Genomic DNA, 115,343 nt, shown 5'->3' with positions numbered 1-115,343 from the left:
ACGGCACCCATGTCGGATCCGTCACCGACGCCGCTCTCGAAGCCCTGAGCGTCGTACGGGACGCCGGCCATGCCGGAGAACATCGCGGAGAACAGGAACATCGACCCGACTCCCCAGGCGCCTGCGACGAGCGCCGGCCGCCACCAGGGCTCGGAGTACCAGCCGGCCGGAACCGGACGTCCGGCGACGCGGCCACCCGGGTAGTAGTTCGGCGTCCGATCGGACGGGTTGGGCGACGCCTCGACCTGACGTCCCTCGAACTCGACCTTGCGATCCTCGGTGACCTTGCCTGCGCTCTGCTGACCCTCGAGTTCGGGGATGGCGGGACCGGGATCGAGGTTCATCGCGACCCGCGCCGCACGGATGTAGTAGAGACCTTCGATCGCGGTCTGCTTGGCCAGGCGCGCCTGCGCGGGCGAGTTGGCCTGCTCGATCTGTGACCCCGCCGCGGTATAGCGCTCCCCGGCGTCGGCGAGAGCCTGCTTAGAGGCCGGTCCGTCGCCCACCAGCATGAACACCTGCCCGCCGAGACGTTCGATGGCTTGTCGCGCGTCGGCCTTTGCATCGTCGAGGGTCCGAGCGGCGTTGGTGCCGGAGCGCTGCTGTGCGACGACCACCACCCCGACGACGATCAGGACGATGAGGGCGATCAAGATCAGTGCTTCCATGGTTCTCTCCAGCTCGTGCGTGTCCGACGGACTCGTCCGCCCAGGCCGCTGAGCGCGGGCGGGCCTGGCCGACAAATCGGGCACCTTCGAGCGTACCGACCGGGATGGCGCCGGCACCGGGCTCGGCCCGGCGTGCGTCTCTTCGGCGGTCAGCGAGTGCGGGCGGCCTCGACGACGATGCGGACGTCGTCGACGACTTTCAGTGTGCCCATCATCAATGAGTACGGTTTGATCCCGAAGTCGCTCTGGGTGACGGTGGACTCGGCCGAGATCTGCCAGCCATCAGGGGTCTCGACGACCTGTAGGTCCAGCGCATGCGGGCGTGACCTGCCGTGGATCGTCAGCACTCCGTCGGCGTGGTAACCGTCGTCCGTGGCTCTGAAAGTGCTTGCCTCGTAGGCGATCTCGGGGTACTTCTCGGCGTCCATGGACTTCAGGGCGTTCACCCGGGCCAGCGACTTCTCGGCCCCGGTCATCGGGGTGAGTCCGCCTTCCCCGGATTCCACATGCAGCGAGTCGACCGAGATCGTGGCCTTCAGGTTCGTCGGTACGAGGTCGGTCAGCGTCACCGACGCCGACCAGGTGCGCATCGCGATCATCAGTCGGTGGCCGGTGCGCGCCGCCCGTCCGCCCACGTCGGTGCGCACGACAACCGAACCATCGGATTCGGTGAATTCCCAGACAGATTCCGCCACGGCCGTAGTGTAAGCGCTCGGAGTACGCGGCCGGGCTCATTGCACGGCGGACGACACACAGCGAGGTGGTGAAGACGATGACGGAACAACGGATTCTGCTCGATGTCGACGATGCGGGCGTCGCGACGGTCACGCTCAACAGAGCGGCGAAGCACAACGCCTTGGACCCCGCGATGTTCGATGCGTTGTTGGCCGTGACAAGCGAACTGGCGGCGGATCGTCGAATTCGGGCGGTTGTCGTCCACGGAGCCGGGAAGAGTTTCTGTTCCGGTCTCGACATCTCCTCCCTCGGCGGCGATGAACTGGGTGGCTCACTGCTGGATCGCGATGACGCAGACCGCGGGAACCATGCGCAACGGGTGTCTCTCGACTGGGGCCACGTGCCGGCACCGGTGATCACCGCGATTCACGGCAACTGCTTCGGCGGTGGCCTGCAGATCGCGCTCGGCGCCGACATCCGCTACGCCACCCCCGATGCGCGACTGTCCATCATGGAGGTCAAGTGGGGTCTGGTGCCGGACATGGGCATCACCCAGACGCTTCCGCGTCTCCTTCGGGCGGACGTCGCCAAGGAACTCACCTTCACCGGTCGTGTGCTCTCCGGAGCCGAGGCCCACGAACTCGGGCTGGTCACCGGCACTGCCGACGACCCGCTCGCCCGCGCGTTGGAGCTCGCGCACGAGATCGCGGCGAAGTCCCCGCACGCGGTTCGCGCCGCGAAGCGCCTCTACGACGAGACGTGGACCGGGGCCGACCCGTCGGCCGCGCTGTTGCTCGAGAGCAAACTGCAGGTCGAGCTGATCGGTTCACCGAACCAGCTCGAGGCGGTACACGCGGGAATGGCCCGGCGCGAACCACAGTTCGCCGACCCGGACTGAGCGGCCGAACCGGCGGCTGGGGTGGTCCGCCGCGTGCTCTGCTCAGCTCGGGCCCGCTGCCGATGGCGGCGCCGACCCGCCACTTCCCTGGCCGGTCATCAGCCGGATCACCGCGGCGCGATCCGCTTCGGATGGCAGACCCATACCCGGCGAGTATCCGTACACCTCATGCAACGGGCTGGAACCCTGCCTGCCGTCGACGATCTCCACTGAGTCGGTCGAGATGAGTCCGGGGTGCTCCACTCCGCAGGCCTGCGACACCTTGACCAGGTCACGCCGCAGCGTCGTGATGTAGTTCGCGGCTCGAGTTGCTTTCTCGTCTGGCACCAGTCCCCTTGTGAGCCAGCTGTTCTGGGTGGCGACGCCGGTCGGGCAGGTGTCGGTGTGGCATTTCTGGGCCTGGATGCAACCGATCGACAGCATCGCCTCGCGCGCGACGTTGACCATGTCGCACCCGAGTGCGAACGCAAGGACCGCATTGTCGGGCAGACCCAGCTTGCCGCTTCCGACGAACGTGATCTGCTCGTGGAGGTTTCGCTCGGCGAACACCCGATAAACCCTGCTGAAACCGAGCAGGAACGGCAGCGACACGGAGTCGGAGAACAACAGGGGCGCAGCTCCGGTGCCGCCCTCTCCTCCGTCGATGGTGATGAAGTCGACGCCACGGTCGGTGTCCGCCATCAGGTCGGCGATCTGATACCAGGCATCGATGTCGCCGACTGCGGATTTGATCCCGACCGGCAGACCCGTTTCGGCGGCCAGGAGCTCGACCCAATCGAGCATGCTGTCCGCGTCGGTGAACTCCGCATGGCGTGAAGGGCTCACACAATCACGTCCGGCGGCGACGCCGCGCGTCGCGGCTATCTCCGCAGAGACCTTGGGGCCGGGTAGGAAGCCGCCCAGGCAGGGTTTGGCTCCCTGGCTGAGTTTGATCTCCAAGGCGCGGACCGGGGCTTCGGCCACGAGGTCTTTCAATCGGGTGAGGTCGAACCGTCCCTGTGCGTCTCGGCAGCCGAAATAGGCTGTGCCGAGCTGGAAGACGAGGTCGCCACCGTGTCGGTGATAGGGCGAGATCCCGCCCTCGCCGGTGTTGTGCAGCGCGCCCGTGAGGGCGGCCCCGCGATTCAAGGCCTCGATGGCGTTCGCGGACAGAGCCCCGAAACTCATCCCGGAGATGTTGACCACCGACTCCGGACGGAATGCGTTCCTCCGCCGGCGCGCTTCGCCGAGAACTTTTGCACAGGGCAGCACGACCTCGTGGCCGGCCTCGGGTGTCGAGGCCGGCGCCGAACCCGGATTGAATGTTCGATGCTTGATCACGGGGTAACCGGATGTGTACTCGACGTCGTTGTCGGTGCCGAACCCGAAGTAGTTGTTCTCCTTCTTGGACGAGGAATAGATCCAGCGTCGCTGGTCGCGGCTGAACGGACGCTCCTCGTCGTTCGAAGCGACGATGTACTGGCGCAGCTCGGGACCGACCGTCTCCAGCAGGTAACGCGCATGCCCGATCAGGGGGTAATTGCGTAGCAACGAATGTCTGCGCTGAAACAGGTCACGAACGACAACCGCGGCCGCGGTGGTGGCGGCGCCGGCCGCGACAGCAGATCTCCTACGGCTCATGGAGCCAGTGTTCACCCGTCCGGAGCGACGATGTCACGAATCGGTCAGCTGTGCACGTGTCATTCGTGCAACGGTCGGGCTGCCGAGCCTCGACCCGATGTACCCGAAGGGGGCCGCACACGTGGACAACCACGTATCTCTGGGCGCCGGTCAGTACGGCTGGTCGGTGGCGTGCGTCCATCACCTGATCAAGTCGTGGATCGGTAGAACGTGCGGTCTGGTCCTGGGCTCCGGCGATAAACTGTCGGTGCGCCCGGAGTTCCATCCGGCGCCCTTCCTGGAGGAGGCATCCGATGCCTGCATTTCCCGCGCTCACCCACGTCGCGATCACTGTGAGTGACCTGGCCGCGAGTACCGCTTGGTACGAGAAACTGTTCGACGCCGAACCTGTCCTCGACGAGGACGAAGAATCCGGGGCTTTCCATCACACGGTCTTCGCACTCGGCGGCGGAACGCTTTTCGGACTCCACACCCATACCTCGAGCGGGCCGGACACCGCCGGTTTCGACGAACGGAACGTCGGACTGGACCACATCGCGTTCGCCTGCACCCAGTCCGAACTCGAGGAGTGGGTTTCGCGTCTGGACAAGGCCGGAATCGCGCACAGCGACATCAAACACGCCCACTACGGATCAGGGATATCGTTCCGCGACCCGGACAACATCGCGCTCGAATTCTTCGCCCCGCCGGCCGGATGACACCAGTCAGCTCTCGGCGGGCCCGACGTCGAGGTGGGCGAGCGCGGCTCGCGCGTTCTCGAGTTCGCGCGTGAGTTCCTCGATCTTCCTCTGTGCGGCCTCGCGCGCGGATTCGATGACCTCGTCCACCGCCGTGATCGCCGCGTCGTCGCCCAGCTCCTGCATGGCGCGGGCCACGCGGTCCGCGGTCACCTCGGTGGGCTTGCCCTTCTTGCTGCCGTGCGCCACCGACACCGTCCAGGTGCTCTCACCCGCTGACGTGATGGTCACGCTCACCGCAGCCGTGGAGGTCTTCGACCGTCGTGCAGCTTTGGCCGGAGCCGGCTTCGGCGCGGCCGCGCGAGCCGGCGTGGCCTCCGGACGCGGAGCGGGCTCGGGTGTCGGCTTCGGTTCCACTGCAGCTGCTTTCGGTGTTGGTGCAGGGCGGGCCGGCGTCGACGTCTGATCGGCAACGGTCTTGGCGGAACGCGGAGCGGACTTGGCCGGTGCCGCGGCGGAACGTGTGCGTTGCAGTTCGTCGGATTCGAAGGGCAACTGATCGTCGACGCCCTTGGGTCGGACCGTCACCGTCGAGCCCTCGATGGACAGGACGCGTGCCGATGTTCCGGCGTCGAGTCCGAGCGACGGCATCGGGTCACGGAGATAGACGGTCACACGCTTGCCGGCCGCGAGTGCCGCGGACAGAGATTCCAGGTCACCGGCGGTCAGGCCGGTCCTCTTCTGCGAGCTCACGCGTTCATGTTCGCACACGCGTGCGACTGGTGGGTGTCCGGTGTCGATCCGAGCTCGGGCACGTCGGTCGGTGTCGTGCCTACGATGACGGAGTGTTCTTCCTCTTCGGATACGGCCCCAAGCAGCAGCAGCTCGGCGCAGGACAGACCCGGACCTGCCCCCGTTGTCACAACACCACCCAGTGGGCCCGCATGCGGGAGTTCAAGCAGTTCACCGTGTTCTTCATCCCGATCGCCCGCTGGGGGCGCCGCGAGTTCGAGTCCTGCGGCATCTGCGGCGCTGCCATCGCCCTCTAGGGATCGGCGAAAGTCGGACATCGCGATGAGTGGTTACGCTCGAAGAGTGGCTGCCACCGACTCCCCCGCCCGCACTTCCGACGCGATCACCGGCTTCGAGAGCACTTTCGCCGACGAGCTGACGCCGCTCACCGTCGAATGGCGCGGCGCCGACGTGCCCGATCCGCAGCTTCTCGTCGTGAACGATCAGCTCGCTGCGTCGCTGGGCATCGATCCTGCGACCTTGCGCTCCGACGACGGCGTCGCGATCCTGGCCGGCGCAGCCGTGCCCGCCGACGGCAGGCCGGTGGCGACGGCGTACTCCGGACACCAGTTCGGCGGATATGCCCCGCTACTCGGCGACGGTCGGGCTCTTCTCATCGGCGAACTGCTCGACACCGAAGGTCACCGTGTCGATCTGCAGTTGAAAGGTTCGGGCCCGACACCGTTTTCGCGAGGTGGAGACGGCTTCGCAGTCGTCGGACCGATGCTGCGCGAGTACCTGATCAGCGAAGCGATGCACGCCCTCGGTGTGCCCACCACGCGGTCGCTGTCGGTGGTGGCGACGGGGCGCGGGGTCCACCGCGACGGCGTCGAGCCCGGGGCTGTACTCGCCCGCGTCGCATCGAGTCATTTGCGAGTGGGCACCTTCGAGTTCGCCGCACGTAACGGCGACATCCTGCAGCCCCTCGCCGACTACGCGATCGCCCGCCACTACCCCGACCTGACCGATCTGCCGACGACCGGCGCCGGGAATCGTTATGCGAAGCTGCTGGAGCGCGTCGTCGAACGGCAGGCGCGCCTCGTCGCTCAGTGGATGCTCGTCGGTTTTGTGCACGGCGTGATGAACACCGACAACACCACCATCTCCGGTGAGACCATCGACTACGGACCGTGCGCATTCATCGACGCCTTCGACCCGGCGGCGGTGTTCAGCTCCATCGACCACGGCGGCCGTTACGCCTTCGGCAACCAGCCCGCCGTCCTGAAATGGAACCTCGCACGGTTCGCCGAAACCCTACTCGGGCTGATCAGCCCCACGCCGGACGACGCGATCGCCATCGCAACCGCCACCCTGTCCACCTTCGACGGTCTGTACGAGCAGCACCTCAACGAGGGTCTGTCCGCCAAGCTCGGGCTGGCCGACGCCTTCGTCGACCACGCCCTCATCGACGACCTGCTGGGCCTGATGGCAGAACACCGCGCGGACTGGACCGGAACCTTCCGTGCGCTCGCCGACGAACTCCGCGGACGGACGGCTCCCCTCGACCAGCTCCTCCCACGGGAGCTCTCGGCGCCCTGGCTCCCACGATGGCGAGAGACGCTCGCACGACACGGCCGCGACGACGGCACCACCGCTGACGCGATGGACCGCGTCAACCCGCTCTACATCCCGCGTAACCACATGGTGGACGCCGCGCTCCGTGCCGCGCACGAGGGCGACCTCGCGCCATTCGAGGAGTTGCTCGACGTGGTGACGCACCCGTTCGACCGGCGCGTCGACTGGGTCAAGTACACCGCCCCTGCGTCGGACGAGTTCACTTCGGCGTTTCAGACGTTCTGCGGGACCTGAGTGCCGGAGGGTTCCGCGGAACAGCGGTGAGTTGCCTCTGAACCCCAGCGTGTGCACTCCGACTGCGCGACCATGGACTTCATGTGGACGCTCACGCGTGATGGGATCTCTGTCGTCGATTCTCCCTCGACCGTGAACTCGACCGCGGTTGCGGGTTCGATCGCGACCACGTCGAGCGTGGCAGTTGCCGGCTCGGTCGGCACCGTCGCGAGCGCTGCCGTCGCGGGGTCGGCCGGCACGGTGTCCAGTGCCGGTGTCAGTTCCTCGGCGGCTACGGTGGCGAGCGCGATCGTGACGGGTTCGGCGGTGACGATGGCCAGTCTTCTCGTCGCCGGAAGTTTCGCCACCGCAATCAGTTTCGGGGTCGCAGGCAGTGTCGGTGTCGTGGCCTGTCTGTTGTGCCGGCGATGCGCTGGATGTGTCGGCTGCGTCCGGTGCACGGACTGCGTCGGCTGCGTGGGGTGCGTCAACTGTTCCGGCCTGCGCGGCGCCGTCGGTCTCCGCGACGTTCATGAGTGAACGCGATCGTCGGACATGCGGCGTACAAATGGATCCGTGAGACGACACACCCGGGTGCGGTCGTGACCCGGTCCGACCCGCACGAATCGGAAGCATCGCTGATCGCCGAACGCGAGAGAACTGCGACGCTCATCGAGTCGTTGTCTGCCCGCCTGGCCGCCGTCATCGAGGCGACCGCCGACGCCGCCTCCGACGACGAACACGATCCAGAAGGGACGACGCTCGCCGTCGAGCGCGGCCAGTTGGTGGCCCAGCTCGAACGATCGCGGGTCCGTCTGGACGAGATCGACGCTGCCCTCGAGCGGGTCGGTCGCGGAGCGTACGGCCGCTGCGAGACGTGCGGTGAGATCATCGATCCCGAGCGTCTCGAGGTGCTCCCCGCGGCCCGGCAGTGTGTGCAGTGCGCGGCGCGTAATCCGTCCCGCCGGTGGTGAACACCGAACCGCAACGTCGCGAGGATCGTGCCGAGTTCGCCGGAAGACGCCTGCCTTGACGACCGGCCGAGTAGACCGGAAGACGGGTTTCCCCCTCTCCGCCGGGTCGAAAGGTGTGCGCATGAAGGCCATTCAGATCATCCAGCCGGGCAAGCCGCCGGAGCTACGTGAGGTCGACAAGCCCGCGCCGGGCCCGGGGCAGGTGCTGCTCAAGGTGACCGCAGCCGGTGCCTGCCACTCCGACGACTTCGTCCTCAACCTGCCCGAAGAAGGCTTCCCCTATCCCCTGCCGATGACGCTCGGCCACGAAGGGGCCGGCGTGGTCGCCGAGGTCGGTACCGGTGTCACCGAAATCTCCGAGGGCACCTCGGTGGCCGTGTACGGAGCGTGGGGTTGCGGGGTCTGCCACTTCTGCTCGCGCGGCCTCGAGAACTACTGCAGCCGGGCCGGCGAACTCGGCATCGCACCACCGGGTCTCGGAAACCAGGGTGCGATGGCCGAGTACCTGCTCGTGGACGATGCACGTCACCTGGCGCCCCTCGGTGAACTCCACCCGGTGGCCGCGGTCTCGCTCACCGATGCCGGTCTCACGCCCTACCACGCGATCAAACCCTCGCTCCCGAAGCTCGTGGGTGGCACGACGGCGGTGGTCATCGGAGCCGGTGGTCTCGGGCACGTCGGAATCCAGTTGCTCCGCCACCTGACCCCGTCGCGGGTGATCGCACTCGACGTGAGCGAGGAGAAGCTCGCATTCGCCCGCGAGGTCGGGGCTCACGAGGTGGTGCTCTCCGACGCAGATGCCGTCGCTGGCGTCCGCAAGATCACCGGGAACGACGGTGCGACCGCCGTCTTCGACTTCGTCGGCCTGCAACCCACTCTCGACATCGCGATGGGCGTCGTCGGCACGATGGGTGACGTGGTGATCGTGGGCATCGGGGACATGGTCGCCGCGGCGAAGGTCGGCTTCTTCACCCAGCCCTACGAGGTGTCGGTCCGGGCACCGTACTGGGGAGCACGTGACGAACTCATCGAGGTGCTGGATCTCGCACGCGATGGTGTTCTCGAGGTGGCAGTCGAGCGGTTTTCACTCGATGACGGCGTCGAGGCCTACCGACGGCTGGCGGCGAATGAACTTCGTGGCCGTGCCGTTGTGGTGCCTGACTGATCACTGACCCGCCGTCAGTGCGAGCCCGTCACCTGCGGTTCTACGCGGCCGACGGGCTGAACGGATTTCGTTGTTCTTTGGGCAGGAACGCTAACCTACGGTACCGTAACTTACGTGGATGTAGAGCTCACCCAGTCTGAAGCCGTGTACGCGCACTATCTGGACCACCAGCAGGATCGTGTGCGCGCGAAGTTGATGTACGGGGTGCTCGCCGCCAGGATCCGGCCCGTCGTGCGATTCACAGCTCGCGATCGGCTGGTTCGTGCGGTCCGCAGCAGAAAGCCCTTGCTGATCGCGGCCAACCACGTGTCCGAGCGCGATCCGCTGGTCCTGGCGGCAGCAGGTTTCCGCTCGCCCCTCCGTCCCCGGATCGGTCACATGCGCGTGCTGGCGAAGGACGAGCTCTTCGAGGATCCGGAACAGCGACGCAAGATCGACACCCTGGGCGGTATCCCGGTCTTCCGTCAGAAGGATCACGGTGTTCGGGCCGCCGCGGAAGCCGGTCGGCAGATGTTCGGTGTCTGCGTCGAGCGGATGGTCCGTGGCGACAGTATCGCCGTTTTCCCGGAGGGAACCTGCAACGAGGGCGACGTCACCCGGCTGCAGAAGCTCGGAACGGGCATCGGCCACATTGCCTACCGTGCCCTGAAAGCCGGTGTCGACGTCACGCTGGTGTCCGCCGGTATTGCCTACCCGCCCCACGGTGATCGAGCTCGTCCGATGGTGACCTTCGGAAACCCTGTCGACCTCGCCGGCTTCAAGGACGAGACGCCGGCCGCACTGACGAGAATGATCCAGAGCGATCTGCAGGGCGTGGTCGACGAGGTGTGTCGGGCTGCCTGATTCGCCGAGTCAGTCTGCTGACGCCGACGGGGGCAGGTTCTCCCACGCCCACGAGGTGAGGGCGGTCAGCGCCGGCATGAGTGCGCGTCCCGATTCGGTGAGCTCGTAGGACACCGATACCGGCGGTCCGGGATCCACCAGGCGCTCGACAAGATTGGCCTCGGTGAGCTCCGAAAGTCGGCTAGACAGCACCGAATCGCTGATTCCCCCGACAGCGCAACGCAATTCGGCGAACCCCGCCGGCCCGTTCATGAGCGTCGCGATGAGAATGCCGTTCCACCGCTTTCCCAGAAACCCGAACGCACGGCGCAACGCCTCGTCGCATGTGCGGGGCGCGTGGTCGGGCGCGGACAAGCCCGGGGTCCTGGTCACGACCCAGGGTGGCAACTACGACCCTGGGACACCGAAGGAAGGCTGGGACCATTCGACGCCGTGGCTGCGCCGCGTGCTGGAGGATGTCTGGGGCCTCGACCTCCGGGTCGTCAAACGCCAGTTCACGCTCGTCGGGGTGAATCCTGCACTCGACGCCTTCACCGAGGTCGCGGCGGAACTCAAGCTCGAGGCCGAGGAGAACGCGCGCGCGGCAGGCCGCGAGCTCGCCCTGTCGCGTGAGGTCGCCTCGGCGGGTTGACCGCCACCGGGGTGCGCTCCCTTCCCCCCGTCTCGCCTGGTCAGGGGACGGAGAGTTTGGTCTGCGAACCCGGCGGCTACACCGGGGTATGAGCAAGGACGAGCAGACCATCGACAAGACCGGTCGGGACGTCGACGATGACCCGACTCGGGCCGATCCCGACGATCCCCGCAAGCCCGAATCGCCCACCGATCTGACCAAACCGTCACTGATGTTCGTGCTGCGCAAGACGGCCCGCGAGTTCTCCCGCGACCAGTGCACCGACCTGGCGGCTGCGCTCACCTACTACTCGGTGCTGTCGCTGTTTCCCGCACTACTCGCCATGGTCTCTCTCCTCGGTGTTTTCGGGCAGGGAGAGAAGACGGTCGACGCGGTCCTGACGATGGTCGAGGATCTGGGACCGTCGGATGCGGTGGACACGCTGCGCGCGCCCGTCGAGCAGCTGGTGTCCGCGCCGAGTGCCGGCTTCGCCCTGGTGCTCGGTCTCGTCGGTGCCCTGTGGTCGGCATCGGGATACGTCGGCGCGTTCGGACGCGCGATGAACCGCATGTACGAGGTAGATGAGGGGCGTCCGATCTGGAAGCTTCGACCTGCCATGCTGCTGGTGACGCTGGTGGCGCTGATCCTCGCCGCCTCCGTGGCCCTGATGCTCGCGGTCAGTGGGCCGATCGCCCGGTCCATCGGCGACGCGATCGGCCTGGGTGATACTGCACTCACGGTGTGGAACATCGTCCGCTGGCCCGTGGTGCTGGTATTCGTCGTGGTGATCGTCGCCGTCTTGTATTGGGCCACACCGAATGTGAAGCAACCGAAGTTCCGGTGGATCAGTGCCGGGGCGGTGCTGGCGATCGTCACCTGGATCGTCGCCTCCGCGGCGTTCGCGCTGTATGTGTCGAACTTCGGTAGCTACAACAAGACGTACGGCGCGCTCGCGGGCGTCATCGTCTTCCTGCTGTGGTTGTGGCTGACCAACCTCGCCCTGCTCTTCGGTGCCGAGTTCGACGCCGAACTCGAGCGTGGGCGTCAGCTCCAGGCGGGCATGGCTGCCGAGGAGCGCCTACAGCTGCCGCCTCGGGATACCACCGTCTCGGACAAGAACGAGAAGATCCACCAGGAGGACATCGAGAAGGGCCGGGCCCTCAGGGAATCTCACGGCGGCTGATGCCGCGCTGCTCAGTCGAATTTCGCGTATGACGTTGTGCCCGTGACCCGAGCACAACGTCATACCACTCTCTGGGGACGGTCAGGCGAACAGTGCCACCGTCTGAGAAGCCTGGATGATCGGACGCGATGCGCTGTCCCACAGGGTCATCGACTGATGGGAGTAGCCGTCGAGGGTGAAGGTGCTCGATGATTCCAAGAGCATCCAGTCGGTCGGCTTCGGCAGGTCGTCGGTGCAGATGTGCAGCGACCAGCTCATCGTGCTGACCGGTGCCCACTCGGTGAACGCGGCCGTCGTGGCCGGCGGCAGGGCGTCGGCGAGCGCGACGAGAGCAACTGCCGGATCGACTCCCTCGGCGCCGCGATGCCGCACCCAGGCGCGGAACCGCGGATCCCCGTCGTTGGCCAGCGGCACCGTGCCGCCCGCCTGAACCATTTCGATGTTGTCGACGAACGCCGGACGAAGGGGCGCCGACGCGTCGCCGAACGGTGCGCATTCCTCCGGTGCCGGAACCTCCGGAACGCCGACCTGGTCATGACTGATCGCGCTCGGACGCGGCTGCGCGAAGATCAGTGATGCGTGCGCAGCGACCTGTCCCCCGCTGACGGTTTCGACGGCCACGCTCGAGGCCGACCGCCCCTCGCGGAGTCGGCGTGCGGTGAAGGTCGCGGAGTCGACGACCGGCGCGCTGAGCAGGAACTGTGCCGACTTGAGCGGTGCCAGCGGCTTACCCTCGGTCAGCTGCGCGGCGAGAACCGACATGGCCGCGGTCAGTCCGCCGTAGGCGGTACGACCCTGCGTCCACTGTGTGGGCACAACGAATTCAGAGGTCGGGTCGAAACCCGACACGAGTTCGGCGAGTGTGGGCATGTCAAGACTTCCTCACGCACTATGACGACCGCTATAACTCGGTCCACGCTACTCTATGACGATCGGCATAGACGCCCCGGGTGGGCGTCGGATCAGGTGGGTTCGGCGAGGAAGTCGAGGGGTCAGTCGCCGAACGCGGCCTGTCCCTGGACCGCCGATGCGACCAGATTGTCCTTGTCGAGCAGAGCTCCCCCGGCGCTGGCCCCGATCCATTGTTCGGTGGTGGCGACTGCGGCGAAGTTGGAGTTGAGGATCGCCATCAACGTGTTGTGAACCTGCTCGGCTGAGGCCTTCCCGGCGGCGTTCGCGATGTGGATGGCACCGGTGGCATCGGAGATCACCTCGGCGGCCATGCCCAGTTCCTCGGCGCCGGCGGCGGAGGCCAGGTCGCAGTTATTCGTCATGTAACCCGCCAACGTCACGGTGTTCACGTCCTGCGCCCGCAACCAGTCCGCCAGGTCGGTGCCGGCGAACACGCTGCCGAGGTTCTTGCGCACCCGCTTCCACGACGGTGTCGCCCGCTCAGCCACCTTCGGGTGCAACTCCCACGATGGCGAACCCTCTGCGAACGCCGGTGCGTCGGCCGGATACGTGTGCTGGACCGCGACCACGGGGATGCCCTGCTCCTCCGCATGGTCAATGAGTCGAACGATGTTCTGCAGGCTCGTGTCTCGGGGCGGGTACTGGATCGTCAGCGGGCCGTCGAAGTACTGGTTCTGGACGTCGACGAGTATCAGTGCGCGGCGGATCGTGGTCATGGTCGGGGCTCCCATCTGTCGACGGCCGGGGGGCGACCGTCGTCCCCTCCCACTATGCGTCGACGCGGAGTGGGGTCGCCACCACTGTCGTCTGTCAGCCGATCACGATTCCTTGGCTGCTCGACTCGCAGCCGCGTCGCGTGCCACCGCCTTGCTGAGCAGCCGGCCGCCATTGGTGAGCACGGCCCGCCGCCACGGTAGCGTGCCCTCGATCTCTATCTGGATGGACATCGACAGGACCGTTCGGATCACCACGATGATCCCGAGGATCACTGCGTCCTCGATCGAGGGCTTCGAGGTGATCGTCCTGATGAGGTCTGCGGCGACGAGGATCTCGAGGCCGAGGAGGATTGCCGAGCCCAGGGTTGTCCGGAGGATCGAGAAGGCTTCGCTTCCGGCTTCCTTGCGTGACAGCGACCGCGCGCCGAGGACGAGCGCGATGAGAAAGCCGATGATCATGGCCAGAGCGCCGAGCGCTTCGAATGCGACCGCCACCGCGGTGAAGATGTCCTCGAAATCCATGGCGGTCAGCCTATCCGCGTCCTCGCCCCGACACGGGCGGTCCTCGCCGAGTCCGTTTCTCCGGTCGCTCCCCAGGTGTACCGATCTCGTTGCGCCTTACCCGATCTACGCAGCCGGTCGGGATACGATCCGTCAATGCGGACACGTGGGCGAGGTCGATGACCCCCGTATTGATCGCGATCGTGGTGATCGTCGGGTGGACCCTGGTCGCGGGCCGGTTGTCGCGGCTCCAGATCTCCGGGGCCATCGTGATGGTGGTCGCCGGCATCGTGATCGGGCTGACCACCAACAACTCGATTGGCAACGCGCTCGACACCGACGCAGCCGAACCCGTCGTCGAACTGATTCTCGCCCTTCTGCTGTTCGTCGACGCGATCGAGGTGCGTGGAGGCTACTTCGCCGGTGAGCGACGAACATCGCTGCGGCTGTTGGTCATTGCGATGCCGCTGTCCGTTGCCCTCGCGACCCTTCTGGGTGTCGCTCTTCTTCCCTCGATGTCGGTCGGTGTCGCACTCCTGATTGCGTGCGTGGTGATCCCGATGGATCTGACGCCGGCCTCGTCGCTGGTTCGTGATCGAAGGTTCCCCACACGGGTACGACACCTGCTGAACATCGAGAGCGGTTACAACGACGGCATCATCGCACCGCTCTTCATCTTCGCGCTGACACTCGCGGGCGACCACAAGCACGCCTCCTCCCCCGCCGAAGCACTCGAACAGGCGGTGCCGTCTGCGTTGTGGGCGGTCTTGGCGGGGAGCGTCATCGGACTCCTCGCCGCGCGACTGACCAACTTCTCGATGCGTCGCGAGCTGGCCACCGAACAGTCCATCCGGATCAGCCTCGTCCTCATCCCGATCCTCGCGTACGGATGCTCGGTACAACTCGGCGGCAACGGCTTCGTCGCGGCCTTCCTCTGTGGAATCGCCTACAAGGCGGCACGAGCCGATGGTCCGGGCGATGAGCAACTGCGCCTCGCCGACGACGTCAGCGCGCTCGCGGCACTCACGATGTGGTTCGTTTTCGGTTGTGCCGCCGTGCTGGTCTTCGAACTCGGGTTCGTCTGGCAGATCGTCGTCCTGGCCCTGGCCGCGCTGACCGTCCTCCGGATCGTCCCCGTCTATCTGGCACTGTTGCGCACCGACATCGGCCCGCGTGACCGTCTCCTGATCGGCGTGCTGGGACCGCGCGGGACCGCGTCGATCGTGTTCGGGCTGCTCGCTTTCAACGAACTCGACGGCATGGTCGCCAACGAGACGCTGTACGCGATGACGGTGACGGTCCTCGCGAGTGTCGTGCTGCACGGTTTCGGGGTGGGTCTCGTCGCCCAGCGCTTGGGGCGACGGGAGTCGGGCGGGACTCGGCGTCGGAGTGAACCGGACGGCCGCGAACTCGACGACGCTACGTGAGCACCTCGGGTTGCCGCGCCCGGGCAAACCGTAGGTTCTCGTCGGCGACATCGCCCTTGAACAGACGGCGGTCGGCGTAGTAGCTCATCGACATCACCCACGGTGCGTGCGGTCCCTGCTTCGGCAGGGTGTCGAGAGCGCGCTGGACGTAGCCGGCGCCGAAGTCGAGTAGCGGACGTGTGGGCATGTCCGGATCGGCGACCGCCCAGACCGCGTGGTGGCCGTGAGAGTCCATGTAACCGAGCAACTTACAGAAATACTGGCAGAGCAGGCCGATCTTCAGCGTCCACGAGGCGTTGGTGTACCCGATCGCCAGCGCGAAGTTCGGAACTCCCGACAGCATGATGCCGCGGTAGACGACGGTCTCCGGCAGCGAGACAGGCTCCCCATCGACGGTGAGGTCGATGCCGCCGATGATCTTGATGTTGAGACCTGTTGCGGTGACGATGATGTCGGCTTCGATCTCGGCACCGCTCTCCAAGAGGATCCCGGTCTCGGTGAAGGATGCGATCCTGTCGGTGACGATCGACGCCTTGCCTGCCCGGATGGTGCGGAACAGGTCGGCATCGGGCACCACGCACAGACGCTGATCCCACGGGTCGTAGGGCGGATTGAAGTGGACGTCGACGGGAAAGTCCTCCGGCAGTTGCGACTTGTTGATCTTCCGGATCATCCGCCGTGCGACCTTCGGGAACCGTTGGCACAGTTCGAAGAGGATTCGCTGCTGGGCGACGTTCTTCTGGCGGGTGAGCGCATATCCCCGCTCGTCACCGAAGATCTTCTTGAGCGTGTTGGCCAGGGCGTCCTCGCGCGGTAGCGGGATGACGTAGGTGGGGGTCCGCTGCAGCATCGTCACGTGCTCTGCCTCGTCGGCCATCGCCGGCAGCAGTGTGACTGCCGTTGCGCCACTGCCGATCACGACGACGCGCTTCCCGGCGTAGTCCAGATTCTCCGGCCAGTGCTGCGGATGGACGATCTGGCCGCGGAACCGGTCCTCGCCGACGAATTCGGGGCTGAAACCCTCGTCGTAGTCGTAGTAACCCGAACCGCAGAAGATCCATCCCGCGCTGATCTGTGTGCGCTCGCCGGTGTGGGTTCGTTCGATGTCGACAAGCCAGCGCGCGTCGTCCGAGGACCAGGCGGCGGAGAGGACCTTGTGGTGATACCGGATGTGGTCGGTGAGGTCGTTCTCCTCGATGGTCTCGTGCAGGTAGTCGAGAATGCGTGGGGCATCGGCGATCGCCTGCTTGTCCGTCCATGGCTTGAACTCGTAGCCGAAGGTGTGCAGGTCCGAGTCCGAGCGGATGCCGGGGTAACGGAAGAGGTCCCAGGTGCCGCCGGCAGCGCCGCGTGCCTCCACGATCGTGAACGTCTTCGACGGCTGTTCGGTCCGCAGATAGCGGGCGGCGCCGATCCCCGAGATCCCGGCTCCGACGATCAGGACGTCGACGTGTTCTGGTGCGCTCACTGAAACTCCTGGGCTGTGCGGCGTGATACTGCATCCAGGATGCCTCAGCCGGCGGCGGGACAGCACCGAGCCCGGTCGATCCCGTCGAACCACGTTAGGAAAGCGTCTGTCCGGGTACGCCCACGACATGAGCGCAACACCTGAACTCCCGCTACCCGACTTCGACCAACTATCCGTCGGAGACATCACACACCGCATCAGGTCTCTCCAGCTCGACCAGGTCAGACAGCTGTTGGAACACGAGCGGTCCACCGCCGGCCGCGTCCAGGTGCAGGAGATCCTGACCGCGCGGATCGAACAACTCGAGGCCGGTGCGGAACCGTCCGCCGGCGACCCCGCCAAGGCGCCCCCGGTTCAGGGAGCCGACGCCGGGTCATCTGTCGGACCGGACACCGCAGCGGAGGCGACCACGCCGCTGCGCCACGGTGTCGCCGAGCAGACGCCGAAGCGCGGTCAACCGTGAACCGGTCCCGCTAGCGGTGTCGGCCCGGTAGGAACTGTTCGAGGCTGTGCTTGGCGACGTTCTTCGCCACGTCCCAGGCGTCCTCGTCGCCCTTCACCAGCGCCTCACTCAGGGCTTTGGCCTGTTCGCGGGTCGAGTGCGGCGGGATGGGCGGCACGGTGGGATCGCACCGGACATCGAGCAACGCGGGGCGACCGGCGGCCAGCGCCTCATCCCACGCCTCGCCGAGTCGGTCGGGGTCGTCGACGTTGATCCCGGTGAGACCGATCTCTCGGGCGAATGCGGCGTAGTCGACATCCGGAAGTGTCTGAGACGGTGGGAACTTCGGCGATCCGGACATCGCTCGCTGTTCCCAGGTCACCTGGTTGAGGTCGTTGTTGTGCAAGACGGCCACGACGAAGGTCGGGTTGTCCCACTGCTCCCAGTAGCGGGCGACGGTCACCATCTCGGCGAGCCCGTTCATCTGCATCGCGCCGTCACCCTCGAAGGCGATCGTGGGCCGGCCGGGATGCGCCCATTTGGCGCCGATGGCGTACGGAACCGCCGGACCCATCGTGGCAAGGGTCCCCGACAGCGATCCACGCATGCCGTCGCGGAAGACGATGTGCCGCGCGTACCAGTCGGCGGCGCTGCCCGAATCGGCGGTGACGATCGAGTCGCTCGGTGCACGCAGCGAGAACTCGTGGAAGATCCGCATCGGGTTCACCGGGTCGGCAGCGGTCATCGCCTGATGCTCGGCGGTCGACCACCATCGCGACACGTCGGCCTCCACCTTCTCGCGCCAGGAGCGATCGGGCTTCCTGTCCAGCATCGGGATCAGCGCGCGCAACGTGGCCCGGGCGTCACCGACGACGTTGAGTTCATTCGGGTACCGCATGCCGATAAGCTTCGCCGAGCTGTCGATCTGCACGCCCCTGGCCTGTCCGAACGGCGGAAGGAACTGCGAGTACGGAAAGTTCGACCCAACGGTGAGGAGCGTGTCGCAGTCGGTCATCATGCGGTGACTGGCCGTGGTGCCGATCAGACCGACCGATCCGGTGACCCAGGGCAACGTGTCGGGTAGGACATCTCGTCCGAGAAGGGCTTTCGCGCAGCCGGCGCCGAGGATGTCGGCGACCTCGGTCAGTTCGGGCACACAGTCACGGGCGCCCTGTCCGATGAGCATGGCGACACGCTCGCCGGCGTTGAGGATGTCCGCGGCCCGCGCTAATGCACCTTCGTCGGGTACCGGGGTCCCTGGTTCGACACCGAAGCTCGACGGCACCTGCTTGAAGGCCTGGGCCGGCGGTTCGTACTCGAGCTCGAGGACGTCAGACGGGAAGATGATGGCGGTCGGTGCCCGTTCGGCCTGGGCGACCCGGATGGCACGGTCGAGCAGATTCGGCAGCTGTTCGGGCACCGTGCACATCTGGACGAAGCCGCTGCACACGTCCTTGAAGAGCGCGTGCATGTCGATCTCCTGCTGGTAGGCCCCACCGATCGCGGAACGCTCGGTCTGTCCGACCAGGGCGACCACCGGAACATGGTCGAGCTTCGCGTCGTACAGGCCGTTCAGCAGATGAATCCCTCCCGGGCCGCTCGTGGCCGCACACACGCCGACCTCGCCGGAGAACTTCGCGTACCCGACGGCCTGAAACGCGCTCATCTCCTCGTGGCGGGACTGCACGAACTGAGGGGCGTCGTCGGCGCGCACCCATGCCGACAACAATCCGTTGATCCCGTCCCCCGAGTATCCGAAGACCTGCCGAATCCCCCATACGCGTAGGCGTTTCAGGATGACGTCGGCGACTGTCTCCGTCATGGTTCTCCTCTGTGTTCGACGATGCCGCCGCCGGCTCGGCGCCGAGGGCTTGCCGGTCGCATACCCGGGACGTCAGATGCCGACACGTTCGGTCTGGCGATGACGCGCCGGTATCGAAGATCATCCACATCAGCGGATTTTGTTCGTTAGGGTCCGATGCGGGTGGGCAGTGGCCCTCCTGATCCTGAAGGTTGTGAACCGAGAGGAAGTCATGAAGCACAACAGCGTCACACGACGTCTGGTTGCAACGGCAGCGGCGGTGGCCATCGGAACGCTCGGCCTGGCGGGTTGCAGCAACGACGACGACAACGACAACACGTCCGCGGTGTCCTCGGCTGTGTCCGGTGCGGTCGAGTCCGGGACGTCGAAGGCCGAGTCGGCCATCTCCTCGGCGAAGTCGGAGGTCGCCGATGACGACAAGAAGGTCGAACTCACCGCCCCGGACGGCGCGAAGGTCACGCTCAGCGGATCGATCGCAGCCAAGTACGACTCGGCGACCGAAGCGCAGAAGGCCGATCTGGGCAAACCGCTGATCGGCCCCGAGGCGGCCGGTGAAGGGGAGAACGGCGTCGTGTTCCAGCAGTTCGAGGGTGGCGTCATCACCGCGAAGGACGACGACGCGGACACCCCCGCCTACATCACGTGGGGCAAGATCCGCGACGCCTGGAACGTGCCGCGCAACGAAGAGGGTGCGCCCTCCCCCGACGGCAAGGGCGGTTCACAGGGTCCGCTCGGCGTCGCCACCAGCGACGAGACCGAGAAGGACGGGGTCAAGGAGTCGACCTTCGAACACGGCAAGATCACCTGGACCGAGGCCACGGACAAGGTCGAGGTGACCGTCGACGGCAAGGTCGTCCCCACCGAGTGACCCTCGAACGACCGAACCGCGCCCATCCGCTCCGGCGGGTGGGCGCGGACCTGCGTCCGGGCTCTACTGCTGTCCGTGCCAGACGGCGTCGAACGGCGCCGTCGAGCTGATGCGCCCGACGATCCCGCGGTGGGTGAACTCCTTGGCCGCTCGGACCGCGTCGAGGACGTCGGTGCCCTTGGTCAGTTCGGCCGTGGTCGCGGCCGCGAACACGCAACCCGCGCCGGACACGCGCTCGTCACCCACCTTCGGCGCACGCAGGATGGTGATGTCGCTGCCGTCGAAGACGACGTCGACGGCTTCGTCTCCGGCGAGCCCGACCCCGCCCTTGACGATGACGTACTTCGGCCCGAGGTCGGCGATCCGACGAGCCGCTTCGGCGAGATCGTCGACGCTGGTCAAATCGTCCATGCCGGCGAGCGTGGCGGCCTCGAACAGGTTGGGCGTGACCACGGTGGCCAGCGGGAGGATCTCCGCGCGCAGAGCATTGTCGGTGTCGAAGGCCGCACCGGGTTCCTGACCCTTGCAGATCAGGACGGGGTCGACGATCACGTGTCGCCAGGTCCGCGATGCCAGCGCCTCGGCGACCGTCGAGATGGTCGCGGGGGTTCCGAGCATGCCGATCTTGACGACCTCGGGCTCGTGCGCAACCGTGGCCGCCTCGATCTGGTCGGCGATGACGCCGGCGTCCACCGGTACGAAGCGATGGCCCCAGCCCGCCTTCGGATCAAAGGACACGATGCAGGTGATGGTTCCGACGCCGTAGGTGCCGAGCTGAGCGAAAGTACGCAGGTCGGCCTGGATTCCCGCGCCACCGGTCGCCTCGGACCCGGCGATCACATACGACACCACTGACATTGCTCGATCCTTTCGAGGTTCGTAGATGAACCGGGTCCTTTTGTACACCCCCAGCACTACTCCCGTCGCACCGGAGTCGGTCGTCGCGGCCTCCCGACCGCGACGTTTGCCTGAAAAGCAGCCGGGTACCCGCCATCACATGACAGCGTCGACGAGCACCGACACGATGAGGGCAATGGTCTATCGAGGCCCGTACAAGGTTCGTGTCGAACAGAAACCCATGCCCCGCATCGAGCATCCCAACGACGCGATCGTCCGGGTCACCCACGCCGCGATCTGCGGCTCCGACCTGCACCTCTACCACGGGATGATGCCGGACACCCGGCCCGGCATGACGTTCGGTCACGAGTTCATCGGCGTGGTCGAGTCGGTCGGCGGGTCCGTGCAGAACCTGAAGGTCGGCGACCGTGTCATGGTGCCGTTCAACGTCTACTGCGGCACCTGTTACTTCTGTGCCCGGGGCCTGTATTCCAACTGTCACAACGTGAATCCGAACGCGACTGCGGTGGGCGGGATCTACGGCTACTCGCACACCTGTGGCGGATACGACGGCGGGCAGGCCGAGTTCGTGCGGGTGCCCTTCGCCGACGTCGGGCCCAGTGTCATCCCCGACTGGATGGATCCCGAAGACGCACTCCTGCTCACCGATGCGCTGTCGACCGGTTACTTCGGGGCACAGCTCGCCGACATCCGTCAGGGTGAGACCGTCATCGTGTTCGGGGCAGGTCCGGTGGGGCTGTACGCGGCCCGCTCGGCGTGGTTCATGGGTGCCGGGCGCGTCATCGTCATCGATCACCTGCAATACCGTCTCGACAAGGCCGAGTCCTTCGCCTACGCCGAGACCTACAACTTCGCCGACTACGACGACATCATCGTCCACCTGAAGAACATCACCGACAACATCGGCGCCGACCGCGTGATCGACGCCGTCGGAGCCGAAGCGGACGGGAACTTCCTCCAGCACGTCACCGCCGCCAAGCTCAAGTTGCAGGGCGGATCGCCGGTCGCCCTGAACTGGGCCATCGACTCGGTCCGCAAAGGCGGCACGGTCTCGGTGATGGGTGCCTACGGCCCCATCTTCAGCGCGGTCAAGTTCGGCGACGCCATGAACAAGGGCCTGACGATCAACATGAACCAGTGCCCGGTCAAACGCCAATGGCCCCGGTTGTTCGAACACATCCGCAACGGCTATTTCAAACCGAATGACCTGGTCACGCATCGCATTCCGCTCGAGCACATCGCCGACGGGTATCACATCTTCTCGTCGAAGCTCGACGGCTGCATCAAGCCCATCATCGTCGCCGACGCCGGCTGAGGAGAGAACAGCATGCCCGCCTATCCCGCTGACCGACCCAACGACCCGGACACCACCGAGCTCGTCGACCGCATACCCGGCTGGGGCGTCGACGCCGACCCGGCCAACCGCCCTGCCGTGCCGAAGGAACTCCCCGTCGGGCCGGCCGCCGGCGTGCACTGGGACGTCCCGGAAGATCAACCCAACCGTGAGTCCAGAGAACGATCCAACGAACATGCGTTTCTCACACCGGTTTTCGGGACCTCGACACCGCCGAGCGGACTGTCCGGAGTGATCCGACGATCCGCCTACCGATTCAGCGAGGGTCGGGCCGCACACTGGCTGATCCTCATCGGGGCCGATCGCGTCGCCGCGGCGGAGGCTCATGTGCGGTCGATCGCCGAGGGGCGGCCCGACAATCCCCTCACCGAGACGGGCATCGGGACCGAACTCAGTCACCACGGCTGGTCGTCGCGGGTCGGGCGCAAGCGGGTGGACAACAACCACGCCTGGCTCGATCCGATTCTCGTCGGCGGGCCGTGGGTCGCGGCCGCTGCCGCCGCCGGGTTGGTGTCGCGCGCCGCTCTGCGGCGAGCGCGGGGTCACTGACCCAGACCGTCGTCTTCGCCGAGAGGCGATTTTCTCGGATCTGCTGACAAACGGGCCGACGCCATGACTAATGGACACATGTCCAACGGGGGTCGGGAAAAGAATCAGTTCAGCGGTGATCGCGTGCGACGAGGCCGACGCCGCTGGGTAGCGGTCGTCGTGGCGTGTGCGGTGGCTGCCACCGTCTCACTGGTCGGTGCCGGGTCGTCGACGGCGGACCCCTACGCCGCCTTCTACAACCCGCCGTCGACCTTCGACCCGCAGCCCGGGTCGCTGATCAAGTCGGCGCCGTCCTATGCCGCGGTCATCCCGTTCACCGGCGCCAACATCGACGCCCGGACGACGACCGTCATGTATGCGAGCACCGGCGCGAGGAACCGTCCGACGGCCGTGACCGGAAGCGTTCTGGTCCCCCGCAAGCCGTGGACCGGACGCGGCGAGCGTCCGGTCGTGGTGGTCGGGTCGGGAACCATCGGTGCCGGCGACCAATGCGCTCCGTCGCGTCTGCTGCGCTACGGGCAGGCGTACGAGGAGCTCGCGATCGGAGCGCTGCTCGCCAACAACTATGCGGTGGCGCTGACCGATTACGAAGGACTCGGTACGCCCGGCGATCACCCTTACCTGAACCGCAGGTCGCTCGGGACGTCGATGCTCGACATGGCCCGTGTGGCGCGCAACCCGAAGTTCGGTGTGAGCGCGAAAGCCCCGGTTGCGCTGTGGGGTTACTCCGAGGGTGGGTTCGCGGCCGGGTCTGCGGCCGAACTGGCCGGCACATACGCCCCCGAACTCCCGATCTTCGCGGCCTTCGCGGGTGCTCCGGCACCGGATCTCGCGGACCTGGCGAGACTGGGAGACGGGAGCCTCCTCGGCGGTGGCGTCGGCTGGGTCGTCAACGGTTTCATCGCCGCGTATCCGCAGCATCGCGAGAAGTTCCTCGCCGCGTTCAACCCGCTCGGTCGCAGTGTTCTGCGAGATGTCAACTCGTACTGTGTGTTCGACGTGCTGAGAATGCTGCCGTTCGTACCCACGACCTTCTACACCAGCGATGGCCGTCCGATCGCGGCGCATCTGCGCAAGGAGCCGTGGCTGACGGCGGTGAACGACCAGCGACTCGGCAGAGTCGCCCCGGGGATGCCGGTGCTGGTGAGCCAGAATCGTGGCGACGACGTGGTCGATCCACGGGGAACCGATCGCATGGTGCGGTCCTGGCGCGCCAAGGGCGCTGATGTCACGGTCGAGACGATGCATCTGCCGGTCATCCTGCCGGGTACATTCCTCGGCCACGGCGTCGGCCTGACCTCCGAGCTACAGGCGCTGAGGTGGTTGAACGGTAAGGCGGCAACCTCGCCGAAGAACTGACCAGGTGTGATGTCCTGCGCGTCCGGGTAAGTCCGACCCAGGCCGAGCATCGCCGGGAAGGAGCGCCATGGCATTCCCTGGTGCAGAACAGTACCTGCCGAATTCGCGCGACCTCGACGATCTGATCGCGGCTGCGCGCACGTGCCGCGGCTGCGACCTCTACGAGGCGGCCGATCAGACGGTCTTCGGTGCCGGCTCGCCGGGCTCGACGATCATGTTCGTCGGCGAGCAACCCGGTGACCAGGAAGATCGAGCGGGTGAGCCATTCGTCGGACCGGCAGGACGCGTGTTCGATCGTGCGCTCGAGGCCGCCGACATCGACCGCGAACTCACCTACGTCACCAACGCGGTGAAGCACTTCAAGTTCACCCGGGCGGCCGGTCAGAAACGTCGGATCCACGACAAACCCTCGCGCACCGAGGTGGTCGCCTGCCGCCCGTGGTTGCTGGCCGAACTCGACGCCGTCGCACCCCGCATCGTGGTCTGTCTCGGAGCAACCGCGGCACAGGCGTTGCTGGGCAGCAAGTTTCGGCTCACCCAGCACCGCGGAGAGCTGTTCAATCTGGCCGACGACGGTGACGTCGGTCCCGAACGGGTCGAGGACGTGATCGCAACCGTTCACCCGTCGTCGATCCTGCGTGGGCCGTCGGACAAGCGGGACAAGGCGTTCGACGATTTCGTCGCCGATCTCCGCGTGGTGAGCAACCTCCTGGCCTCCTGACGCCGGCGATCGGTATCGCGGAGCCGCACGTGCTGCGGTCCTCGAGTGTCTATAGTTCAGCGTGGAGCAGGTCGACCTCACTCTGAAGTGTTACTGCGGCAACGTGAATCGGCGCGCTTCCCCACCCGTGGATCCACCGAGGCGTCGCGCAGCGCGACCAGAACGGAGAGTCGTGAACACCCAGGAGATCGCGGACCGATTCGAGATAGCCGACACGCTCCACCGGTACGCCCGTGCAGTCGACACCAAGGACTGGGATCTCTGGCGGTCGGTGTTCACCGCAGACGCCACCGTCGACTACACCTCGGCTCCGGCCGGGCGAGCCGGGAATCGGGACGAGATCGCCGCGTGGCTCGAGGAGAACTTCGCGTTCGTCTCGGTCAGTCAGCACTTCATCACCAACATCGAGTACTCGTTCGACGGCGACCGTGCACAGGTCCGGGCGATGTTCTACAACCCCATGCAGTTCGTGGGGATGACCGAACTCAGCACCTGCGGCGGCAACTATCACCATTCGATGGTCCGCACCGAAACGGGTTGGCGGAGCGAACGCCTGCACGAAGAGAGTCTCTGGTTCGTGAACTCGCCCCTCGAGCAGGGCAACACCTGAGACGGAGCGTTATTAACCCGTGGCCGCTGGGAACGATCCGGCACCGACTCCCCCCGACCAGGCCGCGGCCGACGTTTCCGCTCCTAGCCTGAGGGGTACCGCCCGAAGGTACAGAGGAGTCATGTGAACGAAGCGCGAACCTGCCTGGTCACCGGAGCCACCGGCTATGTGGGAGGCCGCCTGGCACCCCGGCTGCTCGAACGCGGACATCGCGTCCGTGCGCTGGCGCGGACACCGTCGAAGCTGTCCGACGCGCCATGGGCGTCGGACTCGCGCGCCGAGGTCGTGAAAGGTGATCTCTCGGAACGGGATTCGCTGATCTCTGCCTTCCGTGGCGTCGACGTCGTCTACCACCTCGTGCACTCGATGAGCAGCGACGCCGACTTCGCGGCCGAGGAACGACGCTCCGCGGAGAACGTGGTGGCGGCTGCCCAGGCGTGCGGCGTATCGCGGATCGTCTATCTCGGCGGCCTCCATCCTGAGGGCACCGAACTGTCCGAACACCTGGCATCGCGGGCCGAGGTCGGCGACATCCTCATCGAGTCGTCGATCGAGACCGTTGCGCTGCAGGCCGGGACTCTCATCGGATCCGGGTCGGCATCCTTCGAGCTCATCCGCCACCTCACCGAGCGCCTCCCCGCGATGACGACACCGCGCTGGGTGAGCAACAAGATCCAGCCCATCGCCGTCGCCGACGCGCTGCACTACCTCGTCGAGGCCGCCACCGCGGAGGTCCCGGAGTCCCGGACCTGGGACATCGGTGGTCCGGACGTCCTCGAGTACGGCGACATGATGCAGGTCTACGCGCAAGTCGCCGGTCTGCGTCCCCGCACGATGGTCGTTCTCCCGTTCCTCACTCCATCGGTGGCAAGCCGGTGGGTCCGCCTGGTGACCCCCATCCGGGGCAAGATCGCGCGACCGCTGATCGAGTCGCTGGAGTGTGACGCCGTGTGCCGGAACCGTGACATCGACTCGATCATCCCCCGCCCGCCGGGCGACCTGACGCCCTACAGCCGGGCGGTCGTCGAGACGCTGAGCCGTGCCGAACGCGGCTCGCACGCCGCGACATGGGCGAACGCGACCGCGGACACCCCGGCGGCCGAACCCATCCCGACCGACCCGGAGTGGGCCGGAGAGGAAGTGTTCGAGACGACGTCCACGACAGTCGGGGACGGCACGCCCGACGCAGTCTGGGAGTCCCTCGAGCGGCGAGGACGCGTGATCGCGGAGAAGCAGCCGGAGTTCCTCCGCGTCCAGGTGTGCGAGGACTCGCGTGGCAACGGGTTCGTCGAGTACGCGCTCCGCGACCTCGGTGGCGATCCTGCTCGCACCGAGGTCACCACCACGCACCGCTTCTTTCCCCGCGGGATCGTCGGGCTGGCGTACTGGCGGCTCGGCTGGCCGCTGCGCACCCTCGGTGTACCGGCCGCGAACCCGTTTCACTGAGGCACAGATCGAATTCAGCGCGGCACGGACCGGGCTACGGCTGATCGGCTGTCGGCCGGGATACAGTCAGCACACCCGCCGCCCGGGCGGTGCCGGTGAGACCGGCTGGACGACGAACAGAGGGTGAGCGGGTGTCGCTGTCGGAACGGATCGACGACTTCCAGCGACGACACCCGGCAACCGGCTTCCCACTCGCGGTGATCTACAAGTTCGTCGACGACCAGGGCGCCTATCTGGCCGCCTTGTGCACCTATTACGCGTTCATCTCGCTGTTCCCGCTACTGCTGCTGTTCTCGACGATCCTGGGCATCGTGCTCGCCGACAATCCGGCGCTGCAGGAGCGCATCCTCGACTCGGCGATGAGTCAGATCCCGGTGATCGGGAGCCAACTCGGTGAGCCGGAAAAGCTCAGCGGGGGTGTCCCGGCACTCATCATCAGTGTGCTCGTCTCGCTGTACGGCGGCCTGGGCGTCGCTGTCGCGGCTCAGAATGCGATGAACACCATCTGGGCCGTCCCCCGTAACGAACGACCGGACCCGATCTTCGTGCGACTGCGGGGGTTGGTGCTCTTGTCCACGGTCGGCCTCGCCGTCATCGGACTGACCGTCGTCAACGGCATCGCCGCGAGCTTCGAGCTAGGTGTCGCCGGGCGGTGGTTCGCGATCCTCGGCTCCGTGGTGCTGAGCACGTGCGTGTTCATCGTGGCGTTCCGGTTCGGCACCGCACGTGACCTGTCCGTGCGCGACGTACTCCCCGGCGCGCTCGCGGCGGGGATCTGCTGGCAGGTCATCCAGACCTTCGGCGCGGTGTATGTCGAGCGCGTCATCGCCAATGCGAGCTCGACGAACGGTGTCTTCGCGATCGTCCTCGGCCTGCTCGCATTCCTCTACGTGACCACGATCGTGCTGGTCTTCTGCCTCGAAGCGAACGCCGTGCGCGTGGACCACCTGTATCCGCGGTCCCTGCTGACGCCGTTCACCGACAACGTCATCCTCACCAAGGGTGACGAAGCCGCGTATGCGGCGCAGGTGCGGGCGCAGCGGAACAAGGGGTTCCAGGAGATCGACGTGACCTTCGACAATCCTCGCGAGGACAGGACGAACGGCGAGAGCACCTCGGACGATCAGCGCGACGACGAACCGCGCTGAACGGGTCAGCGCATCGAGCCGGTGTCCATGAACCGCTGATGGAAGCTGAACGCCTCACCGAGGATGTGCGGGGTCTGGCCGGCCGAGGGCATCGCGTCGGCGCGGGTGAAATAGTCGTTCAGCATCGGCCGGAACTCCGGGTGCGCACACTTCTCGATGATCTCGCGGGCGCGGCGCCGGGGTGACATGCCACGCAGGTCCGCGAGTCCCTGCTCGGTGACGATCACCTGGCAGTCGTGTTCGGTGTGGTCGACGTGAGGCGTCATCGGGACGATCGATGAGATGGCACCGCCCTTCGCGGTGGACGGGCTCATGAACAACGACACGTAGCCGTTGCGTGCGAAGTCGCCCGAACCGCCGATGCCGTTCATGATCTTGGTGCCCATCACGTGCGTGGAGTTGACGTTGCCGTAGATGTCGGCCTCGAGCATGCCGTTCATCGCGATCACACCGAGACGCCGGACGACCTCGGGATGGTTGCTGATCTCCTGCGGACGCAGGGTGATGTGGTTCCGGTAGAAGTCGACGTTGGCCGTCAATTCCTCGATGCCGGACTCGCTGAGCGCCAGAGCGGTCGACGACGCGTGTGCCACGGTCCCGTCCTTGATCAGCCGCAACATGCTGTCCTGGATGACCTCCGAGTAGCACGTCAGCCCCTTGTAGGGGCCGCGGTCCAGACCGCCGAGAACGGCGTTGGCGACGTTGCCGATGCCCGCCTGCAGCGGTAGCAGAGTGTCGGCGGGCAGCCGGCCGTTGCGGACCTCGTAATCGAAGAACTCGAGGACGTGACCGGCGATGGCCTCGCTGATCGCGTCGGGCGGCGTCACCGGGCTGGCGCTGTCGCGGCAGTTGGTCTCCACCACCGCCACGACCTTTGCCGGGTCGATCCGGAACGTCGGCTGTCCGATCCGGTCCTGGACACGGGTCAGCGGGATCGGCTTGCGGTCCGGCGGCAACGCGGTGCCGTAGTAGATGTCGTGCATGCCCTCGACGGCCTCAGGGATCCACGAGTTGACCTCGAGGATCACCTTCTTGGCGACGTCGAGCCAGGTCTTGTTGTTGCCGATGGACGCGGCCGGAATCAGCTCCCCCGATTCGGTGATCCCGGAAACCTCGACGACGGCGACGTCGACCTGGCCGTAGTAGCCCACCCAGACCTGCTGCGCCACGTGGGACAGGTGGATGTCGACGTAGTCCATCCGGCCGTCGTTGATGCGCTTACGGGCGGTGCTCTCCGACTGGTACGGCATACGCAGCGCGATGCCGTCGACCTCGGTGAGGAGGCGCTCGGTCTCGGTGGAGACCGAAGCGCCCGTCAGCAGGTTGATCGTGAAATTCGAGCCGGTTGCCCGGGCGCCTCTGATCTTCTCGGCAAGCGCCGGGATCATGACCTTTGGTGTTCCGGCACTGGCAAAACCGCTGATCGCCACGGTGTCGTCGGGCTGGATGTACTTCACGGCGTCGTCGGCGGACATCACCTTCGATGCGAACGCGGTGTTGCGAATACGTCCCGATGGCACGGAACTACCTACTGTGGGGGTCACGCTCCTCAGGATAAGCACAGGAGCAGATGAGCAAAATCACGGATTACCGAGACATGTCGATTCAGACATGGTATAGAGCGCCGGGTGAGCTGGTCGATCGACCGACTCCGGGGAGTCTCAATGCACCGCTCCCAGCTCCACCAGCAGCACCCCCACGACGATCACGCCGATGCCGGCCAGCATCCTCGGGGTGAGCCGCTCCCGGAACAGGAAATGAGCCGCGACGGCCGTCGCTGCGACGCCGGTCGCCGCCCAGATCCCGTAGGCGACGCCGAGGGGAACACCCTGCCGGAGCGCCACCGTCAGCGCGGCGAATGCGGCGAGATAGCCGGTCACGACGATCCCGTAGAACCGCGGCCGCCCGTTGGTGGCCACGCGGAGTGCCAGGGTGGCGCCGACCTCCGCGACGATTGCGAGGATGACGAAGACGTACCCCACGTTCAGGCCTCGTCGATCAATGTCGCGACAGGTGCGTGGGACGAGGACCCCGACTCGACCAGCACCACGCCGATCATGATGCACACGATCCCCACCGCCATGACGGGACTGAACGCCTCGTCGAAGATCAGCGACGCGAGTACAGCTGTCAGGGCGACGCCGGTCGCCGACCACACGCCGTAGGCGACGCCGATCCCCATCCCCCGCTTGAGAACTGCGGCCAGCAGCAGGAATGCCGTCGCATATTCGACGACCACGATGACGTAGAGGGCGGGAAGCGATTCAGAACCCTTGAGGGACAACGTGGCGGCGACCTCGGACGCTATCGCGCCGAGAAGGAGGATCCAGGGCAATGGGGGTCCTTCGGTGAGGTGGGCACTGCGCGTGAATCTACTCCGGTACAAAACGGACCCGCAGCATTGCTGCGGGTCCGAAACCGGTTGCGTGTCCGGTCAGTTGGCGGCACCGACGGGAGTTGCCGGACGGTTTCCGTCCACGGCGAGCCAGGGCAGCCTGGTGCCGAGGATCGCATCCACGCTGAACCGGCCTGCGCCCACGACGGCGAGGAGGAGTGCGCCGGCGCCGAGGGTCAGCACGAACTCGTAGCCGCCGTCCGACGCCCAGAGGCCGTTGTCGATGTGGGTGATGAACAGCGCGCCCAGCATGTCGATGACGAAGAGGATCGCGACGATCGGGGTGAGCGCGCCGACGATCAGTGCGATGCCGCCGAGAATCTCGAGCCAGGTGACCAGGAACGCGGAGACGGCAGGCAGCGGAACGTCCATCATCTCGAATCCGGCCTTCGGTCCGGTCCAGCCGTTCTGTTGGAACTTCTGCAGGCCGTGGGCCAGGAACACGACGCCGATGGCGATGCGTGCGAGGAGGATTCCCACGCTGCGGACGATGGGATTGGACATGGAAACCGCCTTGAACTCGAGAGGGTTGACTTGACGTGTCAATTGACGAACCTAGGTGGGTTGAGTTGAAGAGTCAAGTGACGCTTCAAGTGAATCGATCCGTTAGACTGCCCGGGTGTCCGAAGAGCAGGAGCCCGAGTGGCTCGACGACGAGGAGATGGACGCCTGGATCCAGGTGGCCACGGCGCTGGCCCGGCTCCCCCACGCTCTCGACGCCCAACTGCTCCGCGACGCTCAGCTCACCCACTTCGAATACGAGGTCCTCGCAGCGCTTTCCGAGGCGCCCGATCGCACCCTGCGGATGAGTGTGCTCGCCGAGATGTCCTACGGTTCCCTCTCGCGGCTCTCCCATGTGGTGAGCCGGCTGGAAAAGCGGAAATGGGTTCGCCGCTACCAGTGTCCGGAGGACGGACGCTTCACCAATGCCGTGCTGACCGAGGCGGGATGGGAGAAGGTGGTGGCCACTGCGCCGGGTTATGTCGCCAACGTTCGTCGGCTCGTCGTCGACCGTCTGACCCGCACCCAACTACGACAGGTGTCGGCGATCGGGCGGCGGATCAACAACGTCGAGCCCGATTCTCGCTGAGCGTCATTCGCGACTCGGGTTCATCTGCTGCGTGCCCAGGACGTTGAGCAGCTCGATCTTGGCAGCGGCGTCGGTTCGCGGAGCCGCGGTGAGAACGAGCAGGACCTGGGTCTCGTCCTCGGTGAACAGTGCCTGACAGTCGACCTCGATGGGTCCCAGCTCGGGATGGACGAGAGTCTTGTGGTCCTCGAACCGTCGGCTGACCAGATGGGTCTCCCACAGGGAGGCGAACTCCTCACTCCGACGGCATAACTCGCGCACCATCTCGCCGGCACGGGACCGTGCGCCCATGACACCGTAGGCGGCTCGCAGTGACGCGACCTGGGCGCGGCTCTGGCGATCATGGTCGTCTTCCGGGTAGCGGCGTCGCTCCTCGTCGGGGCGGGTGAACCACCGATAGATGGCGCTGCGCTCGAAGCCGGTCAGATGGCTGACGTCGCCGAACAGCGCTCGCGCGGAATCGTTCTGGACCAGCGTCTCCCCCAGTGCGGACAGGATGAGCGCGGGGGTGCCGGTGAGTCGGTCCAGAACCCGCAGGAGACCGGGTGCGATGTAGTCGGAGCCGACGACGCGATCGGGAGCACTGTGCCCGGCGACGCGGTACATGTAGTCGCGTTCATCCGGCGTCAGCCGCAGTGCACGGGCCAATGCCGCCAGCATCTGCGTACTCGGTTGCGGTCCGCGCTTCTGTTCGAGTCGGGTGTAGTAGTCGGTGGACATCGTCGCGAGCTGTGCGACCTCTTCACGTCGCAGGCCGGCGGTCCGGCGGCGCGCACCGGTCACCAGGCCGACATCCGACGGCTGGAGGCTGTTGCGCCGGCTGACGAGGAAGCCGGCGAGCGCATCACGATCCACTTGCGCAGTATCGCTCGCACGCCGACGCCTCAGCCAGGGATCGCCGATCCCCCGATGACGGCTCTCTGGATGTCCCGCAGACCCGGGCGAACACTGAGTGCATGAACATCACCGGAAACACCATCTTCATCCCAGGCGCCACCAGCGGGATCGGCCTCGCACTGGCCCTCCGTTTTCAGCAGAAGGGCAACACCGTCATCGTCGGTGGTCGGCGTACCGAACTCCTCGAACAGATCCGCACCGAACATCCCGACATCCACACCGTCGCCATCGACACCACCGACCCCGACAGCATCGACGCCGCAGCCGCATCGGTGATCGCCGACCATCCCGATCTGAACGTACTCGTCACGATGGCCGGCATCATGCGCACCGAGGACTGGACCTCGCCTGCCGGATTCCTCGCGACCGCCGAGGCGACCGTCACCACCAACCTCCTCGGACCGATCCGCTTGATCGGTGCATTCATCGAGCACCTGCAGACACGTCCGCACGCAACGATCATGACCGTCTCGTCGGGTCTGGCCTTCACCCCGCTCCGGGTGACGCCGACCTACAACGCCACCAAGGCGGCCATCCACATGCTCAGCGAGTCTCTCCGTCTGCAGCTCGACGGAACGTCGGTCGAGGTTGTCGAACTCGTACCGCCGGCGGTCCGCACCGACCTGATGCCGGGACAGCGGGACAGCGAATTCGCCATGCCCCTCGACGATTTCGTGACCGAGGTGGTCGAGCTGATCGATTCGCAGCCGGACGCCACCGAGATCCAGGTGGAACGGGTCAAGTTCCTCCGTCACGCCGAGTCCCGTGGGGACTACGCCGAGGTCGTCGCAACGTTGAACCAGCTCGACCGGCACTGACCTCGCCGCCGGTCACTCGGCGCGCGGCGTCGAGGACAACCTGTCCAGGAACGGGACCACCGCGGGATCGACCTCCCCACGCCCGGTGGTGCCGAGTCTCCGGACAAGTTGTCGGACTGCGGGTCCCGCGTCGAGCACGGGCTGCACCAGACCCAGCCGAGCGCAGCGGTCGAGAATCGGGAGCAGCAGTTCCTCCGCCTCGGCGTTCGCCCCGTTCGCGGCGACGCATTCGGTCAGCAACAGCTGGGCGTTGAGCGCCGCTCGCGGTCGGGCTTGCTCGTCGATCGATGCGGTGAGGGCGCGTGCGCGACGGCACGCCTCGTGGTGGGCGTCATCGTCGCCGACGGCCAGTAGCGCCCGGATGGCCGCTTCCTCGGTCTTCTCGGCGGTGACCTGGACGATGCCGTCGGATAGGTCGTGTGGCATCGCGGCGGGGAACGACTCCGCGGTGAGGGCCGACGCGCCGATTCCCGAGCGGAGACGTTCGGCGGTGATGTGCGCCGCCATTCGCGGCAGGTGCAGTGCCTGCGCCAGCCGCTCCCCGGTGTCCAGGCGTTCAGCGGCCTGATCATCCTGCCCGAGAGCATGTTTCGCACGTGCTCCGACGACATGGGTGGCGAGCATGATCTCCACGATGCCGCCTTCCCCGCCCAGGTTGTAGGTGTCGTCGAGGAGCCGCACAGCCTCGGCGACCTGACCCTTTTCGTACAGCAACTCCCCCAGCAGCGCGCCACTGAGGCGCGACCCGTAGGACCGGTCCTCGTCAGACGCGCGGGCGAGGCTCATCGCGTGACGGAACGCTGCCTCGGCCGCATCGAAATCGAGCTGTTCCCGCGATGCCACGCCGTTGAGGATGTACCCGTAGATGACGCTGAACGGCCCGTTCGTCCGCCGATGGTGCGGCCGCGCCCAGCGCTGCCAGTCCCGAGCCTCGTCGTAGGCGAAACGCTGCACCTCACGGAACGACGCGATCGCGGCGACACCGGACAGGACCCACGGACGGAGATTGTCGGCACGAACGACACACGCCTCGACCGCCTCGTCGAGGCCGTCGAGCTGGTCGTCGAGAACGGTCATCGCGGCACGGATGAGGGCCGTCTCCGCACGGATGTCGGCGACATCGCTGTCGGACTCGGACCCGGCCGGGAGTGCGGCGTCGATGTAGGCCAGCGCCGTGTTCGCCGGCGCCCGGTGGTGCAGCAGCGCGTGCGCCCAGGCGATCACCAGTTGCAGATCGGGCCGCGTCCGGCGCGTCGTGAGCGGGAGTTTCGTGGCAAGGCCGAGCACGGTGATCATCTTGGACTGCTCGAGCATGTCGTAGCCCTCGCGTTCGACCAGGTCCATCGCGTCGGAGTCGTCGCCTGCGGCGAGGTGGTGATCGACGGCCGCGCTGAACATGCGCCGGTCGGCGAACCACGTGGCGGCACGCCGATGGAGCTCGTCGCAGCGGTCGGGTTCCTGCTTCTCGAGTCGGCGACGCAGGAAGTCGGCGAACAGATGGTGAAAGCGGAACCACTGCCCTTCGGGGTCGAGCCGGGTGAGGAACAGGTCGCGTTTCTCGATCTCCTCGAGCACGGTCTGCGCGCGTCGCCGACCGGTCAACGCGGTCGCGAGGGACGCGCAGATCCGTTCCGCCACCGACGTCGCCAGCAGGAAATCGAGCAGATCGGGGTCGAGACTGTCGAGGACGTTCTCGGCCAGATAGTCGCCGAGTTCCCGGTGATTCGCCGAGAACTGTCGGATCGCCGACCGCGGATCGGAATGCTCGCGCAGCGCCAACGACGCCAGCTGCAGGGCGGCCACCCACCCGTCGGTGGTCTCCTCGAGTTCGGCGACATCGGTGTCGTCGATCGACAACCCGGTGCCGCCGATGAGCAGCTCACGCGACTCGTCCATGTCGAAACGCAAAGCGGTGGCGTCGATTTCGATCAGTTCATTCTTCACGCGGAGGCGGCTGAGTGGCAGATTCAGGCGGGTACGGCTGGTGACGACCAGTTGTAGGTGATGGCAGCCGTTGTCGATGAGGAACAGTGCGATCGCCCGGCTCTCCGGGTTGGTGATCCGATGCCAGTCGTCGAGCACGACGCGGATGTGCTCGTCGGTCGTGTGGGCGCGATTGATCAACGTGGTCAACACGTACCGCTCGGCCCCCTCGCCGTACTCCTCCAACGTCCGGGTGAGCTCGGTACCGAGGCCCGGCAACGTCACGCTGATGGCATCGACGAGGTGGGACAGGAACCAGGCGGGGGTGTTGTCGTCCTCGTCGATCGCCAACCAGGCGGTCTTACCCTCGGAGGCCTCGGCCGCCTGGACGTACTGGATGGCCAGAACCGTTTTGCCGTAACCGGCGGGTCCGTGGATCAGGATCAGACGGGCTCGGTTGTCGGTCGCGAGTCGCTCGAGCAACCGCGTGCGCGGAACCGTGGCGTGGGCCAGGACCGGCGGCCGGTATCTGGTGGCGACGACGGGTGGGCGCCCGGACTCCGACCCACTGCCCGGGCTGCCGAGGTGGAGGTACCCCGACGTGTCCATCGACGAGTCCGTGTCGATGCGCGTGGGGCCGTCGAGGTCGGTGAGAAGCGGAACGGGCACGTCGGCGACAGGGAGGCCGAGTTCGAGGCCGACCCGCCGCAGTGCCTCGCCGAACTCGAGTGCGGTCGCACAGCGATCCGCCGGCGTCCGCGACACCGACCGCGCGATCACCGTCCACACCGGCTCCGGAACACCCTGCGCCCGCAGGTCCGGGAGTTCGTCAGTGGTGATCCGCAGGAGCTGGGCGACCAGGTCCTCGTTCTTGCGGCGTCCGAACGCCGGTCGCCCGGCGAGCGCGGCGTACAGAGTGGCGCCGAGCCCGTACACGTCCGAGGCCACCGACGGCGAGTCGCCGCGCAGGACCTCCGGTGCGGTGTAGGCGGGGGTTCCGAGGACCAGACCACGGCTGGTGTCGTCCCGATCCGCGAGGCGGGCGATGCCGAAGTCCGTCAGCTGTGGTTGCCCGTACTCGGTGAGCAGGATGTTCGACGGTTTCAGATCGCGGTGCAGGACGCTGGCACGATGTGAGGTCTCCAACGCCCCGGCCATCTTGATGCCCAGGTCGATGACGTCGGCGACATCGCAGCGCCCCTGCCGCCGGAGACGGGTGTCGAGTGATCCTCGGACGTGAAAAGGCATGACGATGAACGGGAATCCCGACCGCGTCACGCCGGCCTCGAGGATGTGGACGATGTTCGGGTGCCCGGACAGGCGCCCCATCGCCTGCTGTTCGCGGAGGAACCGCACCCGGTCGGTCTCATCGCCACCGGTCCGCAGCACCTTGACCGCCACTTCCCGGTCGAGCGAAGGCTGGTGGCACTGGTAGACGACGCCGAAGCCGCCGCGTCCCGTGACCCGGGCGTCGGTGAAACCGGCTGCGCTCAGATCGTCCGCGATCTCCCGGGAAGGGGGATCGGCGGGCTTCGTGACTGTACGACGGGCCATCGGGCGTCCTAGAGATCGGATCGTGGCGTCGTCGATCGCGGCCGGTCGGATGGACTCACGGTGTCCGGTTCCGCCGACTGCTGCATCTCCTGCACGGTCATGGCGTCCCCTCGGGTCGTGCCCCCGAGTCTAGGCGCCGAGACGCGGCGAAGGCCGCGACATCAATCAGCCGAGACGACGGATCGTATCCGTCGCGGACTCGACGACCGCCTCGCGGAAACCGGTCCCGGCCCACAGGTTGATGCCGTCTGGATCGGTGGCGGCGGCGCGTCGGATGCCTCCCGTGAGCTTGTTGACCGCCGGATACTCGGCGACCGCGGCCTCGGAGAACTCGTCGGTGAAGCGGTTGCGCAGCGCCCGCGCGGGACGTCCGCTGAACGCGCGGGTCACCACCGTCTCGGTGCGCGCCGGATCGGCCAGGGCATCGGCGTGAGCGGGTTTCGTGCCGGCCTCCCGGGTACGCAGCAGAAGGGTGCCCACCTGAACGGCGGCCGCCCCGGATGACCGCAGCCGGTCGGCTCGATCGCGGGTCGCGACTCCCCCGGCCGCCACCAGCGGAAGTGCGACGCGAGCACGCACCGCCTCCAGGAGGTCGTCGAGTGGCTGGGTGGGCGGTTCGGTCCGGCGGTCGAACACCGAGCGATGTCCGCCTGCGTCGGGTCCCTGCACGCAGAGCCAGTCGGCCCCGGCCTCCGCGGCGACGACCGCATCGTCTGTGGTGGTGACCGTGACCCCGACAGTGCAACCGTGTCGTCGTAGTTCGGCGACCGCATCCGCCGGTGGGCAGCCGAACGCGAAGGAGACGACCGGGACCCGCTCTTCGCACATCAACGCGATCTTGGCGTCGAAGTGGTCGTCATCATCCCCGAGCTCCTCGACGGCGGGCAACTCGACGCCGAGCGACATGGCGTAGTCGAGCAACCGCTCGCGGTAGCGGGCCACGGCGTCCAGATCCACCGGCTCGGCTTCGGGAACGAAGATGTTGACGCCGAAGGTGTCGACGCCGCCGGCGCGTACGGCCGCGATGTCGGCCGCGACGCGTTCAGGCGACAGGTACCCGGCGGCCAACTGGCCGAGTCCGCCGGCACCGCTGACGGCGACCACCAGTTCGGGTGTGGTCGGCCCGCCCGCCATCGGCGCCCCGACTACCGGCACGGCGAGGTCTCGAAGGTCAACCATGCGCCGATGCTCCTCTGGTCATGCCTTGTCGTGCGTTCCGCGGGCGGTGGCCAATCGGGACAACCGCGATTCTGCGACCGAATCCATGTCCTCGAGTTCCAGACCCTTGGTCTCTTCGACCTTCTTGAAGACGTAGACGAAGGACGCCGCGGCACAGAAGGCGAAGAAGCCGTAGATGATTCCCAGTCCGACGGAATCGGTCATCGGGGGGAACAGCATCGAGATGGTGAAGTTGGCCAGCCAGTTGACCGCGGTACACACGCCGAGAGCGACGCCGCGGATCCGGTTCGGGAACATCTCCCCCAACATCACCCACATGACCGGACCCCAGGTGGCGGCGAAGGCGACGACGAACAGGTTGGCGCCGATCAACGCGATCACGCCCCACGGATCGGGCAACGACACGTTCTCGCCCTCGCCGATCTGTTGGGTGAACGCCACACTCGCCATCAGGAGCCCGATGAACATACCCACCGAACCGGCCAGCAGCAGCTTCCGCCGACCGATGCGGTCGACGAACAGGATCGCCACGAAGGTCATGCCCACGTTGATGACCGCGGTGATCACCGACGTCTTGAACGAGTCGCTCTCGGAGAAGCCGACCGACTGCCAGAGCGTCGTCGAGTAGTAGAAGATCGCGTTGATGCCGACGAACTGCTGGAAGACCGCGAGCCAGATGCCGACCCACACCAGCGGATGAAGCCCGAACGACGGGCCGGCGATGTCCTTGATCGAGGTCTTGGACTCCCGCTTGACCGTCAGTTTGATCTCCTTGACGCGGTCGAGCGGATCGCTCTCTCCGGTCACCGTCTGGAGAATGCGAGCGGCTTCCTCGTCCCGGTTGCGGCCCACCAGGTATCGCGGCGATTCCGGGATCAGCAGTGCGAGAACGCCGTAGACGATGGCGGGGACCACGCCGACGAGGAACATCCAGCGCCAGGCCTCCAGGCCCCACCAGAGAGTGTTCGCCGCGCTGCCGGCGCTGTTGGCCAGGACGGCATCCGACAGCAGTGCCGCGAAGATACCCGTGGTGATGGCCAGCTGCTGCATCGAGGCGAGTGCGCCGCGGTACCGGGCCGGAGCGATCTCGGAGATGTAGGCGGGCGCGATGACCGACGCGATGCCGATACCGATACCGCCGAGAACGCGCCAGAGCAGCAGATCCGGGATCGTCTGTGTGTAGGCGGTACCGATCGCCGAGATGATGAACAGCGCCGAGCCGAGCAGCATCACGCGCTTGCGGCCCCAGACGTCGGCGAGTCGCCCGGCGAACCAGGCGCCGAGCGCGCAACCGAGCAGCGCGATCGCAACAGCGAAGCCCGTCATCAGTTTGCCGAGACCGAAATTCGATTCGATCGAGTCGACGGCGCCGTTGACCACCGAACTGTCGAAGCCGAAGAGGAAACCACCGACGGCCGCGGCGACCGTGACGCCGATGACCTTTGCGGTGTGTTGTTCGGCGATCTCTCGCTGCTGCGGGTCGGCCATCACCTGACCCCGATCGCCGGTGTGGTGCAGCACGAATCCTGGGACATGTCCGTGACCTCGCTGTCCGGTTGCATGGTCGTCGTCTCCGACGTTTTCGCGCTTAATCTACTCGGGCGGTGAGGCCGGGCGGCGCACATCCGAGCACGCGTCGGTATCGATCTGGTCTGGATCGCCAGGTCAGGACTCGTCCGGGGTGTCGCGCGTGGTCGAGATCACCGACGTCCCGGTCAGTATCTCGGCGAGCGGTTTCGGTCGTCCGTAGTGGTATCCCTGCGCGAGGTCGCAGCCGACGGCTGCGATCGTGGCTGCCTGGTCAGCGGTCTCGATTCCCTCGGCGATCACACGGACCCCCATCGCGTGGGCGACGTCGACGATGCCGGCGAGGATCGTGCGTGCGCTCGGATTCTCCCCGAGGGCGTCGACGAATGCCTTGGCGGTCTTCAGGATGCCGACCGGCAGCCGGTACAGCTCGCTGAGTGAGGAAGCGCCGGTACCGAAATCGTCGAGCGAGATGCTGATGCCGAGAGCCCGGATGGCGTGCAGCAGGTTCAGCAGGCCGCTCTCGAGCGGCGCGAGTGCGCTCTCGGTGATCTCCAGGCACAGGGAGCGGGGATCCATCCCGGTCTGTGCACACGTCTCGCGGAGACGGTGGAGGAACTCCTCGTTGGTGAGTTCACGCCGGGATGCGTTGACGCACAGCATCACCTGCCGCAGCTGTGGTGTTCCGGCCACCTCGGCGCAGGCCGTGGCGAGGACATGGGCGCCGACCTTGTCGATGAGCGTGGATTGCTCTGCCAGAGGGATGAACTCGGTGGGCGGGATCGAGCCGAGTTCGGGATGATTCCATCGCAGGAGGGCCTCGAGTGCAACGAGTTGCCCGCTCTCGGTGGAGACGATCGGCTGGTAGTGGATCTCCAGCTGGGAAGGGTCGGAGACCAGCGCGCGCCGGAGTTCTTCTTCGATCCGTTGACGGCGCTGGAGCTCTTCGCGGTGATGCGTCCGGAACTGGACATATGGTTCCCGAGATGCCTTGCGCGCCTGGTACAGGGCGATGTCGGCGTCCCGCAGGAGGTCCGCGGGTGTGGAGCGGTCGCCGGCGGCCACGGTGGCGACGCCGATGCTCACGCGCACCGTCAGGGGTTCGCTGCGGTCGGTCACGCTCACCGGCGGTCTGATCGCGGCGCGTATCGACTCGATCTGGCGGTCGATCTCTGCCGGCGTGCTCGCCTTCGTGTGGGTGGTGACCAGGACGAATTCGTCTCCGCCGATCCGCCCCACCGCGCCTTCCCGGGGCGTCGCACCCGCAAGTCGTTGGGCGACGGTGTGCAAGACCTCGTCGCCGACGGCGTGACCAAGCGAGTCGTTCACGAGTTTGAAGTTGTCGAGATCGATGTAATATATTGCAACGCAATCGGTGTCGTGATCGGTAAGTGCCTCCATGTGCGACTCGAGTTCGTTGAGGATCCCGGCCCGGTTGTACAGCCGGGTCAGCGGATCGTGGACCGCGTCCCACGCCAGCCGGGTGCGCTCGCGGTAGCGCTCGGTGATGTCGGCGAATGACACCAGCACGACCGCTTCCGTGGTGTCGTCGTCGATCGGTCGGCAGCTGCACGACAACCACCGCTCGCCACCCGGCGTGTTGATCGTCGCCGTGGCATCGGTGATCGCAGTCCGCGTCCGCAGGCAGCGGACGATCGGCGACTCACCGTCGACGAAGTCGAGCGGCAGATCGTGGACGAACGAACCGGGAACGCCCTGCGGGCCGAGCATGGTCGCCGCCGCGGGATTCGCGAGTTCGATCCTGCCGTCCGCCCGAACCACGACGACCGCCTGATGGAGCGCGGCGAGGATGGTGCCCAGGCGTTCGATCAGCGGTCTGCGGGTGGGCTCGGCGACGATCAGGAAGCCGTCGTCCATCGACGTGACCGAGATATGGGCGAGGAAGGTCCGGTTGTTGTCCGCGCGGCGGTGGAGCTGGTCGACCGTGCCGCCCAGGGCCACCGCGGCCCGGACGTCGAGGTTGCCGCCCGTGACCGAACCCAGCTCGCGACCCACGGCGTCGTCGGCGGTGATGCCGTACATCTGCTCCGCCGCGGGATTCCACGACCGCACCGTCATGTTCCGGTCGACGGCGATCACAGCGTTGCTGACATGATCGAGCAGCGCCGCCTGACGTCGCAGTGCCGCTTCGATGGCCTTTTGCGCGGTGATGTCGCGCAGTATCACCTGATACGCCGGTTTGTCGTGCCAGACGGTGCGAACCGAGGTGACCTCCATCGGACGCGACACGCCATGGGCGTCGACCATCACGACTTCCTCCGGATACGTCGCCGCGCCGGCTTCGTCGCCCATGCTGACGATCCGCTCGATCATGTGCGGGAGTTCGTCGGGGTGGACGAAGTCGGTGATCGGGCGGCCGAGCATCTCCTCCCGGTCGGCGACCCGGGCGAAGTCGAGCGCCGCGGAGTTCACGTACACGATGACACCGTCCTGGTGTACGGCGATCGCGTCCGGGCTCAGTTCGAGGAGAAGGCGATAGCGTTCGGCCACCGCGGCATCGTTGGATCGGGTCATGGGCTCGGCATGGGGTGCGACGAGATCACTGTGGCCACCGTCCGTAGGCATCGATTCCGGCACTGCGTCAGTCCCTCCCCCCGGCCTTGCTCCAACCCCGCCGTCCATGTTCCCCCAAAAAGGGGGTGTCGGGTGGGCTAAAACGACGCAGAGTCGTGCGAAAGTCGAGTGGAAACCCCGTCCGTCGCGAAATGAGTCGATTGCCGCTCTCTGGGGGATTCTTGAGGTGGCGTTCGGTCAGATGACCTCGCAGAACTGCCGACAATTCAAAAATCCATGAAGAGGGTTCACCAATGACGAATCATCGATCGACCATTTCGGGTGTGGGGGCCGTGACCGGATACGGCTGGGGTAGAGAGGCCTTGTGGAACGGCCTCGTCTCCGGGAAGTCCGCAGCCGCGTTGCACGAGGGCTTCGGTTCCGGAGACGACGGTGGCCCGGGATGGATAGTGCGCGTGCCGGAGGGCGGCGACCAGGCCGACGCGAACACCCGCTTCGCGCGCGCAATGCGAAGTGCGGCGCGGGAAGCCATCGAGGATGCGATCGCGCACGGTTGGCGCGCCGGTTCGCGCGTCGGTTTGGTGCACGCCTGCGTGCTCGGCGATCTCGACATGTATCCGATGGTGGCCTCCGGTGCAGGGCAGTACACCGGCCGGCAGTATCTGTCGGTGACACCGTCCACGCCGGTGTCGCTGCTCATGCAGGAGTACGGCTTTCACGGTCCGGCAATGAACGTGTCGGCGATGTGCACCTCGGGTTCGGCGGCGATCGTGACGGCAAAGTCATGGCTCGACGCCGATCTCGTCGACGACGTCCTGGTGGTCGCCACAGATCTGTCGGCCAAGCCGGAAGTGGTCGGCATGTTCGTCCAACTCGGCGTCGCCATCACCGATACCGACGCACTCGACGCCTGCCGTCCGTTCCAGGAAGGCAGCCGGGGCTTCACCTTCGGCGAAGCGGCCATCGCTTTCACGATGACCAACCGCGAGACCGAAGGTTACGCAGATGTGTTGGGCGGGGCCATGTCCCACGACGCCTACCACGTCACCTCGATCGATCCGCAGCTCACGAACGTCGTCGGTTGTGTGGAACAGGCGCTGTCGACCGCCGGTCTCTCCGGGGACGAGATCCGGTACCTGAACGCGCATGGTCCCGGAACCCGGCAATGTGACCGCGCCGAGGCGACCATCGCCGAGACGATGCTGCCCAACAGTGAGGTCTTCTCCGTCAAACCCCTTGCCGGGCACTGCCAGGGCGCAGCGGGTGCGGTTGAGCTGGCCGCGTCGCTGCTCGGATACGACCGGGGTGAGATCCCGGCGCCGCCGAGTGTTTCCGACGGAATCCCACAACTTCTCGACGGACTGACGCCTTTGGATGCGGGCCCCACACTGAAGACCTCCCTGGGCATGGGCGGCCACAACTCGGCGGTGGTGATCGCACCCCAGGTCTGACCCGGGATCGCTGCGATCAGGCGCCTATCGGCACTTTTTGCGAACGTATTTCGCCAGATCGGTGCGGAACCACCAGGAAAGCCCCACAATTCAGACATGTCGAACGCGCCGGAGAACTCGGCGGCTGACCGACCGGCTTCGGGAACCGGGCCGGAGTCGGGAGCGCGTCGTGTACTGACAGCTTTTCTGAACTCCCCCTTCGCGGGAATGTCGCCGTGGATCGTGATGGCACTGGTGACGGGCCCGGGCCGCTTCGAAGAAGCAGCGGCCTCGGCATTGGCCCTGTCGTTGCTCCTCGTCGTGGGGACTCACCGCCGCGGCAGCAGCTTCAAACTGCTCGAGTTGTTCGACGTCGTCTACTTCGCGGCGATGGCCGGTCTCGCTCTGTTCGCCTCGGCCGGGGTCATCGGCTGGCTGGAGAAATGGGGCGGCGAGATGACCAACGTCGCGTTGGTCGCCTTCGCCCTCGGCTCGATCATCGTGCGCCGGCCGTTCACCCTGCAGTACGCCCGAGAAACCACCGAGAAGGAACTCTGGACGAGTCCGCTGTTCCTGCGGATCAACTACGTCATCACGTGGGCGTGGGTCGTCGGGTTCGCGGTCGGAGCGATCTCGGGTGCCGTCGGGGATCTGGTGCTCGACGATTCGAACAACTTCTGGACGGGCTGGATCATTCAGATCGGCGGCATCATCTTCGCCGTCTCGTTCACGGAGTTCTACCCCGACTACGCCACCTACCACGCTGCCCTGCGCGAAGGATGGCTCACGGACGAGACACCGCAGAGCATGCTCCACCTGTTCGACTGGGTGCCCGGCTACGTGCTGGCCATCGGCATCGCCGGTCTGCTGACCGAGGAGTTGAGCGCGGTGGCCGGGATCATCGTGATCGTCGTCGGCGCGGTCGGTATCAAGGTGTTCCGACAGCTGACGACCGCTTTCGACGCCCGCCAGGCCCAGACGGCACCGGGAACATCGACCAACGCGTGAACCGGTGCTCGTACCCCGACGCCGGATGTCGTCGGTAGGGTCGAGAACATGAATCTCGACGGGGTTGGAATCTGGAGTTCGCCACTACGCTATGGAGACGCCGGGGAGGCCGCGGAAGCCGCAGCCGAGCTCGACGAGTTGGGCTTCACCGCCCTGTGGATCCCCGACGTCGGTGGCCCTGTTCTCGACTCGGTGCGCAACCTCCTCGGTGCCACCAAGAAGGCCGTGATCGCCACCGGCATCCTCAACATGTGGATGCATGAACCACACGATGTCGCTGCGGCGCACGCGAGTTTCGCCGACGAGTTCGGTCCCCGGTTCCTTCTCGGCCTGGGTATCAGCCACGCACCGCTGATCGACGCGAAGGAGGCGGGTCGCTACCAGAAGCCGCTGGCCACCACCCGTGCGTTCCTCGACGGACTTGATTCGGCGCCGACGCCGGTACCGGCAGACAGCCGGGTTCTCGCGGCCCTCGGACCGAAAATGCTCCGACTCGCCGCAGACCGCACGCTCGGTGCGCACCCGTACCTGGTGACACCGGACCACACCGCGACCGCACGTGAAACCCTCGGCGCCGGGCCGCTGCTCGCACCCGAGCAGACCGCCATCTTCGCCGCAGACCGCGACGAGGCGCGCTCGATCGGCACCAAGTGGCTCACGAGCTACCTCGCCATGCCGAACTACGCCAACAACCTCCGCCGCCTCGGTTTCACCGACGAGGACCTCGACACGGTCAGCGATCGGCTGTTCGACGCCCTGATCGTCTGGGGTGACGAGTCGGCGATCCTGGGCCGCATCGGCGAGCACCGCTCCGCCGGTGCCGACCATGTCTGCGTCCAGGTCCTGCAGAAGGACCACCGCGGGTTCCCGCGGGAGCAGTGGCGTCGCCTCGCGGAGGCTCTCGGCCAGAACTGATCACGTTGCGTTGTGTCCCGGTCTCCGGGACACAACGCAACCTGTCTTCGGGGCCACCACGCGATTCTCCGTATGACGTCGAGCCCGGAACCCGGGCTCGACGTCATACGCATCTGATTGCCTCACGGGATGTCGCGGCGTCGGAAACCGGTGAAGCCCATCAGCAGGAACCCGACGGTCACCAGGCCGATCCACAACAGGCCCCACCAGTCCGTACCGGTGGCGGCCACGTCCGGAACGTGATGAAACGGGCTGAAACCCAGTGCCCAGCCGGGCAGTTTGAAGCTCGGCCCCAGGATCGTCATCACGAAGGACACCAGCACGCCGAGCCAGATCGCCGGCCGGGCCATGGGGCGGGCCCCGATCACCGCGACCGCAAAGGCGATGACCGCCCACGTTGCCGGGACCGTCACGACCGCCTGCAGCAGCGCGTTCCCGAAGCCGATGCCGATGTCGGCGGTCGACGCGAAGACACCGACCACCACCCCCGCGACCAACAGGAACACCGCCGACGCCAGGAACGCCACCAGCACGCTCGCGGCGAAGTAGCGGACGCGGGCAACCGATGTGGCGAGAACCGCTTCGGTTCGGTCCTCGAGTTCCTCGGTGCGCACACGGTTGACGATCTGCACACCCGCTACCGAGGCGATGATCCCGACCAGGCTCAAGATCGTCGTGACGAACGCCGAGATCAGGTCGGCCGGCGACGCGGCACCGGACGCGAAGACCATCGCCAGCGCCGGATTCGTCTCCAGCAGACTCTTGACTGATCGGGTGAAGTAGCCGAAGACGACGCCGAGTCCGATGAAGGCCACCGACCACGATGCGATGGATGCTCGATTGAGTCGGATGGCGAGGGCCGTCGGCGATCCGATGCGGCCCCTCCGCGGGCCCGGTTTCGGCGGGATCAGTCCCTGCCCGAAGTCCCGCGAGACCTGCAGCGCGAAGCCCACTCCGGCCACCATGACCGCGAATGCGACCCCGAGTCCCAGCGGCCACCAGTGGTCACCGGTCGCCGGCCGCGTCTCCTGGATCCAGCCGAGTGGGTTGGCCCAGGTCGTCCAGGTCGGTGCGCTGACCGAGTAGAGGAACCCACGGAGGATGAACAGCACACCGAGCAGTGACACCGAAATGGTCGTCGCCGCACGGGCATCGGCGCCCACTTGTGCACTGACCACCGCGACCGCGGCGAACATCCAACCGGTGACGGTGAATCCGGCACCGAGCAACATCGACGGGCCCCAGGCGCCGCCGCACAGACCGGTGGTCACGCCGGACACGACGCCGATCGCCACCGAGCACATCATCGCCATCACCAGCGCAACCAGCAGTCGCGACGACCTACCGAGAACACCAGATGCCAGTAGTTCGGCCTGACCCGAGTCCTCTTGTCCGCGACTGGCCTTGACGACGACGAAGATCACACCGAGCGCCGCGATGAACCCACCGAGGGCGAGGCTGCGCCACGCGGTGAAGCCGTCGGTCGTCGACAGGTCGTAGGCAGGACCGAAGATCAGTCCCAGCGCCGGGTTGGCCCCGACCGTCGCCGCGAACGCCTTTCGTTCCAGCGCATCGGGAAACAGCCACGGGTACACGAGGACCGACGACACCGCCAACGCAGTCGGCAGCACGATCCACGGGGCGAAGGTTCTTCCCTCGTGGTGCAGCGACGCCTTCAACAGTGGTCGTGTACCGGCGATCGAGGCGACGGTCATCTCACCGCTCCCCCGGCATCGCACCTTCGGCTTCATAGAGCCGGAGGAACAGGCTCTCCAGCGACGGCGGCTCGACGGTCAGCGACCGTAGGCCGCACGACGTCAGCATCGTCATCGCGTCGCCGATCCGGTCCGAATCGACTGTGGCACCGAGACGGTGACCGTCCACGGCGACATCGTGAAGTTCGGCGAGCTGTTCATCGGAGGGGATGGTGTCGAGGTCGGCACGGACCGAAGTACGGGTGTGGCCGCGAAGGTCGGCTAGGGTGCCCGTGGCGACGATCGCGCCGTCGCGGATGATGCTGAGTCGATCGGCGAGGGTCTCGGCCTCAGCGAGGATGTGGCTCGACAGCAGGACCGTCGTACCACGGGATTTCGCCTTGCCGACCACGTCCTGGAAGACGCTTTCCATCAACGGATCCAGGCCCGAGGTCGGCTCGTCGAGGATCAGCAGCTCGACGTCGGAGGCCAGGGCGGCGACGATCGCCACCTTCTGGCGGTTGCCCTTCGAATACTGGCGTCCCCGCTTGGTGGTGTCGAGTTCGAAACGTCGGACGAGGTCGGCACGACGCTCTTCGTCGAGTCCGCCGCGCATCGCGCCGAGGAGATCGATCATCTCGCCGCCGGTCATCGACGGCCACAGGGAGACGTCGCCGGGGACGTAGGCGAGCCGGCGATGAAGCTCGACGACGTCGCGCCACGGATCGCCACCCAGCAGGCGGACCTCGCCCGCGTCGGCGCGCAACAGACCGAGCAGCACCCGGATCGTCGTCGACTTGCCGGCTCCGTTGGGGCCGAGGAAGCCGTGGACCTCGCCGCGTCGAACAGTCAGGTCGAGTCCTCGCAGTGCATCGAATCTGCCGAAGGACTTGTGCAGACCGTGGACGTCGACGGCGAGATCGGCAGGTGGTCGCCCAGTGACGTCGGATACTCCGGTGGACATGGCGAACCTCCAGGATCGACGATCGCCACGATCGTTGCACGGCAGCCGATGAGGAAGCCCCAAAAGAGACCGAGTTGCCGCTAAGCGGTGGCGGCCTTCTCGATCACGGCGGTCACCGCGGCCGGGTGGGAGACCATGGACACGTGTGAAGCGCCGACCTCCGAAGTGTGTCCTGGCGCGACGCGTGACGCCATGAAGCGCTGGAGTGCAGGCGGAATCACCCGGTCCTGTCCCGACACCAGGTACCAGCTCGGCACCCGCGTCCACGACGCCGGACCTGAGGGTTCGAGATTGGCGACGAGCGCCGCGGACTTCTGATGCGCGAACATGTCGGCCGCGGTCGCCACACTCACGTCCTGTGCGAAGACCTCCCGGAAGTACGGCCGCGCAATGTAACCGTCGAGGTTGCGTCCCGCCACGCCTGTGGGATCGTCGACCACCTTGACCTGCAGCGCCGGCGGAAGAAGTCGACTGCCGGGATAGACGATGGGATTCAGCAACCCTTGGACGAACTCGCCCTGCGCCGGGGCGAACGCAGCGATGTACACGTTGGCGACGACATCCGGGTCGTCGACATTCGTGATGACCATGCCTCCGTACGAATGCCCGACGAGCACGATGGGTCCGTCGATGGCGGCCAGTTTCTTCTCCAGGAGCGCGGAGTCGTGAGCAGGCCCGCGGAGAGGATTGTCGAAGCGCTGGACCGGATAACCCTTCGAGGAGAGCCGCGTCGCGACGCCGTCCCAGCCGGTCGAGTCCGCGAAGGCTCCGTGTACCAGCACGATCGTCGGGGTCGGCGCTGCGGAGGCGGACGAAACGGACACCAGCGTCGCGAGGAGGGCAGCGAGAACCGCGAGCAACGCCAATACGTTCCGGCGCAGAGCTTTTCGGGTGGGATGAGGTGAGTCGGTGGCCATGGGACAACCCTTCGTGTGCGACGGATTCGGCCCCGACAGTTCCCGACGATACCGGGTTCGAACGGGTTATACGAGGTCTCGCGGTCCCGCAGCTCCTACTTCTTGGTCAGCGAGGACTCCTTGTGCGCCGCCTTGGCGCCGGTCTTCGACGACTTCACGATCCAATACGGTTCATCCTCACTGGCTTTGAATTTCTGGCCGTCGAAGGTAAACTCCTTGGTGCGCTTCTCCTCCTCGGTTCCCTCGGTCTCGCCCTGCGAGGTGTTCCAGCGGACGGTGTCGTTCTCACTGATCGCCATTCTTCGGAATGCCCACATCCGGCGTTCGGCCAAACCTCATCGTTCGGCCCTCGGGGAGCCTGCGCGTAGACTCCGCGTCTATGGCGATCGTCAACCGGGGTTTCGTGGGCCGCCGCGACCGCGATGCCCGCCGCCTGCCCCCGGGCCAGTACACGACTCTCGACTTCCCGGTGTTGTCGGCCGAGCCCACACCGTCGGTGCCCCTGGAGAAATGGTCGCTCGCGGTCCAGTCCGCCGAACACCGCGCCTCGACGTTCACCTGGGAGCAGTTCCAAGCGCTGCCCCACGGCGAGATCACCACCGACATCCATTGCGTCACACGGTGGTCGAAGTTCGCCACGCGATGGCGAGGGGTCTCCTTCGACACCCTGCTCGGAGCATTGCCGTTCGAACCGGCGCCGTACGTCATGGCGCACTGTTACGGCGGGTACACCACCAACGTCCCGCTCGCCGACCTGACGGGCGGACAGGGGTGGATCGCCGACACCTTAGACGGTGAGCCGCTGGCACCCGAACACGGCGGGCCCGCCCGACTCCTCGTCCCCCACCTGTATTTCTGGAAGAGCGCGAAATGGGTTCGGCGCCTTCGTTTCATGCCTGAGGACACCCCGGGTTTCTGGGAGGAGCGCGGATATCACATGTACGGCGACCCCTGGCGTGAGCAGCGGTACTCGTGACCGACTGGCTGCTGACGACGGTCACCTCCGTCGTCGACATCACCCCGTCCGCACGTACTCTGCGGTTGGCCCTGCCCGAACCCATCCACGTGCTGCCCGGCCAGCATGTCGACATCCGGCTCACCGCCGAGGACGGTTACTCGACTGCCCGCGCCTACTCGGTGTCGGACGCCCGAGAGACCCGATCGATCGAGGTCACCGTCGAACGTCTCGACGACGGGGAGGTGTCGCCGTATCTGGTCGACGTGGTGGAGGTCGGCGACCCGCTGGAGATCAGCGGCCCACACGGTTGGTACTTCACGTGGGCTTCCGGCGACGACCGCCCGGTGCAGATGATCGGCGGCGGTTCCGGGGTCGCGCCGCTCATGTCGATGATCCGGAGTCGCGAGGTCGACGCACCACTGACGCCCTTTTCCCTGGTCTACTCGGTGCGCAGCCCCGAGCGCGTCTACTACCGCGACGAGATCCGGCAACTGATGGAGCACCACCGCATGGACCTCCATCTGGTCCACACACGCGTCGCACCCGCGGGTTCGGCGAGACCGCCGGGGCGCCTCGACTCGGCGGAGCTGGCCGCGCTCACGATGGATCCGTCGCGCTCGCCGACTGTGTACATCTGCGGACCGAACCGGTTCGTCGAGGACTGTGCGAAGTGGATGGTCGACGCCGGCCACGAACCGTCCCGGATCCGCACCGAGCGATTCGGCGACTGACACGACGCAGCGCGGTTTCGGTCCAATGCGTGCTGCTGTGCGCCGACCGGAAGTAGCGTGGCGACATGACTTCCGCGTATGACTTCACCGCGACCGGGATCGACGGCGAACCGGTCGACCTCTCGACGTTCCGGGGCGACCCACTGCTGATCGTGAACACCGCGTCGAAGTGCGGCTTCACACCGCAATACCAGGGGCTGGAGACGCTGCATCGCGACTACCAGGGCCAGGGACTGCGAGTCCTCGGCTTCCCGTGCGATCAGTTCGCACACCAGGAGCCCGGCAACGAGGAAGAGATCAAGAACTTCTGTTCGCTGACCTACGACGTCACCTTCCCGATGTTCGCCAAGGTCGACGTGAACGGACCGGACGCCCACCCCCTCTTCGAATGGCTGCGGACACAGAAGTCGGGAGTCTTCGGCGGTCGGATCAAGTGGAACTTCACCAAGTTCCTGGTGAATCGCGACGGCGTCGTCGTCGAACGCTTCGCGCCGGCAACCAAACCCGAGAAACTGGTCGGGTCCATCGAGAAACAACTCGGACCCGCCGACGGCAGGGACGAGACATCATGAGCCGGACAACGTCGTTCGTGCGTGTGATCATCGCCTACGTGGTGGCCCTCGGGGTCGCCGCCGCGTGGTTGTCGCTGGGGCCCGACACCGGCCACCTGTGGCTCGACACCCTCGTCGCCGATCTCTGGGCGACGCTGGTGATCTTCGGCTTCAGCCGCTTGTATGCGAACTCGAGCATGTACGACGCCTATTGGAGCGTCATCCCACCCGTGCTGCTGGTGTACTGGTGGGCGGCAGGCGATGTCGGCCTTGACGCCGTGCACTGCTGGGTCATCGCCGTCGTCGTCGGGGTGTGGGCGATCCGGCTGACCGCCAACTGGGCGACCGGGTGGCCGGGTCTGGATCACGAGGACTGGCGCTACGGGATGCTCAAGGAGCGTGCCGGTGGTGCGGCGATCGTCGTCGACCTGTTCGCCATCCACGTCATCCCCACCATCCAGGTGTTCCTGGGCATGGTCCCGGTATATGTGGCGGTGACGCAACCGGATTCGACGCTCGCCTGGCTGACCGCACTGGGCGCAGTCGTGGGGTTCGCCGCGGTTGCCCTCGAGTACGTCGCGGACGCGCAGCTGCGTCGCTTCACGGCACATCGCACGCCGGGAGCGGTCCTGGACACCGGCGTCTGGTCGTGGTCCCGGCACCCGAACTACTTCGGCGAGTTCTCCTTCTGGGTTGCGATGGCGCTGTTCGGGATCGCCGCCGCACCCTCCGACTGGTGGTGGTTGCTCGTGGGTGTCGTGGTGATGCTGGCGATGTTCCTCGGCGCGAGTATCCCGATGATGGAGCAGCGCAGCCTCTCACGACGCCCCGGTTACGCCGACGTCGTCGCCCGGGTGTCGCTGTTCGTACCCCGGCCGCCGCGCGGTGCCCGACCACCGCAATCCACCGAGCGCATCCCGGGGTGACCCGACCCCGCGTCGTCATCGCCGGCCTCGGTGACACGGGAGTACTGACCGCGATCCATCTGTCCGGGCACGCCGACATCGTCGGGATCTCGTCGAAGCCCGGGCTGGTCAGCGGTCAGGAACTCGGGCTACGTCTCAGCCGGCCAGAGGCCTGGGCCCGCGACTACCGGATCCCGTTCGATCGGTTCCGCAAGCTGGACGGTGTCCGCACGGTCCACGGATCGTTGACCGCGGCCGACCTCGACGGACGAACGGTGACGGTCACCGGTACCGACGGAACCGAGCACGTCGAACCGTTCGACGCCCTGGTGATCGCAACCGGTGTCCGCAACGGCTTCTGGCGCCGCCCGAGCCTCCAGTCACCGGCTGACGTCGACCGTGACCTCGCGGCGGCGCATTCCCGGCTGGCGGAGGCGGATTCGATCGCGGTGATCGGGGGTGGCGCCGCCGCGGTGAGTTCCGCCGCCAACCTGGCCGCGACGTGGCCGGACAAGCAGATCGACCTCTACCACCCCGGCGACCGCGCATTACCCCGTCACCACCGTCGGACCTGGCAGAACGTGTCGGCGCGCCTGCGCAGCCTGGGCGTCGGAGTACATGGCGGGCACCGAGCGCAGGTGCCCGACGGTTTCGCCTGCGATGAGCTCACCACCGGACCCGTGCAATGGTCCACCGGGCAACAACCCGTGCAGGCCGACGCGGTGCTCTGGGCGATCGGTCGGGTCACCCCGAACTCGGACTGGCTGCCCGCGGAGATCCTCGATGCTCACGGGTTCGTTCGTGTGACACCGGAACTGCGGGTTCCCGGCCACGAGCTCGTCTACGCCGTCGGGGACATCGCCGCGACCGATGCTCTTCGGAGCTCGGCACGCAACCGCGCCGACCGGCTGCTCGCCCACAACATCCGCGCGGACCTGTCACGTCGGCCCGGCCGCGCACGAAGCTATGTGCCGCCCCGGCGACGGTGGGGGTCGGTTCTCGGCACGCAGCATGACGGCCTGCAGGTGTTCGCGCCGAACGGTCGGGCATTCCGATTTCCCGCGTGGTCGGTGGACGCGGTACTGCAGCCGTTGATCGTGCGGCGGGGAATCTACGGCGGGATTCGAGAAGCCGATTCTCTGCCGTGTGCAGATGGTCGGCGGCGTCGCACCTGAAAGGTCATCTTCCGCGCTTACACTCGGCCTCATGAGTAACGAGCAGTTCTCGGGCCATTCGCCAGATCCGGTCGATCCGCCGCCCGGGTCGCACACCACGCCGCTCCCGCCCACGTCGGCACCGGCCGGCGACATGCCGCCCGGCACAGCCGGCTCGACACCACCGGCAACGCCGACGACGACCGAGGCGCCGCTGAAGCCGACGGCCGCCGAACGTGCGAACACGATCGTCAAGAAGGTCGTCATCGGCCTGATCATCGCGGCCCTCCTGGTGATCACCTACTTCATCCTGGAGGCGTTCCTACCTCGCTGGTGGGCCGGGCAGATCGGTCGCCGGGTCGACGGGTCGATGGCCAGCGGAGTCTGGACCGGCCTCGTGCTGGGTGTCGTCTGCACGTTCGTCCCGCTGTTGCTCTTTGTGTTCGCGTTCCTGAGTCGCAGCCGGATGAGAAACGTCCCTGCCATCGGATTCGCGGTGCTCGGCATCATCGTCGCGATCCCGAATCTGCTGACGCTGGCGGTCGTCGCGGGCGGCGGTAACGGGGCACACGCGGGTGAACGCATCTTCGACGTCGATGCACCCGGATTCCGCGCCGCAACACTATGGGGCGTGATCATCGGCATCGTCCTGGCGATCGCCGTCGGCTGGTTCATCTGGCGCTACCGCCGGCGTGGCCGGGAACTCGCGGCCACCCGCCCGGCGAAGGACAAGAAGAAAAAGAAGTGACGGTCGGACAGACCCACCACTGAGAAGATCAACCCGCCACCTCGACGAGGTGGCGGGTTGATTCGTTCGTGCTCGCGGGAGCGGTCAGTCGGCCAGTCCGGCATCCTTGCTGCCGTAGGTCTCGCGCAGCTTCGGCTTGACGACCTTGCCGCCCGCGTTGCGCGGCAGCTCGTCGATGATGACCAGGTCCTTGGGATGCTTAAAACGGGCCAGGTTCTCGTTGAGGTGGGGTTCCAGTTCGGCCAGCGTCAGATCGGTGACACCCTCGGCGAGGACGACGACGGCGACCGGCACCTCGCCCCATTTCTCGTGGGCGCGACCGATGATGGCTGCTTCCATGATCGCCGGGTGGCTGTAGAGGACGTTCTCGACCTCGGCGCAGTAGATGTTCTCGCCGCCGGAGATGATCATGTCCTTGGCGCGGTCGACGACGAAGAGGAAACCGTCCTCGTCCTCACGGACGAGGTCGCCGGAGTGGAACCACCCGCCGCGGAAAGCTTCTGCGGTCGCTTCGGGCTTGTTCCAATAGCCCTTCATCAGATTGGGTCCGCGATAGACGATCTCCCCCACCTCGCCGGGCTTCACGTCGTTCATCAGCGGGTCGACGATGCGCGCGGTCACGGCCGGCACCACCTTGCCGATCGAACCCTTCTTACGCAGTGCGTCTTTTCCCTCGAGGATCGTCGTCACCGGGGACATCTCGGTCTGCCCGAACGCGGTCATGTTGAGCGCCTCGGGGAAAGCCTCCCCCATGGCGTTGAGGACGGTGTCCGACGCCGGGGCGGCACCCCAGCTGATGTTGCGCAGACGAAGCGTTCGCGGACGGGCCTTCTGGGCCGCACACACCGCCTGCCACTGCGCGGGCACCATGAACACCGAAGTGGTGCCTTCTCTTTCGAGAGTGTCGAGCATGGCGTCGGGGTCGAAGGCGCCCAGCGGGTGGATGACGGCGCGGACGCCACGGTAGAAGACCGGGGCAAAGGCGGCCAGGCCGGCGATGTGGAACATCGGCGGCACCACCGATGCGACGTCGTCGGCGTCCGCGTTGGCGGTGGTGGCCATCGTGGTCACCGCCTGGGCGTGGAAGTTCTGGTGGGTCAGCATGGCGCCCTTGGGCTTTCCGGTGGTGCCCGAGGTGTACATGATCGCCGCGACGGTGTCTTCGGGGACGTCGACGGCCGGCAGGTCCGCATCACCCTGGGCGAGAAGGCCTTCGTACTCGAGGTGCTGCGGGTTCTCGCTGCCGTCGACGACGATCAGGGTGTCGATCCCGCCGGTGGACGCAGAGACGGCGTCGGCCAGGGGTGCGAGGAGTTTCTCGGTCACGATGACCTTGGCGCCGCTGTCCGAGACGAGGTAGGCGACCTCGGCGGGGCTCATGCGGATGTTCACCGGAACCGGGATCGCGCCGATCAGCGTCGCACCGAGGACGGCCTCGACGTACTCGGTGCGGTTGAGCAGCACCATCAGGATGCGATCACCGAACTGCACGCCGAGTCGGCTCAGCGCCGCGCCGAAAGCCCTCGACCGGTCGTCGAGTTGCTTCCATGTCGTGGACTTGTCCAGATAGGTGATCGCCACCTTGTCCGGCGTCATGAGCGCATGCCGGTGAACCTGGTTGTTCCAGTGATTACGGCGCGAGCGATACGGCTCGGTGGTCAGATCGGCGGTGGCTTCGTAGGTTGCGGTCATTCACTGGCTCCCGTGTCGATCGTGCGATGCTCGACATTGTTGCCTGCATCACAGTTGTCTGCGTCACACCCTACGCAGACTCGACGGGTTGCTCGTGAGCTTTCGGCGGGTCAATCGGACAAACCGGCGTCCTTGCTGCCGAAGCGCTGTCGCAGCACGGGTTTCGTCACCTTGCCACCGGCGTTGCGCGGCAGCTCGTCGACGATCACGAGGTCTTTGGGGTGCTTGAACCGTGCCAGGTTCTCGTTCAGATGTGGCTCCAATTCGGCCAGGTTCAGGTCGTCGACGCCGTCGGCGAGGACGACGACGGCGACGGGCACCTCGCCCCACTTCGGGTCCGCTCGTCCGATGACCGCTGCCTCGGCAATGCTCGGGTGGCCGTAGAGGACGTTCTCGACCTCGGCGCAGTAGATGTTCTCCCCGCCGGAGATGACCATGTCCTTGGCGCGGTCGACCACGAAGAGGAACCCCTCCTCGTCCTGACGGACCAGATCGCCGGAGTGGAACCAGCCGCCGCGGAAGGCGTCGGCGGTTTCGTCGGGCTTGTTCCAGTACCCCTTCATCAGGGTCGGGCCGCGATAGACGATCTCCCCCACCTCACCGGGCTCGACGTCGTTCATGAGCGGATCGACGATCCGTGCGGTCACGGCCGGCACCACCTTGCCGATCGACCCGATCTTGCGCAGCGCGTCCCGGCCTTCGAGGATGCAGGTCACCGGTGACATCTCGGTCTGCCCGAACGACGTCATGTTGAGTACGCCGGGGAATGTCTCGTTGATGGCGTTGAGCACGGTGTCCGACGCGGGCGCCCCGCCCCAGCTGAGGTGCCGCAGTCGGAGGGCGCGGGGGCGGGCCTGCTGAGCGGCGCACACGGCCTGCCACTGTGCGGGCACCATGAACACCGACGTCGATCCCTCCCGCTCGAGGGTGTCGAGCATGACGTCGGGATCGAAGGATCCGAGCGGGTGGATCACCGCGCGGATGCCGCGGTAGAAGACCATCGCGAAGGTGGCGAGACCGGCGATGTGAAACATCGGCGGGACGATCGACGCGACGTCCCCGACCTGCGGATTCGTCGTGGAGATCGACGTGACGGCCTGCGACTGGAAGTTCTGATGGGTCAGCATCGCGCCCTTGGGCCGGCCGGTGGTGCCCGAGGTGTACATGATGATCGCGACGGCGTCTTCGGGGACGTCGACGAACGGAAGGTCGGACGGGTCCTCGGCGGTGAGGTCCTCGAACCGGAGATGGTCGGGTGTGTCGCTGTCGCCGACGACGATCACGGTGTCCGCGACCCCGCTGAGCTCGCGTGCGGCGTCGACGATGCCGGTCAGCGCAGTCTCGGTGACGACGACCTCCGCGCCGCTGTCGGTCATGAGGTAGGCCATCTCGCCGGGACTGTTACGGATGTTCACCGGTACTGCGATCGCGCCGATGAGGGTCGCTCCCAGGATCGCCTCGGCGTACTCGGTCCGATTGAGCAGCGCCATCATGACCCGGTCGCCGAATCCCACGCCGCGTCGGCTCAACGCTGCGGCGAAGGCACGGGACCGCTCCTCGATCTGCTTCCACGTGCGGGTCTCGCCGAGGAAGGTGAGCGCGGGCTCGTCGGGGGTCATCTGCGCGTGCCGGCGGACCTGGTTGTTCCAGTGGTTGCGGCGTGAGCGGTGGGGCTCGGAGGTCAGGTCGGTGATGGCCTCGGCGATTGCGGTCATTTCGGCCTCCCAATGGCGGCGGACACCCGTTGTCCGACTTGTCGTACCGAGTCATCACCCTAGGCCGTGAACCGTGCGGAAAGCGCTGTGCAGCCGATGATTTGCTCCTATGGAAGAGTTAGCCCACTCCTATGGCACCGGGTCTCGTCCGTCGCGACCCGAACGTCGCCACCCGAATAGGGATCAGTACCCGCCACCCGCTCGGTGGTGTAGCCACTCGCGGACATGAGGGTCACGTGTCAGCGTTGCGGCACGCTCGTAGTGGTGCCGTGCGGCGGCCGTCGCGCCGTTGCGGAACAGCAGATCCGCACGAGTGGCGTGGAACGGCTGGAAGTCGTCGAGATCGTGCTCCGACTCGAGTTGGTCGAGCAAGGCCAGACCTTCGGCCGGTGACCCCGCGTGCCCCACGATCGCCGCGTGAGCCACCCGTGCACCCAGGGTCGGGGTGACGGCGACGAGCGCGGTCGTCAGTGACCGGAGGGCGTCCCAGGCGACGACACCGGTGCGTGCGCGATCGGTGTGCACCGACTGCATCGCGGCCTCGAGCTGGAACCGTCCCATCGGTGCGTCGAGGGAGGCGGCACGATTGAGCATCGCCTCGCCCTCGCGGATCAGGTCTCTGTTCCACCGGTCGGTGTCCTGCTCCTCCAGAGGGACGAACGGTCCGGTACGGGCGGGCGCCCGTGACAACGAGAACGCGATGAGAGCGGCCAGGCCCCATGCCTCGGGTTCGTCGTCGAGGAGATCGGCGAGCGTCACCGCCAGATACAGCGCCTCCCCGGCCATCGAGTCGACAGCGCCGGTGCCAGAACCGTTCGTCTCGTTCCAGGCGATGGCGAAGCACCCGTAGACCGCCTCGAGTACTGCCGAGAGGCGTGCCGGCATCGCGGCGCGGTCGGGCACGACGAAGGGGATGCGGGCGTCCCGGATGCGTCGCTTCGCGCGTACGAGACGCTGTGCCATGGTCGCAGGCGCCACCGCGAACGCCGCGGCGACATCGGCTGCCTCGAACCCGAGCACCGCCTGCAACATCAGCGGTGTCCGGATGGCGGGGTCGATCGCCGGGTGCGCACAGGTGAACAGCAGCTCGAGACGCTTGTCGCCGATGGCATCGGGGTCGAGTTCGTCGAAGGGTGTCACGCTGACCTCCCCCACTGCGTCGGCCCGGTCGTCGAGTTCGGTCGACTTCCGATGTGCCGCGGACTTCCAGACGTCGCGCTGATGGTTACGGGCAACGGAGAGCAGCCACGCGGCGGGATTCTCGGGTGTGCCGTTCACCGGCCACGTGCTCAGCGCGCGTTCGAAGGCGGTCGCCAATGCGTCCTCGGCGAGTGCGAGGTCGCCGGATGCCGCGGCGAGAAATCCGACCAGCCGCGAATACGATTCGCGTGCGGCATGATCGGCGGCGGCGTGCGCCCCGCCCCGGGTCGTGGGTTCCCCGGTCATCGGTTGGGCGTCATTTGTTGGGGGTCCAGACCCCGTTCATGGTGTACGTCGCACCGGGACGGATCTCGATGACGCCCCACTCGATCGGAGGCGCCTGACGAGCCCACTCGATGGCCGTGTCCAGGTCGGCGACATCGATGATGATCGTTCCGCCGAGCTGCTCCTTCGTGTCTGCGAAGGGTCCGTCCTGAACGACGAGCTCGCCGTCGACCTTCCGGATCGTCGTGGAGGCGGTCGAGTGCCGCAGCACTTCGGCACTCACGAGGACGCCGGCATCCTGCAGCGCACGGGTGTAGGCCGAGAATGCGGCCTGACCGGCCTGGATGGCTTCGTCGCCGAGCGTCGAGGCGTCGTGCTCGGGGTAGTGCAGCAAGAGTGAGTAGTGCATGGTCGACCTCCTGATCACGAGGACCGGCCTTCGGTCCGTGTGAGGAGATGACGAGCGTGCGACCCGTCGATCGACAGCCTACGACCGATGGCTCAATTCCCGCGCCGATCCGCCCGGACTGCGGCATCCGGCCACATTGGCGGGCACGGTGTCCCCGGCGTGGTAGCCAACTCGAAATGCCACCACTCGTTGACGAACGTCCGGCACAACCCCCACCGGTGACCGTGGCGTTCGAGCCAGGCTGCACCCTCCCACGGACCGACGTCGACCGCCTTGCCCCGAACGTGCGGCGACTCTTCGGCGGGCAGGACCCAGCGTCGGGCGGCCTCGGGACTGCCATAGGTGGCGATCGCGTTCCGCCAAAGCTGCCGTTGCTCGGCGTCGGACCGTTTCCCCGAGGTGATCCAGATCGGAATCCCCTGCGCCCGAGCCTCGTTCGAGGCGAATGTGTACGACGCGGCGAGGCCGGGAACGAGGCCTTCCGTCCCGGGGGCCAGGACCGCGGGCGCTGCCGCGGCCGACCCGACGCCGACCACGGCACCCGCAACAGCGCCCGCGGCGAGTGCGGCACACGTGAGTCTGGACGCGAGATTGCTCATCGGACCAGTAAACCGCACGCGGACCTTCGAGCGGGCCATGCATCATTCTCTTCCACCGATCGGCGCCGGTCTGCAATCGTGGAGTCATGGCCATCTCGGGTGCGCACGTCATCATCTACAGCAACGACGCCGATGCGGACCGGGCGTTCTTCCAGAACGTCCTCGAGTATCCGCATGTCGACGCGGGGCACGGTTGGCTGATCTTCAGGTTGCCGCCCGCCGAGCTCGCGGTGCATCCCACCGACGGCGAGACCCGCCACGAGCTGTACCTGATGGCCGACGACCTGCAGGAGACGATGGCGAAGCTGGCCGAATCCGGCGTCGAGTTCGACGAGGTCACCGATGAAGGATGGGGCGTTCTCACCGGATTCCGGTTGCCAGGAGGCGCGTCGATCGGACTCTACGAGCCGCGTCATCCGCGCGCGACCGAACTCTGAGAGGACCCGCTCGTCAGTCTTCCTTGATCGCGGCGAGCTGGATCAGGTTTCCGCAGGTGTCGTCGAAGACCGCCACGACCGCGGTACCGATGTCGGTCGGTTCCTGAGTGAAGACGACACCGTGTTCCCGGAGGCGTCGGTACTCGGCCTCGACATCGTCGACGGTGAACTGCGCCAACGGGATTCCGTCTTCGACGAGCGCGTCTCGGTAGGGTTTCACCGCTGGGTGCCCGGCCGGCTCCAGCAGGAGTTCGGCGCTGTCCGGCGCCTCCGGCGACTTGACGGTGAGCCACCAGGTGTTCTCCCCCATGGGGATGTCGTGGTGTTTGGTGAAGCCGAGTACGTCGGTGTAGAAACTCAGCGCCTTGCGCTGGTCGTCGACGAAGATCGAGGTCAATGTGATTCGCATGTCATGCCTTTCGTGTCACCGGCCACCGTTTGGTGATCTCTGCCAGCGGCGCCGGATCGAAGTAATGGAACTTGGCGCGCCCGCGTTTCTCGGTGTGGACCAGTCCGGCGGCCTCGAGTACCCCGAGATGCTGCGAGATGGCCTGGCGGGTCAGGCTCAAGCCCCGCTTCGTGGTGAGTCGTCCACAGATCTCGAACAGCGTCTGACCGTCGCGGTCGGCGAGTTCGTCGAGAATCGCACGCCGCGTCGGATCGTCGAGAGCATGGAACACGTCGGCCACACCTGACGATAGGCAAGTGAATGCTTGCATGTCAACGACGCTGCCCGGATACGCGGCGCGGGCCCGCAGACGTGGTGTCTGCGGGCCCGCGCCGAGAACTGATCGGTCAGTTCCGGGGGTATGGCACGCCCACGCGTTCGTAGGACTCGTAGACCTCTTTCATCTTGCCGCCGCGGAACGAACCCAGCAGCGCCTTCACCGCACGTCGACGGGCGGCGGCAACCGGCCTCGGATACTGCTTGGTGTTCATGAGCTTCTGCGCCCACTCCGGGTGCAGGTCCTGGATCGCCCAGTCGACGAGGGTCATCAGCGGACGCTGCCACGCCGGGTAGCGCCACGGAGCGGTCGGGTTGAGGAGCTCGACGGTCGGCATCGTCACGGCCAGGAACGGCAGCGAATCGGCGAGGTACTTGTCGACACCGTCCTTGGTGGTCGGCACGTTCGCTCCCCCGAGCTCCCGACCCATCCGCGCGTAGTCGTGGAAGAACTCCTCGAGACGGTCATCGCTCAGCGGGTCAGGATGGAACGCCTGGTGCGACGCCGCGAGCGCCCACGCCTGGGTGCAGTAGTTCCACGTCAGCAGATCAGGGTCGCTGGCCTTGTAGGGATGACCGTCGGGACGGACACCCTCGATGCGGTTGTGCATCCCGCGAACTGTCTTCGACACCCGTTCGGCCACCGGGGTCGACGCCATCGCGACGCCGAAGAAGAACGAGAGGGTGTGGCCGGAGCGGGACGACATCGCCTTCTCGTCGAACTGCCCGGTCGGGACGCCGTTGATCCGTTCGATCGCGCGCGTGTGCTCGTAGGCCATCCACGCCATGTCGGGGTGAAGGGTCTCCATCATCGCGGCGGCACCCATCGCGATCTGCACCGTCGGGAGATGTTCGTGGATGTACCAGACTGCACTGCCGGGACCGAACCACCCGGGATCGCCCTTGGGTTCGGTGAACTGGACGTTGCGGAAGAACTCGTCGCGGATCCCTTGGAAGGACTTGTCCACCGCCCGGTCGAACACCGTGCGCTTGTGCGGCACAGGCGCGACCGACGGGGTCGACTCAACAGCGGGTCGTGCTGTGTCTTGGATCACCATGGCACCGAGAATAACGCGACAAGCCAGTCGTATTCTATTCGCTTTCGGGCGCGCTCACAGCAACCATTGTTGTCTCCAAAATGGTTGTACGGCAACTTGATTCACTGACCACGAAGACGCTGATCATTGCTCCCGTGCGAAGTGCTCGCATTCCGGTCGTCAACCGGGCGGGACTCGTGCACAGCGGGTCCTCGAACGACGAGCGCGCCGTCCAACTGTGGGACGGCGCGCTCGGTCGGATCCGGTGCCGGTGCTCAGGCGAGGGCCGCCTTGATGGCCTTGTCGACCTCGAGGTCCTCGACCATGGAGTTCGCGGCCGCGAAGGCGAGTTCGACACGGTCGGGCGGCTGCAGTCCCGGCCACACCTTGCAGATGGCGATGGAGTCCCACGCGTCGAAGGCGAAGAAGCGCAGCGCTTCCCACGCCTGATCGAAAGTGGGCGCGTCGTCGACACCTTCGTCCTGGAGGGTGTCGAGGTAGGCCCGGAGGAGCTTCTCCTCGTTCCCACGGCGGATGTCGGCGGGGGTCGAGTGGGTCATCATGTAGCTGACCTCGCGCAGACCCGGGCCGCGGTGGATGACCTGCCAGTCCAGGAGGCCTGCAGTGCCGTCGGGCTTGAGGTACGTGTTCCCGATATGGGAGTCGCCGTGCAGCATGGTCTGCGGCCCCTGCTCCCATTTCGCATGCAGCGCTTTGTCGTTCTGGTTCGCGAACTCCGCCATCCGCCGCGCGGCCGGCGGGATCTCGACGCTTTCGTCGTTCAGGATCGTCTTGCGCACCTTGCGGAACTGCCACAGCAGCAACGGGAATCCCGGGCGCGCCGATTCGGGGGCGATCCACGGCAGCTCCGACGCGAGCCGAGGACTGTTCCAGAACTGCGCGTGCACCTTTGCCAGCGTTCGCATGATCGCCTCGACCCCCGGAAGGGTGATCTCTTCGATGCTGAACGGGAAAGTGGCACCGGCGGCTTCGAGGTCCTCGAGGACGAGCAGATGCCGGGCTCCGTGGCCGGCGTGCGCGAAGTACGACTTCGGGGCGATCGAATCGTCTAGTTGCGGACGGATCTGCTCGTAGAACTTCACCTCGTTGACCGCCATGTCGAGCGCCGCCACCATGGTCCGGTTCTTCGCGTTCAGGGGCGTCGACTTGATGAAGACACTGGCGGGCAGCCCGGCGTCGAGGCCGACGCGGTTCCACTGGATACCGAGGCGGTTGCGGTCGGTGGTTCCCGACGTGCCGTCGAGCCGGGTCACGCTCTCGGCCACCGCCCCCGGCGCTTTGGCGGCGAAGACCTTGGTCAAGAAGGCGGCGTCCACCTCGCCGACACTCGAGGGTCTGGGGGCCGGAGCCCAGGGAGAGATCGCGAACGACGTCTCGGCCAGGGCCTTCAAGGTCTGCTGCATGGTGTGGTCTCCCGCCGTATGCAGGCGCCAACATCGGACGCCGGGTGCGACATAGTTTACTTCGTCACCTATGTGCGGGGATCGGATTCGCCAGAACGATCAGGGTAGTTCGACCTTCGATGCGAGCCAGCGTCCGTCGACCTTCTCCATCGTCATCAGGATGCGGCTGCGATCCAGGCGAGGATCCGGGCTGGCCGTGTTCGTCACCGTCTGATCGACGAACAGCATCACCTCGACCTTGTTCTCGGACTGGGACTTGATCCCCGCGTCGATCACGGTGCCCTTGCCGGTGGCCTGGTTGTCGACGAGCAACTGCCGCAGCTGAGAGCTCGAACTCGAGTACATGTCCTTGAACTCGCCGGTCGCACCTTCGAGTACGCGCGCGAAGTCCCGGTCGAGGTTGCGGGTGTCGATGCTGGTGAGCGCGACGGCATAGTTCTCCGCGGTCCGCAGGGCCTCCTGACCGGCGTTCTCGACGTCGATGCGGTTCTTGAGCTGGAGGCCGAAGACGATCGCCAGCGCGGAGGCTGCGATCGTGATGACCGCGAGCAATCCAACGCCTGCGGCGCCCCAACCGAATCGGGCGGGCCTGCGTCCCACCGGACGTCCGCCATCTCCGGTGGAGGGCTCGGTCTCGGCGCTGTCGTCGTCTGTGGTGGCGTCGGCGCCCTTCGCCGACTTCTTGCGCGTCGATGTTGTCGTCGACTTCGGTGACTCCTTCCCGGCCTTCGTCTCGGACTCCGTCTCGGTCGACCTGTCGTCGACGGTGGTCGAGGTCGTGTCGTCCTGGTCGGTCACGATGGCATCAGTTGCGTCGGTGTCGGTCTCGACTGCCATATCGGTCTTCATGGTGATTCCTTTCTCGAGGGTGGAGGTTCCGCCGGGCGTGTGGACACGCCGCGGGTCACTGCGGTGGCGGTGGCAGCGGAACCTTCGGTCCTCCATAGGGCGTGGGAATGGTCAGCGGGCCGCGCGGAGGCGGATCGGCAGTCGCCCGCGGGTCGACGTTCGGCGGCGGGCCGGAGAGGTATTCCTCCCCCGCCGGATGCGGAGCGTTGCGCGCACCGCGGACGAGGATCGCCGGGTCGGGATCGTTGCAGTAGGTGTACAGGTACGGCATCGGATAATCCGGGATCGCCGGCGGCTTCCGTGGCAGGTCGTAGTCGCAGACGTAGCGTTCGTAGACGTCGACGATGCCCCAGGTGCCGCCGTCACGGAACGTCGAACCGATGGCCTCGAGCACCGAACCGCGATGGTCGGGCCAGATCGCCTCCAGCGCGGGCACTCTCAGGTACGACAGCTTCGAGATCGTGACCAGATTGCCGAGAAGCTGGACCATCGTGGGCGAGTTGTCGGCGAACATCGTGTCCACCGCGGCCATGGTCGCCGGCCCCTGGTCGACGAGGCGCCGGAACCCGCCGTCCATCTTCTCCACGCCGGTGAACACATTGCGGAGGTCGGCGGACATCGTCCGGATCTTCGGTGCAGTCTCCCCCAGCGTCCCGACCATCACCTTGCTGGACTTGAGCAACGACGTGGTGTTCGGCAGTGCGGTGTGCAGCGTCGACAGCATGAAGATCCCGCCGTTGACGATGTTGTCGAGCTTTTCCACTCCCTGAGGCGAGACGCCGAGTTCCTTGACCACGACCTCCAACTCCTCGGGGTTGATCTGGTCGAGCGTCCCTTGCAGGCCTTCGAGGACCTCGGCGATGGGAGTGGGCGTCGTGGTGCGTTCGGCATCGATGACGGCGTTGTCGGTCAGATAGGGGCCGTCGCCGTTCGCCGGACGGAAGTCCAGGTACTGCTCGCCGGCCGGGGAGAGTCCCGACACCCGAACGGCAGTATCGGCGGGGATCTTGGTGTCGGTGGACACGCGCACCACCGCGACGACACCGGACTCGCTGAGGTCGACAGCGGAGACGCGGCCGATGGACACACCACGCATCGTGACGTCCTGGCCGGCCAGCAGTCCGCCGGAGTTGAGCAGGTTGACGCGGATGGTCATCTGGGATGCGCCGGGGTTGATGCGGAGGGCGCCGAAGAGCAGGTAGGCAACACCGAGGACCAGTGTCAGCGCGAGTGCGACGCCGGACAGGACGAGGCGTCGGGCCCTACCCCAACGGACGGCTCCGACGAGTCCGGCCGCGACCGGCTGTGCTGCACGGCGGATTCCCATCACCGGCCTCCTGTCGACTGCTTGTACAGCTTGTCGAGCAGGTAGGAGATGCTGCCGATCACGTTGATCACGTCCGTAGCGTCCGGCACGCGCATCCCGGGGTCGGCCTTGTGGTTGGGGTCGCCGACGACCCCCAAGGCGATTGCCTCGATGTCGATGTTCGCGTGTGCGGAGGTCGAACTCGAGGCCTTGATCAGCGGCGCCAGGATCGAATTCACCGCATTCATGTTGGCGTTCGGGTTCAGTGACGCCGCGTTGAACCAGTAGGAAAGCTTGTTCATGTCGGCGATGGTGCTACGGCTGTCGGTGCCCTTGATGGAGGGGAACTGTCCGATGAGTTCGGTGAGCCGGTCGACGTTGGCCACCATGTCGAGAACCTGACCGGTGTTGGCCGACAACGCCCCGACGGCCGGCGCCGCGGCACCGATCGCCGCGGACAGATCCTTCTGTCGCGCACCGAGAGTGGTCGCGAGGTCGCTGGTGTTACGCATGGCACGGTTGATCTCGCCCGTACGGTTGGACAGGGTCGAGATCAGATCGGTCGACTCGTCGACCAGATTCGCGACCGACTCGCCGTCCGGGCCGACCGCTTCACCGAGGCCGTTGACGACCTTCACGAGATTGCGAACCGCACCACCGTTCACCAGCAACGCGCTGGTGGCGAGGACCTCTTCGACGGTGGCCGCCGACGACGTGTCGTCGATCGACAACTGGCCTCCGTTCTGCAGTTCGCCCTTGTCGTCCTGTCCCTCGGGAGGCGGCTCGAGTGCGACGAAGACGTCGCCGAGCGGTGTGGCCGAACGCAATTCGGCCGTCGTACCGACCGGCAGCGAGGTGGACGACTGGATCCGGAGATCGACGATCGCAGTGAAGTTCTCCGCCTTCATCGTCGCAACCGAGCCCACATCCGCACCGAGCACACGCACCTTGGCCCCCTGAGGAAGATTGAGTGCGTTCGTGAATCGAGCGGTCAGCGTGTACGTGGAGTCCGAGGCCCCGGGCGCCGGCAGCGGGAGTTGCTCGAGTCCGACCCCGCACCCGCTGACTCCCAGTACCGCGGCCAAACCGACGGCGACAGCCGCTGCGGGTTTGCCGACGCTCCGCCGTGCCCGGGCGCTCACTTGGCGTTCTCCACGAGTGCAGCGAGGATCGACGTGGCCCCGAAGTCGGGTCCGAAGTCCTGCAGTGTTCCGGTGGAACAACCGAGTTGGCGTAGGCCGAGCAGGTTGCACACCTCCTTGACTGCCTGACCGTCCAGCAGGAGTTTGTCGACCAGCCCGTGCACGCGCAGTGCGCCGGCCTCCTGGTCGATCGCGTTGTAGACGTTGTCCATGAGCATCGGCGCGATGTCGAAGAACTCCGACAGATTGCGTCGGTAGTCGACCATCGCGGTGGTCACGGTGTTGGTGCTCGACAGCGTGTTCTTGAGCGTCTCGCGGTTGGTGATGAGCAGCGCCTGGGTTTCCTTCAGCAGCTCGTTGAGCTGCTTTCCCGTGGTCCCGGTGCCCAGGTCCTCCGAGGCCAGGAATGACGACATCTGAGCGAATCCGGAACCGAGGTCGCGAATCACGGCGTCGTTGTTCGCGGCGGCCTCACTGAGCTTCGCCAGGTTCGCCGCGATCGCGGTGATGTCCCGCCGCGAATGTGCGCCGCCGTCCTCACTGAGGCGCAGCGCGCGTTCGAGATCGCCGAGGGCATCCCGCATGGACTGACCGTTGCCCTCGGTCATCGCGACGCTCACCGCCATCAGATCGGCCACCGGGCCCTCGCCCTGGCTGTCACCGTTGCCGCCGAGTTCGCTCGACAGCCGCTCGACCATGGTGAGGATCCGGTCGAACTCGATCGGTGTGCGGGTGCGATCGAGGCCGATCGTGTCGCCGTTCTGCATCGTCGGCCCCTCGCGATACACGGGGGTCAGTTCGACGTGACGGTCGGTGAGGATCGACGTCGAGACGGTCACGGCCTCGGCGGTTGCCGGGATCTTGATGTCCCCGTCGATCTCCATGGTGACGAGCGCATAACCACCCTTCGCCTCGATCTCGGTGACCTTCCCGATCGACATCCCGAGCACGTCCACCGAGTTGCCGACGTAGAGGCCGTTGGCGTTGTCGAATTCGGCGGTGACGGTGATCTTTTCCTCGAACGGATTGGATCCGATCGAGCACCCGGTCAGCAGGAGCGCCGCCGCGGCCAGGATCAGCAGCGGGTGTGCGATGACTCTGGACATCACTTGCACTCCTTGAAGTACTCGGCGAGCGACATCATCTTCGCCTGCCCACTGACCGCACACATCCACGCGTCCACGAGAGCGCCTGCAGGAGCGCCGAACTCGAGATTGTTGCCGTAGCCGGTCGCGTTCGCGAAGTTGCGGATCGGTACGGGCATGATCTGCAGCGTGTTCCGCAGCACGTCTTCCCGGCGGGCCACGGCGCCGAGCAGGGTCTCCATGTTCTGGAGCAACTGGGTGACCTGCGGACCCTGGACGCCGACGATCTGATGGAGGTTGCCGATCAGTCGGGTGGTGGACTTGATCAGCTGCTGCAACGAGTTGATGCGGGTCACCAGCTCGGTGACGAGTTGCTCACCACGAACGACCATCTGGCCCAACGCGACCTGCTGATTGCGGATCGCGGTCGTCAGCTCGTTGGTGCTGGCTAGGAGCTGGCCGATCTGGGTCCGTCGGTCGGCGATGATGGTCGAGAGGTTCTCGATGTTCTTCAGCGCCTGCGGCATCACGTACGGTGCCCCGTCGAGTTGGTCGGACAGCACCGTCATCGAATCCGCGATGCGTTTGGCGTCGACCTGTTCGAAGGTGGTCGTGGCGTTCGCCAAGGCGGTCTGCAGGTCATAGGGCACCGAGGTGTTGGCCAGCGGGATGACGTCGTCGGGGACCCGGCCCTCACCCGCGGGCTGGATCTCGACGTACCGGGAACCGAGCAGCGTTGTCAGCTTGATGGCCGCCTTGGTGTCGGCACCGAGTTCGACGTCGCCGTCGATCTTCATCGACACGATCACTCGGTCGCCGGCGAGCCTCACTCCGGTGACCGTGCCGATCGGGACGCCGGCCGCGGTGACCTGGTCGCCACCGGAAATCTGTGCAGCCTGGACGAATTCGGCGTCGTAGGTCTTGTCCCCGATGCCCAGCCGGCCGATGCCGACGATGGCCAGCACCACGAGACACAGGATCAGGATGGCGCTGATCCCCAGCTTGAACTTGCTCTGCTCCTCCAGCCGCCTGAACGGATTGGACAACGTCGGTTTCGACAGCGACGGTCGCTTCATCGACCTCATCTTGTTCAGCATGTTCACCTGCAGACCGGGGATTGTTGGATCTTCCCGCCCGGGGTGACCCCGGCGAGGATGCCGGGGATCATGTGCGACAGGCCGGGGACGATCGTGACGTTGACGTTGCAGATGTAGGCGTTCGCCGCCGTGCTCTCCTGTGAGAAGCGGGCGAGGCCCTGCATCGCCAGGGGCACGTTGTAGAACAGGTACGCGAACTTCTCGGCATTGCTGACGATGTGACCGGTGAACCCGGGCTCCCTCGCCACCAGATCCGAGAGGCTGGGCTCGATGTTGTTGAAGACCACTGCTGTTCGACCGATCGTCTGCGTGATCTGATCGATCGAGCTGACCAGCTCACCCTGCCGGGAATTGAGTGTCGTGAACACATCGCGCATGTTCGAGATGAGGCTCTCGACGCTCCCCGATTGACCGGCCAGCGATGCGGTCACCTGGTCGAGACTGACGATGAGGTCACCGAGAACGTTGTCGGGTCCGGCGAAGGACTCGGCCAGCGTCGACGTCTGGGCGATCAGGGAGGTCAACGATCCCTTGTCGCCCTGCAGGGCCGTGATGATCGTCTGGGTGATGTTCTGAACCTGGTCGGGGTCGAGAACGCTGAAGAGCGGTTCGAAGCCGTTGAGCAGACCGGCGATGTCGAAGGACGGCTCGGTCTGGTCGAGCGGGATCTCGCCACCGTCGCCGAGTGGTTCGGCCGAGGAGTCGGTGTCACCGGCGAGGAGGCCGAGATAGCGCTGGCCGATGATGTTCTGGTAGGTCACCGACGCCCGCGTGTTGGTGTAGAGCGTCTGGTCGTCCTGGACCTCGAAGGTCACCCGGGCAACGGTCGTCTCGAGTTCGATCTTGTCGACCCGACCGACCCGTACGCCGGCGACCCGGACGTCGTCGCCGGGACGCAGCCCGCTGACGTCGGTGAAGACCGCGCTGTACTCGCGGGTGGCCCCGTTGACGTTGCGCTGCAACGTGACATAGACGAACCACGACAGCACGAGTGAGATGACGAGGAACAACGACAGCGTGATGAGGGACTTCCGGAACGTGCTCATCGAGGACCTCCCTCCCCTGCTCGAGGTGCGGCGGGCTTCTTGTCACCGGTGTCCGGGCTGATCTCGACCTTGTTGCCGCGCAACAGCGGTGCGAGCAGCATCATCGCCGCGGGCGTCGCGTCCTTGCCCAGGATCTTGCGGAGTTGCTCGACCTCGGCTCTGCTGCCGACGGGTCCGACGTTGCCGCCCATCAGTCCGGCGGGCAGCTTGAATCCGGGCGGGAGCTTGTGGCCGGCGGGCAGCTCATACTTCTTCGGGTCGAGCTGCTTGGGAAATCCGTAGGGACGCGCGGAGACCGGGGCCGTCTTGCAGCTCGCCCCTTCGAGATTCCCGTAGCGCGGGCAGTCGGCGCGGACGTAGGTCCGGTTCGGCGACAGCGACAGGATCATCTTCGAGGTGGCCAAACCGGTGTCGGCGTCGTAGACGTGCTCGTTGAACTTGTCGGCGACCACCGCGAGCCGGGTCGTGATCGGGACGAACGACGGTGCGTTGTCGGCAAGTACACCGATGACCGGGGTCAGGTTGGTCGAGATGGTGATCATCCGCGCGGTGTTGTTGTCCATGGCCGTGGTCGCGGTGCCGAGCGTCGTGGCGCCTGCGGCCAGGAAGTTGGTCAGCGCCATCTCCTTTTCGGCGACGGTGCGCATCGGCACCACCGAACTGTGGACCGCGTCGAGCAGGTCGGGCGCGGACCGGTCGAGTCCGCGGACGGCGTCGTTGAACGAGTGGATCGTCGACGGGCCGTCGCCGGGCTCCATGAGCGCGTTGGTCTCCGTGACGATCTGCTCGAGCTGTCGGCCGGCCGCGACGAGGTCATCGCCGCGCCGGTCGGTCGCCTCGGCGAGTGCGGTGATGACACCGACGGTCGAATCCGACCGCGAGCGGCTCATGGCGCCGACGATGTCGCGCAACTTGGTCAGCGCGGTCTGGAACTGGATCGTCGCCTCGCTGTCGTCCTGGAAGATCTCCGCGCCGTCGGTGATGTGTGGGGCCGGTCCGTTGTCGATCAGCTGGATCGACGACACCGCGAAGACGTTGCCGGGCACCACGCGGGCCGTGACGGTCGACGGGATCCCGTTGGCGTACTGCGGTTTCAGATCGATGTCGACGACGTTGGTGCCGCCGTCGATGGCGGGGGTGACCTTGTCGACCGCACCCACGAGAACGCCGCGGTACTTGACGTCGGAGCGGGTGGGCAGGCCGTCGCCGACCTCTTCGAGCATGGCCTTCACTTCGACGTGTTCGTCGAGATCGCCGTTGGACTTGGCGATCAGCACGCCGACGACGATCGCCGCCACGATGATCGTCGCCAGTCCGCGCAGGAACAGGTGCTCGTTGCCGAGCCGACGTTCGGATTCGAAGGGGAACTGCATGTCAGCCTCCGAACCGCGCGCCGGCGTTGACGCCCCAGAGCGCCATGGTCAGCAGCATGTTGACGATGATCATCACGGTGATGGCGGTACGCATCGCCCGGCCCGCGGCGACGCCGACGCCTTGTGGGCCGCCCGAGGCGTAGAAGCCGTAGTAGCACTGGATGGTCGTCGTGATCGACACGAAGACAACCGCTTTGAGGATCGAGTAGGCGATGTCGGTTCCACTGAGGACGAGGGTGAAGTAGTGCAGATAGGTGCCCGACGACCCGGCGCCCGACATGCTCACGACCAGCTGGCAGACGAGGTAGTTCACTCCGAGACACACGATGTAGAGCGGGATGACGGCGACGACGGAGGCCATCAGGCGCGTCGTCACCAGGTACGGGATCGGCCGCAATGCGATGGCCTCCATCGCGTCGATCTCCTCCGAGATCCGCATGGCCCCGAGCTGAGCGGTGAAACGGCAACCGGCTTGGGCGGCGAAGGCGAGAGCCGCCATGATCGGGGCGAGTTCGCGGGTCGAGGCGAAGGACGAGATGAATCCGGTGGCCGGGCCCATGCCCAGCAGTTCCAGGGCGCTGTAGCCCTCGATACCGACGATCGCACCGGCGGTCGCGCCGAGCACGATGATGACGCCGGCGGTGCCGCCGCCCACCACGATCGACCCGTTGCCCCAGGTGACATCCGAGAGCACACGCGCGAACTCGCGCTTGTAGTGCAGCAGCATCGTCGGGACGTTGATGACCGCTCTCAGGAAGAAGGTGATCATGTGGCCGACCTGGGTGATCGGGCCACCGATCCTGCGCAGGCCCGTCAGCAGCGGGCCGACTCCCGGCGGGTAATACCGTGCGACGGTCATCAGAACCCCTGCCGCGGGAAGGCCAGTTCGTAGACCTGGGTGAAGACGACGTTGACGATCATCAACAGCAGGATCGAGGCGACCACCGAGGCGTTGACCGCGTTGGCCACACCGGCCGGACCGCCCTTGGCGGACAGGCCTTTCTGACATCCGACGATGGTGACGATCGCACCGAAGACCACCGCCTTGATCATCGTGAGGATGAAGTCCCCGACGGTTGCGAACGACGCGAAGGTCGAGACGAAACTGCCGGGGGTGCCGTCCTGCACGAAGGTGTTGTAGAGGTAGCCCGCGAAGAAGCCGACGAAGCAGGTGAGACCCGTGAGTGCGAGAGACACCACGACCCCGGCGGCCAGCCGAGGCGACACGAGACGCCGCACCACCTGGACGCCCATCACCTCCATGGCGTCGATCTCCTCGCGTATCTGGCGCGAGCCGAGATCGGCGCAGATGGCCGAGCCGACCGCTGCGGCCATCAGGATCGCGGCGACGAGAGGTGCCCCCTGGCGGATCACGGTGAGTCCGCTCGCTGCGCCGGCGAGCGAGGTCGCGCCGACCTGCCCTGCGAGCAGCGCGAACTGGATGGAGAGCGTCACGCCGATGGGGATCGCGACGAGCAGCGTCGGGAGCACGGCGGTCCGTGCCATGAACGCGGCCTGCTCGACGAATTCCCGGTACGGGAACTTCCTGGTGACGATGTCGGTGAACAACCATTGGATCGAGCGCAGACCGAGAACGAACTGTTCGCCGACCGTCTCGAGCGAGGCCTTGGGGTGGCGCTTGACGTAGCCGCTGCCCCACTCCCCGATCTCGCCGACGGCGTCGCCCTCCCCGGCGGGCCCGACCTTTCCGACAGCGGGCTCGGCGCCGCGCTGGGGATCGGACGCTACGGCCATTCGAACTCCCTACCCCCGATGTAGCCTGCATCACACCACGTGTGCACGAGCGAGCTTACCTAGTTAGATAACTCTTGCATATACGATTCGGCGAAATTCGCCGATCGTTCGGATCAGCAGGCGCCTCTAGGGAGTGGGAGCGACCAGTGTGACGAGCAGGCGAGACAGTTCGGTCACGAACTCCTCACGGGGTATGTCAGGTTGGTCCAGAACGTACCGGACGCTGAGCTGTTGAACGGCCTGAAATGCCATCCAGACCAAAGTGGGTGGCCGGTCCGGATTCTCGGCGGCCGGGCTGGTGAGGAGGTACTGCGCGATCATCTCCCGTGCACGTTCCTCGACCCGGCGGATCTCGGTCGAGCCGCCCAGCCTCGGCATCTGCTCGACCAGCACCCGGACGAGTTCGCGATTCTGTTCGGCGGCAGTCAGTGCCGCGTCGACGACGGTTGCGATCTGCTCCTGAGGCGGGGCGTCGGTGCCGACCTCGAGTGCGGATAGCAACTCGGTCGCGATCTTCTGGATCATCCGCTCCACCGTCATCGCGACGATGGCGTCCTTGTTCGCGAAATACTGATACAGACTGCCGGGACTGATCTCGGCTTCCTGGGCGATCCGGTGCGTGGACACACCGTCGTACCCGCGCTCGATGAGCAGAGTCGCGCAGGCGTCGAGGATCCCGGCGACCATGCGTTGAGATCGCTCCTGCCGCGGCACTTTCCGCGGCACCTGTTTCGCCAACGTGGAGACCTCCCGTGGCCCGGTGTTGTCGAACGACCGTCAGGCCAGACCGTTGCGGCGCAACGTCTCCCCGACCTTGCCGCCGAGCCGGCTGACCACTTGTGCGCCACGCGCCCGGAGATCCTCGTCCGGTTCGGGCAGGATCACCGCCCCGATCGTCTGAGAAGGCAAGAGCACTCTCGCGGTTCCCTGCGTGGTGGCCTCTCCGCGCTGGCTGGTCGCGGCGACCTCGATGGTGATCGGTTCCCGTGGGGTCGCGCCCTTCTCGATGACGCGACCGGTGCACAGATGTGTGTCCCCGTGATAGTTGAAGCCCCGCAACGTGAGATCCATGTCGACGATCCAACCGTCGTCGCCGATCCAGTTGGTCAGGAGGTGACTGACCCAGGCCGCGCGCATCTGCCCGTAGTCGTACGCCGCCGGGATGCCCAGTTCCTGGGCGCGTGCCGAATCCCAGTGCAGCCGTTGGACGACTTCGGGCATCCCGTACTCGTCGGGTTCGTAGAACGCCGGCATGCGCTTGCGTGCCTGGTGTGCGTATTTGAGGGGGCCGATGCCGTATCCGCCCCACCCCCAGCCCATGTGCATGCTGATGATGTCGACGACACCGAGCGGTCCCTTCATGACCGCGGGGAGTTCGGCACCGACCTCGACGCCCTCCCACCAGTTCGGATCGGCGCCCTGACGGACCTCTGCCTCGTAGGCGGCCTCGACCTCCTCGAGTTCCTCCGGCGTCCACCGTTTGCGCTCGACGTCGCGGAGCTTCCCGGCCTTCTTCGAGCCACTGCGTTCGGCATTGATGTACGACTCGTCGCGGGTGGCGACCGGACGCCCCGCGGCATCGACGTAGAGGTGCCGGTAGGTCTCCTTCACCGACCGGCCGCCGGAGAACGAGCTCTGTTTGACCTGGACGTCGAGGGTGTACACCTCGGAGTAGATCGGATTGCCCGCGTAGATGGGTTGATACCACGTCCATTTCACGCCGGAGTAGTACTTGCCGGTGCCGCGAAACAGTCCCCGGAACAGCTTCTTGCGTTCCTCGTCGGCGAACGCCGGGGTCTGGTCGAGACCGGTGGTGATCGGGTAGGTCGGCGGCGCGATCTGTCCGTGCCAGCGGGTGGTGCGTCCGTACTCGGGATCGTGGAACAGCGGGTTGTCGTCGCCGCAGCCGAATGCGAAGTGGCTGATCGAATCGGCCTGCGGCAGTGTGTTCCACGGGATGTCCCGCTGTTTGACCGGGATCCCGATCTGCGCCTTCGCCCGTTCGATGTCCTCGTCGGTGATCTTGCCCGTGGTGCCGGACTTCTCTGTCCCGGACTTCTCGGTTGTTGTCATCAGCGGCCTCCTCGGCCCAGGGTTGCGCCGGCATCGATGGTCAGGTCGAGGCCCGTGATGTAGCGGGATTCCGACGAGGCCAGGTAGACGACGGTGTCGCTGACGTCGGCGGGTTCTATCCACGGGACGTCGGGCATGGATTGCAACGACGCGAACGCCGCGGTGACGTCGTCGGGTCCCGGATCGGCGAGATCGGGACGGAACTGCCGGTACATCGGCCCGCTCTGCAGCATCGGGGTGTTGACGTTGGTGGGGTGGATGATGTTGGCGCGGATGGATTTCGGTGCCAGCACTCTGGCGATCCGGTGGATGTAGGTGGTCAGCATCTCCTTGGCGAGCACGTACCCCGCACCGCCGGCACCCGACGGCCCGCCCTGGGATCCGGCGGCGAGCAGCGCGGCGACCGAGCCGGTCGCGATGATCGATGCGCCTGCGGTCAGATGCGGCAGGCTCGCGTGGATCGTGTTGGTCGCCCCGACGAGGTCGACGTCGAAGGCGTCGGCGAAGGCCTCCACGGGTCCGTCGCCGAGCGGGCAGATGCCGGCGTTGGCGACGACCACGTCGAGGCGCCCGAACTCGGAGACCGCCGCGGCGATCGCGGTGTCGAGCGCTCCCCGGTCCCGGACGTCGACCTCGGCGGCGATGGCACGGCGGCCGGTCTTCTCGACCTCGAGGGCCGCCTCCTCCAGATCGCGTGGGGTGGCCAGCGGGTAGCCGTTGGTCTCGATGTCGCGGCACAGGTCGAAGAGGATGATGTCAGCGCCCTCCTCGGCGAGCCGGATCGCATGGCTCTTGCCCTGCCCGCGGGCGGCTCCGGTCACCAGCGCGACCTTCCCGGCCACCCGGCCGGTGCCTGGGAGGTGGGCGGTACCGGTGTCGGTTGAGTCAGTCATCGTCTAGTCCTTTCCCACCGAAGACTGTAGGTCTCGGGCAGTCGGGTCGGGTGCGAATTCGCCGTTGCCCGCGACGGATTCGGGAACAGCGGACTCGAACAACTCGAGGAGCCTGCGACGGTCGACCTTGAGGGACGCCGATCGAGGCAGCTCGTCGAGGACGTGTACCGCGACCGGCACCTCGTACGGCGTGAGCTGGGTGCGGCAGTGGTCGCGGAGTTCGGAACCGCTGGGCCGGCGCTCGCCGCGCCGGACCTCGACGCCGGCGACCGGGACTGCACCGAGACGAGGGTCGGGAACACCGGCGACCGCGGCGTCGGCGACGCTGTCGTGAGTCTTCAGTGCGCGTGCAACCACGTCCGGAGACACTTTGAAGCCGCCCCGGATGATCACGTCGTCCGCGCGGCCATCGATGTAGAGGAACCCGTCGTCGTCGATGTGGGCGAGGTCGCTGGTGGTCAGCCATTCGGAATCCCGGCCGGACTGATGCGAACGCACGCGTAGACGCCCGGTGTTCCCGGTGGGCACGGGCGAACCGGCCTCGTCGACGACGCTGAGCTCGACACCTGGGAACGGTCGTCCGACACTCCCCTTCTTGGCCTTCCACGACTTGCGGAAGTCCTTGATCGTCCAACCGGCGACCGCACCGGAGAACTCGGTGGCGCCGTAGACGATCAGGATCGGGATGCCGTACTTCTCGATGAACCTATCGACCAGTGCGGGGTCGACAGGGCTTGTACCCGCGTTCAGCGCACGCAGGCTCGACAGGTCCTCTGCCGGGACGTCGGCGTCGAGGACGGTACCGATTGCCGCGCCGGGGAGACCCGCCACGATGGGGCGATGGTCGCGGATGGCGGCGCGCCAGCCGTCGATGGTGAAGCGTTCGAGGATCGCGAGGGGCCGGGCCTGCACGAGCCCTTGAAGCAGGGCGAACATGCCGCCGATGTGCACGATGGGCAGCGTGATCAGGGCGGGCTGGCCGCTGAACGGCGGCGCCTCCGCGATCGTCACCCCGGCGTGTGCCACCGCTGAGTAGAGGGACGCGTTGATCTGCTTGTAGGTCAGCGGGATCCGCTTCGGATCTCCGGTGGTTCCCGACGTGCGCATCTCGATCGCCACACCGCGGTGATGGGACTCCGCCCCCGAAGGGATTCCGGCGAGCCGCGTGGTCACCGGCACATCGATCTCGATGCTGAATCCCCACGCCCCGGAATCGACTGCTGCGCCCGCGAACTCGGGTTCTTCCCAATACCCGGGAGGTGCCAGGACGGCGACCGGATCGCTCTGCCGGACGTCGGCGGCAAGGCGGGTCGGCGGCTGGAGCGGGCTCAGCGTGACCAGCGTGCGTTCGGTACGGATCACCGCGATCAGCGCGGCGATCGACTCGAGTCGGTTGCCGAGGACGGTGGCGATCCGTGCGTCCGGGCCGAGGCCGGCGTCGTAGAGCGCTCGTTCGATGCTTTCGACGAGCGCCCGCATCTGGCCCCACGAGAACCATTCGCCGTCGCTGTGAACCATCCGGGCGTCGTCCGGGGCATCCCACAAGCGGTGCAGCGAGTGCGGAATCCCGGCCGCCGGGTTCTTCGATGTCATCGAGCGATTCCTGTCTGGGCCTGCTTCTCGGTGTGGTCTGCCTCCGGGTGCCCGCTGGTTCGGTGCCCGAGTGGATTGCCCTACAAAGATCTGCGGGGCCACACAGGTAGGTTACATAGTTCACTAGGTGACCGTAGAAGGTTTCGTCGCAGGTGGGGCAAATGCATATGCCAACCCAGATATATCACTAAGTTATCCTGCTTACACTTGCCGAGGGGTCGGTCGTCGACCGACCCCACCCAGCGACGTGCGGAGGATGCGATGCAGTGGGGCCTGCCTTGGCCGGGTGCCGAACAGGCACGGGCCGCCGAAGCTGCGGGCGCGATCGCGTTCTGCACCGGCGAGTTCGCCGACGTCGACGCCTATGTCACGTCGACGGAAATGGCGCTCGGCTCGTCGTCGGCCGCTGTCGGTCCGGGCATCGCGTACGCGTTCGCGCGGTCGCCGTTCGTGCATGCCTCGGCGTTGCGGCATCTTCATCGGCTCGCGCCTGAACGCGTATTCCTCGGGCTGGGAGCGGGAAGCTTCCGCATGAATCGGGACTGGTTCGGCGTCGACTCCAGTCACGCCGCGCCGCGGATGTCTGAGCTGATCCGGGTGATCCGCGCCTTCCTCACTGCCGAGAACGGTGAACCCATCACGTTCGATGGTCGCTTCTACTCGATCGATGCCGATGTGCGCGCCCCGGTGTTCGGCGCACTCGACATACCCATCCTCATCGGCGCGTTCAACAAGTACATGGTGCGGACGGTCGGCCGGGACGCCGACGGCATCCTCGGCCACGGCATCTTCACCGACCGCTGGTGGTCAGAGGCGGTCGCACCCGAACTCGCTTTCGGGGCAGCGGATTCCGGACGATCGGTCGACGACATCACCCGTTGGGGATGGGTCATCACCGCCGTCGACGACGACGATCCCGAGGCCGCGATCGCCGCCGCACGCCGCCAGATCGCCTTCTACCTCACGGTCAAGACCTACGACCCGCTGGTCGAACTGCATGGCTGGCAGGACGAGGTCGCAGCAATCCGCCGGGCCTTCCGTGAGTCGCCGACGACGATCGGCGACCATGTTTCCGACGACATGCTGTGGTCGATCGCGATCTGCGGGGACACCGCGCAGGCGAGCGAGATGCTCGGCAAACGCACCGATCTCCCCGACGTCGGATTCCTGTCGTGCCCCAGCTTTCTCGTCGGGCGCAGGGCACGTGCACGATTCAACGACGCCGCGATCGGTTTTGCCGGCGACCGACTCGCCGCGATTGGGTAGACTCGACTTGTATTACTGGGTTTGACAACTGGGTGTATCAGATCGGCCAGGTGATCAGATCCGGTTCGGCCATCGCGCTCACTTCGGGTGCGTCGGTGGTTACGCAAGAGGAAGGCGCCCATGACCAAGCCCGTCAACCTGGCTCCCATGATGGTCCCCGCGACCACGACCGGTGCGATCCGGTCCCCCAAAACCGCTGAGCTGGTGGCACGCACTCTGCGCCGGATGATCGTCGACGGTCAGCTCAAGGAGGGTGACTTCCTTCCCCACGAAGCGGATCTCATGGCGCACTTCCAGGTGAGCCGCCCGACGCTGCGTGAAGCGGTCCGTGTCCTCGAGTCCGAGCGCCTCGTCGAGGTGCGTCGCGGCTCCCGTACCGGTGCCCGGATCCGTGTCCCCGGCCCCGAGATCGTCGCGCGTCCCGCGGGTCTCCTGCTGGAGCTGTCCGGGACGACGATCGCCGAGGTGATGCGGGCCCGCGAGGTCATCGAACCCGCTGCCGCGGAGATGCTCGCCGAGACCGGCAACACCGAAGCGTTCGACGAACTCCAGTCGATCATCGACAACCAACTCAAGGACGCATACGAAGACGGCACAATGGCCCAGGCGTCGGTCTGGTTCCACCGCCGCATGATCGAGCTGTCCGGCAATTCGGCGATGGCGATGATCTCCGGCATGCTCCACGAGATCGCCGAGCGTCACATCGCCAGCACCATCCACGACGGCCCGATGCCGCGCTCGCAGTACACCAAGCTCATCCGCTCCTACCAGAAGCTCGTCGACCTCGTCCGCGCCGGCGACGGCACCGAGGCCGCAGCCCACTGGCAGCGTCACATGAAGAACTCCAACAAGGCCCTTCTCGCCGGACACGAGAACACTCGCGTCCGGGATGTCATGGACTGACCTCCGCTGGTTGAGCAGGCGACGAGCGCACACTCCGCTGGTTGAGCAGGTAACGAGCGCAGCGCGGGCCGCACTCCGCTGGTTGAGCAGGTGACGAGCGCAGTGCGGGCCGCACTCCGCTGGTTGAGCAGGTGACGAGCGCAGCGAGGAGCCGTGTCGAAACCACTCGCCGAGCTGACCTCGATACGGTCCTCGGGTAGCCCCTCGGACCTACTCGGCCGGCGGGGCTCAGATACCCAACTCGGCCAGGCGGATTCGTAGGTTCTCCGGATCGGTGAACTCGATCGTCGACATGCCGAGGTCAGCTGCCGGCGGCAGGTTCTCGGCGAAGTCGTCGATGTACACGACCTCCGAGGCCTCGCAATCCAGGCGACGCAACAACTCCCGGTAGATCAGCGGATCCGGTTTGCGCACCCCGACATCCGCGGAGTTGAGGACGAAGGCGAAGTGGTTGAGCGGCAGCGTCGTCGCCAGGTGTTCCCGGTTCTCGGCGACGTTGTTGGTCAGCACGGCGAGGGTGTAATGCTCGCTGAGTTCGGCGACGAGGTCGAGCATGGGTTGGCGGAGCGTGCGGGTGTCGGCCATCGCGGCGCCGAGGCGTCGGATCTCGATCTCGACGCCGTGCTCCGCCCGGACCCGAACGCAGACACCCTTGAGGTAGTCACGAACCGACAGTTCCCCGCGTTCCACCTTCGAGAATTCCTCGTCGCCGCGGATGTAGCGATCGAGAGCCGTCTCGTGAAGCCCGAGTTCAACGCTGTACCGGCGCAGTCCGGACAGCGGCGACTCGGTGAGGACCCCTGACCAGTCGAAGACGACGGCACGGATCGCTGCCGTTGTGGTGCCGGGAGTGCGTACGCTCATCCCGGATTCGACACCAGCGCAGCCTGATCGGCCGATCCGAGTTCGAGAACCGTGATGGTTCCGGCGGATCCGTCGACCTCGACCAGGGCGCCGTTCGGGATGCGCGACGCCGCGACCTGGGTGTCGACAACGCACGCGACGCCGAACTCACGGGCGACGACGGCGGCGTGCGACATGACGCCGCCGATGTCGGTGACGACCGCCGCGACGTGTCCGAACAGTGCGGTGTATCCGATGTCGGTGACGTGGGCGATCATGACCTCGCCCGGTTCGACGTCGTCGATGGTGTGCGGCTCCACGATTCGCGCACGGCCGACGATCTTGCCGCCGCAGATCCCGATACCGTCGAGCTTCTCCCCCGCCTCGAGCGGCTTGAGTACCTCGGCGGCCTGCCACTTCTCGGCGAAGATGGGCGGCATGTGCAGCTGTTCGAGCTTCTCGCGCTCGGCCTTCCGACGCGCGATGGTTTCGCGAACACCCTCGGGTGGGTCGATGAGGACGCCCAGAGTGAGGTGGAACAGGTCGTCAGGGGCGTCGATGCGGCCCTGCGCGGTGAGGCGGCGCCCCTGTTCACGCACCAGGCGGCGCATGATCCAGGTGAGGCGAACGCACCGGTCCCGGTTCTGTTCACGCTGCCGGAGCAGCTTGGCCGCGATCTTCTGCGGCACCGACAGTTTGCGGGGTGCGCCGCTGTGGTCCGGCGCCGCCTCGGCGGAGGCAGCAGCCCGGCCGACGGTGACCAGGAAGCTGTGGACGTCGTCGGAGAAAGACTTGGCGTCGAACTCGGATTCGGCGGGCCCGCGGTGACCGAAACGGTCGAGTGCGATCGACACCTTCTTCCAGAACGCCGGAGCCTGTTCGGCGACGCGCTCGGGTAGGCCGGGCGAGCGGTCGGTCAGGAGGGCGAGGACGTCGGGATCGGCGGCCGCGGCGAGCGCGAGTTCGCGCACACCGCGCAGGGTTGCGCCACTCTCGAGATCGTCGCCGAGGTCGAGGTTCTCTTCGGAGTTCTTCGACGCGACGGTCAGGGCCGCTCCGCCGAGCAGGTTGACCACACCCTGCACGGTCCAGGCGTAGGCCAGCAGATCGCCGGCGAGCAGCAACACCTGCCGGAGTTGGGCGTCGGACATCGTGTCGAGTTCGTCGAGGAAACCCTCGAGTCGTGCGGTCTGTGCGCGGACCTCGTCGACGTCGAGTGCCGACGACCGGACGAGCGACACCACCCGTGCACCGACTGCCGCCGCGGACTTGGCCTTCGACGCCGCGGTCTGGGCGGGACCCTGGTAGGTCCCGGCGATGGCGGACTGTCCGCCGGGCAGTTCGTCGGCGTGGGTTCCGGTGAACTGGGCCGCGAGTTCGTCGGGATTGGTGCCCGGCATCGCGAGCGACACATGGTAGGTCGCGGAAGCGTTGATGTACATGCGGTGGGCGTGCACCGCCTGCAGGCGGGCCGACGCCTCGGTGCCCAAAGCGCCTGGCAGTCCGAGCAATTCGGCAACGGCCGACGTGGTGCCGCGCAATGCACGCCCCTGGACGTCGAGCGTGAGCGCCGTCGACGGACCGGGCAGCGCCTCCGCCAGGTTGGTCTGCGAGTAGACCGGGAAACGCCGATCGATCGGGGTGTCGAACTCGCCGCGGAGATCCTCGGGACCCGAATACGCCAGCGGCGCACCGTCCGGCGCAGGTGTATCGGCGGCGGCGATCTGGTGCAGATACGGAATCCGCCCTCGGGCCGCGACGACGCGCCCCTTGCTGGTGGTGCGGCCGACGACGGCGAGGCGGGTGTCGAGAACTGTGTCCGGGCCGTTCCACACCGCAGTGAAGCCCCACTTCTCGTGGAGTTCGGTGAGATCGCCCATCGGCATCCGCAGCGCGGCGGCCACCTCGCCCGCGGTGATGTGCAACATCCCGCCGGCGACCTTGGCGGCGTTGATCATCGCACCGCGCGGTAGAGCGAGCAGCTTGCGATCGAGCATCTCGGCGATACGGCGCTGGCTGACCGGCTCGTCAGCGGCGAGATTGACGACGCCCTCCTGGTCGGAGGTGATGGCCAGCGCGAGGAACGCTGCGACGTCGTCGTGATGGATGACCTGCCACGGATATTCGGGTCCGCTCGCGCCGATGTGGTTGGCGCCGGCCAGGTTCTCCTGCAGGCGGTTGTCGGTGCCACGACCGAGGATGATCGCGGCGCGAACGAGCACCGACGACAGCGAGGACTGCTCGAACAGCCGCTCGCATTCGGCCTTGTGCACGGCGTAGGGCTGGTCCGGGTGTGGGGTCGCGCCGCTCGCCTCGGTACGTGGCGGTTCGTCGTTGGAGCTACGGGGTCCGTAGACCGTGACCGACGACAGGAAGATCGCGCGGCGGACACCGGCCTTCTCGGCGGCGGCGATCAGCTTGCGGGTGCCGCCGACGTTGGTGCGTTCCATGGCATCGAGACCCTCGCGGGCGTCGAGCATGAACGCGCAGTGGATGACGGCGTCGACGCCCTCGCAGGCCTTCGCGAGCACGGCGTCGTCGGAGATGTCACCGCGGATGTGGGTGACCTGCGAAGGTAGTTCGAGCGGCGCGCTGCGACTGAGCCCGACCACGTCGTGGCCGGCCCCGACCAGCCGGGCAGCCGTGGTCCGGCCCACCAGACCGCTGACCCCGGTAATCAATACGCGCACAAGCGCCCCTCTCATCGCATCGAAAGACCGTCACAAGGTTTACCAAGTGTACTTCGTCGGGTGAGGCGGTAATCATGTTTTCGTCGACAGGAGATGCGTCGCCGCCCGATCGCGCAAGGTGTCCGCGCCGCCTGCGAGCACCGCGATCGAGCGCGCCCGTCGCAGCAACAGATGAGCCGGGTGTTCCCAGGTGAAGCCGATGCCGCCGAGCACCTGGATGCAGCTCTCGGTGGCGGTGATCGCGGCGTCGAGGGCGGACGCGACGGCCAGGTCGACGGCGCAGTCGAGGTCGGCACCCTGAACCACGCCCTCGTCGACCGTGGCCGCGACACCCAAGACCTGGTTGCGAGCACCCTCGAGTGCGACTGCGGCATCGGCGATCCGGTGGGACACGGCCTGGAACGAACCGATGGCGTGACCGAACTGTTCGCGCTGACCCGCCCAGTCGACGGCCAGTGCGACGGCCCGCGCGGCGACGCCGACCGCGTCCGCGCCGTGCGCGAGCAGCGCAATGGGCCGGACGCGTGCCGCGACGGTCTCGACCGCGTCGCCCTCGGTCAGAACAGTTCCGGGTGCAGCGTCGAATCGAACCGTCCCGACCGTCGAACTACGATCGAACGCCTGCTGGGCGGTGACGGTGACCGTCTCCGGTTCACCGTCGACGAGGATCAGCACCGGTCGACCGTCCTGCTGGGCAGGAACGATGAACGACGACGCGACAGGGGCGCCCTGCACCAGACGCTGTTCGCCCGTCAACGATGTACCGTTCCAGGCCGGTGACGATGCACCCGGACGACCCCACGCGGGGCCCGTGGGCAGTGACGCCGGCACGATGACAGTCCCGGTTGCGACGGCGCTCAACGCTTCCGCGGCACCGGCTGCATGCAGGATCGATGCTGCAACGACCGTGGGTAGCAGGGGAACCGGCGCGATCACCTTCGCGCATTCCTCGACGGCGGCACACAGCAAACGCACGTCGGCACCTGCTCCCCCTCCCTCTGCAGGGACATGCAACGCAGGTAGCCCGAACCCGACGAGATCGGACCAGAGCCCTGCGTCGGACGAATCAATCGCGCGCGAACGGTCGAGTAGGTGGGCAGGGTCGACGGCCGACTTCAGCGCTCCGGCAAGTGCAGCGCGCAACTCACGCTCGTCGTCGTCGGCCACCGCCATCGGTTCGCCGGCCGCCACAGCCGATGACTCATCGACGTGTTCCCCTCGCGACGACGGCAGGCCGAGAACCTTCTCGGCGATCGTGTTCCGCTGGATCTCGGCAGTACCCGCGCCGATCGTCGTCGCGCGACTCATAAGGTATCCGTAGGTCCAGCGGCCGCCGTCGCAGGCGCCGTCGGCGCGTGAATCGAGCACTGCCGCCTCACCTGTCGCCCGCAGCGCCAGGGCGTGCAGCCGCTGTTCGAACTCCGACTTCACCAGCCGGTTGACCGAAGCGACCGCACCCGGATCCTGCCCGCGGAGTACCGCCGCGAGTGCGCGGGCGCCGTTCTGTGCGACCGACTGCACGCCGATCTCGAGGTCGGCGACCCACTGCCGGACGAGCGGATCGTCGGCCAGTCCCTGCTCGATGACCAGCCTGAACACACGGTCGACGGTGTTGCGGTAGCGGAATTCGTCGGCGAGGAACGCGGTCGCACGTTCGTGGCCGAGGGAGGTGCGCATGATGGACCACCCCTCCCCTTCCGCGCCGATGCGGTTGGCGACCGGGACGCGTACGTCGTCGAAGAAGACCTCCGCGAAATGTGCTGCGCCGCTGATGTCTCGCAACGACCGGACGGTGATGCCCGGACTGGTCATCGGTATGAGCAGATAGCTGATGCCGGAGGCGGATCGCTTGGTCCCCGGTTCGAGTGGCGTGGTGCGCACCAGCGCGAAGATCCAGTCCGCGCGATCGGCCTGGCTGGTCCAGATCTTCTGCCCGGTCACCACGTATTCGTCGCCGTCGCGGACCGCGCGGGTGGTGAGCGACGCGAGGTCGCTGCCGGCCGCGGGTTCCGAGAACCCCTGACACCACAGCTCATCGGCACGCAGCAACGGCTTGAGGAAGCGTTCCTTCTGTTCGCCGGTCCCGTGGGCGATCAGGGTCGGCGCCAGGATCATCGACAGCGGACAGGGATGCGAGGGCACCTTCGCTGCGGAGGTGATGCGGTAGTAGTCCAGCAGGTCGTCGAGAGCGAGGTCGAGGCCCCCGACCTCGCGCGGCCACGCCGGTGCGGCCAACCCGTGGTCGTCGAGTTCGGCCTGCCAGTCCCGGGCGCGTTGGTAGCGGTCCTTCGACTCATCCGGCGTTCGGGAGCGGTAGTCGGCGATGAGATCGGTGAGGCGTGTCCGCCAGTCCCCCGTCGCCGTGGCGGTCACGCGTCCCCCTCGAGTCGGAGCGCGCGTTCCGGACAGGCATTGACGCCGGCCTGTGCGGCAGCGACCTGGTCCTCCGGTACCTCCTGATCCTCGACCAGACTGAAGCCGTCGTCGTCGATCGGGAAGAGGTCGGGGTCGATGGCAAAGCACTGTGCGTGACCGACACAGAGGTCTCGGTCGAGTCGCAGTCTCACGTCGGGGCTCCCTCGGGCGCGGGTCGGGCTGGGGTGCGGACAGGCCAGTTCCGAGAAGGGTAACTAAGTTAGCGATGCCGGTGGTAGCTTTGGGCTTGCGAACCCCGTGCCGACGAGACTGCGAGGCAACCACCGATGTCCGAGACCGCGCCCAGCGGCAGCGCTTACGACACCACCTTCGACCATCGCACCGACGAGGCCGCCCGGGCCGACCAGTTCGGCCGGTGGGACGAGCTTCGGAACGCGTGCCCGGTGCAGGTGAACCGCACCTCGGCGCCGCGTCCGGTCTGGTACGTCCTCGGTTACGACGAGGTCCTCACAGCATTCCAGGACTGGGAGACGTTTTCGAGCGATTCGGTCGAGGCCTTCGAGCCGGACGAGGCGTACGAGAAGAAGAAGCGCTGGATTCCGGTCGAGATCGACCCGCCGATGCACACCGAGTACCGCGCCCTGATCTCGTCGCACTTCGGACCGAAGGCGATCGCGGAACGTGCCGACGACATCCGGCAGCTCGCCTGCGATCTCATCGATGCCCTGGCATCGAAGGGCCGGATCGAGTTCGTCGCCGAGTTCGCCAAGGATCTCCCGACGCGCGTCTTCCTCGACATCATGGGCATGCCCGTCGACGACGCCCCGATGCTGCTCGCGTGGATCGACTCGCTGATGCACACCAAGCCCGAGGACGATCCTGATTTCGCCATCCGGCTCGGCGTGCGCAAGAAGGTGATGGGCTACCTCGCCGCCATGCTCGCCGACCGTCGCGCCGATCCGCGCGACGATCTCATGAGCGTCATCGTCACCGAGCCCCTCAAGAGCGGCCGGCCGATGACCGACGAAGAAGCACTGTCGATGACCTTCCAACTCTGGATGGCCGGCCTCGACACCGTCGCCAACGCGCTGGGCTACACGTTCCGCTACCTGGCCGCGCACCCCGAGCAGCGCGCCCTCATCGTCGACGGAACCGTCACCCCGCGTGAGGTTTCCGAGGAGATGTTGCGCGCGCGGTCGGTGGTGAACACCAGCCGGGTGGTCAAGAGCGACACCGAACTCGGCGGGTGCCCGATCAAGGCCGGCGACCGCGTCGTCCTGTCCACCGCGGCCGCCAACCGGGATCGCGACGAGTTCGAAGACGCCGAGGACATCGTCTTCGGCCGAAGCCCGAACCGCCACATCGCCTTCGGCGCCGGACGACACCGCTGCCTCGGCTCCCACCTGGCACGCCTCGAACTCGAGATCGTGATCGAGGAGTGGCACAAACGCATTCCCGACTACCGGGTCCCCGGCGACGCCACGATCGAGGACCACGTCGGTTCGGTGTCGGGCCTCACCGCCCTCCCGCTGAAATGGGACGTCACGGACTGACCTCGATACGCGGCGGCCTCGCTACGCTCGGTCGTCGCTACTCGGCCAGCGTACGAAGGGCCCTCCTCGCCATTGGGTCGCAGCGGCCGCCACCTCTGCTGGTTGAGTAGCCGAGGAGCCTGCGACGAGGCGTATCGAAACCACTCACCCCGCATGGAAACTGATGCTCTTCGTCTCGAGAAACGCTTCGAGTCCTTCGTCGCCGTACTCGCGTCCTAGCCCGCTGCGTTTGAATCCGCCGAACGGAGCGGCCGGATGCATGGCACCGGCACCGCCGTTGATGGCCAGATAACCGGACCGGATCTGGCGACACATCGCGAAAGCCGTTGCGGTGTCCGCACTGTAGATGTGACCGCCGAGCCCGTACGGGCTGTCGTTGGCGATCCGAACCGCCTCGGCGTCGTCGTCGAACGGCAGGACGACGGCGACGGGACCGAAGATCTCCTCGCGGACGGTGGTCGCGGAGTTGTCGAGGCCGGTGATGACTGTCGGGTCGTAGAAGAAACCGCGGTCCAGTCCGGCGGTGCGCGCTCCCCCGGTCTCGATGACGCCACCGGCTTGGCGGGCGAGGTCGACGTAATGTTCGACCCTCGCCACCTGGTCTTCACGGATGAGCGGACCCATACCGACGCCGTCCTCACGCGGCAATCCCGTCTTCACGCGTGATGCAGCGGCGGCGAGCATGTCGACGTACTGGCGGTAGACGTCTCGGTGGACCAGATGGCGGGTCGACAGCGCGCAACCCTGGCCGGCCTGGGTGATGATCTGCCGGATGCCGTAGCCGACCGCGTCGGCGAGATCGGCGTCGGAACGGACGATGAGCGCGGACTTCCCGCCGAGCTAGAGGTGGACCCGGGTGATGTTCGGGGCGGCCTGAGCGCTGACGAGGGCACCGACACGCTCGGATCCGGTGAAGGTGAGGACATCGACGCGCGGGTCTGTGGTGAGCGCCTGACTGACCTCGACGTCGCCCGAGACGATGTTGAGGACTCCCGGGGGCAGGTCGGCGTCGTGCGCGGCGTCGACGAGTACGAAGGCTTCCAGCGGGGTCATCGGCGACGGTTTGAGGACGACCGTGTTCCCGGTCGCGAGTGCCCCGCCCAGTTTGGCCATGTTGAGGAAGAACGGGAAGTTGTAGGCGCTGATCGCTCCGACGACGCCGCACGGTTCCTTCACCACGACGCCGGCCCCCAGGGTGTGCCCGGGCAGAGGCGGCAGCGGGCGCGTCCGGTCGCGGTCGGCTTGTTCGACGGCCCAGGCGAGGTGGTCGAGGGCGACGCCCACGTGCAGGCGTTCGGCGATCGCCGGGATCGCGCCGGTTTCCGCGATCACCAGGTCGGCGATGTCGGCGCGCCGCTTGTCGAGTGCTTCGGCGAATCTGGTCAGAATCCGACGCCGGTCCACACCCGACATGCGCCCCCAGGGCCCGTCGTCGAATGCGGTCCGCGCCGCGGTGATGGCGGCGTCGACGTCCCGGACCGTACCGTCGTGCCCCTGCGCGATGACCTCTTCGGTGGCGGGGTCGAGAACCTCGTTGACGGGTCCGTCGGAGTCGATCCACCGGCCGTCGATGTAGGGACTGAATCCCGCCGCAGGCTGCCGTGACGTGCCGTTTCGGGTCATCTTCAAGCTCCTCGCGCTCAAGTCACCGTCTTCGTGACACCGGCCACACCTGTATGACATAGTTATACATGTACTGAGGAGGCGAGGACGATAGCTACCGCGACGCTGGACCGCCACGGCAGCGGGTTGCAACACGTGATCCGGCTGGACGGATCGGTGCAACTCGATCGAATGCTCGTGGGTAACAAAGGGTACGGCCTCGACGCCATGCGTCGGCACGGATTGCCGGTTCCGCCCGCCTTCGCCATCACCACCGCCGCCTGCCGGGAGTGGCAGCGCGACCCCGCGGCGGTCATGGACAGCATCTGGCCCCACGTACGTCAAGCACTGAAGTGGCTGGAGTCCGAGACCGGGCGGACGTTCGGACGCGGCGCACATCCCCTCCTCGTCAGCGTCCGCAGCGGCGCCGCCCAGTCGATGCCCGGAATGATGGACACCGTCCTCGATCTCGGCATCGATGACCAGGTTCACGCAGCCCTCGCCGCCGAGTGCGGTGACGCCTTCGCGGCCGACACCCGGTCCAGGTTCCGGCAGATGTATTCGAAGATCGTCCTCGACGGATCCGATGCTGTCCCGACGGAACCCTGGGCCCAGTTGCGCGGCGCGATCGAGGCGGTCTTCGAGTCGTGGAACACCGACCGGGCCAAGGCCTATCGCGCCCACCACGGTCTCGATGACGACGCGGGCACCGCAGTGGTCGTGCAGGCCATGGTCTTCGGCAATCTGGGCGACCATTCCGGGAGCGGCGTGCTGTTCAGTCGCAACCCGGTGACCGGTGCGCCGGAGCCGTTCGGCGAGTGGCTCGCCTGCAGCCAGGGCGAGGACGTGGTGGCCGGCACGCACGACTGCGACCCGATCGACGCTCTCGCCGACACTCAGCCCGACATTCACCGTCAATTGCTGCAGAGCGCGCACACCTTGGAAGCACTGGGCACCGATGTCCAGGACATCGAGTTCACCGTGCAAGAAGGCAAGCTCTGGATCCTGCAGACGCGCAACGCCAAACGGTCCGCGGCGGCCGCAGTGCGTTTCGCACTATCGCTGCGCGCGGAGGGCGTCATCGACGATCGCGAAGTCGTGCGGCGCGTCGAACCGTCGCACATCGAGACCCTGCTCAAGCCCGCACTGCAACCCGAGACGCGCCTTGCTGCAAAGCTTCTCGCCAAGGGACTACCTGCCTGCCCGGGCATCGCCAGCGGTGTGGTGATCACCGACCCGGATGAGGTCCTCGAGGCCGCCGACGACCAGGACGTCATCCTGGCCCGTGCGACCACCAGTCCCGACGACATCCACGGCATGCTCGCCGCCACTGCGGTCGTCACCGAACTAGGCGGCGCAACATCGCATGCCGCGGTTGTCAGCCGTGAGATCGGACGTCCGGCCGTCGTCGGCTGCGGCGAGGGAACGATCACCTCGTTCGCCGGTCAGGTCGTGACCGTGGACGGCAACAACGGCGAGGTCCGCGCCGGGGCCCTCGAGCTGACCGCGTGGAAGATCTCCGACAGTCCCGAACTGATCGAACTCGAAGCAATCATCGACGCCGTGCATCCATCGGCGGGTGCTGCAACGCTGCTCGACAAACTCACCGCGGCCCGCGCCGCCTTGGAATCCGAGACCTCGGGGGATCACGAATGACTGCGGTGACCGAGCCCGCTGGTACATCCCAAACGGCAGCCTCCTCGGCTCCACCCGTCACCTGGGGTCCGGGCCGGACCGACACCGTCGTCAACATCGTCGAGCGTGCGGTCCGCGACGCCGGCGATACCGTGTTCCTGGACTTCTCGGGCGAGCTACTGACCTACCGCGACGTGTGGGACCGGGTGCTGCGTCGTGCGGCCGGTCTGCGGTCGCTGGGCGTGGGTCCCGGCGACACCGTTCTGTGCGTACTGGACAACAACGCCGACGCCGTCGTGTCCTGGTTTGCGGCCAACGCACTCGGTGCGATCTGGGTGCCGGTGAACACCGCACTGAAGGCCGACTTCCTCCGTCACCAGGCTGCGGATTCGGGCGCGAAGGTCGCCATCGTCGAATCCGAGTACGCCGAGCGGTTCGTGGAGATCGAGGACGGGCTGCCCGAACTGACGCATCTCGCCTTCCGCGGCGAGGCGAGCGCGTCCTTCGATCGCATCACCGCGTTACCCCTGGCGGACCTCGACGCTGCCGGCGGCGGCGTCGAGTTCACTCCGGCAGCGGTCGGTTACCGCGACCTGTCGATGCTGATCTACACCTCGGGTACGACTGGGCCGTCGAAGGGCTGCATGATCAGCCACAACTACGCGGCGAACCTGGCCGCGACCAGTGCCGCGAAACGCGATCGGACCCATACCCTCTGGACACCGCTCCCCCTGTTCCACCTCAACGCGGCAGCGACGTCGGTACTCGCGACCGCGGTCAACCAGTCGACGCTGGCGATCGCCCCACGCTTCTCCCTCTCGAACTTCTGGCCGGAGGTGGAACGCACCGGCGCACGCCGGGTCTCGATCCTCGGCGTGATGATCTCACTCATCGCCTCGATGCCCGACACCCCGGAGATGCTGCGCTGCCACGGCCAGATCGTCCAGGTCGGCGGCGCGCCGTGGACCCCGGAACTGATCGAGACGTGGCGGACGCGCTTCGGCGTGAAGTCCGCGGGCAGTGCGGTGTTCGGCCTCACCGAGGCCACCTACATCACCAGCACGCCATCGCACATGTCCCCGCCGCTCGGCTGCGCCGGCCGCCGCAACGACGACTTCGACGTCCGGATCGTCGATGACGAGGACAACGAGGTCCCCGACGGCCGGCCCGGTGAGATCGTTTTGCGCCCGCGGCGCCCGCACATCATGTTCGAGGGCTACTGGCGTCGCCCGGAGGCCACCCTCGCCGTGACCCGGAACCTCTGGTTCCACACTGGTGACGTCGGGCGATTCGACGACGACGGCTGGCTCTGGTTCGTCGACCGCAAGAAGGACTATCTGCGTCGCCGCGGCGAGAACATCTCCAGCTTCGAACTCGAACGCACCTTCCGGAGTCATCCGGACGTGTCGGAGGTCGCCGTGCACGCGGTGCCGTCGGAGTTCACCGAGGACGACATCAAGGTGACGGCGATCCTCGTCGACGGGTCGACGCTGACCGAGGAGGAGTTGTGCGCCTGGTCGCTGGACAAGCTCCCCTACTTCGCGGTACCGCGTTACATTGAGTTCCGGCCGGAGCTGCCGAAGAACGCGACCGGCAAGGTCCTGAAGTATCAGCTGCGCGACGAGGGTGTCACCCCGTCGACCTGGGTCATCGACTCGTCCGATCTGACGATCGCCAAACGCTGAACCCGACTCGAGGAGAATGCATCCGATGACCGAACTCGATGTGCTGCAAGCGGTTCGACTCAAGGGCCGGGCGACGGCAGATCAGCTGGTCGCGACCACCGGACTCGATGCCGCCGAACTGCAGCAGACCCTGGACCAGCTCGTCGCCGCGGAGCACGTGATCGCCAAGGGACCGCTCGTGCGGATCAGCGACACCGGTCGTGAGCAGCTCGCCGAGTTGCTCGCTGCCGAGCGCGCCGACATCGACACCGACGCCTTCGCGGCGGCCTACTCGTCATTCCGGGATGTCAACGGCGACTTCAAGGCACTCATCACCGACTGGCAGTTGCGCGACGGTCAGCCCAACCCCCACGACGACGCGTCCTACGACGCCGGTGTACTCGCGCGGCTCCCCCGGATTCATGAGCGCGTCTCGGCGGTTGTCGACGAAGCCGGACGTCACGTGCCGCGATTGTCGAGATACGGCACCAAACTCGACGAAGCGCTCGCGAAACTGTCTGCCGGTGACACCTCGTGGCTCGCCAAGCCGATCGCCGACTCGTATCACACGGTGTGGTTCGAGCTGCACGAAGAACTGATCCTCGCCGCAGGCCTCACCCGCGACGCCGAAGCCAAAGCGGGACACGCACAGTGACCCCCTACGCGTGACCGACAGCGTTCCCCTGATCTGAGGAGTGGCATCCACCATGCCGTTGCAAGACCACATGCAGTTGATCTCGACCGACGACCACCTCATCGAGCACCCGATGCTCTGGCAGGACCGGTTGCCGTCGAAGTACCTCGACGCCGGTCCCCGCATCATCGAGAAGGTGATGAACGAGGGCAATCCCCCTGCGCAGGTGTGGCAGTGGGAAGGTCGCGTCTACCCGTACATCGGTCTGAACGCGGTCGCCGGCAAGAAGCCCGAAGAGTACGGCGCCGAGCCCGTTCGCTACGACGACATGCTGCCGGGCTGCTACGACCCCAAGGCACGCATCACCGACATGGAGATCGACGGAGTTCATGCGGCACTGTGCTTCCCGTCATTCCCGAAGTTCGCGGGCACCGTGTTCCTGCAAGGTGAGGACAAGGATCTGGCCCTGCTCTGCGTGCAGGCCTGGAACGATTACGTGCTCGATGAGTGGTGCCCCACCGCACCCGACCGCTACATCCCCATGACGATCATGCCGCTGTGGGATGTGGACCTGTGCATCAAGGAGATCGAGCGGACCGTCGACCGCGGTGCCCGCGCGATCTCGTTCGTGGAAAACCCGGTGCCGCTGGGCCTTCCGTCTTATCACACCGACCACTGGGATCGGTTCTTCGACGCCTGCGAGGACCACGACCAGGTGCTGTCGATCCACTTCGGCACGTCGGGAAAGCCGCCGATCACCGCACCGGAAGCACCGATGGCCGTGATGATCGCCTTGTTCGGCTGCAACTCGATGTACGCGACCGCCGACCTGCTGTTCTCGCCGGTCTTCCACCGTCACGACAAGCTGAAGTTCGCATTGTCCGAAGGCGGGATCGGCTGGGTGCCGTACATGCTGGAGCGCATCGATGCCACGTGGGAGAAGCACCGCTACTACCAGAACATCGACCAGACGGTCCGCCCGTCGGATCTGTTCCGCAAGCACATGTTCGGATGCTTCATCGAGGACCAGCACGGGATCGACAACCGCTACGCGGTCGGGATCGACAACATCACCTGGGAGTGCGACTACCCGCACTCAGACTCGAACTGGCCCAACAGCCGGAAGGTCGTCGCCGAGCAGATGGTCAACGTCCCCGACGAGGACGTTCACAAGATGGTCGAACTCAACGCCCGCAAGCTGTTTCGATTCGAGCGCACGTCATGACCGAACGCCCCGACCACGAACTCGTCGAACAAATCCCGGCCGCCGACTGGGTAGACCAGGACCTACTCACCCGCGAGATGTCGGCGGACCTGCTGACCGATGAGATCGCTGCCGAGGAGGGACGTCTCGCCGCGTTGGCCGACAGCGACCTGTCGGAGTCGGACCGCAATGCCGCCGAACAACTGCTACGACGCCGGATCGACGCGATGAAGGCCGCTCGCGCGAGTTATCTCGAGGGATAGCAATCGGTGACTGTCCATACCCCGCTCCCTGAGGAGCCCGGAGCTTGCGGAGAGCGTTCCGAAGGGCTGGCAACCCCTCTCGCCAGCCCTTCGTGGCTCGTCGCTAGCGCTCCTCGCACCTCAGGGAGCAGGAACTTCGCCGTCGCTAACGCTCCTCGCACCTCAGGGAGCAGGAACTCCGCCGTCGCTAACGCTCCTCGCACCTCAGGGAGCGGAAGGCTGACCTCGATACGCCCCTCGGCTAGCGCCTCAGGACTACTCGGCCAGCGGAAGTAACCGCTGGTTGAGCAGGCGACGAGCGCAGCGAGGAGCCGTGTCGAAGCCAGCCAACCCACTCAGTCAGCCGGCTTGAACGCCCCATGGAACGTCATGGGCACGTGATGCCGAAGCGTTGCGACGGCGACCGGCCCGTCGCTGGGACGGTCGGCCTTCAGCACGATCAACCGGGACCGCTTGTCCGACGGCCGGTGCTCGAGGCTGAGCAACCAGCCGCGACCCTCGCCTGGGTTCTCGGGGTCCTCGGCGAACAGCGGCTCGCATACGGTGTTGCCCGGTGTGGTGTATCGATCCTGGGCGCCGGTCGTCGTGTCGACGGTGGTGATCGAGTCGGGGTCGCCACCACGCACCGAGGCCTCTGCCAGGTACGTGTAGCGGTGCGTCGTGGTGACGAACCGCGGATCCACCTGAGGGAATTCGCATCCGAGATCATTCAACGGATCGCGCGTGACCGCCTGGGTGTTGCGGTTGATCCGCAATCTGGTCAGTGTTCCGCCGAACGCGGGCCCGGCTTTCTCGCGGAAATTGCACAGGAAGTTGTTCCACTGCGTCCAGCCGCCGGTCGCGTCGTGGGCGACGATGTCGACGACGGTCTCGGGTCCGGATTCGTACGCATTCGCGACGTGGAAGTGGAAGAGCGAATCGTATTCGATGCGTGTGGGTTTCCCGCCGTCACGCGGGACCAGCACGATGGTGGTGCCCAACTCCGGTTTGTACGACAGGGCTTCGCCGAACGGTCGCATGCCCAGCGCAACCGGGATGGGTCGGCTCACGACGAGCGGGCCGAGCACGAACACGAGATGCCGCTCGGTCAAGGCGAAGTCGTGGACGAAGCCGAGTTTCGGGATCGGCACCGTCCCGACGCTGTGCAGGCGTCGGGACTTGTCGAGCCGGTAGCAGCGGATCACCGGACGCGGGAAGAAGTCCAGGCCGAAGTTGAAGACGTCACCGGTGCGCGGGTCGATCTTCGGATGCGCGGAGAACGCGCCGATGCGCTTCAGCGCGCCGTCGAAGGACTCGCTGCCGTGCGTCTCGAGTGTCTCGGCGTCGAGGCGGTGGGGTCGTCCGCCTTCCCAGAGCGTGTAGAGCACGTCGTCGTGGACGAGAACGCTGGTGTTGGAGAGGTTCTCGGGAAACTTCAGCGCGTTGGCCAGCGGACCGCCGACGCGTTGGGTGTTGAACCCTTTCGGTGGGAGTTTCGTCTCGTTGGCGCGCTTGAAGCTCCGCGTGCGGACGTACCGATTGCGGTAATGGATGCGGTCGGGCGAGATGTCGAATCGGGACACCATGCCGTCGCCGTCGAAGATATGCGTCATCGGGTGCCCACCGATCTCGAAGCGACCGGGCCCGATGCGGAACAGTGCGCCACGCAGAGAGGACGGGATCTGGCCCTCGATGTCGTCGACCTCGTAGTCGAACTCTTCGTGCTGGGAATCCCACGGGGATTCGCCGCCGGTTTCGCGCGAACTGGTCCGAGTCAGGTCTGATACAGACATGACTGAAGCGTCTCACGTGTGAGACAAATTCCGCAAGAGTGTTTCACCAGGAGTAATCTACGATGTCGGCATGACGAGCGGAGAAGACCTCACGAGCGCGGCACGGGCCGTGGCTCGTCGCGTCGGGGTCGGCGCGCTCACACTCGCCGCGGTGGCCAAGGAGGCCGGCATCAGCCGCGCCACCATCTACCGCCGGTATGCCTCACGCGACCAACTGATCTCGGCCATCGTCTCCTCCGAACTGGATGCGTTGGAACGGGTGATGTTGAGCCGCCTCAGATTTACCGACGACCCGCGGGACACGATCTACATGCTTGTCCGTGAGGTCCTCGACTACAACGCCGGCAACGAGCTGGTGCAGGCCGCTCTGCGGTATGACGCGGGGTCGATGACGCCGTGGTTGATCCGCCGCGAGGGCCATCCGACCCTGATCGACATCGTCACGGACCGCGCACTCGCGTTCATCATCGAGTCACCGATCGCGCGGTACCTCTCCCCCAGCCCCGACGCCGCCGTCGAGTTCATGGTCAGCGCGGTGTGTGCCGAGTTGCTGTCGCCCGCGCGGTTCCTCACCCACGCCGATATCGCGAACCGCATCACCGACGCCATCTACCGGCCGCAGTCCGAGACCGCCTGACCCGAGACTCTCCGGCGAGACGGCCGACGCCGCGGCGAGCCGTTTACGGGGTCGTCTACGCGCGTGCCGTCCCAAGGTAGGCCTCCTCGATCCGCTCGATGTCGGTCGACAGCACGGCAGCCGAATCCTCCAGTCCCACTTCGCCGTGGACCAGCACGACGGCCCGGTCGGCGATGTCGAGGGCGAGCCGCACGTGCTGCTCGACCAGGACGACCGCGGTGCGGTCCGCGTCGGCGACCTGGCGCAGGACGGGGAGGATCGACTCCACGACGATGGGTGCCAATCCCATGCTGAGCTCGTCGATGAGCAGCACCTTCGGGTTCTGCAGCAGCGCACGCGCAATGGCGAGCATCTGCTGCTCACCGCCGGACAGGTCACCGGCGGACACCGTCAGCCGTTTGGTCAGTGACGGGAAGTGGCCGAGTACGGTGTCCACGGCTTCCGCACGCGCCCGTCCCCGCAGTCGTGATGCCAGGTGCAGGTTCTGTCGGGTGGTCAGGCGCCTGAACAGCGCCCGGTCGTCGGGTACGAGGACAAGTCCGGCGCGGACGGCCGCGCGGGCATCGCCAGGTCGTACCGACTGTCCGGCGACGGTGACGTCACCGCCGAGACGCGGTAGCAATCCGGCCAGGGTCGTCAGCAGGGTCGTCTTCCCGGCACCGTTGGGCCCCAGCAGCGCGACAATCTCGCCCGCGTCCACGGACAGCCTTAGGCCGTGGACACACGGGTTCCCGCGGCTGTACCCGGCGTCGAGTCCGCGGCATTCCAGCACCGTCACGACATCTCCTCCACTACCTCGGCACGGTTGCGCTCGACGTCGGGATCCGGGTCCGTCGCGTCTGGTTCGACGGCCATCGCCGACGACGGCGTACCCAGGTAGGCGCCGACGACGGCCGGTGACGTGCGGATCTCGTCGGGAGTGCCGTCGGCGATGACGGCACCGAGGTCGAGCACGATCACCCGATCGCAGAGGCTCAACACGAGGTCCATGTCGTGATCGACCAGGACCATCGAGACCCCATGTGCACGTGCGGCTCTCAGGCGATCACCCAGCCAGCGGCTCTCGGTGCTGTCGAGCCCGGCCGCCGGCTCGTCGAGGAGCGCCACCCTCGGTTGCCCCGCGAGCACACGGGCGACCGCGACCAGCTGACGCTGCCCCTGGGAGAGGTCGGCGGCCGGGACGTCGCGGAGATGGTCGATCTCCAGCATCTGCAGCACTTTTCGCACGTTGTCGGACGTGTCGCCGGGTGCGCGTTGTGCTGCGATCGCGAGGTTCTCGGCGACGGACAGTTCACCGTAGAGTTCGATGTCCTGGAAGGTGCGCCCGAGTCCGGCGCGGCTGCGACGATGTGGCGCCAGACCGTAGATCGACGCGCCGTCGAGCGACACCGTGCCGTCGGCCGGTGCGAAGCCGCTGATGGCGTCGATCAGCGTGGTCTTGCCGGCCCCGTTCGGCCCGATCAGTCCGATGATCTCACCGGCCCGGACGTCGAAGTCGACGTCGCGTACGGCGGTCACCGCTCCGTAGCGGACGGTGACATCACGGACCGACAGGATGACCGAGCCGGTCGGCGGCGTGGGTGCATCGGCAACCGGCGTCGTGAGTGTCTCCACCGGCTGTTCGGCCTTCGGCGCGATGCGTCGTCCCGGGTACGGAATCTTGTGCAGGTAGCCGACCAGGCCGTCGGGGTTGGTGACGACGGTGAGCACCAACAGGATTCCGCTGACGAGCATGTAGTAGTCGCCGAAGGATGCGTACTTGTCGACGGCGAAGTACATCACGCCGCCGGGTGCGATGACGCCGGCGAGGATCGCCCCGGAGATCGAGGTGACGCCGGCGACGTAGGTGACCGCGAAGAGTCCGATACCGGCGAAGACGGCGTAGGTGCCGGCGGTGGCGAGGGTCTGCTGGTAGGCCAGCAGTGCGCCGCCGAGGCCTGCCAGGAAGGACGCGATCGCGAAGGCGATGAGCTTGGTGACCCCGACGTTGATCCCGGCCGCCGCCGCGGACCGTTCGTTGGCTCGTACGGCGAGCATCGACGCCCCCAACCCGCTTCGACGCAGCGCTGCGACGGCGTAGGCCGCGACCGTGAGCACGATGAGGCACAGGATGCCGAAGGCGAGTCGTGGGTAGCCTTCACCGGCACCGATGCCGAGGTCGATCCCGAACAGCGACGGCGAATCGACCGGTGCGCCTTGGAGTCCGCCGTTGAGCGACGGGTTGCGGAACCAGAACGCCTCGCAGAACACCGCGAGCGCCAGCGTCGCCACCATGAGCGGCAGACCGCGCACCCGCAGCGCGGGCAGGCCGACGATGACGCCGATGACCATGGCCGCGCAGGCGGCGAGCAGCGGCGCGACCGGGAACGGCAGGCTCAGGTTCTCGGTCATCCGGCTCAGCGTGTAGGCGCCGACCCCGGCGAGGGTGAGCTGTGCGAGCGACACCTGACCGGCGTATCCGGTGACGACGACCTGGGAGAGGGCGATGATGCCGTAGATCATGGTGGCGATCACGGCCAGGCGCAGACTGCCGGAGGTGGTGAGGAGTGCGATGACCGCGACGACAACACCGATGATGCCGGGGACCAGGAGGTGGTCGGGACGGGGTGAGCGTCCGAGGTCCTGGCGGATGACCGCGCCGCGTCCTGGCAGGGGCTGCCCGCGCAGAAGCAGAAAGCCGACGATGAGGATCAGCGGAACCGCCTCGGCCACACCGGCGTCGGGCATCCAGTCCCACGTGGTCTGGAGCTTGGTTGCTTCGGACTGAAGCATTCCGATGACGAGGCCGGCGGCGACGGTCACCGAGATCGCGGTGAAGTTGCCGACGAGTGCGGCAGCGAGCGCCGGCACGATGAACATCGTGTAGGCGACCGGATTGAGCGGCACGATCGGCGCGATGAGGATGCCGCCGAGGCCCGCCGTGGCCGACGACAACGCCCAGTTGGCGACGGCGATCCGGTCCGGTGAGAGCCCGGTGACGAGCGCGCCCTTCTCGGATTCTGCGGCGGCCTCGGTCGCGACACCGAAACGGGTGTAGCGCAACACGAGTCCCGCGCAGATCGACAGGCCGACGATGACGACCGCGAGCAGCAGGCGGTCGGTGGGTACGACGCTGGTACCGATCTTGAAGGTGTCGATCTTGAAGATCGGTCCGACGCTGGGCGCGTTCTCGCCGACCCGCAGCGCGATGAGCGCCTGGATGACGAGCATAAGGCCGATGGCGGCGACAGCCTTGGCCAACGCCGGTGCCGTGCGCATCGGTCGGAACACGAGCAGGTACAGGATGACGCCGAGAATCGCGGCGATGATCACCGAGATCAGTACGGCGACAACGACGCCCACGTCCGATCCCAGGTCGATCGTCGTTGGGAAACCCGGTATGGGGTTGAGGAGTTCCCCTTTGCGTAGGAACGCATACGTGTAGGCGGCGTAGAGAGCCACGGCGCCGGTGGCGAAGTTGACGACGCCGGAACTCTTGAAGGTCATCACCAGGGCGAGACCGAGCGCGGCGAAGACGGCGCCGTTGCCGAGGCCGAGGATCAGGAAGGCGAGATGATCGGTCATGGAACTCCTCGATCGGGGGCCGCGCAGAACGCGGCCCCCGATCTTCTCGGAACTGTCAGTTGTTGACGACGGTGGTGTTCTCGAGCTTGGCGTCGGAGTTGACGTCACTCACCAGAACGGCCTTGCTGCACAGGGCGGTCAGCGGCGGGAACGCGGTGCCGTTGCAGGTCAGGGTGATTCCGGGTGCGGCGGGCAGCGGAATGTCCTTGGCCTCGGACAGCGCCTTGGAGAACGCCTTGGCGTCGACGGGGCCCTCGAGGCCCTTGAGCTCACCCAGCGCTGCCACAGCCTGATAGCCGATGTAGGCGAGACCGGCGGGGTCGGTGTCGGGTGCGTACTGCGCCATGATGCTGCGGTAGAGGACCACGCTCGGATCGTCGGAGCTGACGTTGACCGTGGTGAACGCCTTGGCGCCGGCGACGGCTTCGTTGCCGGTCGCGTCGAGGACCGGCTTGTCGAGGCAGCTGGCGATCAGGTACTTCTTGGCGTCCGGTGCGACCGTCTGCAGGGTCTTGAGGATCGAGATGCACTGGCGCGAGTCGCCGAGAATGGCGACCGCGTCGGGGTTGTCGGCGAGGCCCGCGGTGATCTGCGGGGTCAGGTCGGCGGCGCTCACGGGGACGGTGACGACGTTGAGCTCGACCCCGGCCTGCTGGAACATCGGCTCGCCGAGTGCCTTGACCGAGCCGGCCGCGTCGCCCGAGTCACCGATGATCAGGTTGACCTTCTTCAGGCCGTCCTTGGCTGCAGTGGCAGCCTGACCGGCCAGCACCGCGACGATGCCGCCCGACAGCATGAACGCGTTCGGGGTGGCCATCTCGGCCTGCGAGACCGGAGCCTGTGCGACGTAAGGGATTCCGGCGCCGACGACGATCGGCAGCATGACCGCGCCCTGCGCGCCGAGCGGCGACACGACGACGGACACCTTCTCCTCGACCATCTGGTTCGCGCACTTGGTCGCCGACGCCGGCTCCTCCTGCTGCTTGCAGACCACGAGGTCGATCTTGTGGCCGCCGATGCCGCCACCGTTGTTGTTCAGGTATTCGACGGCCGCCTTACTGCCCTCGCGCACCATCGGCGTCGTCACCGCACCGCCCTCGGGCACGATCAGTCCGATCTTGACCGCGTCGCCCGTGGCGGCGTTGCTCGGGAGCTGACTCGTCTCGCCTGCGCTCGAACTGTCGGAACTGTCGTCGGCGCACGCCGTCAGGCCGCCCAGGGCGAGGATTCCCGCACAACCCATGACGGTGGTCGCGCGTATGACGCGCTTGAGTGCAACTGGTGATTTCAACTGCGATCCCTTCGATGAAATGACGCCCTCGCGGTGAGCTGCGGAGGTCCGGTGGTCGGCGCCGTGGTGACTGTAAGCCCGACCGGTGTCGGTTATGCGTAGTTTTGGGAAACTAAGTGGTGCCTGATCCTGTTGCGGCACAAATGATTAGAGAGATCAGCGACGAGCCGGGCACGCCAGAGCCACGCCGGCTTGCGGTCCGGTCGCCGTCGTCGAGCGCCCACCGATGGCCCCACCCCGCCGGGGCCGGTTGACCCGCATGAGCACTCACCACCCCTCGTGGAACCCTGGCGCTAGACACGTGTCGTGCGTCACAGTGGACTTAGAGGCAAAAGTTAGACGACCATCCAGAAATCGGTGGCCGAATGCGAGAATTGGTCAGCACGAGCCCACCTGGGCGCTCGACGACCCGACGGAGGAACTGGATGAGCGATGCCGCGCCCGTCGGACGTCGGGAAAAGAACAAGCAGCAGACGCGTGACCGCTTGCTGACCGCTGCCCGCGAATTGCTCGGAACACGCGGCACCGACGCGACGGTCGAGGAGATCGCCGAACGCGCCGAGGTCTCCCGGGCGACCTTCTTCAACTACTTCCCCAGCAAGGACGACCTGGTCGGCGCGCTGTACGTCGAACTGATGGGGTTGTTCAGCAGTGTTGTCGACTCGATGCTTAGGCAACCGATGAGTACCTACGACCGCGTGGTGGGCGTGTTCATCGACTTCGCCCAGACCTCCGAGGCCGACCCCGACTACATGCGCGTCGTCACCGGCGAGATCGAACGGATCTACTCGGCGTCGGAGAACCCGGAACGCAGTCATCTGTTCACCGCGCAGGTTCGGCGTCTCATCGACGCGGGGCACGGGCAGGGCGATGTGCGCACCGACCATCCGGTGGAGTTCCTGGCCCAGATGGTGGCGGCGATCTACGTCTCGACGATGCGGTACTGGCGACTCGACCCCGACCTGAAGATCATCGAAACCTTCGAGCGTGCAGGGCGATACGCGGCCGAATCCCTCTTACCGCGCTGAGGGTCACTCGTCCCCCGGCCTCGGCACCCGCGTCTCCCAGCGGGCCCGCCGCTCGTCGTCGGACTGCTCCCACCACGGGGTTCCGCGCTCCCCGAGGGCGACCTTCGCCGCTTGCACGCCGGCGCGCGACTCGGGTGCACCCTTCGTGCGCTTCACCTCGCGACGCCACGCCATAAGGATCGACTGCAGTTCGGACCGACGGTCGTCGGGGATGAGGGGATCCGTCGCACGCCACTTGCGGCCGTTGATGACGACGTGATGGCCGTCGGGAGTGTGCTCGGGTTCCGACATGCCTCCACCGTGCCATGATCGGCCGCCGGCGTCGGCGATCGACAGTCAGTCGGAGAAGGTTCCGGCGTGCACCGTGGCGTCGTCACCGAGGGGACGACGCAGTGACCACCGTTCGGTGAGCTTGCTGGCCGACATCTTCCACTCGCCGTCCTCGACGACGTACTCGTCGTCGTACTCCCCCGTCATGACCGTCTCGGTGCGGTCGAGCAGGTTCACCTGACGGAACTTCAACGTCCAGCGACCGGTGGCCGTGGTCTCCGACGTCAGCGTGATGTCGGGATGGAAGCCGTGGTGCATGTCGAAGATGACGTACTTGCCGTCGACCTTGTGCCCGGCCACCTGGTCGAAGATCTTCGCCATCGGTTCGGCGTCGTCGAAGGTGCCGAGCGGGCCGTAGTCGATACGCGCTCCGTGAGTGATGAAGCAGCTTCGAAAGCCGTTGACATCCTTGGCATCACAGGCACGCCAGTAGCGATGCTTGAGCTGCTTGATGGCCTCGATGTGCGCGAGTTCTTCGAGACGACGAGTGGCGTCGGTGTCCATGAGTTCACCATAAGGGCTCGGCAGCGGAACCGAGCCCCGCCGGGAGACGTCGAATGTGGGCGGAGCGACGCACAGTAGAGTCCGGGGATGCCCACCACTGCAGTTGTCACCGGCGCCGGTCGCGGTATCGGCCTTGCTTTCGCCCGTCGTCTCACAGAGGAGGGGCACCGGGTGATCCTGACCGACGTCGACGGCGCAGCGGCCGAGAAGGCCGCGGCCGAGATCGGCGGCGGCGCGGTCGGCCTGCAGCAGGACGTGCGGGACATCCCGTCGCATCGTCGGATTGCCGAGGAGGCTGCCGCGCTCGGGCGGTTGAGCGTCTGGGTGAACAATGCCGGCGTGCTCTTCGCGGGAGAGGCGTGGGAGCACTCCGACGACGAGATCGCCACCATCCTCGACGTGAATGTGCGTGGTGTGATGGCGGGATCGGCTGCCGCGGTTACGCAGATGCGCCACACCGGTGGCGGAGTCATCCTCAACGTCGCGTCCCTGTCGGCCCTTGCTCCCGTACCCGGGCTGGCGCTGTACGCCGCCACCAAAGCCGCAGTGTTGTCTTATACGACCTCGCTGGAGGGCGATCTGCGGCACGCGGGTCTGCCCATCCGGGTTCGTGCACTCTGCCCGGATGTCGTGAACACGCAGATGGTGACCTCACACGCGAACGACCCCGGCGCCGCGATGCTCTTCGCCGGCCCCCGACCGCTCGACGAGGCGGCCGTGGTCCGTGCCGGTATGAAACTCATGAACAGCCGTCAGGTGTTCCGCGTACTCCCGCGATGGCGAGGGGTAATCAGCCGCGCCGGAGATCTCGCACCCAGCGTCGGCCTCGGACTGATCGGTGCGATGCGCAAGATCGGAAGACGCCGGCAGGCTCGTGCCTGACGTTTCCGGTGACATCGGGGGCCGGTAGATCGGTACTCCGTCCCCGGGCCGGTCGGTCGAGCAGGCGAGATGGACACCAGAGCTTCGTACTCGATACGCGCATTGCGAGCGACAAAGCACCTACGAAACCGTTGACGCCCTTACATCATATCCGCCTAATCCTCAGCATCGTATATTGCCAACTGGAGTTCTCGTAGCTTCGTACCGTTCTCGTCTCGCGCCGCATTAGTGATGTCAGTGTTCGGGATTACGTAGAAGCGAACCCAGCCCTCGTGGTACTTCCGATGAATCGTCGAAGACTCTAGATGAAGGTCGCTGCCCGAAATAGTGAGTTCGAATAAGTCGCCGCTTATTTCAACCTTCGAGGGGATGAGCGAAACGCTCCAGCTGTATCCGAGGTCGGCCCTAATCGAGGTGTCATCGATTATTTGCACTTCGCCGAGATAGAAATAATTGTCGAGCGCTCTCCAGTTAGGAGTATCAGGCAACTCGAGGTAGACGACCGTCGACTCCTCGTATGTTTCAAAGAAACGGACCAGCGCGGCCTTGGCGACGCTACACAGCTCTCTATTCAACAATTGATCCTAATTCTCAGAACGGCTTAGCGGATACACGGAGCCAGTCGTTGGGGATCCTCATTTCCGGACGGAAAACGATCTGATTTCCACCGCCGAGTAACACGCCGCCAGCATACACGTCCTGCGGCGCAACAAACCCTTCGAAGTACCGGACTCCGGCAGGCACTTCGATCCTGGTCACGGCGGTGGCTTTGTTACCCCACAAGGGATTAAGCGCACTGTCGATGCGCGCTTGTATCGGTCCGAGAGGCTCGACTCGCGTCCAGAACTTTCCGAAGGGCCCATCTCCTGCGGTACCTACGCGGTACAGGGTCATGGGTTCGGTTGTCACCTTCTCGGTATAGATAGCACCGCGAAAAGAGTCACGCGTCTGGTCGGGTAACGGACCAGGTTTATGGGGTCCATACGTGTCCACGATCTCATCCCCGGTACAGGGCATCAGCCCAACGGGATCGCACGAAACTGCCGGATTGGCAGGATACGCATGCGGGTTCGGCGCCGGTGCGAGCCCGAGGGGGTCGGAACTCAAGTAGCGTCCGCTGGCTGGGTGGTAGTACCGATGGCGGTTGTAGTGCAGGCCCGTTTCGGGGTCGAAATACTGACCCGGGTACGACCATGGCGTCGATGCGCCGGTCCAGGCTGTCTCGCCATACAGAGTCCGGACCGAGCGGCCAGCGACCTCCCCGCTGGTCGGGTCGACGAGGGCCGCCGGCGCGGCGATCTGGTCAGTGACGATCGCAAAGAACTCACGGTCGATCTCGGACTGCGTCCAGTGGCGCACCGAAGGCGCCGCGGGAGTAGCGCTGCCGAGGTTGAGACTGGATTCGTGGTCCTGGTCGTTTGCGTGGGGCGAGTCGACCGCACTCTCGGTCAGGCCAATCGGCTCAGATGTGACCGTCTGCGCCAGCGGCGCGTACGCGGAAGGCGAATAGGTCCAGGTGGTGGCTTGCAACCGCAAGTCGGCGTCGTCGGACACCATCTCGGTCTGTTCGACGAGGTGCTCTCCGTGCCAGTGAAAGCGTGCGGTCTCGCCGGTCGACTGGTTCGTCTTCGACAGTCGCCGTCCGACGTGGTCGTACGTGTAACTCCACACCGTGCCGTCTGGCGTGATCACCGACCGCAGATGATCGTGAGCGTCCCAGACGTAGTGCCACACATCCGGTTTGCGCGACAATCGACGGCGGCTCATCGACACAACGCGACCAGCAGCGTCGTAGCGGTAAGACGTACGGCCGTCGTCGACAAGAAGGGTGCCGTAGTAGCGGCGGCGGCCCTTCGAGGCTCGCTGCGCTCGCACCTCAGGGAGCAACGGGTCGCGTGCGCTTCCCACCTCAGGGAGCAACGGGTCGCGTGCGCCACCCACCTCAGGAAGCATCGGGTCGCGTGCGCCTCCCACCTCAGGGAGCAATTGGTCGCGGGCGCCTCGCGCATCCGGGAGCGAAGACTGGTTGCTGCCTCGCACCTCGGGACCGAGGCCGTCCTCGCCCGTAGACGCGTACTCGGTGATGTTGCCGGTCGAATCGTACGAGAACTGCTCGGTCCCAGCAGGACCAGTGGCCGCGACCACGCGCCCGAGCACGTCCACTCGGTAGTCGGTCCGACCATTGAGCAATGTCGTCGTCGAACTCGTCAGAATTCCGTCCGTGCGGTAGCTGTACTCGGCAGCTGCGACAGTCCGATCGGGGCGCTTCGCCCCCGCGTTCGCGCCACCGATGCCGAGATTCAGGGCCGACGGGCGGTCCGCGACCGCCATCACAGACCGTCCGGTAAGACGACCGACCGTGTCCCACGTCGAATCGATCGCTGAGCCCTCGAAGCGACGCCGCTGCTCCCGGCCTGTCGGGCTCGAGGTGATGTCACACGCTCGACCCGCGCTGGACAGGAAGTCGAGAACACCACGCGGGTCGTAGCCGTATCGGGTCGCGACACCTGTCGGCGACGTGAGGGATGCGAGCCGACCAGCACCGGTCCAAACAGATTCGATGATCCAGCCGGTCCGACCGTCGTCGACTCCGGTGAGTCGCGGTAGTCCGGCAGCGGTATAGCTGGTGTGCCACCGACCGAAGACGCCGGCCGCGCTCTCGAGTCGACCGGCTGTGTCGAAGCTGTATGCGGTTGTCTCTCCGTCGAGGTCGGGGTTAACGGGATCTGCAGTCCGGTCGCTGATGAGCCGTCCCGCTGCGTCGTAAGTGAACGACAGAGTCTGGCCCGCGGCGTTCGTGCGAGACGCGAGACGACCCTCATCGTCGTAGGTGTAGGTCGTTGTGGCGTTGTTGAAGTCGGTTTCCGACGCCAGTGAGCCGTCGGCGTTATAGATGTACGTCCAGACGAGGTCGTCGGGGTTGGTGACCGCGATCAGTCGCCGGGTGGCGTCGTAACTGAATTCGGTGCGGGACCCGTCCGCGTCGATGCGTGCAACCGGCAGGTCGTAGTGCCCGTACTCCCAACGGGTTACGGTGCCGACCGGGTCAGTGTGCGCGACGCAGTTTCCTTCTCCGTCGTACTCCCAGCGCGACTGACCGCCGTCCGGTGCCGTGACGCTGGTCCGGTTGCCCATCGCGTCGTAGGTGACAGCTGTCCGTGCGCCTTCGGCATCCACGACCTCCGTGGGCCGCCCGAAGCCGTCGTAGGTGATCCGCGTGGTGTTGCCGAGTGTGTCCGCGATCGTGACCGGCAGGCCGGCACCGTTGTTTCGATACCGCACCACGACGCCGTCGGGATCGGTTCGCGAAGTCAGCGCACCGTGCTCGTCGTACGTGTAGCGAGTGACGGCGCCCGCGTTGTCGACGGCGCTGACCGGTGAACCGTTCTCGTCGTAGGAGATCCGCGTCGTGATGCCGCCCGGTTCGACGATCCGTACCGGACAGGCGGGCTCGGCATACGCGATGTCGGTGACCTTGCCGTCCGGCGCGGTGATCGAGTCTACGTCGCCGGAAGCGTTGTAGCGCAGCAAGGTGCGCGCGCCGCCGGGACTGGTGATGGACAGCGGTTGACGGTTGGCGTTGTAGTCGGTGGCCCTGATCCGTCCGGCGGCGTCGGCCTCCTGACGCACCCGGCCGTCGGTGTCGATGCCGTAGACGGTCGTCGCGCCGACGGCGTCCCGATAGGTCGTGTACGAACCGTTGCCGTCGGGCCGGAGTTGGTAGCTGAACCGGCCCGACCAAACACCGTTCATGCCGGACTGGATCGTCACCCGTCCGAGATCGTCGTAGCGGTTCCAGTACTCCATACCCAGCGAATCGCGCCACCAGGTCATCCGCGCAGCGTCGTCGTGGGCGAAATACGTTGTGGCACCGACCGCGTTCGTCGACACCGCGAGATTGCCCTGGTGGTAGTCGAAGGTGCACAGCTGCTGATCGACGGCGACGCCGCCCAGGCCCGCCGTCAGCCGGTAGCCGAGGATGCGGGCGCCGTCGCACTGCACCTCGACCCGATAGCCGGCGGAGTGTTCCACCGTCTTGGGCCGACCGCGCTGGTCGAAGATGAATTCGATCCGATTGTGGTGACGGTCGGTCATCGCCGACACCGCGATGTCACCGGCGCGAACGTCCACCCCGTCGAGTTCGGGTATCGGGATGAAGAACCAGCTCACGCGGTCGCGGATGTGGGTGACCTGGTAACCACCGGTTGGGGTCGTGCGCAGCTCCCAATCAGTCGGGTTGACACTCCGTGACACCGAATCACCGTCGGGCTTCGGGAAATTCGTCAACGTTCCGTCGCCATCGACGATGGTGACGAGCTCCTCCCCGACGATCGCTCGTGCATCCAGGGTCGAAGGTGTGGTCTGGCCCATCCAGCGGCCCCATCGATACCGCGAACGGTGCCGGTGCGTCAGACGCAGCGGAAGCACGCCGGGTAGTTCGACGTCGGTCAGCGGGAGGAAGTACTCGCCGGTCGCGACGTTGACCGGCTCTCCGTCGGCGCGGCACTGCGACGGCGCCTCGTTGCCCGCGCTGGTGCCCGCAACGTCCGGCGCGTCCTCGTTGGTACGCCAGGGCACCGCCGGGTCGTGGGGTTCACGCGTGTCGTGGTCGATCTCGGGCTCGGACTTCGGACCATTCGGCCCATCGTGATCGCGAGGCGTCGCGTCGGAATCCGGTGTCGTCGGACGGTGGTTCGGAGTGGCCGGTCGGTCAGGTGAAACCGGCCGGTCCGCGAGTACCGCCGGCGGGATCGACCGGTCGTCAGGCGTGACCCGTGGGGTGGGAGTACCCGGGTCGCGGTCGGGCATGTGTCGGACCGCCGGTTCGGGCACGTGGTGGGAATGTGATTGCGCGGGCCGGGCGCGGTCGCTCTCGCGGGCGTGGCCGGTGCTGTCAGGGGTGGACCGTGCGGGTGGAGTGCGGTCGGGAGTGTGCTCGGGGATCCGCGGTGGTGCCGCGGGGGTGTCGGTCTTGGTCGGCGTCGCTGCGCCGCCCGGAGTGTTTGAGGGTTTCGGCTGCCCGCCATCGGTTGTCGAATGCGGTGTCGACGCCGCGTGATGGCCGGAGACCGGCGCAACCGGAGTTGCCGGCGAGTTCTCCGACGGGCTCCGGGTCGGCGTGTCGGCCCCCTGGTGGGCCCCGGAGGGTGGGCCGTCACCGTGGGGCGCCACGGGTGTCGGGCGCGCTCCCGGTATTGGCGTGTCCGCGTCGGCGTGTGTGGGATATGTTGTTGGACCGCCGCGTTCGTCGGCGGCTTTCGGTGGATGCGCACCGGTGGGCTCGTCGTTACGGGCGGGGTGCTGTCCGGAACCGTGGGAATCAGTCTTGGGCGGAGTCGGTTCGTGGTGGGTCGTTCCAGAGGCGTCGCGGTCGGTTGGTGCCGTTTCATCGGGGCGCGCGGAGTTTCGAGCGGCGGGGTCGCCATCGGTCTTGACAGAAGACGGTTCGCTACGGAGGTCACCGGGTGCGTCGTTGCGGTCGAACGGGACGCGAGCGGGGGTGTCGGAGTGGCCGGGGGTGTGGTTGGCGGGCGTCCCGGCCTGATCTGGGTTGTGATCGACCGCGCCGGCACCCGTAGGCGTGGTCGTCTCGCCGCGGTCGGGTCCGGGCGGGTAGTCGTCACCGGGCGTCCGCGAGCCAGCCGTGCTGTTTCCGACATCGGAGCTCGACGGATCCGGCGCGTCTCCATGGAACGCCGTCGTCGACTCAGGTGTTGACGTGGGCGATGGGCCGTCGCCGTGCGTGCCGGAAGGTGCAGAGTTGTCGAACGTGCCTCCACCGACGGGCTGATCGGGAGACGATGCGGGAGTATCAGGACGTGCTGTCGGCGCGTCGGGTCCCGGAATCGGCGTCGAGTCAACGGCTCCCCCGGCCGGTGTGCCCCGATCCGGCACCGACGATGGAGTTGTCGACGGTGCGTCGACAGGTGCATGTGGTGTCGGGGTGTCGACTCGTGACACCGGCGGGCCATCATGTGTCACCGGAAGTTCGGGGCCATGACTACCGAGCAGCTCGGAAGACGGTGTGGCACCGTGGTTTGCGGGCGTGACGGTGGGTGTGGACGGCGATGAGTGCGGTGCAATCGGCGACGCACCAGGTGCATGAGACACAGACCCGACGCGGGGCGTCGACGATGATGGCGACGGCAGATGACGTGTGCTCTTGAGACCTGCGGTGAGCGCGGATGTTCCCTTCGGCCCCGGCGCTACCGTCATGAGAACGTTGCCGGTGAAGTTGCCGAGGGCCTGAGAGGGATCGTCCGACCACCCCGAACCGATGAAACCGCGGACGAACTCGTCGGGATTCGCCACCTGATGCACGAGGCCTGCCGCCATGCCCGCGGTGTTGCGTGCGTACTGGTGCGGGTTGGTGACGTTGTAGATGTTCGTCGGGTTGAGCATGTTGAGGGCTTTGACGACCTCGGTCACCGAGCCGATCATGCCGGCTTCGAAATGGTTGAACGCGGTAAAGCCAGCGGTGCCCACGTCTTTCGCGGTCATCGTTGCCTGTTCGTACGCCGACGGCATCGGTGGCGCCATGTTCGCGGCACTACTCAGTTCGGCCTTCGTTCCCGGCGCCGCCGAATTGCGGTGGTCACGGCCGACTTTCAGGATCCGTTCGGCCTCGGCCTTGTATCCCGGCCATGGATCCGGCCCCGGGTGGACGGGCGGGGTGTCGCGACGATCGTTCTGATAGTCGTCGAGTTCCTCGTTGTACTTGTCGGCCGCCTTGACCCACTCGTCCCGTTTGCGTTCACCTTCCTCCCACACGCGGACGGCCTCGGCCGCCTTCTGTTGCGCGAACTCGACCACGCCGGCCCAACTGGACAGCGCGGCGGCGGCTTTCGACGCGGCGTCGGCCGCGGCGAACCACTTCGGAACCTGATTCGCGGTGGCATCACGGAAGCCGGCGGCGCCGTCCCCGGTCCAGTCGCCCGCCGAGATGCCGCGGATACCTTCGCCGGCACTGGTGAAGTTGCCGGCGAATCCGGTGAACTTCTCGGCGAGATCCCGGATTCCACCGGGGTCGCCGAGGACCAGCTCCTTGGGGTTCTTCGACTCCTCCAGTTCCTTCTCGTCGGGCATAGCGCCCAGGGAGTTGGCGACGCTGTCGCCGAAATCCTCGGCCCCGGTGGCGATCTTGTCCAGACCGACACTGCGGAGACCGTCCCCGAGAAGGTCGGTGGCGCCGTCGACCACGCCCCCGAGCCACTCTTTACCGTCCTCAAGGAAGTCGAACATGCCCATTCAGGCCGCCCCGATCACTGGTCGACGCGCGGGGCGGGAGAACCGGGCTCGGTCGGGGTGTCGGCGGTGAATCCGTCGCTCTGGAAGCCGTCGATGGTGTCCGTGACGAGGGACGTCGGATCGACCGCGTGCCGGCCGATCGCCCCCACGTCATCAAGGAACGTCGCGCCGGTGGCACTGAAGAATTCCTTGTGGCGCTGCATCTCCTCGGGGGTCAGCGCCCACTGGGGGTTGGTCACCGCGTTGCGGTTGTGGTCCCACAGATCGCCCAAGGACATCTCCTTGATCTGCTCGGCCGTCAGGTTCGGGTCACCGACAAGGTCCATCGCCCAGTCCTTGAGCTGGTTGGCGGCCCACTCTTCTTCGCGCTCATAGTGACTGGCGCCCAGTCCGAGGCCCTTGGAGAGCTCCGCGGCGCCGGTCACCAGCGCGCGGACGCCCCACTCCCAACGATCGCAGTATTCCTCTAGGCCGTCCTTGGGGTCGGCGTGGCCGATTGTCTTGCCGTCGAGATCCAGATCGCCGTAACCGCGACCGAGTCCTGCGGAGTATCCTGAGCCGACGCCGGTCTGCCCCAGAGCGTCGATCACGCCATTGATCCCGGCGCTGGCCTTCTCCATGTCGGCGGGATTGACGCCCAGGTTGTCTGTCATCGAACGATCTCGCCCTCGTCGTCGTAGTAACAGTGCGGAGTCAGGTCCTTGGTCGGCGGGAAGGTCATCATCTCCGACGTCGCGCAGTCGACGACGAGGCCCGTCGGTTCCGGGGCTTGGTCGAGGACGTCGTCGATCAGCGACTGTCCCTGAACCTCGACATAGGTGATGTCGGCGGAGTCGCGCTCGGTCAGGTCGGCGAAGTCGCGTAGACGCTGGGGAGTCGTGAACGCCAGCATCCACCGCAGCCCACTCTGCTTGAGGGTGAAGAAACGGCCGTGGACATCGAGCGGTACCGAGAGTTGCGTCTCGCGTAGTGCTGCGTACAGCATCGGTGGGTCGCCGAAACCGGACAGGTACGCCCGCACTTCCCCCGCATACGTGACAGTCATCGAATCCCCCGACATTCATCCCCGTGCCGGATGATGCTAGATCACCCGACGCCGGATCTCCTCGCGGCCGTCCACAGGGTCGGCTCACCGTGTCGCGTTCGGCAGCCGGTTAGGTGCGGGATCGCCATCCCCTGTCTTTGCGACCCCGGACGCGGCACCCAGCGCGGCGTCGCCGTACGAGCCGTTGCGTGAGTGTCTCGGGCGTCGCCTGAAAGGGTGACCGGGCCCACTCTGACCTGGGTAATCGCCCGTTTCCGAGTGAGCCCGACCACGCTGAGGCCGATTTCTAAGGCTGTGCTCAGGTCCGCGTGTTTAGCCTCGTCGTGTCCGATACGAGATCTAATCGTTACCGAAACAGAAAAGCTGTGCCCTTGAATTTCCTGAACGCTCATCACTCACCCCAGACCCGCAGCCGAAAGGCAGTGCGCGCTGCCGCGCTCGTGGCCTTTGCAGGCGCCGCCGGCCTGACGGTCGGCACCGCGGCGCAGGCATCGGCCCAGCCCGCGCCTCAGCCGCCGGCCCCACACATCGCGCTGCCGGAGAACGTGAAGATGCCGGCCGGCCTGGTCCTGCCGCCTGAGGTCGACAAGTTCGCCCGCGACATCCTGCCTCCGTCGGTCTTCACCCCCGGCGCCCCGGGCATGCGGAAGGCCGTCAAGCCCGTCAGTGGCACCGTCACCTCGGGTTACGGCGCACGCTGGGGCTCGAATCACAACGGCGTCGACATTGCCAACAAGATCGGCACCCCCGTCTATGCCGTGACCGACGGAGTCGTCGTCGAGTCCGGCCCGGCCTCCGGCTTCGGCCAGTGGGTCCGCGTCAAGCAGGACGACGGCACCACCGGCGTCTTCGGGCACGTCGACCAGAGCTTCGTCCGCCCCGGACAGCACGTCACCGCCGGTCAGAAGATCGCCACCGTGGGCAACCGCGGCCAGTCCACCGGCCCCCACCTCCATTACGAGGTCTGGGACGCCAACGGCACCAAGATCAACCCCCAGGTCTGGCTCAACAAGCGCGGCGTGCACCCGTGATGAACGCTGCTTCCTGAGCAACTGCGCGTGACATTGGCTCAACACCCCGTGTCCAGCGCACCCCACTCGACCGCGATCACGCCGTGATCGCGGTCGAGTTGTCTTTGGGGACAGTTGCGAATTAGCCGGCGGCTCGGTTTCACCGGGCCCAGGGATGCGCACATCGAAAACGCATGCCGCTGAAGTTTGCCTGAACGTCAATCCTTTTCGGAGACCACTCCCGCGGGCCGAGCTCGCTCTCTCCGTGCCCACTACTGATCGTCGTCCGGGGGTGGGCTCGGCAACCGCCATCCGAACGTCGCCGTCGGAGGCGCATCCTTCGCGTACAACCGTGCCGGGCGGCCACCACCGACCCGCGTCGCGGGCTTCCCCTCGGCGTCGAGGAGCGGCGCAAGTAATGGCTGCGCCCGCCGATTGAACGAGTCCCGCATCAGGCGCCGCCCGAGGATCGCTTCATGCAGTTCCCGCAGCTCCGACAATGTGTACGGGGGTCGCAGAAGGTTGTCCGGGTCGGGTTGGTCTTCGTAGCGTTCGCGGATTTTGTCGGTGGCCGCTGCAATGATCTCGGCGTGGTCGTAAAGGACCTGCTCCCCTGACGCCAGCTGCCCAGTTGGCGTGACGGGCGCGAGTTCGCCTATGGCGTCGGACAATTCGACGGCCGGCAGGGCCACCGCGTGCGCGACCGAGATCGTCCACCCGCGAGGATCCCGGTCAGGATCACTGAAGACCGCCAGCAGGTGCGGGCGGACGTGATCGGGCGAGAGCCCCAGTTTCAGTTCGAGCACCTCGCGCACCGTCTCCTCGACGGTGTGCCGCTCCCGGACGAACCGCCCCGGCAACGCGACTCTCCCCTCCTCGTCGCGCTGGATCACCACGTTCAGCGTGCCGTCGGAGACCGTGAGGACCGCGATGTCGACGGCCACGTTCGGTCGTGGGTAGTCGGTGAGCGTCGTCGAACGAGTGGTCACAGCAAAAGACTATGCGAATGTCTGCGCAAAGCACTAAACTCAGATTCGCGCAAAGTCGCCGTCTCGATCGGATGCCGAGACGGAGGAAGGAATGATGATGAAACTCTCCGCTGCTCTGGACGTCGAGATGGTGGCCCACGAGACCGCCGATGAAGTGACCGTTCTGCTGGAACTGCAAGCCCCCGCGGGACCCGAATCCAAACGCACCCCCACTGCCCTGCAGGTGGTGCTCGACCGGAGCGGGTCGATGTCCGGCAATCCGCTCGAGGGTGCGAAGAAGGCTCTGGCCGGCGTTGTCGCGCAGTTGGATCCGTCGGATGCGTTCGGCGTGGTGACCTTCGACGACGACGCGCAGGTCGTTGTGCCCGCCGCTCCCCTGTCGGACAAGCAGCGCGCGGTGGACGCAATCGGGTCGATCGTGACCGGTGGTTGCACCGATCTCTCGTCGGGTTACCTGCTCGGCCTGCGCGAGTTGCGCCGTAGTTCTCAGACCGCTGGGATCCGGGGCGGCACGGTGCTGATCATCAGCGACGGTCACGTGAACCGCGGGATCATCGAGGTCGACAAGTTCGCGAGTGTTGCGTCGAAGGCTGCCGCGGACGGGATCGTCTCGTCCACGCTCGGTTACGGGCGCGGCTACGACGAGACACTGCTGTCCGCGATAGCGCGGGCGGGCAACGGCAATCACGTGTTCGCCGACAACCCGGATGCCGCGGGCGCGGCAATCGCCGGCGAGGTCGAGGGCCTGC

The 115,343-nt window shown here is 66.5% G+C and carries 106 protein-coding genes and 1 pseudogene (2 of these 107 cut by a window edge); 45 read left to right on the top strand and 62 right to left on the bottom strand.

Going from position 1 to position 115,343, the window contains the following annotated elements:
* A protein-coding gene (locus tag GONAM_RS01005) for a hypothetical protein (RefSeq protein ID WP_006864907.1) crosses the window boundary here: on the bottom strand, positions 1-668 show its 5' portion. 124 nt of this gene lie to the left of the window's left edge; only the first 668 of its 792 coding nucleotides appear in the window; the start codon lies at positions 666-668; the stop codon falls past the left edge of the window.
* Positions 669-817: 149 nt separating this feature from the next.
* Complete coding sequence (locus GONAM_RS01000) at positions 818-1,363, bottom strand: YceI family protein (RefSeq protein ID WP_006864906.1); 546 nt, start codon at positions 1,361-1,363, stop codon at positions 818-820.
* A 77-nt stretch (positions 1,364-1,440) separates the two neighbouring features.
* On the opposite strand from GONAM_RS01000, the gene GONAM_RS00995 reads away from it, so the two are divergent.
* On the top strand, positions 1,441-2,241 hold the full coding sequence (locus GONAM_RS00995) for a crotonase/enoyl-CoA hydratase family protein (protein ID WP_006864905.1): 801 nt from the start codon (positions 1,441-1,443) through the stop codon (positions 2,239-2,241).
* Between the two features lie 42 nt (positions 2,242-2,283).
* On the opposite strand, the gene GONAM_RS00990 is transcribed toward GONAM_RS00995, so the two are convergent.
* Complete coding sequence (locus tag GONAM_RS00990; RefSeq protein ID WP_040534916.1) at positions 2,284-3,861, bottom strand: FMN-binding glutamate synthase family protein; 1,578 nt, start codon at positions 3,859-3,861, stop codon at positions 2,284-2,286.
* A gap of 293 nt (positions 3,862-4,154) precedes the next feature.
* Here GONAM_RS00990 and GONAM_RS00985 point away from each other — a divergent pair, with 293 nt between their 5' ends.
* Entirely contained in the window at positions 4,155-4,559 is a 405-nt protein-coding gene (locus GONAM_RS00985) for a VOC family protein (RefSeq protein WP_006864902.1), read from the top strand.
* A gap of 6 nt (positions 4,560-4,565) precedes the next feature.
* Here the strand turns inward: GONAM_RS00985 and GONAM_RS00980 are convergent, their stop codons facing one another.
* Positions 4,566-5,291: a DUF6319 family protein gene (locus tag GONAM_RS00980; protein ID WP_006864901.1), complete on the bottom strand. Its 726-nt coding sequence runs from the start codon at positions 5,289-5,291 to the stop codon at positions 4,566-4,568.
* A gap of 92 nt (positions 5,292-5,383) precedes the next feature.
* Between GONAM_RS00980 and GONAM_RS00975 the strand changes: the two genes are divergently transcribed.
* The 6 genes from GONAM_RS00975 (at position 5,384) to GONAM_RS00950 (ending at position 10,100) form a co-directional block, all read left to right on the top strand.
* Complete coding sequence (locus GONAM_RS00975) at positions 5,384-5,587, top strand: zinc-ribbon domain-containing protein (protein ID WP_006864900.1); 204 nt, start codon at positions 5,384-5,386, stop codon at positions 5,585-5,587.
* Between the two features lie 46 nt (positions 5,588-5,633).
* On the top strand, positions 5,634-7,139 hold the full coding sequence (locus GONAM_RS00970; protein WP_006864899.1) for a protein adenylyltransferase SelO: 1,506 nt from the start codon (positions 5,634-5,636) through the stop codon (positions 7,137-7,139).
* 72 nt (positions 7,140-7,211) lie between these two features.
* Entirely contained in the window at positions 7,212-7,658 is a 447-nt protein-coding gene (locus GONAM_RS23115; RefSeq protein WP_245548545.1) for a hypothetical protein, read from the top strand.
* A gap of 62 nt (positions 7,659-7,720) precedes the next feature.
* Positions 7,721-8,092 carry a TraR/DksA family transcriptional regulator gene (locus GONAM_RS00960; RefSeq protein WP_040535021.1) on the top strand — a complete coding sequence of 124 codons (372 nt, stop codon included), beginning with the start codon at positions 7,721-7,723 and terminating at the stop codon, positions 8,090-8,092.
* A 121-nt stretch (positions 8,093-8,213) separates the two neighbouring features.
* Entirely contained in the window at positions 8,214-9,257 is a 1,044-nt protein-coding gene (locus GONAM_RS00955) for an NAD(P)-dependent alcohol dehydrogenase (protein WP_006864896.1), read from the top strand.
* Positions 9,258-9,371: 114 nt separating this feature from the next.
* On the top strand, positions 9,372-10,100 hold the full coding sequence (locus GONAM_RS00950; RefSeq protein WP_006864895.1) for a lysophospholipid acyltransferase family protein: 729 nt from the start codon (positions 9,372-9,374) through the stop codon (positions 10,098-10,100).
* Between the two features lie 9 nt (positions 10,101-10,109).
* On the opposite strand, the gene GONAM_RS00945 is transcribed toward GONAM_RS00950, so the two are convergent.
* On the bottom strand, positions 10,110-10,454 hold the full coding sequence (locus GONAM_RS00945; protein WP_040535019.1) for a winged helix-turn-helix transcriptional regulator: 345 nt from the start codon (positions 10,452-10,454) through the stop codon (positions 10,110-10,112).
* Between GONAM_RS00945 and GONAM_RS00940 the strand changes: the two genes are divergently transcribed.
* Positions 10,363-10,731 (top strand): hypothetical protein, encoded by a 369-nt coding sequence (locus tag GONAM_RS00940; RefSeq protein WP_245548553.1) that lies wholly within the window; start codon positions 10,363-10,365, stop codon positions 10,729-10,731. The genes GONAM_RS00945 and GONAM_RS00940 overlap by 92 nt on opposite strands.
* 88 nt (positions 10,732-10,819) lie before the next feature.
* A complete protein-coding gene (locus GONAM_RS00935) occupies positions 10,820-11,893 on the top strand; it encodes a YihY/virulence factor BrkB family protein (protein ID WP_006864892.1) in 1,074 nt (357 codons plus the stop codon).
* A gap of 81 nt (positions 11,894-11,974) precedes the next feature.
* On the opposite strand, the gene GONAM_RS00930 is transcribed toward GONAM_RS00935, so the two are convergent.
* The 3 genes from GONAM_RS00930 to GONAM_RS00920 all read right to left on the bottom strand — a co-directional run bounded on the left by GONAM_RS00930 (position 11,975) and on the right by GONAM_RS00920 (position 14,043).
* The gene (locus GONAM_RS00930) at positions 11,975-12,763 is read right to left on the bottom strand and encodes a thioesterase family protein (protein WP_006864891.1); all 789 of its coding nucleotides are present in this window, start codon (positions 12,761-12,763) and stop codon (positions 11,975-11,977) included.
* 122 nt (positions 12,764-12,885) lie between these two features.
* Positions 12,886-13,521 carry an isochorismatase family protein gene (locus tag GONAM_RS00925; RefSeq protein ID WP_006864890.1) on the bottom strand — a complete coding sequence of 212 codons (636 nt, stop codon included), beginning with the start codon at positions 13,519-13,521 and terminating at the stop codon, positions 12,886-12,888.
* Between the two features lie 102 nt (positions 13,522-13,623).
* Positions 13,624-14,043 carry a DUF1622 domain-containing protein gene (locus GONAM_RS00920; protein WP_006864889.1) on the bottom strand — a complete coding sequence of 140 codons (420 nt, stop codon included), beginning with the start codon at positions 14,041-14,043 and terminating at the stop codon, positions 13,624-13,626.
* Positions 14,044-14,201: 158 nt separating this feature from the next.
* Between GONAM_RS00920 and GONAM_RS00915 the strand changes: the two genes are divergently transcribed.
* Positions 14,202-15,449 carry a cation:proton antiporter gene (locus GONAM_RS00915; protein WP_006864888.1) on the top strand — a complete coding sequence of 416 codons (1,248 nt, stop codon included), beginning with the start codon at positions 14,202-14,204 and terminating at the stop codon, positions 15,447-15,449.
* On the opposite strand, the gene GONAM_RS00910 is transcribed toward GONAM_RS00915, so the two are convergent.
* A complete protein-coding gene (locus GONAM_RS00910) occupies positions 15,442-16,917 on the bottom strand; it encodes a flavin-containing monooxygenase (RefSeq protein ID WP_006864887.1) in 1,476 nt (491 codons plus the stop codon). The genes GONAM_RS00915 and GONAM_RS00910 overlap by 8 nt on opposite strands.
* Positions 16,918-17,044: 127 nt before the next feature.
* On the opposite strand from GONAM_RS00910, the gene GONAM_RS00905 reads away from it, so the two are divergent.
* A complete protein-coding gene (locus GONAM_RS00905; protein ID WP_006864886.1) occupies positions 17,045-17,380 on the top strand; it encodes a DUF8129 domain-containing protein in 336 nt (111 codons plus the stop codon).
* Between the two features lie 10 nt (positions 17,381-17,390).
* On the opposite strand, the gene GONAM_RS00900 is transcribed toward GONAM_RS00905, so the two are convergent.
* Entirely contained in the window at positions 17,391-19,181 is a 1,791-nt protein-coding gene (locus tag GONAM_RS00900) for a thiamine pyrophosphate-requiring protein (protein WP_006864885.1), read from the bottom strand.
* Between the two features lie 211 nt (positions 19,182-19,392).
* On the opposite strand from GONAM_RS00900, the gene GONAM_RS00895 reads away from it, so the two are divergent.
* Positions 19,393-20,049, top strand: coding sequence for a hypothetical protein (locus GONAM_RS00895; protein ID WP_006864884.1), 657 nt, complete (start codon positions 19,393-19,395; stop codon positions 20,047-20,049).
* Positions 20,050-20,112: 63 nt separating this feature from the next.
* Here GONAM_RS00895 and GONAM_RS00890 read toward each other — a convergent pair whose 3' ends face one another.
* Positions 20,113-20,907, bottom strand: a complete 795-nt coding sequence (locus GONAM_RS00890; protein WP_006864883.1) for a hydroxymethylpyrimidine/phosphomethylpyrimidine kinase — start codon at positions 20,905-20,907, stop codon at positions 20,113-20,115.
* Between the two features lie 166 nt (positions 20,908-21,073).
* Here GONAM_RS00890 and GONAM_RS00885 point away from each other — a divergent pair, with 166 nt between their 5' ends.
* From GONAM_RS00885 to GONAM_RS00855, 7 genes are all read left to right on the top strand, one after another.
* Positions 21,074-22,222, top strand: coding sequence for a zinc-dependent alcohol dehydrogenase (locus tag GONAM_RS00885; protein ID WP_040535009.1), 1,149 nt, complete (start codon positions 21,074-21,076; stop codon positions 22,220-22,222).
* A 12-nt stretch (positions 22,223-22,234) separates the two neighbouring features.
* Positions 22,235-22,810, top strand: a complete 576-nt coding sequence (locus tag GONAM_RS00880; RefSeq protein WP_006864881.1) for a hypothetical protein — start codon at positions 22,235-22,237, stop codon at positions 22,808-22,810.
* 171 nt (positions 22,811-22,981) lie between these two features.
* Positions 22,982-24,169, top strand: a complete 1,188-nt coding sequence (locus tag GONAM_RS00875) for a lipase family protein (protein WP_083876360.1) — start codon at positions 22,982-22,984, stop codon at positions 24,167-24,169.
* 67 nt (positions 24,170-24,236) lie between these two features.
* Entirely contained in the window at positions 24,237-24,890 is a 654-nt protein-coding gene (locus GONAM_RS00870) for a UdgX family uracil-DNA binding protein (RefSeq protein WP_006864879.1), read from the top strand.
* A gap of 172 nt (positions 24,891-25,062) precedes the next feature.
* Positions 25,063-25,500 carry a nuclear transport factor 2 family protein gene (locus GONAM_RS00865; protein WP_006864878.1) on the top strand — a complete coding sequence of 146 codons (438 nt, stop codon included), beginning with the start codon at positions 25,063-25,065 and terminating at the stop codon, positions 25,498-25,500.
* A gap of 123 nt (positions 25,501-25,623) precedes the next feature.
* Positions 25,624-26,946, top strand: coding sequence for an NAD(P)H-binding protein (locus tag GONAM_RS00860; RefSeq protein WP_006864877.1), 1,323 nt, complete (start codon positions 25,624-25,626; stop codon positions 26,944-26,946).
* Between the two features lie 131 nt (positions 26,947-27,077).
* The gene (locus tag GONAM_RS00855) at positions 27,078-28,094 is read left to right on the top strand and encodes a YihY/virulence factor BrkB family protein (protein ID WP_006864876.1); all 1,017 of its coding nucleotides are present in this window, start codon (positions 27,078-27,080) and stop codon (positions 28,092-28,094) included.
* Between the two features lie 5 nt (positions 28,095-28,099).
* On the opposite strand, the gene scpC is transcribed toward GONAM_RS00855, so the two are convergent.
* From scpC to GONAM_RS00835, 4 genes are all read right to left on the bottom strand, one after another.
* The gene (scpC, locus tag GONAM_RS00850) at positions 28,100-29,614 is read right to left on the bottom strand and encodes a succinyl-CoA:acetate CoA-transferase ScpC (protein ID WP_006864875.1); all 1,515 of its coding nucleotides are present in this window, start codon (positions 29,612-29,614) and stop codon (positions 28,100-28,102) included.
* A 141-nt stretch (positions 29,615-29,755) separates the two neighbouring features.
* Positions 29,756-30,076 (bottom strand): DMT family transporter, encoded by a 321-nt coding sequence (locus GONAM_RS00845; RefSeq protein WP_006864874.1) that lies wholly within the window; start codon positions 30,074-30,076, stop codon positions 29,756-29,758.
* Between the two features lie 2 nt (positions 30,077-30,078).
* Positions 30,079-30,429, bottom strand: a complete 351-nt coding sequence (locus GONAM_RS00840) for a DMT family transporter (protein ID WP_006864873.1) — start codon at positions 30,427-30,429, stop codon at positions 30,079-30,081.
* 99 nt (positions 30,430-30,528) lie between these two features.
* On the bottom strand, positions 30,529-30,993 hold the full coding sequence (locus GONAM_RS00835) for a DoxX family protein (protein ID WP_006864872.1): 465 nt from the start codon (positions 30,991-30,993) through the stop codon (positions 30,529-30,531).
* Positions 30,994-31,108: 115 nt separating this feature from the next.
* On the opposite strand from GONAM_RS00835, the gene GONAM_RS00830 reads away from it, so the two are divergent.
* Complete coding sequence (locus tag GONAM_RS00830; protein ID WP_006864871.1) at positions 31,109-31,579, top strand: MarR family winged helix-turn-helix transcriptional regulator; 471 nt, start codon at positions 31,109-31,111, stop codon at positions 31,577-31,579.
* 3 nt (positions 31,580-31,582) lie between these two features.
* Here GONAM_RS00830 and GONAM_RS00825 read toward each other — a convergent pair whose 3' ends face one another.
* Positions 31,583-32,434: a helix-turn-helix transcriptional regulator gene (locus tag GONAM_RS00825; protein WP_006864870.1), complete on the bottom strand. Its 852-nt coding sequence runs from the start codon at positions 32,432-32,434 to the stop codon at positions 31,583-31,585.
* 101 nt (positions 32,435-32,535) lie between these two features.
* Between GONAM_RS00825 and GONAM_RS00820 the strand changes: the two genes are divergently transcribed.
* Entirely contained in the window at positions 32,536-33,294 is a 759-nt protein-coding gene (locus GONAM_RS00820) for an SDR family oxidoreductase (RefSeq protein WP_006864869.1), read from the top strand.
* Positions 33,295-33,306: 12 nt separating this feature from the next.
* Here the strand turns inward: GONAM_RS00820 and GONAM_RS00815 are convergent, their stop codons facing one another.
* The 4 genes from GONAM_RS00815 to GONAM_RS00800 form a co-directional block, all read right to left on the bottom strand.
* Positions 33,307-36,771 (bottom strand): serine/threonine-protein kinase, encoded by a 3,465-nt coding sequence (locus GONAM_RS00815; protein ID WP_006864868.1) that lies wholly within the window; start codon positions 36,769-36,771, stop codon positions 33,307-33,309.
* 165 nt (positions 36,772-36,936) lie between these two features.
* Positions 36,937-37,950, bottom strand: coding sequence for an NAD(P)H-dependent flavin oxidoreductase (locus tag GONAM_RS00810; RefSeq protein ID WP_006864867.1), 1,014 nt, complete (start codon positions 37,948-37,950; stop codon positions 36,937-36,939).
* An 18-nt stretch (positions 37,951-37,968) separates the two neighbouring features.
* Entirely contained in the window at positions 37,969-39,438 is a 1,470-nt protein-coding gene (locus GONAM_RS00805; protein ID WP_040534907.1) for a sugar porter family MFS transporter, read from the bottom strand.
* Between the two features lie 177 nt (positions 39,439-39,615).
* Positions 39,616-42,012, bottom strand: coding sequence for a sensor domain-containing protein (locus GONAM_RS00800; protein ID WP_245548544.1), 2,397 nt, complete (start codon positions 42,010-42,012; stop codon positions 39,616-39,618).
* 293 nt (positions 42,013-42,305) lie between these two features.
* Here GONAM_RS00800 and GONAM_RS00795 point away from each other — a divergent pair, with 293 nt between their 5' ends.
* From GONAM_RS00795 to GONAM_RS00785, 3 genes are all read left to right on the top strand, one after another.
* Positions 42,306-43,463 carry a beta-ketoacyl synthase N-terminal-like domain-containing protein gene (locus tag GONAM_RS00795; protein WP_006864864.1) on the top strand — a complete coding sequence of 386 codons (1,158 nt, stop codon included), beginning with the start codon at positions 42,306-42,308 and terminating at the stop codon, positions 43,461-43,463.
* 96 nt (positions 43,464-43,559) lie between these two features.
* Complete coding sequence (locus tag GONAM_RS00790) at positions 43,560-44,450, top strand: hypothetical protein (protein ID WP_040534904.1); 891 nt, start codon at positions 43,560-43,562, stop codon at positions 44,448-44,450.
* 48 nt (positions 44,451-44,498) lie between these two features.
* Positions 44,499-45,365, top strand: a complete 867-nt coding sequence (locus GONAM_RS00785) for an LLM class F420-dependent oxidoreductase (RefSeq protein WP_006864862.1) — start codon at positions 44,499-44,501, stop codon at positions 45,363-45,365.
* Between the two features lie 122 nt (positions 45,366-45,487).
* On the opposite strand, the gene GONAM_RS00780 is transcribed toward GONAM_RS00785, so the two are convergent.
* The 4 genes from GONAM_RS00780 to GONAM_RS00765 form a co-directional block, all read right to left on the bottom strand.
* Positions 45,488-47,080, bottom strand: a complete 1,593-nt coding sequence (locus tag GONAM_RS00780) for an ABC transporter permease (protein ID WP_006864861.1) — start codon at positions 47,078-47,080, stop codon at positions 45,488-45,490.
* 1 nt (position 47,081) lies between these two features.
* A complete protein-coding gene (locus GONAM_RS00775) occupies positions 47,082-48,023 on the bottom strand; it encodes an ABC transporter ATP-binding protein (protein ID WP_006864860.1) in 942 nt (313 codons plus the stop codon).
* Between the two features lie 80 nt (positions 48,024-48,103).
* Positions 48,104-48,940: an alpha/beta fold hydrolase gene (locus GONAM_RS00770; RefSeq protein ID WP_006864859.1), complete on the bottom strand. Its 837-nt coding sequence runs from the start codon at positions 48,938-48,940 to the stop codon at positions 48,104-48,106.
* A gap of 95 nt (positions 48,941-49,035) precedes the next feature.
* A complete protein-coding gene (locus GONAM_RS00765; protein WP_006864858.1) occupies positions 49,036-49,239 on the bottom strand; it encodes a hypervirulence associated TUDOR domain-containing protein in 204 nt (67 codons plus the stop codon).
* An 80-nt stretch (positions 49,240-49,319) separates the two neighbouring features.
* Here GONAM_RS00765 and GONAM_RS00760 point away from each other — a divergent pair, with 80 nt between their 5' ends.
* From GONAM_RS00760 to GONAM_RS00735, 6 genes are all read left to right on the top strand, one after another.
* Positions 49,320-49,916 carry a sulfite oxidase-like oxidoreductase gene (locus GONAM_RS00760; RefSeq protein WP_006864857.1) on the top strand — a complete coding sequence of 199 codons (597 nt, stop codon included), beginning with the start codon at positions 49,320-49,322 and terminating at the stop codon, positions 49,914-49,916.
* On the top strand, positions 49,913-50,629 hold the full coding sequence (locus GONAM_RS00755; RefSeq protein ID WP_006864856.1) for a ferredoxin reductase: 717 nt from the start codon (positions 49,913-49,915) through the stop codon (positions 50,627-50,629). Before GONAM_RS00760 ends, GONAM_RS00755 begins: the two co-directional genes overlap by 4 nt.
* 65 nt (positions 50,630-50,694) lie before the next feature.
* Positions 50,695-51,201, top strand: a complete 507-nt coding sequence (locus GONAM_RS00750) for a glutathione peroxidase (RefSeq protein ID WP_006864855.1) — start codon at positions 50,695-50,697, stop codon at positions 51,199-51,201.
* Entirely contained in the window at positions 51,198-52,106 is a 909-nt protein-coding gene (locus GONAM_RS00745; RefSeq protein ID WP_006864854.1) for a DUF1295 domain-containing protein, read from the top strand. Before GONAM_RS00750 ends, GONAM_RS00745 begins: the two co-directional genes overlap by 4 nt.
* The gene (locus GONAM_RS00740; protein WP_006864853.1) at positions 52,103-53,260 is read left to right on the top strand and encodes an FAD-dependent oxidoreductase; all 1,158 of its coding nucleotides are present in this window, start codon (positions 52,103-52,105) and stop codon (positions 53,258-53,260) included. The genes GONAM_RS00745 and GONAM_RS00740 overlap by 4 nt, the downstream gene beginning before the upstream one ends.
* A 31-nt stretch (positions 53,261-53,291) precedes the next feature.
* On the top strand, positions 53,292-53,987 hold the full coding sequence (locus GONAM_RS00735) for a hypothetical protein (RefSeq protein WP_040534901.1): 696 nt from the start codon (positions 53,292-53,294) through the stop codon (positions 53,985-53,987).
* Positions 53,988-54,071: 84 nt separating this feature from the next.
* On the opposite strand, the gene fadD5 (GONAM_RS00730) is transcribed toward GONAM_RS00735, so the two are convergent.
* The 5 genes from fadD5 (GONAM_RS00730) to GONAM_RS00710 all read right to left on the bottom strand — a co-directional run bounded on the left by fadD5 (GONAM_RS00730) (position 54,072) and on the right by GONAM_RS00710 (position 59,827).
* Positions 54,072-55,679, bottom strand: coding sequence for a fatty-acid--CoA ligase FadD5 (fadD5, locus tag GONAM_RS00730; protein WP_006864851.1), 1,608 nt, complete (start codon positions 55,677-55,679; stop codon positions 54,072-54,074).
* 110 nt (positions 55,680-55,789) lie between these two features.
* Entirely contained in the window at positions 55,790-57,394 is a 1,605-nt protein-coding gene (gene fadD5, locus GONAM_RS00725) for a fatty-acid--CoA ligase FadD5 (protein WP_006864850.1), read from the bottom strand.
* Between the two features lie 183 nt (positions 57,395-57,577).
* Positions 57,578-58,840 (bottom strand): RNA polymerase sigma factor, encoded by a 1,263-nt coding sequence (locus tag GONAM_RS00720; protein WP_006864849.1) that lies wholly within the window; start codon positions 58,838-58,840, stop codon positions 57,578-57,580.
* Between the two features lie 10 nt (positions 58,841-58,850).
* On the bottom strand, positions 58,851-59,228 hold the full coding sequence (locus GONAM_RS00715; RefSeq protein ID WP_006864848.1) for a YciI family protein: 378 nt from the start codon (positions 59,226-59,228) through the stop codon (positions 58,851-58,853).
* Between the two features lie 92 nt (positions 59,229-59,320).
* Positions 59,321-59,827 (bottom strand): M15 family metallopeptidase, encoded by a 507-nt coding sequence (locus GONAM_RS00710; RefSeq protein ID WP_040534896.1) that lies wholly within the window; start codon positions 59,825-59,827, stop codon positions 59,321-59,323.
* A gap of 86 nt (positions 59,828-59,913) precedes the next feature.
* On the opposite strand from GONAM_RS00710, the gene GONAM_RS00705 reads away from it, so the two are divergent.
* Entirely contained in the window at positions 59,914-60,264 is a 351-nt protein-coding gene (locus GONAM_RS00705) for a VOC family protein (RefSeq protein WP_006864846.1), read from the top strand.
* A 13-nt stretch (positions 60,265-60,277) separates the two neighbouring features.
* On the opposite strand, the gene GONAM_RS00700 is transcribed toward GONAM_RS00705, so the two are convergent.
* The 17 genes from GONAM_RS00700 to GONAM_RS00620 all read right to left on the bottom strand — a co-directional run bounded on the left by GONAM_RS00700 (position 60,278) and on the right by GONAM_RS00620 (position 77,661).
* Positions 60,278-60,673, bottom strand: a complete 396-nt coding sequence (locus tag GONAM_RS00700; RefSeq protein ID WP_006864845.1) for a VOC family protein — start codon at positions 60,671-60,673, stop codon at positions 60,278-60,280.
* A 1-nt stretch (position 60,674) separates the two neighbouring features.
* Entirely contained in the window at positions 60,675-60,983 is a 309-nt protein-coding gene (locus tag GONAM_RS00695) for an ArsR/SmtB family transcription factor (RefSeq protein WP_051992425.1), read from the bottom strand.
* A gap of 76 nt (positions 60,984-61,059) precedes the next feature.
* Positions 61,060-62,046 (bottom strand): oxygenase MpaB family protein, encoded by a 987-nt coding sequence (locus tag GONAM_RS00690; RefSeq protein WP_245548543.1) that lies wholly within the window; start codon positions 62,044-62,046, stop codon positions 61,060-61,062.
* 254 nt (positions 62,047-62,300) lie between these two features.
* Complete coding sequence (locus tag GONAM_RS00685) at positions 62,301-63,449, bottom strand: phosphotransferase (protein ID WP_006864842.1); 1,149 nt, start codon at positions 63,447-63,449, stop codon at positions 62,301-62,303.
* 99 nt (positions 63,450-63,548) lie between these two features.
* Positions 63,549-64,298 carry an Rv1363c family protein gene (locus GONAM_RS22805; RefSeq protein ID WP_006864841.1) on the bottom strand — a complete coding sequence of 250 codons (750 nt, stop codon included), beginning with the start codon at positions 64,296-64,298 and terminating at the stop codon, positions 63,549-63,551.
* Between the two features lie 55 nt (positions 64,299-64,353).
* Positions 64,354-65,625, bottom strand: coding sequence for an MlaD family protein (locus GONAM_RS00675; protein WP_006864840.1), 1,272 nt, complete (start codon positions 65,623-65,625; stop codon positions 64,354-64,356).
* On the bottom strand, positions 65,625-66,746 hold the full coding sequence (locus GONAM_RS00670; protein ID WP_006864839.1) for an MlaD family protein: 1,122 nt from the start codon (positions 66,744-66,746) through the stop codon (positions 65,625-65,627). Before GONAM_RS00670 ends, GONAM_RS00675 begins: the two co-directional genes overlap by 1 nt.
* Positions 66,743-67,852: an MlaD family protein gene (locus tag GONAM_RS00665; RefSeq protein WP_006864838.1), complete on the bottom strand. Its 1,110-nt coding sequence runs from the start codon at positions 67,850-67,852 to the stop codon at positions 66,743-66,745. The genes GONAM_RS00670 and GONAM_RS00665 overlap by 4 nt, the downstream gene beginning before the upstream one ends.
* Positions 67,852-68,907, bottom strand: coding sequence for an MCE family protein (locus GONAM_RS00660; RefSeq protein WP_174310807.1), 1,056 nt, complete (start codon positions 68,905-68,907; stop codon positions 67,852-67,854). Before GONAM_RS00660 ends, GONAM_RS00665 begins: the two co-directional genes overlap by 1 nt.
* A gap of 23 nt (positions 68,908-68,930) precedes the next feature.
* A complete protein-coding gene (locus tag GONAM_RS00655) occupies positions 68,931-69,974 on the bottom strand; it encodes an MlaD family protein (RefSeq protein ID WP_006864836.1) in 1,044 nt (347 codons plus the stop codon).
* Positions 69,971-71,347 (bottom strand): MlaD family protein, encoded by a 1,377-nt coding sequence (locus GONAM_RS00650; protein ID WP_006864835.1) that lies wholly within the window; start codon positions 71,345-71,347, stop codon positions 69,971-69,973. The genes GONAM_RS00655 and GONAM_RS00650 overlap by 4 nt, the downstream gene beginning before the upstream one ends.
* 1 nt (position 71,348) lies before the next feature.
* Positions 71,349-72,206, bottom strand: coding sequence for an ABC transporter permease (locus GONAM_RS00645; protein ID WP_006864834.1), 858 nt, complete (start codon positions 72,204-72,206; stop codon positions 71,349-71,351).
* The gene (locus GONAM_RS00640) at positions 72,206-73,102 is read right to left on the bottom strand and encodes an MlaE family ABC transporter permease (protein ID WP_006864833.1); all 897 of its coding nucleotides are present in this window, start codon (positions 73,100-73,102) and stop codon (positions 72,206-72,208) included. The genes GONAM_RS00645 and GONAM_RS00640 overlap by 1 nt, the downstream gene beginning before the upstream one ends.
* A 126-nt stretch (positions 73,103-73,228) precedes the next feature.
* A complete protein-coding gene (locus tag GONAM_RS00635) occupies positions 73,229-73,789 on the bottom strand; it encodes a TetR/AcrR family transcriptional regulator (protein WP_006864832.1) in 561 nt (186 codons plus the stop codon).
* A gap of 90 nt (positions 73,790-73,879) precedes the next feature.
* A complete protein-coding gene (locus GONAM_RS00630; RefSeq protein WP_006864831.1) occupies positions 73,880-75,175 on the bottom strand; it encodes an FAS1-like dehydratase domain-containing protein in 1,296 nt (431 codons plus the stop codon).
* Entirely contained in the window at positions 75,175-76,068 is an 894-nt protein-coding gene (locus tag GONAM_RS00625) for a mycofactocin-coupled SDR family oxidoreductase (protein ID WP_006864830.1), read from the bottom strand. Before GONAM_RS00625 ends, GONAM_RS00630 begins: the two co-directional genes overlap by 1 nt.
* A gap of 3 nt (positions 76,069-76,071) precedes the next feature.
* Positions 76,072-77,661, bottom strand: a complete 1,590-nt coding sequence (locus GONAM_RS00620; protein WP_006864829.1) for a class I adenylate-forming enzyme family protein — start codon at positions 77,659-77,661, stop codon at positions 76,072-76,074.
* 261 nt (positions 77,662-77,922) lie between these two features.
* Here GONAM_RS00620 and GONAM_RS00615 point away from each other — a divergent pair, with 261 nt between their 5' ends.
* Together GONAM_RS00615 and GONAM_RS00610 are read left to right on the top strand one after the other, a co-directional pair.
* Positions 77,923-78,927 carry an LLM class flavin-dependent oxidoreductase gene (locus GONAM_RS00615; protein WP_006864828.1) on the top strand — a complete coding sequence of 335 codons (1,005 nt, stop codon included), beginning with the start codon at positions 77,923-77,925 and terminating at the stop codon, positions 78,925-78,927.
* Between the two features lie 120 nt (positions 78,928-79,047).
* Positions 79,048-79,830 carry a FadR/GntR family transcriptional regulator gene (locus tag GONAM_RS00610; protein ID WP_006864827.1) on the top strand — a complete coding sequence of 261 codons (783 nt, stop codon included), beginning with the start codon at positions 79,048-79,050 and terminating at the stop codon, positions 79,828-79,830.
* Between the two features lie 228 nt (positions 79,831-80,058).
* Here GONAM_RS00610 and GONAM_RS00605 read toward each other — a convergent pair whose 3' ends face one another.
* The 4 genes from GONAM_RS00605 to GONAM_RS00590 form a co-directional block, all read right to left on the bottom strand.
* The gene (locus GONAM_RS00605; protein ID WP_006864826.1) at positions 80,059-80,694 is read right to left on the bottom strand and encodes an HAD family hydrolase; all 636 of its coding nucleotides are present in this window, start codon (positions 80,692-80,694) and stop codon (positions 80,059-80,061) included.
* Entirely contained in the window at positions 80,691-83,363 is a 2,673-nt protein-coding gene (locus GONAM_RS00600; RefSeq protein WP_006864825.1) for an NAD-dependent epimerase/dehydratase family protein, read from the bottom strand. The genes GONAM_RS00605 and GONAM_RS00600 overlap by 4 nt, the downstream gene beginning before the upstream one ends.
* A 72-nt stretch (positions 83,364-83,435) precedes the next feature.
* Positions 83,436-85,736, bottom strand: coding sequence for an acyl-CoA dehydrogenase family protein (locus GONAM_RS00595; RefSeq protein WP_006864824.1), 2,301 nt, complete (start codon positions 85,734-85,736; stop codon positions 83,436-83,438).
* Complete coding sequence (locus GONAM_RS00590) at positions 85,733-85,930, bottom strand: ferredoxin (RefSeq protein WP_006864823.1); 198 nt, start codon at positions 85,928-85,930, stop codon at positions 85,733-85,735. Before GONAM_RS00590 ends, GONAM_RS00595 begins: the two co-directional genes overlap by 4 nt.
* 135 nt (positions 85,931-86,065) lie before the next feature.
* Here GONAM_RS00590 and GONAM_RS00585 point away from each other — a divergent pair, with 135 nt between their 5' ends.
* A complete protein-coding gene (locus GONAM_RS00585; RefSeq protein ID WP_006864822.1) occupies positions 86,066-87,292 on the top strand; it encodes a cytochrome P450 in 1,227 nt (408 codons plus the stop codon).
* A 144-nt stretch (positions 87,293-87,436) separates the two neighbouring features.
* On the opposite strand, the pseudogene GONAM_RS22595 reads toward GONAM_RS00585, so the two are convergent.
* Positions 87,437-88,915: pseudogene (locus tag GONAM_RS22595) on the bottom strand (aldehyde dehydrogenase family protein).
* A 135-nt stretch (positions 88,916-89,050) separates the two neighbouring features.
* Between GONAM_RS22595 and GONAM_RS00575 the strand changes: the two are divergent.
* Genes GONAM_RS00575 through GONAM_RS00555 form a run of 5 tightly spaced genes read left to right on the top strand, consistent with a single transcriptional unit; the run spans position 89,051 to position 94,294 of the window.
* Positions 89,051-90,550 (top strand): pyruvate, phosphate dikinase, encoded by a 1,500-nt coding sequence (locus GONAM_RS00575; protein ID WP_051992423.1) that lies wholly within the window; start codon positions 89,051-89,053, stop codon positions 90,548-90,550.
* Positions 90,547-92,214: an AMP-binding protein gene (locus tag GONAM_RS00570; protein WP_006864818.1), complete on the top strand. Its 1,668-nt coding sequence runs from the start codon at positions 90,547-90,549 to the stop codon at positions 92,212-92,214. The genes GONAM_RS00575 and GONAM_RS00570 overlap by 4 nt, the downstream gene beginning before the upstream one ends.
* A gap of 25 nt (positions 92,215-92,239) precedes the next feature.
* Positions 92,240-92,848: a hypothetical protein gene (locus GONAM_RS00565; protein ID WP_006864817.1), complete on the top strand. Its 609-nt coding sequence runs from the start codon at positions 92,240-92,242 to the stop codon at positions 92,846-92,848.
* A 52-nt stretch (positions 92,849-92,900) separates the two neighbouring features.
* The gene (locus GONAM_RS00560) at positions 92,901-94,052 is read left to right on the top strand and encodes an amidohydrolase family protein (RefSeq protein ID WP_006864816.1); all 1,152 of its coding nucleotides are present in this window, start codon (positions 92,901-92,903) and stop codon (positions 94,050-94,052) included.
* Complete coding sequence (locus GONAM_RS00555) at positions 94,049-94,294, top strand: hypothetical protein (protein WP_006864815.1); 246 nt, start codon at positions 94,049-94,051, stop codon at positions 94,292-94,294. Before GONAM_RS00560 ends, GONAM_RS00555 begins: the two co-directional genes overlap by 4 nt.
* Positions 94,295-94,629: 335 nt before the next feature.
* Here the strand turns inward: GONAM_RS00555 and GONAM_RS00550 are convergent, their stop codons facing one another.
* Complete coding sequence (locus tag GONAM_RS00550; RefSeq protein WP_006864814.1) at positions 94,630-96,066, bottom strand: carotenoid oxygenase family protein; 1,437 nt, start codon at positions 96,064-96,066, stop codon at positions 94,630-94,632.
* Positions 96,067-96,136: 70 nt separating this feature from the next.
* Here GONAM_RS00550 and GONAM_RS00545 point away from each other — a divergent pair, with 70 nt between their 5' ends.
* Entirely contained in the window at positions 96,137-96,703 is a 567-nt protein-coding gene (locus tag GONAM_RS00545) for a TetR/AcrR family transcriptional regulator (protein ID WP_006864813.1), read from the top strand.
* A gap of 55 nt (positions 96,704-96,758) precedes the next feature.
* On the opposite strand, the gene GONAM_RS00540 is transcribed toward GONAM_RS00545, so the two are convergent.
* Genes GONAM_RS00540 through GONAM_RS00530 form a run of 3 tightly spaced genes read right to left on the bottom strand, consistent with a single transcriptional unit; the run spans position 96,759 to position 101,558 of the window.
* Positions 96,759-97,481 carry an ABC transporter ATP-binding protein gene (locus GONAM_RS00540; RefSeq protein ID WP_006864812.1) on the bottom strand — a complete coding sequence of 241 codons (723 nt, stop codon included), beginning with the start codon at positions 97,479-97,481 and terminating at the stop codon, positions 96,759-96,761.
* Positions 97,478-100,267 (bottom strand): branched-chain amino acid ABC transporter permease/ATP-binding protein, encoded by a 2,790-nt coding sequence (locus GONAM_RS00535; protein ID WP_006864811.1) that lies wholly within the window; start codon positions 100,265-100,267, stop codon positions 97,478-97,480. The genes GONAM_RS00540 and GONAM_RS00535 overlap by 4 nt, the downstream gene beginning before the upstream one ends.
* Before the next feature lie 55 nt (positions 100,268-100,322).
* Positions 100,323-101,558 (bottom strand): ABC transporter substrate-binding protein, encoded by a 1,236-nt coding sequence (locus tag GONAM_RS00530; RefSeq protein ID WP_006864810.1) that lies wholly within the window; start codon positions 101,556-101,558, stop codon positions 100,323-100,325.
* Positions 101,559-101,983: 425 nt separating this feature from the next.
* Between GONAM_RS00530 and GONAM_RS00525 the strand changes: the two genes are divergently transcribed.
* Entirely contained in the window at positions 101,984-102,586 is a 603-nt protein-coding gene (locus tag GONAM_RS00525; protein ID WP_006864809.1) for a TetR/AcrR family transcriptional regulator, read from the top strand.
* A gap of 3 nt (positions 102,587-102,589) precedes the next feature.
* Here the strand turns inward: GONAM_RS00525 and GONAM_RS00520 are convergent, their stop codons facing one another.
* Positions 102,590-102,877, bottom strand: coding sequence for a hypothetical protein (locus tag GONAM_RS00520; RefSeq protein ID WP_006864808.1), 288 nt, complete (start codon positions 102,875-102,877; stop codon positions 102,590-102,592).
* A gap of 45 nt (positions 102,878-102,922) precedes the next feature.
* The gene (locus GONAM_RS00515) at positions 102,923-103,420 is read right to left on the bottom strand and encodes a nuclear transport factor 2 family protein (RefSeq protein ID WP_006864807.1); all 498 of its coding nucleotides are present in this window, start codon (positions 103,418-103,420) and stop codon (positions 102,923-102,925) included.
* Between the two features lie 87 nt (positions 103,421-103,507).
* Here GONAM_RS00515 and GONAM_RS00510 point away from each other — a divergent pair, with 87 nt between their 5' ends.
* Complete coding sequence (locus tag GONAM_RS00510) at positions 103,508-104,302, top strand: SDR family NAD(P)-dependent oxidoreductase (RefSeq protein WP_006864806.1); 795 nt, start codon at positions 103,508-103,510, stop codon at positions 104,300-104,302.
* Between the two features lie 155 nt (positions 104,303-104,457).
* Here GONAM_RS00510 and GONAM_RS00505 read toward each other — a convergent pair whose 3' ends face one another.
* From GONAM_RS00505 to GONAM_RS00490, 4 genes are read right to left on the bottom strand one after another with little or no spacing between them, the layout of a single operon-like run.
* Positions 104,458-104,877 carry a hypothetical protein gene (locus tag GONAM_RS00505; RefSeq protein WP_006864805.1) on the bottom strand — a complete coding sequence of 140 codons (420 nt, stop codon included), beginning with the start codon at positions 104,875-104,877 and terminating at the stop codon, positions 104,458-104,460.
* Between the two features lie 16 nt (positions 104,878-104,893).
* The gene (locus GONAM_RS00500; protein WP_245548542.1) at positions 104,894-111,544 is read right to left on the bottom strand and encodes a putative T7SS-secreted protein; all 6,651 of its coding nucleotides are present in this window, start codon (positions 111,542-111,544) and stop codon (positions 104,894-104,896) included.
* Between the two features lie 20 nt (positions 111,545-111,564).
* On the bottom strand, positions 111,565-112,203 hold the full coding sequence (locus GONAM_RS00495) for a hypothetical protein (protein WP_006864803.1): 639 nt from the start codon (positions 112,201-112,203) through the stop codon (positions 111,565-111,567).
* The gene (locus GONAM_RS00490) at positions 112,200-112,595 is read right to left on the bottom strand and encodes an SseB family protein (protein ID WP_040534982.1); all 396 of its coding nucleotides are present in this window, start codon (positions 112,593-112,595) and stop codon (positions 112,200-112,202) included. Before GONAM_RS00490 ends, GONAM_RS00495 begins: the two co-directional genes overlap by 4 nt.
* A 371-nt stretch (positions 112,596-112,966) precedes the next feature.
* Between GONAM_RS00490 and GONAM_RS00485 the strand changes: the two genes are divergently transcribed.
* On the top strand, positions 112,967-113,626 hold the full coding sequence (locus GONAM_RS00485; protein WP_006864801.1) for a M23 family metallopeptidase: 660 nt from the start codon (positions 112,967-112,969) through the stop codon (positions 113,624-113,626).
* 251 nt (positions 113,627-113,877) lie between these two features.
* Here GONAM_RS00485 and GONAM_RS00480 read toward each other — a convergent pair whose 3' ends face one another.
* On the bottom strand, positions 113,878-114,594 hold the full coding sequence (locus GONAM_RS00480) for an NUDIX hydrolase (protein WP_006864800.1): 717 nt from the start codon (positions 114,592-114,594) through the stop codon (positions 113,878-113,880).
* 97 nt (positions 114,595-114,691) lie between these two features.
* Here GONAM_RS00480 and GONAM_RS00475 point away from each other — a divergent pair, with 97 nt between their 5' ends.
* Positions 114,692-115,343, top strand: the 5' portion of a protein-coding gene (locus GONAM_RS00475) for a vWA domain-containing protein (RefSeq protein ID WP_006864799.1). 620 nt of this gene lie beyond the right edge of the window; the window shows 652 of its 1,272 coding nt (coding positions 1-652); the start codon lies at positions 114,692-114,694; the stop codon falls past the right edge of the window.

The sequence above is a fragment of the Gordonia namibiensis NBRC 108229 genome (genome assembly GCF_000298235.1).
Classification (GTDB): domain Bacteria; phylum Actinomycetota; class Actinomycetes; order Mycobacteriales; family Mycobacteriaceae; genus Gordonia; species Gordonia namibiensis.
Note: the sequence above shows the minus strand (reverse complement) of the source record. Positions and strands in the feature narration are given on the sequence as shown.

Coding starts and splice junctions, on each gene's coding strand:
- GONAM_RS22805 (WP_006864841.1), bottom strand. CDS start 64,298: ATGAAGACCGATATGGCAGTCGAGACCGACACCGACGCAACTGATGCC.
- GONAM_RS00780 (WP_006864861.1), bottom strand. CDS start 47,080: ATGACCGTCGCCTCGATCGCCGGTACACGACCACTGTTGAAGGCGTCG.
- GONAM_RS00525 (WP_006864809.1), top strand. CDS start 101,984: ATGAGCGATGCCGCGCCCGTCGGACGTCGGGAAAAGAACAAGCAGCAG.
- GONAM_RS00675 (WP_006864840.1), bottom strand. CDS start 65,625: ATGGGAATCCGCCGTGCAGCACAGCCGGTCGCGGCCGGACTCGTCGGA.
- GONAM_RS00955 (WP_006864896.1), top strand. CDS start 8,214: ATGAAGGCCATTCAGATCATCCAGCCGGGCAAGCCGCCGGAGCTACGT.
- GONAM_RS00490 (WP_040534982.1), bottom strand. CDS start 112,595: ATGACTGTCACGTATGCGGGGGAAGTGCGGGCGTACCTGTCCGGTTTC.
- GONAM_RS00635 (WP_006864832.1), bottom strand. CDS start 73,789: ATGGTCGCCGGGATCCTCGACGCCTGCGCGACTCTGCTCATCGAGCGC.
- GONAM_RS00560 (WP_006864816.1), top strand. CDS start 92,901: ATGCCGTTGCAAGACCACATGCAGTTGATCTCGACCGACGACCACCTC.
- GONAM_RS00835 (WP_006864872.1), bottom strand. CDS start 30,993: ATGTCCAATCCCATCGTCCGCAGCGTGGGAATCCTCCTCGCACGCATC.
- GONAM_RS00515 (WP_006864807.1), bottom strand. CDS start 103,420: ATGGACACCGACGCCACTCGTCGTCTCGAAGAACTCGCGCACATCGAG.
- GONAM_RS00665 (WP_006864838.1), bottom strand. CDS start 67,852: ATGTCCAGAGTCATCGCACACCCGCTGCTGATCCTGGCCGCGGCGGCG.
- GONAM_RS00795 (WP_006864864.1), top strand. CDS start 42,306: ATGACGAATCATCGATCGACCATTTCGGGTGTGGGGGCCGTGACCGGA.
- GONAM_RS00610 (WP_006864827.1), top strand. CDS start 79,048: ATGACCAAGCCCGTCAACCTGGCTCCCATGATGGTCCCCGCGACCACG.
- GONAM_RS00705 (WP_006864846.1), top strand. CDS start 59,914: ATGGCCATCTCGGGTGCGCACGTCATCATCTACAGCAACGACGCCGAT.
- GONAM_RS00895 (WP_006864884.1), top strand. CDS start 19,393: ATGAAGCACAACAGCGTCACACGACGTCTGGTTGCAACGGCAGCGGCG.
- GONAM_RS00990 (WP_040534916.1), bottom strand. CDS start 3,861: ATGAGCCGTAGGAGATCTGCTGTCGCGGCCGGCGCCGCCACCACCGCG.
- GONAM_RS00810 (WP_006864867.1), bottom strand. CDS start 37,950: ATGGTTGACCTTCGAGACCTCGCCGTGCCGGTAGTCGGGGCGCCGATG.
- GONAM_RS00760 (WP_006864857.1), top strand. CDS start 49,320: ATGGCGATCGTCAACCGGGGTTTCGTGGGCCGCCGCGACCGCGATGCC.
- GONAM_RS00735 (WP_040534901.1), top strand. CDS start 53,292: ATGAGTAACGAGCAGTTCTCGGGCCATTCGCCAGATCCGGTCGATCCG.
- GONAM_RS00615 (WP_006864828.1), top strand. CDS start 77,923: ATGCAGTGGGGCCTGCCTTGGCCGGGTGCCGAACAGGCACGGGCCGCC.
- GONAM_RS00930 (WP_006864891.1), bottom strand. CDS start 12,763: ATGCCCACACTCGCCGAACTCGTGTCGGGTTTCGACCCGACCTCTGAA.
- GONAM_RS00920 (WP_006864889.1), bottom strand. CDS start 14,043: ATGGATTTCGAGGACATCTTCACCGCGGTGGCGGTCGCATTCGAAGCG.
- GONAM_RS00905 (WP_006864886.1), top strand. CDS start 17,045: ATGAGCGCAACACCTGAACTCCCGCTACCCGACTTCGACCAACTATCC.
- GONAM_RS00620 (WP_006864829.1), bottom strand. CDS start 77,661: ATGACATCGAAGAACCCGGCGGCCGGGATTCCGCACTCGCTGCACCGC.
- GONAM_RS00640 (WP_006864833.1), bottom strand. CDS start 73,102: ATGGCCGTAGCGTCCGATCCCCAGCGCGGCGCCGAGCCCGCTGTCGGA.
- GONAM_RS00645 (WP_006864834.1), bottom strand. CDS start 72,206: ATGACCGTCGCACGGTATTACCCGCCGGGAGTCGGCCCGCTGCTGACG.
- GONAM_RS00565 (WP_006864817.1), top strand. CDS start 92,240: ATGACCGAACTCGATGTGCTGCAAGCGGTTCGACTCAAGGGCCGGGCG.
- GONAM_RS00700 (WP_006864845.1), bottom strand. CDS start 60,673: ATGCGAATCACATTGACCTCGATCTTCGTCGACGACCAGCGCAAGGCG.
- GONAM_RS00995 (WP_006864905.1), top strand. CDS start 1,441: ATGACGGAACAACGGATTCTGCTCGATGTCGACGATGCGGGCGTCGCG.
- GONAM_RS00815 (WP_006864868.1), bottom strand. CDS start 36,771: ATGGCCCGTCGTACAGTCACGAAGCCCGCCGATCCCCCTTCCCGGGAG.
- GONAM_RS00940 (WP_245548553.1), top strand. CDS start 10,363: ATGAGAATGCCGTTCCACCGCTTTCCCAGAAACCCGAACGCACGGCGC.
- GONAM_RS00605 (WP_006864826.1), bottom strand. CDS start 80,694: ATGAGCGTACGCACTCCCGGCACCACAACGGCAGCGATCCGTGCCGTC.
- GONAM_RS00720 (WP_006864849.1), bottom strand. CDS start 58,840: ATGACCGGGGAACCCACGACCCGGGGCGGGGCGCACGCCGCCGCCGAT.
- GONAM_RS00870 (WP_006864879.1), top strand. CDS start 24,237: ATGGCATTCCCTGGTGCAGAACAGTACCTGCCGAATTCGCGCGACCTC.
- GONAM_RS00685 (WP_006864842.1), bottom strand. CDS start 63,449: ATGCAGCAGACCTTGAAGGCCCTGGCCGAGACGTCGTTCGCGATCTCT.
- GONAM_RS00625 (WP_006864830.1), bottom strand. CDS start 76,068: ATGACTGACTCAACCGACACCGGTACCGCCCACCTCCCAGGCACCGGC.
- GONAM_RS00570 (WP_006864818.1), top strand. CDS start 90,547: ATGACTGCGGTGACCGAGCCCGCTGGTACATCCCAAACGGCAGCCTCC.
- GONAM_RS00550 (WP_006864814.1), bottom strand. CDS start 96,066: ATGTCTGTATCAGACCTGACTCGGACCAGTTCGCGCGAAACCGGCGGC.
- GONAM_RS00800 (WP_245548544.1), bottom strand. CDS start 42,012: ATGACCCGATCCAACGATGCCGCGGTGGCCGAACGCTATCGCCTTCTC.
- GONAM_RS00770 (WP_006864859.1), bottom strand. CDS start 48,940: ATGGCCACCGACTCACCTCATCCCACCCGAAAAGCTCTGCGCCGGAAC.
- GONAM_RS00520 (WP_006864808.1), bottom strand. CDS start 102,877: ATGTCGGAACCCGAGCACACTCCCGACGGCCATCACGTCGTCATCAAC.
- GONAM_RS00495 (WP_006864803.1), bottom strand. CDS start 112,203: ATGACAGACAACCTGGGCGTCAATCCCGCCGACATGGAGAAGGCCAGC.
- GONAM_RS00710 (WP_040534896.1), bottom strand. CDS start 59,827: ATGAGCAATCTCGCGTCCAGACTCACGTGTGCCGCACTCGCCGCGGGC.
- GONAM_RS00925 (WP_006864890.1), bottom strand. CDS start 13,521: ATGACCACGATCCGCCGCGCACTGATACTCGTCGACGTCCAGAACCAG.
- GONAM_RS00785 (WP_006864862.1), top strand. CDS start 44,499: ATGAATCTCGACGGGGTTGGAATCTGGAGTTCGCCACTACGCTATGGA.
- GONAM_RS00585 (WP_006864822.1), top strand. CDS start 86,066: ATGTCCGAGACCGCGCCCAGCGGCAGCGCTTACGACACCACCTTCGAC.
- GONAM_RS00765 (WP_006864858.1), bottom strand. CDS start 49,239: ATGGCGATCAGTGAGAACGACACCGTCCGCTGGAACACCTCGCAGGGC.
- GONAM_RS00545 (WP_006864813.1), top strand. CDS start 96,137: ATGACGAGCGGAGAAGACCTCACGAGCGCGGCACGGGCCGTGGCTCGT.
- GONAM_RS00630 (WP_006864831.1), bottom strand. CDS start 75,175: ATGACAACAACCGAGAAGTCCGGGACAGAGAAGTCCGGCACCACGGGC.
- GONAM_RS23115 (WP_245548545.1), top strand. CDS start 7,212: ATGGACTTCATGTGGACGCTCACGCGTGATGGGATCTCTGTCGTCGAT.
- GONAM_RS00745 (WP_006864854.1), top strand. CDS start 51,198: ATGAGCCGGACAACGTCGTTCGTGCGTGTGATCATCGCCTACGTGGTG.
- fadD5 (WP_006864850.1), bottom strand. CDS start 57,394: ATGACCGCAATCGCCGAGGCCATCACCGACCTGACCTCCGAGCCCCAC.
- GONAM_RS00915 (WP_006864888.1), top strand. CDS start 14,202: ATGACCCCCGTATTGATCGCGATCGTGGTGATCGTCGGGTGGACCCTG.
- GONAM_RS00655 (WP_006864836.1), bottom strand. CDS start 69,974: ATGAGCACGTTCCGGAAGTCCCTCATCACGCTGTCGTTGTTCCTCGTC.
- GONAM_RS00985 (WP_006864902.1), top strand. CDS start 4,155: ATGCCTGCATTTCCCGCGCTCACCCACGTCGCGATCACTGTGAGTGAC.
- GONAM_RS00500 (WP_245548542.1), bottom strand. CDS start 111,544: ATGTTCGACTTCCTTGAGGACGGTAAAGAGTGGCTCGGGGGCGTGGTC.
- GONAM_RS00935 (WP_006864892.1), top strand. CDS start 10,820: ATGAGCAAGGACGAGCAGACCATCGACAAGACCGGTCGGGACGTCGAC.
- GONAM_RS00510 (WP_006864806.1), top strand. CDS start 103,508: ATGCCCACCACTGCAGTTGTCACCGGCGCCGGTCGCGGTATCGGCCTT.
- GONAM_RS00900 (WP_006864885.1), bottom strand. CDS start 19,181: ATGACGGAGACAGTCGCCGACGTCATCCTGAAACGCCTACGCGTATGG.
- fadD5 (WP_006864851.1), bottom strand. CDS start 55,679: ATGACCGCAACCTACGAAGCCACCGCCGATCTGACCACCGAGCCGTAT.
- GONAM_RS00820 (WP_006864869.1), top strand. CDS start 32,536: ATGAACATCACCGGAAACACCATCTTCATCCCAGGCGCCACCAGCGGG.
- GONAM_RS00890 (WP_006864883.1), bottom strand. CDS start 20,907: ATGTCAGTGGTGTCGTATGTGATCGCCGGGTCCGAGGCGACCGGTGGC.
- GONAM_RS00660 (WP_174310807.1), bottom strand. CDS start 68,907: ATGAAGCGACCGTCGCTGTCGAAACCGACGTTGTCCAATCCGTTCAGG.
- GONAM_RS00535 (WP_006864811.1), bottom strand. CDS start 100,267: ATGACCGATCATCTCGCCTTCCTGATCCTCGGCCTCGGCAACGGCGCC.
- GONAM_RS00790 (WP_040534904.1), top strand. CDS start 43,560: ATGTCGAACGCGCCGGAGAACTCGGCGGCTGACCGACCGGCTTCGGGA.
- GONAM_RS00695 (WP_051992425.1), bottom strand. CDS start 60,983: ATGCAAGCATTCACTTGCCTATCGTCAGGTGTGGCCGACGTGTTCCAT.
- GONAM_RS00775 (WP_006864860.1), bottom strand. CDS start 48,023: ATGTCCACCGGAGTATCCGACGTCACTGGGCGACCACCTGCCGATCTC.
- GONAM_RS00690 (WP_245548543.1), bottom strand. CDS start 62,046: ATGGTGATCCAAGACACAGCACGACCCGCTGTTGAGTCGACCCCGTCG.
- GONAM_RS00750 (WP_006864855.1), top strand. CDS start 50,695: ATGACTTCCGCGTATGACTTCACCGCGACCGGGATCGACGGCGAACCG.
- GONAM_RS00555 (WP_006864815.1), top strand. CDS start 94,049: ATGACCGAACGCCCCGACCACGAACTCGTCGAACAAATCCCGGCCGCC.
- GONAM_RS00715 (WP_006864848.1), bottom strand. CDS start 59,228: ATGCACTACTCACTCTTGCTGCACTACCCCGAGCACGACGCCTCGACG.
- GONAM_RS00805 (WP_040534907.1), bottom strand. CDS start 39,438: ATGGCCGACCCGCAGCAGCGAGAGATCGCCGAACAACACACCGCAAAG.
- GONAM_RS00885 (WP_040535009.1), top strand. CDS start 21,074: ATGAGGGCAATGGTCTATCGAGGCCCGTACAAGGTTCGTGTCGAACAG.
- GONAM_RS00880 (WP_006864881.1), top strand. CDS start 22,235: ATGCCCGCCTATCCCGCTGACCGACCCAACGACCCGGACACCACCGAG.
- GONAM_RS00650 (WP_006864835.1), bottom strand. CDS start 71,347: ATGCAGTTCCCCTTCGAATCCGAACGTCGGCTCGGCAACGAGCACCTG.